The following is a 112040-nucleotide window of genomic DNA, read 5'->3' as shown; positions in this document are numbered from 1 at the left end:
GACGGAAAGGCGATGATGCAATGAGGCTCGAGGGTAAATCGGCGCTGATCACCGGGTCGGCGCGCGGCATCGGCAGGGCGTTCGCCGAAGCCTATGTCCGCGAGGGCGCCACGGTCGCCATCGGCGACATCAATCTCGAAGCTGCGGAAAAGACCGCTTCGGAGATCGGCGGCAATGCTTACGCCGTGAGACTGGACGTCACCGACCTCGCTTCGATCGAGGCAGCGGTGAAAGCGGTTGAGACAAGGGCTGGCGGACTGGACATTCTGATCAACAACGCCGCTTTGTTCGACCTGGCGCCGATCGTCGAGATATCGAAGGCAAGCTACGACAGGCTGTTTTCCGTCAACGTCGCCGGCACGCTGTTCATGCTGCAGGCAGCCGCCCGCTCGATGATCGCGGCTGGCCGGGGCGGCAAGATCATCAACATGGCGAGCCAGGCCGGACGCCGCGGCGAGGCCCTGGTTGCCGTCTATTGCGCCAGCAAGGCAGCCGTTATCTCACTCACCCAGTCGGCCGGGCTCGACCTGATCAAGCATCGCATCAACGTCAACGCCATCGCGCCCGGCGTCGTCGACGGCGAGCACTGGGACCATGTCGATGCCCTGTTCGCCAAATACGAAAACCGGCCAAAGGGCGAAAAGAAGCGACTGGTCGGCGAGGCCGTGCCTTACGGCCGCATGGGCACGGCGCAAGACCTCACCGGCATGGCGGTGTTCCTGGCCAGCGACGACGCCGAATACATCGTCGCCCAGACCTACAATGTCGATGGCGGCCAGTGGATGAGTTGAGGGGGCGAAGGCGCTCTTCTCCCCGTCTCCTCCACGGGGGGAAGAGCCGTCCCGCTAAAGGGTAAAGCAGATGACCGTGAAACTCTCTTCTTCCATCCTCGCCAAGCTTCCGCCTGAGGTCGCCGGCCCGAAGTATGATCGCGCGGCGCTCAAGGCCGGCATCGTCCATTTCGGTGTCGGCAACTTCCATCGCTCGCATCAGGCCGTTTACCTCGACGATCTGTTCAATGCGGGCGTCGGCCACGACTGGGCACTGGTCGGCGCCGGCGTCTTCAACGGCGAGAAGGTCGGCCGCGGCATGTTGCAGGAACAGGACTGGCTGACCACCGTGGTCGAGCAGGATTCTGGCCACATGAGCGCCCGTGTCACCGGAGCCATGATCGACTTCCTGATGCCGGGCGACGCCGCCGCGATCATCGAACGGCTTGCCGATCCGGCGATCAAGATCGTTTCGCTGACCATCACCGAGGGCGGCTACTTCATCGACCCGGCATCGGGCGTGTTCAACCCGACCCATCCCGACATCGTCGCCGACGCGCAGCCGGGAGCAACGCCGAAGACTGTCTTCGGCATCATTCTGGCCGGGCTGTTGCGCCGCCGCGACGACGGCATCGTACCGTTCACGATCATGTCCTGCGACAACATCCCCCACAACGGTCATGTCACCGCCGATGGCGTCATTGGTCTCGCGCGGCTGATCGATGAGAAACTGGCGACCTGGGTGAGCGAGAACGTCGCCTTTCCCAACAGCATGGTCGACCGCATCACGCCGGCCACAACCGATCGCGAGCGCGGCATTCTGTCGAGCGAGTTCGGCCTCGACGACAACTGGCCGGTGTTTTGCGAGCCGTTCAGGCAGTGGGTGCTGGAGGACCAATTCACCGACGGTCGCCCGGCGCTGGAAAAGGTCGGCGTGCAGTTCGTCAGCGATGTTGCGCCCTATGAGCTGATGAAGATCCGCATCCTTAATGGCGGCCATGCGACCATCGCCTATCCGGCCGGGCTGATGGACATTCATTTCGTCCACGAGGCGATGCAGGAGCCGCTGGTGCGAGGTTTTCTCGACAGGCTGGAGCACGACGAGATCATCCCGACGGTGCCGCCGGTCCCGGACACGGTGCTGGAGGACTATTACCAACTCATCGAGCACCGCTTCTCCAACCCGAAGATCGGCGACACCATCCGCAGGCTTTGCCTCGACGGCTCCAACCGGCAGCCGAAATTCATCATCCCGACCATCGCCGACCGGCTGAAGGCCGGCAAGGGCGTCGCCGGCCTGGCGCTGGAATCGGCGCTCTGGTGCCGCTATTGCTTCGGCACCACGGATTCAGGCGCGGTCATCGAGCCCAATGATCCAAGCTGGGACCGGCTGCAGACGACCGCCAGGGCGGCAAAGGCTGCGCCTGCCGCCTGGCTGGCCATGGAGGACATCTATGGCGAGGTCGGCCGCTCGACGCCGTTCGTCGAGGCCTTTGCCAGGGCGCTCAAGGCGCTCTGGGCCGATGGCGCACGTACGACGCTGACGCGCTACCTCGCCGGCAATCTCTAAGATCGGCTCAATGCATGTCCCCGCTGATGAGGGCCCTGCAATGACGCCTGACCTGGTCATTTTCGACTGCGACGGCGTGCTGGTCGACAGCGAGGGGCTGTCCGTTTCGGCGCTGCTTGGCATGATCACGCTTGCCGGCGGCAGTGTCAGCGAGGATGCCGCCTATGAGCATTTCCTCGGCAAGAGCATGAAAAGCGTTCGCGAAATCCTCGGTCGCGACTTCGGGCTTGATATCACCGACCAGCACCTGAGCGAGATGCGCGTCGGGCTGATGCGCAAGTTTCGCGACGAGCTGAAGCCGATCCCCGGCATCGGCCAGGTTCTGCCGAGGCTCGCCATGCCATGCTGCGTCGCTTCCTCCGGCACGCTGGATCGCATCCGCTACGCGCTCGACGTCACCGGGCTGCTCGGGCTGCTCGAGCCGCATCTGTTCAGCGCCGCCATGGTGGCGCGGGGCAAGCCGGCGCCGGACCTTTTTCTCCACGCAGCCGCCAACATGGGGGCAATGCCGCAAAACTGCCTCGTCGTCGAGGACAGCCCCGTCGGCGTCGCGGCGGCACGGGCGGCGGGCATGCGCGTCCTTGCCTTCACCGGCGGCTCGCATGCTGGCAACCCGGCACTGAAAGCGCGGCTTGCGTCGAGTGAGCCGGACTTTATATTCGCTGACATGCTGCAATTGCCCGATCTGATTGCAGGCCTGGGAGCGAGAGCAAGAATACCTTGACGAAAAGTTTCGTTTGCGCGGTCGATGTCGGCACCGGGAGCGCCCGTGCGGGCATTCTCGACACCAAAGGCACCTTGCTCGGCCGCGCCGAGCATCCGATCGTCATGAACCGGCCGAAGGCCGATCACGCCGAGCACGATTCGCAGGATATCTGGTCGGCGGTCTGCCTTGCGGTGCGCGCCGCCCGCGAAAAGGCCGGCGTGGCAGCGCAGGATATCCTCGGCATCTCCTTCGACGCCACCTGCTCGCTGGTGGTGCGGGGCAGGGATGGTGGCCAGCTCAGCGTCTCGGTGTCGGGCGAAAGGCGCTGGGACACAATCGTCTGGCTCGATCACCGCGCCATTGCCGAGGCCGATGAATGCACCGAAAGCGGTCACGCCGTGCTCGACTATATCGGCGGCGTCATGTCGCCGGAAATGGAGACGCCGAAGCTGATGTGGCTGAAGCGCAACCTGCCCAGAACATGGAATGAAGCCGGCTATCTATTCGACCTTGCCGACTTTCTCAGTTGGAAGGCAACCGGTTCGCCCGCCCGCTCGCAATGCACGCTGACCGCCAAATGGACCTATCTGGCGCATGAAGGGATCGGCTGGCGGCACGACTTCTTCCAGGCCGTCGGGCTCGGCGATCTTTTCGAGCATGGCAATCTGCCTGACAAGGCCAGCCCGGTCGGCGCCGATATCGGCCGGCTGAGTGCGCAAGCCGCGGCTGAGCTTGGCCTGACCGAACAATGCCGGGTCGGCGCCGGCGTCATTGACGCCTATGCCGGCGCGCTCGGCGTGCTCGGCGGTTTTGCCGGCGACGAAACCAACATCGGCCGGCATCTGGCGCTGATCGCCGGCACTTCGAGCTGCGTCATGGCGATGTCGCCCGACCCGCAGCCCTTTGCCGGGGTCTGGGGCCCGTATTATGGCGCGGCGCTTCCCCGGCTTTGGCTGTCGGAAGGCGGCCAATCGGCCACCGGCGCGCTGCTCGATCACGTCATCCGCTGGCACGGGGCCGGCGGCGAGCCGGACGCCGCCATGCACGCCAGGATTGCCCGGCGCGTTGTCGAGTTGCGCGCCATAGAGGGCGAAAATCTGGCTGGAAGGCTGCATGTGCTGCCGGATTTCCACGGCAACCGCTCGCCGCTCGCCGACCCGCATGCCGTCGGCGTCATCAGCGGTCTGACGCTGGATTCCTCCTTCGACAGCCTGTGCAAGCTCTATTGGCGCACCGCCGTCAGCATCGCGCTGGGCGTGCGCCATGTGCTGGAAGCGCTGAACGAGAACGGCTATCTGATCGACACGCTGCATGTCACCGGCGGTCACACCAAAAACCCGCTGCTGATGGAGCTTTATGCCGACGCCACCGGCTGCACGGTGGTCGAGCCGCTGGCCGATGAGGCGGTGCTGCTCGGCACCGGCATGATCGCCACCACCGCCGCCGGGCTTTTTCCCGATTTGAACGCCGCCTGCGTCGCCATGCAGCAAGGCGGCAAGACGCGAGAGCCCAATTCGGCGGCCGCCGGCCGGTTCGACCGCGACTACCGGGTGTTTTTGGAGATGCACCGGCAGCGGCAGGCGCTGGACGCGATCAGATAGCCGCGGGGCGAACAACCCTGCAATGCGTCTGCTATCTCTGGTTCCACCGCCGGATAATTGGCTCGCCAAGGTCGTGCTCATAACCGAGCACGCTTGTGCTGGCGGTATCCAGCACGAACAGGGCGCCATCTTGTGGCGACAGGCCGAGCCAGCGCGCCGCCAGCACCCGCAGGAAATGCGAGCTTGAAAACACCAGGACATTGCCGTTGACGTCGCGCAATTCATTGACGATCCGATCCGCCCTCGCGCCGACATCCTCTGCCGCCTCGCCGTCAGGGCAGCCATCGCGAAACAGATGCCAGCCGGGGCGCTCGACGAGGATCTGCTTCGTGGTCAGTCCCTCGTAAGCGCCGTAATCCCATTCCGCCAGGTCGGCCTTCTTCACGCCGGCCGAACCGAAACCGGCCAGCGTACAGGTCTTGAAGGCCCGCTGCGACGGGCTCGACCAGACTGCCTGGAACGAAAGCCCCTGCAACCGCTCAGCGACCCGCCCGCCGGCCGCCTCGCCGGCTGGCGTCAACGGTATGTCGGTCAGGCCGGTGTGCTTTCCCGACGCGCTCCATTCCGTCTCGCCATGCCGAACCAGATAGATTTCGGGAAACGCGCTCATCCGCATGCCCTTTCGATGGATTCGATATGATGCCGGCTCTTCAGATCGGCGAATGACACAACCATAGCGGCTTCTGCGCTCTCTCCAAACAGGCGGACCAAATAGGCGGCCCAAATGGGCGGAATGAGACCGTACTCCATGCTGGCTCAATGCTCCCCTGATCCAGCCCCCTTGCCACAGCTGCCCGTTTCGTGGACAAGCCGTGCTGTTAATGCGGAATCCGGGCCGATCACGGCCATTTTCCGCGCTGAGACGCGGCTTCCGGCCCTTTTTTGCCGACGCGCCGCAATCGGATAGGCGAAAAAATGTCTGCGATCGAAGCCGGCGCGCGCGCGCCGGAAAATCTTTGGCGTCAGGAAATCAGGGCGACGCTGGCGCTCGCCTGGCCGATGGTGCTCACCAATCTCGGCCAGACGGCGATGACCGCCACCGATGTCATGATGATGGGGCGGCTGGGTCCGGACACGCTGGCCAGCGGCGCGCTCGGCGCCAACCTCTACTTCATGCCGCTGATCTTCGGGCTGGGCCTGATGCTGGCGACCTCGCCGATGATCGCCACGGAACTCGGCCGCCGTCGCCATTCGGTGCGCGATCTGCGCCGCACCGTGCGGCAGGGGCTGTGGCTGGCGATCCTCATCTCAATCCCGATCTGGATATTTCTCTGGTACGGCGAGGCGGTGTTGCTGGCCATGGGCCAGGAACCGGCGCTGGCACATCAGGCCGGCATCTACCTGCGCTGGCTCGAATGGGCGGTGCTGCCCTTCTACGGCTATATCGTCCTGCGCTCGTTCATCTCGGCGCTGGAGCGGCCGGGTTGGGCGCTGGTCATCGTCTTCGTTGCCGTCGCCTGCAATGTCTTCTTCAACTGGGTGTTCATGTTTGGCAATCTCGGCGCCCCTTCGATGGGCATCGCCGGCTCCGGCCTCGCCACCACGTTGTCCAGCACGCTGATGTTCGCCGGCATGGCGGCGGTGGTGATGCTTGAGCCGAAGTTTCGCCGCTATCAGCTGTTCGGGCGCTTCTGGCGGGCCGACTGGCCGCGCTTCAAGGGCCTGCTGCGGCTCGGCCTGCCGATCGCCGGCCTGCTCGCCTTTGAGGTGACGATCTTCAACGCGGCGGCCCTTCTCATGGGCCTGATCGACGCTGCCTCGCTCGCGGCGCATGCCATCGCCATCCAGATCGCTTCGATCAGCTTCATGGTGCCGCTTGGCCTCAACCAGGCGGCGACGGTGCGCGTCGGGCTCGCCCATGGCGCCGGCAATCCGGAAGGTGTTTCCCGCGCCGGCTGGACCGCTTTTGTCATCGGCGTCTCGTTCATGGCGCTGATGGGGCTGGTGATGATCCTGTGGCCGCAGCTGCTGATCAGCGCCTTCATCGATCTCGGCGACCCGGCCAATGCCACTGTGATCGGGCTTGCCGTGTCGTTCCTGGCCTTTGCCGCGCTGTTCCAGATTTTCGATGGCGCCCAGGCCGTGGCCGCCGGCATGCTGCGCGGCCTGCACGACACCCAGGTGCCGATGATCTATGCAGCGATCGGCTATTGGGGCATCGGCCTGCCGCTCGGCGTGCTGCTCGCCTTCCATTCCGGGCTCGACGGCGTCGGCATCTGGATCGGCCTGTCGTTGGGGCTGGCGGTGGTGGCGGTGCTGCTCCTGGCCCGTTGGCTGCGGCGCGACAGGATCGCGCCGCCGCTCTCCTTTGGGCATTGATGAAGCGGCTTCGTCACGAAGCAGGGCGGGGTCCTGACATCTATGGATATTTCGTCTGATTTGCACGCGCGGCCTGTGGGCTTAAGTCGCTTTGCAACTCCTTTGGCAGTGGAAGGCTTGAGCACCGCAAGTGCACCGCGCGAGCGAACAATTTTCGTTGCTTCTGCTGGTGCTCCTTGATGGCTGCTGCGAGCCCTAATCCGTACGGGCCAAGAAAGACGCCGGTTCCCCAGCCCGGCTGCGTTTTTTCGCGAGCGTCGTAGTCCGACGCCTCCATGCGGGCTTGCTGGCATTCCGGCGACGCCCATTTCCGATCTTGCTTCGAAAGCGACGCTCCATAGTCGACCGGAGAAGTCGCGCATCCAGCCGCTGTCGCGGCCAACGCGACGAACATTGCAATTCTCATCCCCGAGCCCTTCCTCAAGTATTGTGAGAGTACACAGAACTCTTCTTCCAACAAGGAGATGGCTACGAAGAGGCAGCCGGAAACACGGTTATCGTCACCAATCGTTTTTCACAACGCGGAACCGGATAGTCCCCAATGACTGCTTTTGACCCAATTCCAGTCATTCGTAGCCCTCCTCCAAACCTGACGTTCGCGCTACGGCTGCCGGCGATCCTGAGCCGACTGTCGGACGGTATGGCCGCCCGGATCCGCCTGGTCAGAGCATATGCACGAGGTAGGGTTGTGCCATCTCTTCCTGCACATAGGTTATCCCTGTTCGGCCAGCGCCGCGTGCAACGTTTGCGCCGTGGTTTTGAAGATGGGTTGGCCTTCGACGCAACCTTGTGTTCGCGCGCCCTTCTCCGGAACCACAGTGCCTGCATATATGGCACGCTGCGCCTTAGGCCGACTTGCCGAGAGCTTTCAGGATAAACCGAATCTGCTCACGCAGGGCCGCTTCGGTGTCTTCGCCGTGTTGAACGCAGTGCTCGATCAGAATCGGGTGGAAGAACGGCGTGAACGCGGTGTTGACCGCACGGGCCGCTTCTGCCGGTCCTCGACCTTGAGTTCGCCCGCCTCGGTCCCCTCGCGAATGATCGCCTCAAAGATCGTCACCATTCGCTCGATATGCGCCTTGATGATCGCCCGGTTCTCCTGCATGGCGGCGACGATCATGTCGTGCATGCGCCTTTCCGGGAGTTGACACTCTCGACACTGCGCGAGAAAGGGGCGCATCTTCGAGGCGCCTGCGTCCACGACTGAGGCGGGCGCTCTTCCATATTTACGAAAGGAACACCCCTATGAGGATCGGAATCATCGGCGCTGGAAACATCGGCGCCACATTGCGAATGCTTCGGCGCGTCCTCTCCTTAAAGCCGTCACCGGGCTTGCAATGCGGTGGCGCATTATGACATTGGCTGCATGAGCACGTCCGCACAACCAGTGCGTCTGGCCCGCCCCGAAAAGAAGCGGCGTCGCATCCCCATTGCAGTCATCATGGCGATGAGTTTCGGCAGCCTCGTGTTCCTGTCGGTCGGCGGCGTGCTCGCATTGTCGGTCGGCGCCAACCTTCGCAACACTTTCGACCTGCTCGGCGCTCAGTCGACGCTCCTGATCGATGCGATGGAGGATTTGCTGCGCGCCGAGATGGGGCGCGCCGAGAGCACCGTGGACGGCGTCGCGCAGCTCTACAAGCAGGGCGAGTTCCAGATCGACGACGAGGCGATGTCGGCGGCACTTGCCAGTGCGCTGGCGGCAGCGCCGGGGGTGAACGCAATGTTGATCTGCACACCCGACCTGATTTGCAGGGGGGCGGCGGTGACCGGGGACAACGACGCCAAATATCCTGCCGGAACGATCCAGAAACTCCCCGCCGAGACCGAGAAATCGCCGCAAGTGCGCGCCGTTCTTGAAGAGCGCCAGCAAGTCGACGGACGCCGGTGGGGCGCCTTCGTGGCCAACGAATATGGCTTGTTCGCCAACGTCTCGGCGCCGCTGTCACGCGATGGCGCTACGAAGGCCTGGGTGATCGCCGCGGTGGAACTGCAGAACTTGTCCAAAATCACGCAGGAACTGTCGTCGCGCTTCGGCACGCATGCCTTCATTCTGGATGGCGACGGATCCATCCTGGCGGACCAGCGGCTGGCTTCTCCGGATGCGCTGAAGAACGGCATCCTGCCGCTGACGCCGCTCGCCAATTTCGGCGATCCGGTTCTCGCCGGATATGAGGCGCGCAAACCGGAAGCGGAGTTCAGCACGCAGCGTACCCGCGATATCGAGGTTGCCGAAATCCAGGTTGACGACAAGGACGGTTCGACGTCATGGGACGGAGAGAACACTTACGTCGCTATTACCCGTGGGATCACCGGCTATGGCGACCGGCCCTGGACGCTCGGCGCATATTTCAAGACCAGTCAGATCGGTGACGAAATCGAGCGCGTCATGGGATCGGCCATGCTTGGACTTGGCGCGATGGTGGTGGCGGTCATCGTCGCGATTCTTCTCGGCAAGCGCCTGTCGCGCCCGATCCAGGCGATTGCCGGCCAGGCCACGCGCGTCGCCGATTTCGATCTCGACGGCGTGACCCCCCTGCCGCGCAGCAGGGTGCTGGAGTTGGACAACCAGGCTTCGGCCTTCAATGCCATGCTGATCGGTCTGCGTGCATTCTCGACCTATATTCCGCGCTCGCTGGTGGCCAAGCTGGTGCGCACCGGAGAGATCGGCATCGCCGAACCGCGCGAAGCGGTCGTCACCGTCATGTTCACCGACATCGCCGGCTTCACCACGCTGTCGGAGCAGATGGACGCCGCCGCCGCGGCCAGGCTGCTGAACCACCACTTCGCGATCCTGTGCGGCGCGGTCGATGCACATGGCGGTACTGTCGACAAGTTCCTGGGCGACGGCATGCTGGCGTTCTTCGGCGCGCCGGATCGTCTGAAGGGCCATGCCGCCGCGGCCGTCCGCGCAGCCGCGGCCATCCGCGAGGAGCTGGACAAGGACAATCTGGAAGCGGCTGGCGAAGGCCGGCCTCCGCTTCATGTCCGCATCGGCATCCACACGGGCTCCGTCATCGTCGGCAATATCGGCGCATCCGACCGCGTCAACTATACGATCGTCGGCGACACCGTGAACGTCAGCCAGCGGCTGCAGGACCTCGGCAAGCAGCTCGAACCGGGCGCCACCGCCGCAATCGCCATTTCCGGCGAGACCGCGTCGCGGCTCGACGAAAGGTTCGAAAGGATCCCGGCGGGCAAGCACCGGCTGCGCGGCCGCGGCGAGGCGACGGAGGTCTTCCAGCTTGGCAAAGTCGCGACGTCAGCATCGCCCCTATGGACGTTCACCGCGCCCAAGCGGGCTGAGTAACATGCCACTTCCATGCCGCTGATCGGCGGCTTGAAGAATGACTGGAGCCGGGTCACCTAGCGCCGTAGCTGATTTTCAATTGGAACGGCAGGAACGGTGCAAAGTCGCTGGGTCCGGGCAACGTCCGCTTACGAGCCGCCAAATCGGCCCAGCAAGGACCGGTTTGGGGTCAAGACTGGCGGTTCTGGTGAACGTCGGCTTCCGGGAAGGAAATTCGGTCCAGGAAGGGCCGCTTCACAGAACCGGACGTTGGTGAGGTGAACGGCAGTTCTGACCCAAAGGAGACATTCGAGCGCTGACCGCAGAGACAGATCCCTAGTTTGTAGCCGTCGCGCGTTCTAGCCTGCGTGCATATTGCGTCAGCGGGAAGCACATGACAAAGAAGATCAAGGCGACCAGCCCATAGACGGTGAACGGCTCGAAGGTCGCATTGTTGATCGCGTTGGATGTCCTGACGAGTTCCTCGAAACCGATGATCGAGGTCAGCGCGGTCGACTTGATCAGCTGCACCAGGAAACCGACAGTCGGGGCGCGGGTAATCGAAAACGCCTGCGGCAGGATGATCAGCCTCAGTTCCTGCAGGTAGTGAAGGCCGAGACTGGCGCCGGCGTCCCACTGGCCGCGCGGCAGCGCATCGACGCCGCCGCGCCAGATCTCGGCGAGATAGGCACTGGCGAAGAAGGTGAGGCCAAGTGCTGCGGCGGTCCAAGGTTCGATGCGCAAGCCCAGCATCGGCAGGCCGAAGAACATCAGGAAGAGCTGCATGAGCAGAGGCGTTCCCTGGAAAAGCGCGATGTACCCCGACGCAAGGCGCCGTGCCCATTTATTCTTGGCGATCCTGAAGAACAGCACGACCATGCCGACCACACCGCCGCCGACGAAGGCCGCCAGCGACAGAAGCACCGTCCAGCGCGCGGCGAGCAGAAGGTTGCGGACGATATCCCAGAAGGTGAATTCGATCATGACACGCCGGCCCCCAGCGCGCGGCGCCCACCGTTGACCAGCAGCCGGCGCAGCCCCACGGAAAGAACGAGATAGACCATCGTCACCACGAAATAGGTCTCGAAAGCGCGGAAGGTCCGTGCCTGCAGCATGTCGGCCTCGTAGGTCAGTTCGCGCACCGCGATCTGCGACACGACGGCGGACTCCAGCATCATGATGATGATCTGGCTGGTCAGCGCCGGATAGATCACCTTGAGCGCTTGCGGCAGCACGATCTTGACGAAGACCTGACGCAGCCTGAGCCCAAGCGCAAGGGCTGCTTCCGTCTGCCCGCGCGGCACGGCGTCGAGCCCGGCGCCGACGATCTCGATCGTGTAGGCCGCCATGTTGAGCGTCATTGCCAGCATGGCGGCCAGCAGCGGATCGAGCCTCACGCCGATGCTGGGCAACCCGAAGAAGATGAAGAACAGCTGCACAAGGAACGGCGTGTTCCTGATAATTTCGACATAGACGCCGATTGCCCGCTTGAGCAGCAAGGGGCCGTTTCGCCGCCCTGCTGCGCCGAGGATGCTGAGGAACGTTCCCGCGAGCGTGGTCACGGCGATCAAAAGGATCGTCATGGCCGCCCCGCGCGCGATCGCACCGGTCGCATCGGCAAGCCAGCCGAAGTCGAGGCTGTAGCCCATGATAGGTCCTTACCCCGGAGATCAATCCTTGAGGTTGTCGGGATTGAGCGGTGTTTTGAGCCAGGCTTTCGAGCTTTCGTCCAGCTTGCCGTCGGCCAGCATCTTGGCGACCGCGTCGTTGACCGCCTGCTTCAGGCGGTCCTCGTTCTTGTTGAGGCCAATATGTGAGGGCGAGGTGAGAAGCTGGAACTTCTGTTCAGGCTTCAGGGCCTCCTGGCGGGCGAGCACCTGGGCGCCGACATCGTTGCCGACGACCATCAGCTGGGTCTGACCCGAGATGAAGGCCTGGATGACGGAGTTGTAGTTGTCGAAACGGCGGATGTCGGCCGAGGCGGGTGCTGCCTCGGTCAGTGACGTATCTTCCAGCGTGCCGCGGTTGACGGCGATCGACTTGTCGGCGAGGTCGTCCTTGCCTTCGACCTTGAGCGCGGCCGGGCCGATGACGGCGATATAGTAGGGTGCGTAGGCGGCGGCGAAATCGATCACCTGCTCGCGTTCCTTGGAGTAGCCGACGCTCATCAGGATATCGACGCGCTTGTCGGTAAGATACGGGATGCGATTCTGTCCGGTCACGCTGACCAAATTGAGCTTGACCTTAAGCTGGTCGGCGATGAACTGCGCCACGTCGATGTCATAGCCCTTGATGCTCATATCGGCACTGGCCGAGGAGAAGGGCGGAAAGTCGGAGAAAATGCCGACATTGATCGCGCCGGCCTTAGTGATGTCGTCGAGCGCGTCGGCATTGGCGGCCTGGGTGGCAAGACCAAGGCCGGCGAGCAGCAGCACGGCGGCGATGGATGATTTCATGTGAAATGTCATTTCGTTCCCCTGCTGGAAGCTTGTTTTGTTTGAATGCGGCCGCCGGCTCCAGCGCGGCGGTCGCCTTGGAACTTCATGTTGGACCATGATCTGTTCCGAAAACCGGTTCCACTTTTCGGGATCATGGTCTGGTGCGTCAGGCTCCCTTGCCTGAGATCGCCGGGCTGAACACCATCAGGCTGAGGATCTCGAACAGCACCTGCGCGCCGGCATGGGCCGTGTTGGTGGTTGCGTCGTATTGCGGCGCCACCTCGACGACGTCGCCGCCGACGATGTTGAGCCCTTTGAGGCCGCGCAGAAGTTCAAGCACTTCCCGCGTCGTCAGCCCGCCGACTTCCGGCGTGCCGGTGCCCGGCGCAAAGGCCGGGTCGATGCTGTCGATGTCGAAGGACACATAGGTCGGGCCATCGCCGACTATTCTGCGCGCCTTCGCGATGATGGCTGGCATGCCGAGGCCGGTCACCTCTTCGGCATGCACCACGGTCATGCCGGATTCGTAGGTGAACTCCCACAGATACTCGGCCGAGCCGCGGATGCCGATCTGGATGGTGCGCGATGGATCCAGCACGCCGTCGAGCACCGCGTTGCGGAACGGCCCGCCATGGTGGAACTTTGTCATGTCGAACAGGCCGCTGGTGTCGCAGTGGGCGTCGATATGGATCATGGCGACCGGCGTTTTTTTGCCGACAGCCTTCAGGATCGGATGGCTGATCGAATGGTCGCCGCCGACCGAAAGCGGAATGACGCCGGCGTCGACGATCTGGTTCGTCCGGCGCTCGATGTCGTCATGGCTGGTTTCCAGCCGGTAACGGCTCCGGAACGGCACGTCGCCAATGTCGGCCACCTTCAGCTCGTGCGTCGGCGCGCATTCCAGCACGTGGTTGTAGGGGCCGATGCGCTCGATGGCGCGCAGCGCCCTTGGCCCAAAGCGGGCGCCCGGCCGGTTGGTCACGCCAAGGTCCATCGGCACGCCGATCATCGCCACCTGCAGATCGCCGAAATCAGGATTGTCGGCGGCTATTTCCCGGTAAGGCGCGCTGAGGAAGGTCGGGATGCCGGAATAGGGCGCCAGCCGCGTGCCGCTCTTGGAAAAGATCTTGTCGGCGACGCGCCGGAATTTTGGGTCGAACATCTCGCCGCCATGGCTTTCGCCATATTTGCGGCGCAACGCTTCGAGCTTGCCGCGATCATAACCCATGTCGGTCCTCCATGGCTGGTTCGGAGCGGCCATCAATGACGGTCGCGCCGGCTGCCTGCGGATTTCACGTCTTGATGCTGTACGAGCCAAAGTGTCTCGCAGCTGTATTGAAAAATCAATTGATATTGTTAGGGTGTTTGCTGTGAGAAAATCTCACATTAATGTCGAGCACGGTCTTACCCAAAACCGGGTCCCACTTCTGGGGGTCGTGCTCGTTTGAGGCTCCGATGGCCAAGCGTCTGCCTCCCCTGAATCCGTTGCGGGCCTTCGAGGCGACGGCGCGCCACGCCTCGCTGACCAAGGCGGCGGCTGAACTGAACGTCACCCATGGCGCTATCAGCCATCAGATCAAGGCGCTCGAACAGTCGCTTGGCGTCAAGCTGTTCGAGCGCGCCGGTCAGCGGGTGAAGCTGACGCCGCACGGCGCCGAATTGCTGCCGGCGGTGTCGACCGCCTTCGACGGCATTGCCGCCGCCACGCAGCGCATGACGAGGCCGGCGAGCACCGGTGCCTTGTCCGTGTCTTGCGTGCCGGCGCTGCTGTTGCTGTGGATGATCCCGCGGCTCGGCAGCTTCACCTCGCAATATCCCGATATCAGGCTGACGCTGATCCCGTCCAACGACGCCAAGGACATCCGCGCGCCGCATATCGATATCTGCGTGCATTATGGTGACGGCAGCTGGACCGATTGCTGGATGCGCAAATGGTCGGGTCTCGAGCTGTTCCCGGTGGTCAGCCCGACGCTGATCAACAACCGTCCGATCCGCACCGTGCGCGATCTCGCCGATCACGTCTTCCTGCACGGCGACGACGGCCGCGAATGGCACACCTGGCTGGCGGCCGCCGATGCGCTGGATCTGGAGCGCGGCCGCCGCCATCATCTCGGCGACGCGCGCATGGCGAGCGAGGCGGCGGTCCACGGCCATGGCGTCGCGCTGGGCGATACGGTGACAGCAAGCGGACTGCTTGCCAGGGGACTGCTGGTCGCGCCGTTCAGCCTGTCGGTGCCGGCGGTCGACGATTTCTATGTCGTCTGCCGCAACGAGATGAGGTCGGCGCCGATCGTGCAGCTGTTCATCGACTGGCTGTTTGCCGAAAAGGAGCAGGCCGACGGCCGCGCCGATGCACCGGTGGCGGGCCGCATCGGCATCCGCAGAAAGCGTCCGGCGCTGAGAGTGATCGGCGCCAAGACCGCGTCCTGAGGCTGCAGCAGCCGAAGCAGCGCGCTTGCCGCAGCCTCTTCTTTTTGTCGGGCCAGCCCGCAAAGCGGGAGGCGCTTTCAAAAATTCAATGCTAAGAGGCATTTGGAGCAATTCCAGGAAAAGTGCGCAGCGGTTTTCCCGGTTCCCTAGGGAATTGCGCTAAATAAAAGCTATAGCGAGCAGCGAAGGCGGCATCGAGACATGACCAAGACCGATATAGCGCGGCGCGTCTACAACCACACCTGGAAGCTCGACCCGATTATACGCAGCCTGCTCGACACCGATTTCTACAAGCTGCTGATGCTGCAGATGATCTGGGGCATGTATCCCAAGATCGACACCACTTTCTCGCTGATCAACCGCACCACCTCGGTTCGCCTTGCCGAGGAGATCGACGAAGCAGAACTGCGCGATCAGCTCGACCATGCCCGCACCTTGCGCTTCTCCAAGAAAGAGATGATCTGGCTTGGCGGCAACACCTTCTATGGCCGCAAGCAGATTTTTGAGCCGGAGTTCCTCGCCTGGCTCGAGAATTTCCAGTTGCCGGAATACGAGCTTTCCAAGCGCGATGGCCAGTACGAGCTCACGTTCAGCGGTCCGTGGATGTACACGACGCTGTGGGAGATCCCGGCGCTGGCAATTATCAATGAACTTCGCTCTCGCGCCGCCATGCGGGCGTTCGGACCCTTTGCGCTCGACGTGCTTTATGCTCGCGCCAAGGCCAAGATGTGGGCCAAGACCGAGCGGCTGAAAGCGCTGCCCGATATCCGCATTTCGGACTTCGGCACCCGCCGCCGCCATTCCTTCCTGTGGCAACGCTGGTGCGTCGAAGCACTGAAGGAGGGCATAGGCGAGGCGTTCACCGGCACCTCCAACGTGCTGCTCGCCATGGACAACGACCTCGAGGCGCTCGGCACCAACGCGCATGAACTGCCGATGGTGTTCGCCGCGCTCGCCAATTCGGAAAAGGAGTTGAAGCAGTCGCCCTACAAGGTGCTGCAGGACTGGCAGCGCTACTATGGCGGCAATCTGCTGATCGTGCTGCCGGACACTTTTGGCACCGCCGCGTTCCTGCGTGACGCGCCGGACTGGATCGCCGACTGGACCGGCTTTCGCCCCGACAGCGCGCCGCCGATCGAAGGCGGCGAAAAGGTCCTTTCCTGGTGGCGTGAAAAGGGCAAGGACCCCAGACAGAAGCTGCTGATTTTCTCCGACGGGCTCGAGGTCGAGACCATCGAGGAAACCTACCGCCATTTCCACGGCAAGGTGCGCATGTCCTTCGGCTGGGGCACCAATCTGACCAATGATTTCGAGGGCTGCGCGCCGACCAAAACCAACCGGCTCGACCCCATCTCGCTGGTCTGCAAGGTCACCGAGGCCAACGGCCGCCCGGCGGTCAAGCTCTCCGACAATCCCGCCAAAGCCACCGGCGACGAAAAAGAGATCGAGCGCTATTTGCGCATGTTTGGCGAGAAAGACCGCGTGGAGCAGTTGGTCAAGGTGTGAGGGTGAGGGAACTCTTCGGTAATTCGAGTTCCTTCGCGCCCCCCTCTGTCCTGCCGGACATCTCCCCCACGAGGGGGGAGATTGGCCGTCATCGCCACTTTCGCCAGCCTCCGACGCCGCAAGACACGCTGCAGGAGATGCGCCGGCCGTGCGGCCAGCCGATCTCCCCCCAAGTGGGGGAGATGTCCGGCAGGACAGAGGGGGGCGCCGTAGAGCGCTGTCGTCTTTCGCTGGCGCTATTGCTTGCAGCCCTGTGTTTCGCATCGCCCACCCCCGCCTTCGCCCATGCCTCCGACCGCGGCCACGTCCTGCTCCTGCCCACCGGCTACTACGTCGCCGGCGGCGCGTTCGCGGTCGCCGCCAGTTTCCTTGTCCTGGCGCTGCTGCCGCCAGACTTTCCTGCCCGCTTCTGGCGGCGGCGTCTGCCGCTTATCGCATTCGGCGACGGCGCGAGGGCAGTCGTCAGCCTGGCATCCTTTGCCGGCTTTGCAATTCTGGTTGCGGCCGGCCTGTTCGGCAGCCGTGATCCGCTCTCCAACCCGCTGCCGCTCGCGATATGGACACTGCTCTGGGTTGGACTGGTCTTGCTGCAGGGCCTGTTCGGCAATCTCTGGTCATGGCTGAACCCCTGGTACGGGCCCTGGCGTGTGGTTTCCCGCCTGTTCGGCAATCGCAAGACATGGCGACCGCCTGCGTGGCTCGGCTGCTGGCCGGCTTTCGTGCTGTTCTTCGCCTTCGCCTGGTTCGAGTTGATCGACCCGGCGCCCGACGACCCGGCGCGACTCGCCTGGGCCGCCGGCCTTTATTGGCTGCTGAGTTTTTCCGCCATGCTGGTGTTCGGCTACCGCGACTGGAGCCGGCGTGGCGAGTTCCTGACCGTCTTCCTCGCCATGGTGGCGCGATTCGCCCTGCTTGAGCGCAAAGGCGGGCGGCTCAGTCTGTGCTGGCCGGGCGCCAAGCTCAGCAATGCCGCGCCGCTGTCGCTCAGCGGCATTGCTTTCCTGCTGCTGGCGCTGTCGTCGGTGTCCTTCGACGGCCTGTCGAAAACCTTTTTCTGGCTCGGCCTGTTCGGCATCAATCCGCTGGAAGTCCCGGGCCGCACGGCGGTGATCGGCATCGGCACCGTCGGGCTCGTGTTGACGTTCGTCCTGCTTGCGGCCGCGTTCATCCTTGCCATTGTCCTTGGCCAGCATCTTGCCGGCAGCCCGCATTCCCTCAGGCAGGCCGCGGGGCTGCTGGTCTGGTCGATCGTGCCGATCGCGCTCGCCTATCATGTTGCGCACTATCTGACGGCGCTGCTTGTCGACGGCCAATATGCGGCGGCTGCGCTTTCCGACCCGTTCGCGCTGGGCTGGAACCTGTTCGGCACCGCCGACGTGCCGATCGAAGCCGGCGTCGCTGCCGGCGCCGGCTCGGCATGGTGGCTGTGGAATATCCAGGCCGGCGTCATCATCATCGGCCACATGCTCGCCGTGCTCGTCGCGCATGGCCTCGCCTGGCGATTGCACCCGCGTCCCGCCGGCGCCGCGCTCAGCCAGTTTCCGCTCACCGTGCTGATGATCGCCTATACGGTCTTCGGCCTGTGGCTGCTTGCCACGCCTTCGGTCGGATGAGACAAAACCCCGCTTCGATGGCGTCGGTCAGTCCCCAGGGGAAAGCTCGCTTGCCACGTCAGGGCTTTGATGATTTAGTTTGTACACATGCAATTTCGGCGCTCTTACCAGGAGTGGCTCGCCACGCTACAGCCATTGGTCAAAACTCAAAACAAGGGGAACTGCCGTGACTGACAAGAATGGGTTTTTCGATCTCTCCAAAACCGGTCTCACCCGCCGCACCGCGCTCAAGGGGTTGGCCGCGGGCGCCGGTCTCGCCGTCGCGCCCGGGTTCGTGCGCTACAGCCAGGCGCAGAGCTCGGCGCCGATAAAGATCGGCTTCCAGTGCCACCGCACCGGCATCGGCGCTGCCTATGGCCGCTGGTACGACAGGACCACCGCCGCCGCGGTCAAGGCGATCAACGAAGCCGGCGGCATCAACGGCCGGCCGGTCGAGGTGATCATCGAGGATGACGGCACCGATCCCGGCCGCGGCGCCGAAGTGGTCGGCAAGTTCGCCACCCAGCACAAGACCGACATTGTCTACGGCACGCTGTTTTCGCATGTCGTCATCGGCTCGGCGCCAGCCGCCGGCGAGGCCAAGATGCCCTATTTTGTCGTCAGTGAAGGCCACCACGTCGCCTCGACCAAGCTCAACCGCTACGTCTTCCAGCCCGGCATCACCGACGTGAAGAGCCAGATCCAGGCGATGGCGCCGTGGATCGCGGCGAATGCCGGCAAGAAGGTGACGCAGATTTTTCCCGATTTTGCCTTCGGCTACGACCATCGCGACTACCTGCCGCCGGCGCTGAAGGCGCAGGGCGCCGAGGTCATCGCCCAGATTGCCATCCCGCCGACGGAATCGTCCTTCACCAAATATTTCCCGCAGATCCCGGCCGAAACCGAGGTGATCTACCATGTCATGGTCGGGCCGGCGGTGCTCACCTTCGTCAAGGAACTCGGCGAATTCTACGGCTCCAGCCGGCCGCAGCTGTTCGGCTTCATCGATTCGCTCGAAGCCACCGACATCAACAGCCCCGGCCTCGAATTCCTCGACGGCAGCCATTTCTGGGAAGGCTCACCGCGCTACGCGCAAACAGATGATTCCGCCGCGCAGAAGGCCTATCGCGCCGCCGTCGGCATCGACGACAACGGTGCCGCCGTCGGCGATCCCAAGGACGTCTCCACCGCCGCGCACATGTTCGGCTGCTGGGAAACGCTCTATGTCGTCAAGAAGGCGATGGAGGATGCCGGCTACAAGGGTCCGGAAGACCGTGCCAAGCTGGTCGAGGCGACCGAGGCCTTGACCGAGTTCGCCGAGGGCCCCGAGCATCCGCAAGGACCGAAGACCTTCAACGGCAAGATCCACCAGTGTTTTGGCATCCAGAACATCTCCAAGGTCGAAGGCGGCCGGCTGAACGTCGTCCACAAGACCAAGATCGAGGACGGCCTCTACGAGCCGGAAGGGGATTACACGACGCAGCCGCTGTGAGCTTGGTTCTGTAAGCCTAGCGTATAGCCGATGCACTTCGGACCCCATCTTCTCCTCGCCGCCCTCGAAGGCCTCGTCACCTCCGCCGTGCTGGCGCTGACGGCGCTTGGGCTGTCGCTGGTGTTCGGCGTCATGCGTGTCGTCAATGTCGCCCATGGCGAGCTCTTCATGCTCGGCGCCGTGCTTGCCTGGGCAATCTCCACGGCGATTTCAGGCCATCCGGCGCTCGGCTTCCTGGCAGCCCTGGTGCTGGCGCCGCTGATCGTCGGCCTGATCGCGCTGGTCTCCGAACGGCTGGTGCTGCGCCGGCTGAATTACAATCCGGAAGCCACCATCGTCGCCACCATCGGCATGCTCTACATCATCCAGCAACTGGCGCTGACCTTTTATGGTCCGGAGGCACGGCCGGTGGACCCGCCCTTCAGCTACCGCATCCTTTTGCCGTGGTTCGGCTACTCCGGCTACAAGCTGTCGATCATCGCCGCCTCCGCGCTTCTGCTGACGGCGACCTGGTTCGTGCTGACGCGTACGAAAATCGGCCTGGTCATGCGCGCCACGCAATATGACAGCGAAACGGCGCAGGCCTTTGGCATTCCGGTCGACCGCGTCTATGCCGGCGTCTTCGCGCTCGGCGCCATGCTGGCGGCGGTGGCCGCGGTGCTGATCGTGCCAATAAGCCAGGCGCATTACCTGATGGGACAGGACCCGCTGCTCTTGTCGTTCATCGTCGTCATCATCGGCGGTCTCGGCTCGCTGCGCGGCACCGTCGTCGCTGCCGTGCTCATCGGCCTGTCGGACGGCATCATCTCGGTGTTCTTCTCGCCGACGCTGGCCAAGATCATCGCCACGCTGCTGGTGGCCATGGTGCTGGTGTTCCGGCCGCAAGGCCTGTTCGGGACGGCATCGCGATGAAGGAGGCTTCACCGGCAAAGGCCTATGCTTTGCATCTGGGCATCATCGTCCTGCTGTTCGCGCTGAGCTTCGTCCTGCCGGAATATCACCACGGGCTGCTCGCCCGCATCATGGTGCTGGCGGTTTTCGCCATGGGCTACAACCTGCTGTTCGGCTATGTCGGGTTGCTCAGCCTCGGCCACGCCATGTTCTTTTCGGCCGGGCTCTATGGCGCCGGCCTTGCCGTCATCCATCTCGGCTGGAGCGTGCCGGTCGCCTTCGCCGCCGGCCTTGCCTGCGGCGCGCTTCTCGCGCTGGTGATCGGGGTGCTGGCGCTGCGCACTTCCGGTGTCGCCTTCATGATCGTCACCATGATGTTCGCGCAGGTGTTCTATCTCATAATCCTCTATCTCGCGGCCTGGACCGGCGGCGATCAAGGCCTGGTGGTGCCGCAGTCGGCGCGTGTGCTTGTTTTGGGCGACACCTCGCTCGGCCTCACCAATCCGACCGTGCGCTACATGAGCGCGCTGGTCCTGTTCTCGATCGTGCTGCTGGTGACGCTCGCCGTCGTCCGCTCCAGGTATGGCCGTGTGCTGGTCGCCATTCGCGAGAACGAGGAGCGGACCAAAATGCTTGGCTACGACACTTTTTCCAACAAGCTTGTCGCGGTCGTCGTCTCCGGCACCATCTGCGCGGCTTCGGGCGCTGCCTACGCGCTGCTGTTCGGCTATGTCGGCTCGACCTTCGCCTCGGTGCAATATTCCATCCTGCCGCTGCTCTGGGTGCTGCTCGGCGGTGCTGCGACCACGCTCGGTCCGCTGATCGGCACGCTGTTCATGTACTATGTCGTCGACATCACCAGCGGCTACACCTCGGCCTATCTGCTGATCGTCGGCATTGCCCTCATCCTGCTGGTGCTGTTCTTTCCCAAGGGCATTCTCGGCACCATCCGTCAGCGCTGGCTCGGATGGCTGCCATGATGCCGCTGCTGACGACCAAAGGCCTGTCCCGCAATTTCGGCGGCCTGCGCGCCGTCGATGGCGTCGATTTCGCCCTCATGCCGGGCGAGATCCGCGCCGTCATCGGCCCCAATGGCGCCGGCAAGACCACTTTTGTCAGCCTGATCAGCGGCCGCATCCAGCCGTCGACGGGCATGATCGTCTTCGACGGCGCCGACATCACCAACCTGCCGGCCTACGCCAGGGTCCGCCTCGGCATCGCCTACACCTTCCAGATCACCAGCGTCTTCGCCAATCTCACCGCCTACGACAACGTTGCATTACCGGTGCAGCGCACGCTGACCGATGGCCGCTCGAAAGGTGCCGTGCATGTTGGCGTCATGGCGGCGCTGGAGCGCACCGGACTTGCCGACCGCGCCCACATGCCGGCCGGGCAGTTGTCCTATGGCCATCAGCGCCTGCTCGAAGTGGCGATGGGGCTGGCGCTGAAACCGCGCCTGCTGATCCTCGACGAGCCGACGCAGGGGTTGGCCGACAGCGAGATCGACAATTTCATCGGGCTGGTGCGCGAGATCGCCAAAAGCGCCACCGTGCTTCTGATCGAACACAACATGCCGGTGGTCATGCAGCTTGCCGACCGCATCACCGTCTTCAACGCCGGCAAGATCCTGGCCGAAGGCACGCCCGAGCAGGTCCGCGCCAATACGCAAGTGCAGGACGCCTATTTGGGGACGACCGCATGACGCAACCGCGGGCTGAAGCACTGGCCATCTCCGGGCTCGATTGCTTCTACGGCGAGGTCCAGGTGCTCTACGGCCTCGACCTCGTGCTGAACAAGGGCGAGGTGCTTTGCCTGTTCGGCCGCAACGGCGCCGGCAAGACGACGACGCTGAAGGCGATCATGGGCCTCGTTCCCTCACGCGCCGGCTCGATCAGGCTCGACGGCAGGGAATTGAGCGGCCTGCCGGCGCACGACGTGCCGAAGGCCGGCGTCGCCTGGGTGCCGCAGGGCCGGCGGCTGTTCGCCGAGATGACGGTGGCCGAAAACATCGAGATCGGCCTGATGACCCGCGGCAAGGGCAAGGCAACGCGCGAAAACGTGCTCGACCTTTTCCCGCTGCTGCGCCAGCGGCTGAGACAACGTTCCGGCACGCTGTCGGGCGGCGAGCAGCAAATGCTGGCCATGGCACGGGCGCTGTGTCTCGAGCCGCAGGTGCTTTTGCTCGACGAGCCGACCGAAGGGCTGATGCCGTCGATGATCGCAAAAATCCGCGAGACGGTAGCGAAGCTGCGCGACCTTGGCGTCTCGACGATCCTGGTCGAGCAGCGCGTCGATGCTGTGCTGTCCGTCGCCGACCGGGTCTCGTTCATCGAAAACGGCCGCAACCGCGAGACCGTCGATGTCGAGGAGCTTCGCGCCGATCCGTCGGCGGTCCGCCGCTATATCGGCGTCGGCTGATCAGCGAAAGAACAGAAAACCCGCGATCAAAAATATCGGAATCAGCACCGCGCCCGACCACGCCATGTAGCCGAAGAAGCCCGGCATCTTCACGCCGCGATGCCTGGCAATGGCGTAAACCATGAAATTCGGCGCATTGCCGATATAGGTGTTGGCGCCCATGAACACCGCGCCGGCCGAGATCGCCGCCAGCGTCGAGGCGAAGGTGGTCATCAGATGCTGCGGATCGCCGCCGGCGAGCTCGAAGAACACCAGGTAGGTCGGCGCATTGTCGAGGAAGGACGACAGCGCTCCGGTCATCCAGAAATACGCCAGCTCGTTGGGCTCGCCCGTTGGCGAACTGACCAGCGAGACCAGCGGCGCCAGCGCGCCGTCGGCACCGGCCCTGAGAATGGCGATGGCCGGCACGATGCAGATGAAGATGCCGGCGAACAGTTTCGCCACCTCGGCGATCGGCTCCCAGTGGAAGTTGTTCGCCCGCCTGTGGCTCTTGCTTGAGACAGCGAGCGAAAGCAAGGCGAGCGCCAGGATGATCGCGTCGCGCACCAGGTTCTGCAATTCAAGGCTCACGCCCTGGACGGAGAAAGCCACGCCCGGGTTCCAGGTCGCGGAAAGCAGGATCGCGCCGATCACCCCGGCCAGCAGCGGGAGGTTGGCCAGGCCTCGGATGCGCACCTCCGTGTCCGGTGTCGGATCCTTGATCTTCGGCGCGCCGGCCTCGCGGTGATGCAGGATGATGTCCATGGCCAGGAAGACGGCCAGCACCAGGCCGCCGACGAACAATGTCTCCTGATAGAGATTGGCAGCGGTCCAGAAGAAATCGACGCCGCGCAGGAAGCCGACGAACAGCGGCGGGTCGCCGAGCGGCGTCAGCGAGCCGCCGATGTTGGACACCAGGAAAATGAAGAAGATGACGACATGGGCGTTGAACGGCCGGTTGTCGTTGGCGCGCAGGATCGGCCGGATCAGGATCATCGAGGCGCCGGTCGTGCCGATGACCGAGGCGAGCATCGCCCCGATCAGCAGCAGCCCGGCATTCACCAGCGGCGTGCCGTGGATGTTGCCGGCGACAAGGATGCCGCCCGAAATGGTGAACAGCGCAAACAGAAGAATGATGAACGACATGTATTCGGTGAGCAGCGCATGCAGCACCGCCTCTGTAGCCGAAGCCATGCCGAACGCCACCGCCAGCGGCACGACCGCAAGCGCCGCCCAGAACAAGGTGATCTTGCCGTAGTGATGCTCCCAGACCTGGTGGAAGAGCAATGGCCCGGTGGCGATCGACAGAAGCAGGCCGGCAAAGGGCAGCGCCCACCACAGCGACATTGTTTCGCCCGGCAGCGCGTGGGCCTCGGCTGCAAGCGCTATTCCCGGAAACAGGGTGGCGATTGCCACCACAGCGCCCGCCGTCAAAGCCGCCGCAAACCGCATGATGCCCCCTCTGGAATTGTGTCGAGTGCGATCGGTGATGTTCAAGCCAGCGTCACGCCGGCATCGCGCATTCGGTTCAGCATCGTCTCGAGTGAGCCATTGAGATTGATGCCGCGGCAGGCGTCGAGCCGCACCGTGGTGTGGAAACCGTGCTTGACCGCGTCGAGCGCCGAGAAGGCGACGCAGTAATCGGTCGCCAGGCCGGCCAGGGTCAGCGTGTCGATGCCGCGCTCCTTGAGATAGCCGGCAAGGCCGGTCGGCGTCGCATGGTCGTTCTCGAAGAAAGCCGAATAGCTGTCGATCTCCGGGCGGAAACCCTTGCGGATCACCAGTTCGGCCCTGGTCCAGGCCAGGCCCGAATGGAAATCCGAACCCAGGCTGCCCTGGATGCAGTGGTCGGGCCACAGCGTCTGCGGGCCGTAAGGCATCTCAATCGTTTCGAACGGCTGCTTGCCGGGATGACTGGAGGCAAAGCTCGCATGGCCGGCGGGATGCCAGTCCTGCGTCAGCACGACATGTTGGGTCCGCCGGATCAGGTCGTTGACCAGCGGCACGATCTCGTCGCCGCCGGCCACCGCCAGCGCGCCGCCCGGACAGAAATCGTTCTGCAGGTCGATGATGACAAGCGCTTCGTCGGCCATGGAGCCTCCCTCTTGTTTGTCCCGGAGGCATGACCCGAACCGGGAGGTCTCCGGTGTTCGATCCTACCGAAAATGCCGCTGGCGCGACCGGATGCAGAAACTTGACCAGATGGCCGTCTGCGTCAACTCCAACGGCATAACAAATGCGTTCGTCGTGCCGATGCGGGCACCGGAGCAAAACTCTGGCTTTGACAATTCCTGCCGGCTTGATATCATTTGCATACGAATGAATTTGACTGGCTCGGACGCCGGAAGGATTCCCTGTTTTTTGGAAGGCAAGCGTGATCCGTTACGCGAAACCCACCACGGTCGACGAGGCGCTCGCTTTGCTTGGCGAGGCTCGGTGGCGCATCCTTGCCGGCGGCACCGATTTCTACCCGGCACAAGGAGCCGCGCCTTTCCGCGACAATGTCCTCGATATCAACGGCCTGGCGACGCTGCGCGGTATTGCTGAGACCGACAGCCATTGGCTGATCGGTGCGCGCACGACCTGGACCGATCTTGTCCGTCATCCGCTGCCGACGGCCTTCGATGCGCTGAAGCAGGCGGCGCGGGAAGTCGGTTCCGTCCAGATCCAGAACGTCGCCTCCATCGCCGGCAATCTCTGCAATGCCTCCCCGGCCGCCGACGGCGTGCCGGCGCTGCTGGTTCTCGACGCCGAGGTCGAGTTGCGCTCGGTGGCGATGGTCCGCCATCTGCCGCTCGAAAAATTCATCCTGGGGAACCGCCGCACGGGACTGCAGCCGGGCGAAATGGTCACCGCCATCCGCGTGCCGAAAGAAGCGGCCACCGGCACGTCGGCTTTCGTAAAACTCGGCGCGCGCCGCTATCTCGTCATTTCCATAGCCATGGCGGCGGCTTGCTTGACCGTTGAGGATGGCATCGTCGCCAACGCCGCCGTCGCCGTCGGCTCCTGTTCGGCGGTTGCCACGCGCCTTGCAAGTGTCGAAGCAGCCTTGCGCGGCCTCCCGGTCAACGACGCTCTCGTCGCTGCGATCCAGTCCGCACCGATGGACGAGCTTTCGCCGATCGACGACGTGCGCGGCAGCGCCGAATACCGGCTGGACGCCGCGCGCGAGATCGTTGTCCGTGCCGTGCTTGGTGCCGCGGGTCACGCGTCGGATGACAAGGCGGTGGCCGCATGAGCAAAGCTCAGCCTGGCATGACCAAAGCTCAGCCTGACATGAGCGGAGTTCAGCCCGGCATGAGCATGGAGCGCGCCGACATCGCCTTCGAGGTCAACGGCGCCGCCGTTTCCGTCTGCGTGCCGCCGGTTCGCCGTCTGTCTTCGGTGCTGCGTGACGAATTGCGCCTGACCGGCACCAAGGTCGGCTGCGACGCCGGCGACTGCGGCGCCTGCACGGTGCTTGTCGACGGCGAGCCCGTCTGCGCCTGCCTGATGTCTGCAGCTTCTGCCGCTGGCACCGTGGTAACCACGGTCGAGGGTCTCGCCAACCGCAGATTGTCGGCGCTGCAGGCCTCGTTCCTCGACCATGGCGCGGCGCAATGCGGCATCTGCACACCCGGCCTGCTCATCGCGGCGACAGCGCTTCTGGAGAAGAACCCCAATCCAACCGAGGCCGAAACCCAGGATGCGCTGGGCGGCGTCCTCTGCCGCTGCACCGGCTATCGCAAGATCATCGCTGCGGTGATGGATGCTGGACGCTTCGCCAGCGAATTTTCGACGGACGGGGCTGCCCCGTATCCGCCTGCCGGCACCTTCTCCCCGTATGGTGACGGGGAGAAGGGACAAGTTTCTGCGCTGGCGACCCCTTCTCTCGATCTTGACCGCAGAATGCCAATCTCAGGCCACGCCGTCGGTTCCTCTCCAATTCGCCTCGACGGCCTGTCGAAAGTCACCGGCGGCGAAAAATTCGGCGGCGATTCCTTCCCGGCCGATGCGCTGGCGGTGCTGGTAGTCCGCTCGCCGCATTATCACGCCCGCTTCGCCTTCGGCGATCTCGACGCCTGGGTGAAAGCCCATCCCGGCATCGTCGGCGTCTTCACCGCCGCCGACATTCCGGGAAAGAACTGCTTCGGCGTCATTGCGCCTTTTGCCGACCAGCCGGCGCTGGCCGAAAATTTTTCGCGCTTTCGCGGCGAGGCGGTGGCGCTGGTTGCCGGCGAGCGCGAGGCCATCCTCGAACTCGACCTTGCGGATTTTCCTGTTCGTTGGACCGAGTTGCCGCACCTTCTGCAGCCTTGCGAGGCGCAGGCCGGCGGCGCACAACTGATCCACGAGAACCGGCCGGAAAACCTGCTCACATCAGGCTTTGTCGAGCGTGGTGACCCCGACGCCGCCCTTGCCGGCGCCGCCTTCACTGTTTCCGGCGCCATCGACACGTCCTATGTCGAGCACGCCTATATCGAGCCGGAAGCCGGCTATGCCTATATGGACGGCGACACGCTGGTCGTCGTCGCCTGCACGCAGGCGCCCTATATGGACCGCGACGACGTGGCAAAGGTGCTTGGCCTTGCCGTCGACAAGGTGCGGATTGTGCCGACCGCCACCGGCGGCGGTTTTGGCTCCAAGCTCGACGTTTCGTTGCAGCCGCTGATCGGCCTGGTCGCGATGAAGACCGGGCGGCCGGCGGCACTCGCCTATACCCGCAATGAATCGATGATCTCGACCACCAAGCGTCACCCCGCCGAAATGAAGGCGACGATCGGCGCCGATGCCGATGGCCGCGTCACCGGCATGGTCTTCACCGGCGATTTCAACACCGGCGCCTATGCGAGTTGGGGACCGACCGTCGCCAACCGCGTGCCGGTGCACGCCTCCGGTCCCTATGCGACGCCGAACTATCGGGCCGAAGGCCGCGCCATCCACACGAATGGCCCGATCTCCGGCGCCTTCCGCGGTTTCGGCGTGCCGCAGGCGACGATCGTGCAGGAAACGCTCTATGACGAATTGGCCGAAAAGCTTGGGTTGGATCGGCTCGATTTTCGCGTGAAAAACTGCCTTCGAAACGGCTCCGAAACGGTTACGGGCCAGAGGCTGGAATCAGGCGTGGGCATCGCCGAGTGCCTCGAAGCGCTGCGGCCGCATTGGACGCGTGCGCTTGTCGATGTCGATACATTCAACAGTGCCAATGACAGCAGGAAACGCGGCGTCGGCGTCGCCTCCTGCTGGTACGGCTGCGGCAACACCTCGTTGCCCAATCCGTCGACCATCAGGGTCGGCATCTCGGCTGAAGGCGATGTCGTCCTGCATCAGGGTGCGGTCGATATCGGGCAAGGCTCGAACACAGTCATTGCCCAGATCTGCGCCGACGCGCTCGGCCTGCCGCTGGAAAAATTCCGCCTGAAAAGCGCCGACACGGCGATGACGCCGGACGCCGGCAAGACGTCCGCCTCGCGCCAGACCTTCGTGACCGGCAAGGCCGCCGAAAAGGCCGGCCGCGCCCTGCGCGAGACGATGCTGCGCTTCGCCAATGTGTCGGAGAAGGCGCCGATCGCTCTGAATGGCACCAGCCTCGTCATCCGCGAGGGCGAAGCGACGCGGCATATCGATTTGTCCACGCTGAAGGCCGATGCCGACGGCTTGGTGTTTCGCGCCGAGGAAAGTTATGACCCGCCGACGCTGCCGCTCGACGCCAGGGGCCAGGGTAAGCCTTATGCCGTCTATGGCTACGGCGCGCAGATCGCCGAACTGGAGGTCGACCTCAAGCTCGGTACGGTCAAGCTGGTCAAGATCACCGCCGCGCATGATGTCGGCAAGGCGATCAATCCGCTGCTCGCCGAAGGCCAGATCGAGGGCGGCATCGCGCAAGGCATCGGCATGGCGTTGATGGAAGAATACATCCCCGGCCGTACCGAGAATCTGCACGACTATCTGATCCCGACGATCGGCGACGTGCCGCCGATCGAGACCATCCTGATCGAAGTTCCGGATCCGGAAGGACCCTTTGGCGCCAAGGGCTTGGGCGAGCATGTGCTGATCCCGACGGCGCCGGCGATCCTCAATGCCATCCGCCATGCCACCGGTGTTCTGGTCTGCAAAATTCCGGCGACGCCGAGCCGTATCCGCGCCGCGATCCGCGACAACGAGGCACGCCGATGAGCGAGCTTGCCGAACGCTTCGAGACGCATGATCCCGGCGAGAAGCAGGTGGCGGAAAAGATCCGCTGCGATGCCTGCCCGGTCATGTGCTACATAGCAGATGGCCGCACCGGCGCCTGTGATCGCTACGGCAATGTCGGCGGCAGGATCGTGCGGATGGATCCGCTGACCATCCTGGACCACGCGACCGAGGCCGGCGGCGCGGTCGTGCCGTTTGTCGCCGAGGGCGAAGAATGGGACGGCGAACTGGTCAACACCGGCCGCCGCTTCGTCACCGCGATCGGCGCCGGCACCACCTATCCCGACTATAAGCCGGCGCCGTTCATCGTCAGCCAGGAGGTCGAAGGCATCGATCTCGTCACCGTCGTCACCGAGGGCATCTTCTCCTACTGCGGCGTCAAGGTGAAGATCGACACCGACCGGCACATCGGCCCCGAAACGGCGACGGTGCGCGCCGGAGGCGAGGCGATCGGCCATGTCACGACAGGCGAATATGGCTCGCAGATGCTGTCGCTGGGCGGCGTGCATCATCTGACCGGCGGCTCCAAGGCCGAAGGCCGCGCCACCTGCGATGCGCTGCTCAATCTATGCAACCGCAAGCCGGTCGAGCTCACCATCGACGGCGGCGCTGTGGTCGTCGTGGAAGCCGGCAAGCCGCCGGTCATCGACGGCAAGCTCGAGCAGCGGATGCGCGTCGGCTGCGGCTCGGCCACCATCGGCATGTTCGCCACCCAATGGCGCGGCCTGGTCGACGAGGTGGTGGTGGTCGACGACCACATCACCGGCGTCGTCTCCGAGCATCAGGCAGGCAAGGTGCTCGGCTGGCAGGACACCGGGATAAAGATCGTCGGCCGCCGTTCGACGCCGGGCCGCTATTTCAAGGTGTCGGAGCCCGGGCTCGGCTGGGGCGGCACCAGTATTTCCGACCCGCTGTCGATCCTTGGTGAGTGGAATGCGAAGAAGGGCGCGCGTCCCGGCCTGTCGCTGCTGATGGTCTCGACCACCGGCGAGCAGTTCGCCTATTACGAGCTCGACGACGCGCTGAGGCCGGTGCAGAAACCGTTCCCCGAGCGGCTGCAGAAATCCGTCGGCCTGATCGAGGACAATTGCGAGCCGGCGCTATGCACCGTGCTGTTCGTCGGCGGCGCCGGCGGCTCGCTGCGCGCCGGCGTCACCGAGAACCCGGTCAATCTGACCCGCTCGGTGCAGGGCCTGACGACTTATGTGACGGTCGGCGGCGCGCCGGTCTATGTCTGGCCGGGCGGCGGCATCACGCTGATGGTCGACGTCACCCGCGTGCCGGAAGGTGCCTTCGGCTATGTGCCGACGCCGGCGCTGGTGGCGCCGATCGAGTTCACCCTGCGCCGCGACGACTATGTCAGGCTCGGCGGCTACGAAGCCGAAATCCGCAGCGTTGACGACATTTTGGCCAAAGGCGGCGAATATCTCAACCCGCGCCGGGGCACTGGCGCGCCGGCCAGCAATCCTTGGCCGCCGCTGGCGCAGCTGCGGCGAGCAGCGGCAGACGGGGCCAAGTAGTGATGAACGGCCCGCAGGTACATTGGCTTGAGGACGGCAGGCGGCTGCATCTCAATCATGGCCCGATCGACCTGATCGTCGAGGCATTCGGCGATGCGGACGAACGCCGCGCCGCCTATGGCCAGGCGGTGGCGCGGTTTCAAACAATCTTGCAGGAACTCGTCGACGAACTGCCGGAACTGCGCCGCCCGGCCTCGTCGCGGCCACGTGCTTTCGCCGGAACGACGGCGCGACGCATGGAAGCAGCGGTTGTTCCGCTGGCAAAACAATTCATCACGCCGATGGCTGCGGTCGCCGGTTCGGTAGCCGACGAAATGCTTGGCGCGCTGCTGGCCGGTCGCCGGCTCGATCGCGCCTATGTCAACAATGGCGGCGACAGCGTGATCCATCTCGGCAATGGCCGGTCCATGACTCTTGCCATCGCCGGGACAGGTCATGGACTGGCAGACAGGATCACGATCCGCGCCGAAGACGGGATCCGCGGCGTCGCGACCAGCGGCTGGCGCGGCCGTTCCTTTTCGCTCGGCATCGCCGACGCAGTCACCGTGCTGGCGCGGACCGGTGCTGAAGCCGACGCCGCCGCGACCCTGATCGCCAACGCCGTCGACCTGCCCGGTCGCCCCGCCATCGAGCGCGTGCCGGCGCGCGATCTGGCGCCTGACAGCGACCTTGGCGATCGACTGGTCACCCAAGCCGTCGGCGCGCTTTCATCAGGCGAAATAGCCGCCGCGCTCGACAGTGGGATCGCCGTCGCCGAAGATTTTCGGCGACATGGCCTGATTGCCGCTTCAGCCTTGTTCCTTGCCGGTCAGGCACGGATCGCCGGTTCCATGGCGCTCGTTGCGCCCAACGAGAAATCAAGGAAGGAAATTGCCCATGCCTGAGTTTGCGATCCGCAAGATTGCGGTGCTGACGGAGGAGATATTTCATGAGGGCGGGCCGGTGGCGAAGGTGCCGCGCCGCCGCGCCGCCGCCATGGCGGTGGTGAAGAACCCATTCGCCGGCCGTTACGTGGAAGGCCTCCAGAGCGCCATGGATGATCTGAAGCCGCTCGGGCTGCTGCTCTCCGACAAGCTGATTGCCGCATTGGGTGGCGGCGTGAAACAGATCGACGGCTACGGCAAGGGCGCCATCGTTGGTATCGCCGGCGAACTGGAGCATGGCGCGCTGTGGCATGTGCCTGGCGGCTATGCCATGCGCGAGCGGCTCGGCGACGCCAAGGCGATCGTGCCATCGGCAAAAAAGGTCGGCGCCTTCGGCTCGCGGCTCGACGTGCCGCTCGGCCATATCAACGCCGCCTATGTGCGCAGCCATTTCGATGCCATGGAGGTCGGCATCAGCGACGGGCCTCGTCCCGACGAGATCCTGTTCTGCCTCGCCATGACCTGCGGCCCGCGCGTGCACGACCGCATGGGCGGCCTCGCGGCGAAAGACATCAAGGCATGGGACGGACTGCGGTGAGCGCCGAAGACGTCAAGCTCAAGCTGGTCGAGGCCGAGGAGCCCGACGAAAACGACTATCGTTTGCAGGAGCAGGTCGGCTTCATCCTGCGCAAGGCGCACCAGCGTCACGTCTCGATCTTCGCTGCGCACATCGCCGACCTGACGCCGCCGCAATTCGCCGCCCTGGCCAAATTGCACGATGTCGGCGAGACCTCGCAGAACCAGCTTGGCAGCCTGATCGCCATGGACGCGGCGACGGTGAAAGGCGTCATCGACCGGCTCAAGGCGCGCGGCCTTGTCGAGCTTTCCAAGCATGAGGTCGACAAAAGGCGCCTGCTGGTCAATCTGACCGCTGAAGGCCGTAAGGCTGTCGAGCGGCTGATCCCGATCGCCCGCGACATCACGCAGGAAACGCTGGCGCCGCTTTCGGCCAAGGAGGCCGCGATTTTCATGAGGCTTTTGGCCAAGCTGGCGTGAGCGCGGCCCTGGTCAGCGCTGCCCCTCACCTGCCTGCCGGCATCCTCTCCCCGTAGAACGGGGAGAGGGGCGCCGTCATCGACGACTTCGTCTCAGAGCCCGTGCTCCTTCAGGATCTGGGCGGCATTTTCCTTGGTGATCTTCTGCGTCGGCAGCGTGATGGTCTTTTCGATCTTCTCGCCGTTCAGGAACTTGATCGCCTGCCGCAGCCCTTCGGCACCCGGTGTCACATAGGTGAACGTCGCCGTCAGCTCACCATTGGCGACAAGCTGCACGCCTTCATTGGGCAAGCCGTCGATGCCGATGAACTTGATGTCCTTCTCGCGGCCGACATCCTTGGCAGCAAGATAGGCGCCGTAGGCCATCGGGTCGTTATGACCATAGACAAGGTCGATCTTCTCGTTGTTGCGCAGCGCCGTGGCCATGATGTTGTAGGCCTGGTCCTGTTTCCAGTCGCCCGACTGCTGGTCGAGCAGGTATTTTATGCCCGGCTCCTTGTCGGTGAATTCATGGAAGCCTTCATGGCGGTCATGCGCCGGCTGGGTGCCCATACCGCCCCAGATCTCGACGACATTGCCTGATGCCTTGCCCTTGCCGCCGAGCAACTCGACCGCGTATTCACCGGCAGCCCGGCCGATCAGCTTGTTGTCGCCGCCGACGAACTGCGTGTAGTCCTTGGTCTCGACGTTGCGGTCGAGCACGAAGACCGGGATCTTGGCGTCGATCGCCTGCTGCACGACGCCGGTCAACCCCGCGGATTCCTTCGGTGACACCAGCAGCGCATCGACTTCCTGGCGGATCAGGTTCTCGACATCGGCGACCTGCTTTTCCGTCTTGTCCTCGCCGTCGGTGATGATCAGCTCGACTTCCGGATGCTTGGCGGCCTCCGCCAGAATGTCCTTGTTGAACTGGGCGCGCCACGGCTCGATGGTCGTCACCTGCGAGAAGCCGATCTTCCACTTCTTGTCCTGCGCGTAGGCGTTGCCGCTGGTCAGCAGCGCGGTCGTGGTCATGAGCGCCGCGGTGACAGCGGCAAGCTTCAGCAATTCACGTCGTTTCATTTCTTGTTTCCTCCAAGATTTAGAGACGGGGTCTCTTTCGACGGCCGCTTTGCTGCGGTCGTTTCCTTGTGCGCCGTTTTTCCAAAGGGCAGACGCAGATAGAAGAGAAGATCAACGGCATTGCGCTCCTGCACGAGCACGGTGCCAATGATGATCATCCCCTTCAGCACGAGCTGAAGGTTCGAATTGATGTTGTGCAATTGCAGGATGTTCGAGAGCAGCCCGAAGATCAGCACGCCGCAGAATGTACCGATGAGGCTGCCGCGTCCGCCCATCAGGCTGGTGCCGCCGATGACCACGGCGGCGATGGCATCGAGCTCCAGCCCGGCTCCGGCGTCCGGCTTGCCTTGCCTGTATTGCGCGACATAGAGCACTGCCGCCACGCCGGCCAGCAGCCCGGACACGGCGTAGGTGGCGATCTTGACGCGGCCGGCGGCAATGCCGGACAGCCGCGCGGCCTCTTCGTTGCCGCCGATGGCGTAGACATAGCGGCCGAACGGGGTGAAGCGCAGCACGGCGCCGTAGATCAGGATCGCTCCGAGGAAGAACAGGCCCGGCATCGGGATCACGCCGAACACCAGCGAGCGCAGCATTTCGAAATCGGCGGTGGCGTTCGACCCGGTGTAGACCGGCAGCACCGCATTGTTCTGGCCGGCGGTCAGCCGGGCGATGCCGAGCGCAGTCACCATCATCGCCAGCGTGACGATGAAAGGTTGCAGCCGCCCGGCGACGATGATGAAGCCGTTGAGCGCGCCGAACAGCAAGCCGACGCAAGGCGCCACCAGCAACACGCCGAGCACGCCGAATTTCGAGCCGACCTGCGGCAGCAGGAACCACAGCACGAGACTGCAGAGGATCACCCCGACAATGCCGGGCGTGACCAGCCCACGAACGCTGTCCAGCCTGATGGCGTGGGTGGCCTGCGGGCCGGCGCGCGATTTTTCGATGTTCAGGAAGATGAAGCGGGTGATCAGGATGCCGAGGCAAAGGGCGACTACGGCAACCGTCGGCATCCCCAGCACCACCGCCGGCGTGACGCCGGGAACCGTCAGCAGCATGGCGCAGACCACGGTGCAGATCGCCATCAGCGAGCCGACGGAAAGATCGATGCCGCCGGTGATGATAACCGCCGTCATCCCGGTGGCGATCAGCCCGGTGGTCGACACCTGGCGCAGCACATCGAGCAGATTGCCGTAGGACAGGAAGATGTTGTTGCCCTTGGAGCTGATCGGCGAGCCCAGCACGCCGATCAGGAAGATGGCGATCAGGCCCCAATAGAGCTTCGTCCGGGACAGGATGTTCAAAATGCTCATGCTGCGGGTCTCGCCATGGTCCGGCGCGGCGCCGCGAGCCGCATGATGGCCTCCTCGCTGGCTTGCGCGCGGGAAAGGATTCCCGTCTGGCGACCATCGGCCATGACCAGGATGCGGTCGGACAGATGCAGCAGCTCCGGTAATTCCGAACTGATGACGGCGATGGCGAGGCCGTCTCGCGCCAGCTTGAAGATGAGGTCGTAGATCTCCCGCTTGGCGCCGACATCGATGCCGCGTGTCGGCTCGTCCAGCAGCAGCACCCGCGGCCGCGTAGCCAGCCACTTGCCGATGACGACCTTCTGCTGGTTGCCGCCGGACAGTGTGCCGGCCGGCTGCTCGATGGTCCCGCAGCGAATGCCGAGCGCCTTGACCGCTTGCCGCGCCAGGCCTTGCTCGGCGGCCCGCGAGCGAAGGCCGAACCGCGCCAGCGCGCCGACCAGCGGCAGCGCGACATTGTCGGTGATCGAGGCCTGAAGATGCAGGCCCAGCGTCTTGCGGTCCTCGGTCACCAGGGCGATGCCGAGCCGGCGTGCGTCGCGCGGCGAAAGGATTTCCACCGGCTCGCCGTCGAGCCGGATTTCGCCGCCGACGCGGCCGCCGCTGGAGCCGAAGATGGTCTCCAGGATTTCGGTGCGTCCGGAGCCGAGCAGTCCGCCTATCCCCAGAATTTCGCCTTCGGCAAGATCGAAGCCGACGCCGTCGAGCGCGGTGCGCCAGCCGTGGCGGTCTGGTTTCGACAGCGATAGGCCGCTTACCGAGAGGACGACCTTGCCGCTGGGACCACGCTCTCCGTGGGAAGAGGCAAGCAGGTTGCGCCCGACCATCGCCGAAATGATGCTGTCTTCATCGAGCTTTGCCATCACCTCGGTCAGCACGCGGCGTCCATCGCGAAACACGGTGACCCGGCTGGCCAGATGCATGACCTCGTCGATGCGGTGCGAGATGTAGACGATCGCCACGCCGTTGTCGGCGAGCTGGCGGATGATCCGGAACAGCCTCTGGCATTCGGCCGGCGAAAGCGCCGAAGTCGGCTCGTCCATGATCAGGATGCGCGCCGACATCGACAGGGCCTTGGCGATCTCGACCAGCTGCTGCTCGCCGACACGCAGGCTGCCGACCCGCGCTTCCGGGTTGAGCTCGATGCCGAGCCTCTGCAGCAGGGCGCCGGCGGCATGGCTGCTTGCCTTGCGGTCGACGATAAGTCCGGCGATCAGCTTCTCGCGCCCCAGGAAGATATTATCCGCAACGCTGAGCTCGGGGACGAGATTGAGTTCCTGGTGGATGATGGCGATGCCGGCATGCTCGGCGTCGCGGACGCCGGCGAAACGGACCGGATGGGCATCGACGTTCACCGTTCCGTCGTAATCCGTATAGATGCCGGAGAGGATTTTCATCAGCGTCGACTTGCCGGCGCCGTTTTCCCCCATCAGCGCATGGATCTCGCCGCGCCGCAGCTCGAAGCCGACATCGGCAAGCGCGGCGATGCCGCCGAAGGTCTTGGAGATGTGCTCGGCGCTCAGAACGACAGCCGAGCGGTCGGCGGCGGCATCTCCGGACGTGATGGAATTGCCATGCTCCATGACAAGAACGGCCTCCCTTCCGTCGTCGTCGAACATCTCAAACGCTAATCTAAACGTTTCGAACATGTCAAGTCGCTATCTGGATGAGGCGGGATTGATGCATTTCAATTCTTGCGCAAATCTGCAGGATTCCGTAGGTATTGCAGGCAGAGGGCAATGAAACGTTTCGAAAATGATGGCGTCAGGGCGAAAAAAGCAGCGCAAATCCACGGCCCCGACCATGCTGCACGTGGCTGAAGCGGCGCGTGTTTCGGTCGCCACCGTCTCGGCGCTGATCAACGGCACCGCAACCGTCAGTCCCGAGCTCAGCCAGCGCATCGAACAGGCGATCCGCGACATCGGCTACAAGCGCAACGCGATTGCGCGCAGCCTGAAGATGGGCACGACCCGCACCATCGGGCTTACCGTTCCCCACATCACCAATCCGTTCTTCACCGATGTCGTTTCGGTCATCCAGCAGGCATTCGACCGCGCCGGCTATGCCGTCATGCTGTGCTGCACGGACGAGGACCTGAACACGCAGGACGACCAGATCAGGCTGCTGCTCGACCGGATGGTCGACGGACTGATCGTTGCGCGCGTCGGCGACGGCGCGATCCTGAAGAGAATAGTCGACGACGCCAACGTGCCGGTGGTGCTGCTCGACCGGGTTTGCGAAGGCGTCGATACCGACGCGGTCGTTCTCGACAACCAGCGCGCGGTGTTCGACGCCATCACCTATCTGATCGATCTCGGCCACCGGCGGATAGGCTACATCTCCGGGTCGTTCGACATATCGCCCATGCATGACCGCATGACGGGATATCGCGAGGCGCTCCAGGCAGCAGGCCTGCCGGTCGAGAACGAGCTTGTCCGCTTCGGCAATTTTCACGAAGTCGACGGCTACAACGCGACGATGCAGCTGCTTTCGCTGCACGACCGGCCGAGCGCGATCTTCTCGGCCAACAACCCGATGGTGATCGGCACCATGAAAGCGATCCGCGATATCGGGCTGTCCTGCCCCGAGGACATTTCGGTTGCCTGCTTCGACGATTTTCCGTGGTCGGACGTGTTCCAGCCGCAACTGACCACGGTCGCACAACCGGTCAAGGCGATTGGTGAGCAGGCGGCCAATCTGCTGCTCGACCGCCTCGCCGGAAACAGGGACGCGCCGCCGCGCAAGCTGACGCTCAAGGGACGCCTGATGATCCGCAATTCATGCCGGCCACTGGGCGCGCCCCTGGGGGCGATCGCACAAAGCGTCAGCGCGTAACGCGCCTTCGCAGTCTCGCAAAAATTCAGGCCGCGTCCGACAGCGATTTGTGGACGTCGGCCAGGATCTCGAAGGATCGCACCCGCGCTGCGTGGTCGAAAATCTGCGCGGTGACCATCAGCTCGTCGGCGCCGGTGCGCTGCACGAACGCCTTGATGCCTTGCCCGACCGTTTCCGGGGCGCCGACGACGGCGCAGGACAGCGCCTGGCCAAGCATGGTTTTGGCCATCGGGTCGAGGTCGCGCTCATATCCGTCGACCGGCGGCGGCAAGCGGCCGGGCCGGCCGGTGCGAAGATTGACGAAGGCCTGCTGCAGCGAGGTGAACAACAGCCGCGCCTCGGCGTCGGAGGGCGCCGCGAACACGTTGAGGCCGAGCATGACGTAGGGCTTGTCGAGTTGCTTCGACGGCTGGAAGCGCGAGCGGTAGATCTCCAGTGCGTGGTCGAGTTCGGCCGGTGCGAAATGCGAGGCGAAGGCGTAAGGCAGGCCGAGCATGGCGGCGAGCTGCGCGCCATAGAGGCTTGAGCCCAGAATCCAGATCGGCACCTGCTCGCCCTCGCCGGGCACGGCGCGGATACGCTGACCGTCTTCTGCCGGCTGGAAATAGCCCATCAGCTCGACGACATCCTGCGGGAAACTGTCGGCGCCTGCCTCAAGGTTGCGGCGCAGCGCGCGCGCCGTGCCCATGTCGGTGCCCGGCGCCCGGCCGAGGCCGAGGTCGATACGGCCTGGATGCAGCGCGTTAAGTGTGCCGAACTGCTCGGCGATGACCAGCGGCGAATGGTTCGGCAGCATGATGCCGCCGGCGCCGACGCGTATCGTCCTGGTGCCGCCGGCGACGTGGGCAATGACGACGGAGGTGGCGGCGCTGGCGATGCCCGGCATGTTGTGATGCTCGGCCAGCCAATAGCGCCTGTATCCCAGCCGCTCGGCATGGCGGGCGAGATCGAGCGAATTGGCGAGCGATTGCGAAGCGTTGCTGCCTTCGACGATCGGCGACAGGTCGAGAACGGAAAGAGCGGTCATCGGCGGGGATCCTGTGGACGGGAAGGATGTAGGAATCGACCGCGACGGCCGCAAATTCAAAAAATTGAACTGACACCGCGCGTCAAAGCAGGCGCAAAGGACGCTCCGGCATTTTGAATCCGAGGGACCGCGTCCGGAGCTTATCCCGCTTCTCGGATCATACGCCCGCAGCCCTGTTGGTTTCTGAAATCTCTTCGTCCTCAACCGCCGTATGTTGCGCCGCTAGGAAATTGCCGACATGGCTGAGCCCGTCGAAGTGGTCGCAGAACACCTTGATGACGACCAGCAGCGGCACCGCTATCAGTGCGCCGACGAAACCCCACAACCAGGACCAGAAGGCGATGGCGATGAGGATCGCCACGGCGTTGATCTCTAGGCGCCGGCCAACCACCGTCGGCGTCACGAATTGGCCCTCGACGGTATCGCACAACAGCACGAAGGCCGGCGCCAGCAGCGCGTAGGAGATGCTGTCGAAGCTGATCAGCGCGATGATCGTGACAAGCGTGATTGTAATCAGCCCCCCGATATAGGGCAGGAAATTGAGCAGAGCCGCCGCCGCGCCCCAGACCTGCGGGTTGGGCATGCCGAGTGCCCAGAGGCCGAGTCCGATGACCACACCCAGGCATGTATTGATGACGGCGACGGTAAGCAAGTAGTGCGAGATTTCACGTTCGACGTCATAGACGACGCGCAGTGCCCGCTTCTTTTCGCTGAGACTGGGGAAGGATTCGACGATCTTCTCATAGAACATCGTGCCGGAGGCGAGCAGGAACAGCGACAGGACGAAGACGATGATGAGGCTGGTGCCGGCCGACAGCAAATTGCTGGCGGCTTGTGGGAGAAGGCCGGATTGCGCCATGGCTACCCTCTGGACGCCCGGCCCTTGGGAGGTCTGCGTCAGTCCCTCTATCTGCCGCGAAATCTCCATGATCCTTTCGAAAGGACGCTGCAGTTGCGCGAGACGTTCGGTCAGCTGCTGGCCAATCACCGAGGTGTTGTTGATGAGGTCGATGACCGGGCCGCTGAGCAGATAGCCGGCCACGGCGATGACGCAGAACGACAGCAGCACCAGCAGTGTCGCCGATATCACATCGGGCATGCCGTGCTTGCGCAGGAAGCGGACGATCGGCGTCAGCGTCAGTGCCAGCAGGAAAGCCAGGATGACCGGCATGAAGAAGGCACGGGCGAAGGAGAGCGCGTAGATCGCCATGAGGATGAAGATGCCAAGGAGCAGCGAACGCATCAGATGCATGTCCGCACGCGCCTCGACGCGCGGATCCGGGCTCTCTGCAGCGCCCGAAGCGGCGGGTTCGGCTTTCATTCTGGCCCTCGGCGGCACACTGCGATTTGTGTACGCTGTTGGCGGAAACGCCTTTGCGGCTTCAAGGTTCCGTTAGAGCGACGTGCGTCCATTTTGACGCACAAAGTATGCTCTAACGCTTTGAATCTACGCATCGGCCCGAAAATCGACACCGATTTGCGGGCGGATGCGTTAGCCGGCGCTTACGATGGCCTTAACCCTACGGTCTGCCTGCGAATCAGGCGGCCGGCGCCGCCACGGCAGGGATAGCCTTCGCCGTTTCCTTGCGCACGATCGGCGCCACCTTGGTGCCGTAGAGTTCGATCGCCTTCATGATTTTGGCGTGCGCCATGGTGCCGATGGCCATTTGCAGCAGGAAGCGGTCGTTGCCGAATATCCTGTGCTGGGCTACGATCTTTTCGGCCACCTGTTCTGGATTGCCGACGAACAGCGCGCCGTTCGGGCTGCGTGACTGGTCGAAATGTGCTCTCGACGTCGGACCCCAGCCGCGCTCGCGGCCGATGCGGTTCATCACCTCGGCCTGCGGCCCATAAAAGTCAATCGCCGCCTGGTCGGTGGTCTCGGCAATGAAGCCGTGCACGTTGAGGCTGGTGGCCAGATCAGCCGGATCGTTGCCGGCTCGTTTGGCCGCTTCCTTGTAAATATCGAACAGCGGCGCGAACCTCGCCGGCTCGCCGCCGATGATGGCCAGCGCCAGCGGCAGGCCGAGCGCGCCGGCCCGCGCGGCGGATTGCGGCGTGCCGCCAATCGCGATCCAGATCGGCAATCTGTCCTGGAACGGGCGGGGATAGACGCCGCGATCATTGATCGGAGCGCGTAGCCTGCCCGACCAGCTCACCTTGACATGATCGCGGACGGTAAGCAGCAGATCGAGCTTTTCGGCAAAGAGCTCGTCATAGTCTTCGAGATCGTAGCCGAACAGCGGAAAGGATTCGATGAACGAGCCGCGCCCAGCCATGATCTCGGCCCGGCCGCTGGATAGAAGGTCTAGCGTTGCAAACTGCTGGAAGACACGAACCGGATCGTCGGAGGAAAGCACGGTGACCGCGCTGGTCAGCTTTATGCGCCTGGTGCGTTCGGCCGCCGCGGCCAGGGCCACGACTGGCGCTGAAGCCGCATAATCGGGACGGTGATGCTCGCCCAACCCAAACACGTCGAGGCCGACCTGGTCGGCCAGCTCGATCTCCTCGATCAGGTTGCGCAGACGCTCATGCGCACCGATGGCGCCCAGGCCTGGTTCCGGGCTGACGTCGGCGAAGGTGTAGAGACCGAGTTCCATCATCTGTCATCCTGGCGTTCTGGCGTTTTGTTTTTCGCGCTACAGGTAGCGACCAGTCCGCCGCGCCACCAGAGGGTCGGATGGTGAACAGTGCATGTCCGTTTCAGCCGAATTCAGCCGAAAAGGCGTCTCCCGACTGCAACAGCTCAGAATTTCATGGCTGGCATACCGTTTTGGCGCTTGAACTCTGGGTTTTGACGCGTATGTAAGCCTCGCAAATTGACTCCAGGGAAGTGGACTTGGCTATCTATAGGGAAAAAGACGTTTTCGAGCGGCGCAATGCCGCAAACGAGGCAAAGAAGGCGCTTCTCGAGCGCTTCAAGGCAAAGCCGGCAGCGGACGATCCAGCGGTGCTGGCACGACAGGCCGAACGCAAGGCGATCCTCGAAGCCCGTGCGATACGCGAGGCCGAAAAGGCCAAGCTGAAGCAGGAGAAGCTGGCGCGCGAAGCGGCCGAAAAGGCCGAGCGCGAAGCTGCTGCCGAAGCGGCGCGGATTGCTGCGGAAGAAGCGGCGCAGGCGGAAGCGAAGATCCGGGAAGCCGAAGAGAACGAGCGCATCGCTCGTTTGCTTGCCGACGAGGCCGAGCGCAAGGCCAAGCGCGACGCGCGCTATGCGGCGCGCAAGCAGCGCACCGGCAGGACGCCTCCGGGCTTTTCCGCTCGCTAGCAGCGCGATTTCACGAATCAAATTCAGGGCCGCCTTGCAGCGGCCCTGAATGCGTTTGTGATGCGGCCTTGCTGCAAAACTAATGCATGCCGCCCAAAAGTGCGCAGCGGTTTTGGGACGACGACATGCATAAAACAAGAATCTAAAGCGCGTCGAATGAGTCCCTTCAGACGCGACGCGCTTTAGGTCGCGAGTTTCAATCCCATGATGCCGAAGACGATGAGAGCGATGCAGGCCAGCCTGATCGCGGTCGCAGGCTCACCGAGCAGCCAGATGCCAAGCAGCGCCGTGCCGACGGTGCCGATGCCGGTCCATACCGCGTAAGCCGTGCCGACCGGCAGCGTCTTCAGCGCCAGTCCGAGCAAGGCAAGACTGACGATCATCGAGGCAACCGTCAGGACGGTCGGAAGCGGCTTCGAAAAGCCGTCAGTGTATTTGAGGCCGACTGCCCAGCCGATCTCGAACAGGCCAGCGAAGAAGAGAAGAATCCACGACATCGGAACGCTCCATTGGATTGCGGGTCGTCCCGGTTTTTCGGAAACGCAAAGTCGTCTCCGCCGCATTGATTTAGAAATTTCGGGTGCCCAATCAACAGCAACGCCGACGGCACTTCAGGACCAATCGCTGAATGTCGATGGTCCTGAAATGCCGTCGGTCATGACCTTGCGCCGAAACGCCGACGCTTACTTGTCCTTGAGCTTGGTCGCCTTGACGGGCGGCGCTTTCAGGGTCGGGGCAGCGGCAGGTTTCTTCGCGTCCTTCTTCGGCTTGCGGGCTTCTTTGCCCGCCTTCATCGCACCTTTAGCCATGATTCGTTTCCTCCAATGGTGGCAAGCGAAATGAACCAAGAGAAACGCCCGACCGCAAGAGGCATAATCTGGCGCCGGCGCCAGCCGTCGGCTGTCAACCGTTTCTAATTCGCTCGTAAACCGCGCCGGTCCGTGCGATGATCTTTCTTGCACTGCAGCAACAGCCCGTGCCTTCGCCGGGTGGTGATCCGGCAGGCCGGTCAGGACGACAATGCGAATCCATATCGGCTGCGAAATGAGCTTCGACTTTCCGCAGGAAACGCCGCTGATCGCGATGCTCAACGTTCACTATTCCCGCGCGTCCGATCTGGAGCGACCGGATTTCCTGACTTCGAATCCACCGGTGCCGATCGAGAGCTACCGCGACAGTTTCGGCAATTGGTGCAATCGTCTTGTCGCCCCGCCCGGGCGCTTTACCTTCGGCACAGACGCGGTGATCCGCGATCCCGGTACCTTCGAGATGGGTGATCTGATGGCGTGGCAGCACGAGGTGCGCGACCTGCCGTCCGAGACGCTGCTGTTCCTGCTGCCGAGCCGCTATTGCGAGAGCGACGTGCTGGCGAACGAGGCGTGGCGGCTGTTCGGCCACTCACCGCTCGGTATTCCACGCGTGCAGGCGGTCTGCGACTTCGTCCACAACCACATCATCTTCAACTACGGCAACGCGCGGCCGACGCGCACGGCAGCAGAGGCCTATCGTGAGCAAAGCGGCGTCTGCCGCGACTTTGCCCATCTCGCCGTCGCCTTCTGCCGCGCCTTGAACATCCCGACGCGCTATTGCACCGGCTACATCAGCGACATCGGCTTGCCGAAACCTTGGTCGGACATGGACTTCGCCGCCTGGATGGAGGTCTATCTCGGCGGTCGCTGGCATGCCTTCGATCCGCGCAACAATGCGCCGCGCATCGGCCGCATCCTGATCGCCTCCGGCCGCGACGCAGCCGATGTGCCGCTGACCCATATTTTCGGGCCGGGCATACTGGCCGGTTTCAAGGTCTGGACTGACGAGATCATCGAACAGGCGTCGGCGCCGCAGTCTTGAACCACCGGATGATTCGCGTTGTAATTGCTTGTGGAGCCTCGGCCGGTGCGCCGTTAAGCTCCAATACGTCGACGCGCGGCTGAAGGGAGGAGCGAAGATGAAAATCGACGGCAGGTGCCATTGCGGCGCCATCACCTACGAAGCGGAAGTCGATCCGGACAAGACCAGTATTTGTCACTGCATCGATTGCCAGCAGCTGACCGGAACAGCGTTTCGGGTGACCGTGCCGGCGCCGGAGGAGCATTACCGGATCACCAAGGGCACGCCGACGATCTACATCAAGACCGCAGCGAGCGGCGCCAGGCGCGCCCAGGCCTTTTGCGGCGAGTGCGGTTCGCACCTCTATGCCACCTCGGTTGGCGACGGGCCGAAAGTCTACGGCATCAGGGTCGGCACGGCGCGGCAGCGCGAACAACTGATCCCGAGAAAACAGATCTGGCACCGCTCGGCGCTGCCTTGGCTGCCGGAGTTCGAAGGCACGATGATCGTCGAGGAGCAGTAGCCTCTCAGTCGTCGCCTTCGACCACCCTTAGCCTCAGCTGGCCGGTCTTGGAGTCGGCGACGCGCGCACCCGCTTCGGCCCTCGCGCCGGTCCCGTGTGTCGTCTCGGCCGATCCGGCGTCGCCTTCCGCCGGTTGCGCGCCGAACTCCAGCGCCTCGATCTTCTGGCCGCGCTTGGTCACCTTCGACGTCGAGACGAGAATATCGTCGATATCCTTGGCCGACTGGCCGAAATGGCTCTGCAACTTGCGCACCCGCTCGTCGAGGCGCGAGACATCCTCCATCAGCCGGATGACTTCGCCCTGGATCAGATGCGCCTGCTCGCGCATGCGGGCGTCCTTGAGAATCGCCTGGATGACCTGGATCGACAGCATCAGCAGCGACGGCGAGACGATGACGATGCGTGCGCGGTGCGCCTTGTGGACAATCCCCTCGAAATTCTCGTGGATCTCGGCGAATACCGATTCCGACGGCACGAACATGAAGGCGGTGTCCTGCGTCTCGCCCTGGATCAGGTATTTTTCTGATATATCGCGGACATGCACTTCGATGTCGCGCCGAAACGCTTGTGCCGCGGCCTTCTGCAAATCGACACCTTCGGCGGCACGGATGGCGTTCCAGGCTTCCAGCGGAAACTTTGCGTCGACGGCAAGCGCCGGCGCGCCGTTCGGCATCTTCACCAGGCAGTCGGGCCGGCTGCCGTTCGACAAGGTCGCCTGGAATTCGTAGGCGCCGTGCGGCAACCCGTCGGCGACGATCGCCTCCATGCGCGACTGGCCGAAGGCACCGCGCGTCTGCTTGTTGGAGAGGATCGCCTGAAGCTGAACGACCTGGCCGGCGAGCGACTGGATATTGCCCTGCGCCGTGTCGATGACCGCCAGCCGTTCCTGCAGCTTGGCAAGGCTCTCATGCGTCGATTTCGTCTGCTCGGTCATGGTCTGGCCGAGACGTCCGGTCATCGCGTCGAGGCGTTGGCCGATCGACTGCGTGAGTTCGGCCTGCCGCGCCCCGAACACTTCGGCGATGGCGCCCATGCGGCCCTGCATCTCGGCCTGGCTTTGCAGGATGCCGGACATCCGCGCCTCGGCGTCACGGGCGTGGTCGGCGGCTTCCGCAGCCGCCACCGCACGCGCCTTGGCCGACCGCCAGAGCGCGACGACCAGCGCCACGAATAGGCCCAGGAACAGGATCGCGCCGAATGCCAGTGCGTGGCCGAGCGTGATCGTGGTGGCGCCGAGCCGGGCGATTGGTTCGGACAGGATGGTGGTCAGGTCGTTCATATGGCACAGCATAGATGATTCGGCCTGACCGCACAGATCAAAACGTGAACGGCGTTGCAACTGCCCCGGTTGACGCTTTTCGTGCGAGGTCTTAGGTGAGACGCCATGTCGATCAAGCCGCTCATCATCCTTCCCGATCCCGTCCTGCGCCAGGTTTCGAAACCGGTCGAGCGCGTCGACGGCGCTTTGCGCAAACTCGCCGATGACATGCTGGACACCATGTATGATGCGCCGGGCATCGGTCTGGCGGCGATCCAGGTCGGGGAACCGCTGCGCATGCTGGTGATCGACCTCGCCAAGGAAGACGAGCCGCCGGCGCCGCATGTCTTCATCAATCCCGAGGTCCTTGAGAGCGCCGATCAGCGCTCGGTCTACGAGGAGGGGTGCCTGTCGATCCCGGATTACTATGCCGAGGTCGAACGCCCTGCCGCCGTGCGGGTGAAATATCTCGATCGCGACGGCAAGCTGCATGAGATCCAGGCCGAAGGGCTGATGGCGACTTGCCTGCAGCATGAGATCGACCACCTCAACGGCGTTCTGTTCATCGATCACATCTCGAAGCTGAAGCGCGACATGGTGGTGAAGAAGTTCAAGAAACTCGCCAAGGACAAGACGCCGGGCAGCAAGGCGCCGGGTAAGTTGGTGGGATAGGTATTTTCAAACGCTGAAATTCATGTTGAGCAAAGGGCCCTCACTCTGATATCATGATATCAAACTCGGAGGCGCTGATGGGCGATATGCTGATCAGAAATATTCCTGAACCCTTGAAGCGCGAGATCGAACAGGCGGCGCACAAGGGCGGCCAGAGCCTATCGCGCAAAGCGATCGATCTGTTGCGCAAAGGCATGGTCGCGGAAAGAGAAGCCAAGCCGGAACTCGGTCTGTCAGCGTGGGACGCGATTCGCTCGGCATTCGCCGCTGAAAATGCGATTGACGACGAGTTCGCAAAGATAGTGGACGAAATCGAGGCGGAACGGAAACGCGACTTCGGTCGCCCGGTCGAGGATTTCGAGTGATTGTCCTCGATACCAACATTGTTTCAGAAGCCAGCAAGCCCTCGCCCGATTCGAACGTTTCCGCATGGTTTCGCAAACAGGATTTTCTTGAGCTCTATATGTGTGGCCCCGTAATCATGGAGCAGTCTTTCGGCGCGGAAAGATTTTTGAACAGGATGGGGTCGGACCGTTATGTTCGGGTGCTCGACCACCTGATTTCGCGGCAGTTTGCAGGCCGCATCGTGGATTTTGCCGGCTCGGTCCCCCGATTGGCTGGGAAGCTTCGCGCCGCACGGGAGCAACATGGCCGCCCGATCAGCCTCGCTGACGCGATGATCGCCGCAACCTGCTTGGCGCATAACGCTACGCTTGCGACCCGCAACGTTCGTGACTTCGACGGGCTTGACCTGAAGCTCATAAATCCGTTTGAAGCGGGTGCCTGAGCTCTTAGCGGCCAGACGAAGACCGAACCCGGAACAAAATGCCCTTGCGCGTCATCTTCATGGGTACGCCCGAATTCTCCGTGCCGACGCTGCGGGCGATCGCAGATGCCGGGCATGAGATAGAAGCCGTCTACACCCAGCCGCCGCGCGCCGCCGGTCGCCGCGGGCTGGAACTGACGCCGTCGCCGGTGCAGCGCGAGGCCGAGCGACTGGGCATCGAGGTGCGGACGCCGGTGTCGCTGAAGAACGAGGCTGAGCAGCAGGCGTTCCGCGCTTTGCGGGCCGATGTCGCCGTCGTCGTCGCCTATGGATTGCTGTTGCCCAAACCCATTCTCGACGCGCCGCGGCTCGGCTGCCTCAATGGTCACGCGTCGCTGTTGCCACGCTGGCGCGGCGCCGCCCCTCTCCAGCGCGCCATCATGGCCGGCGATACCGAGACAGGCATGATGGTGATGCGGATGGAAGAGGGCCTGGACACCGGCCCGGTGGCGATGGTCGAAAAATGCGCCATCGGCCCCGATATGACGGCCGGCGAACTGCACGATCGGTTGATGCACATTGGTGGCGCGCTGATGGCGGAAGCGCTGGCCCGGCTGGAACGGGATGCTCTGACATTTACCGCACAGGCGACGGAGGGGGTGACCTACGCCAAAAAGATCGATAAAGCGGAGACGCGCGTGGACTGGACGCGGCCTGCGGGCGAAGTCCACGATCATATTCGCGGCCTGTCGCCCTTTCCCGGCGCATGGTGCGAGACCGAAATTGGCGGTCGCTTGGAGCGGCTGAAACTGCTTCGCTCGACGCTTTCGCAAGGCGCCGGCGAGCCGGGAGGAATTCTCGACGACCGGCTGACGGTCGCCTGCGGGTCAGGCGCGATCAGGCTGGTCGAAGTTCAACGTGCGGGCGGAAGGCCCATTGCCGCGCAGGAATTTCTGCGCGGGGCCAAGCTCGAAAAAGGAATGAAATTCTCATGAGCATGATGTCTATACGCGCGGCAACGCCGCGGGACCGTGAGGCGATCCGCCTCGTCGAGGAACACGCATTCGGCCAGCAGGCGGAGGCCGGATTGGTCGACGCGCTGGTCAGCGGCGGCGATGCCGTCGTCGAACTGGTGGCGGAAGAAGATGGACAGGTGGTCGGCCATATCCTGTTTTCGCGGCTTTACGTGCAGAACGGCGGCAAGAGCTTTCCGGCGGTGGCGCTGGCGCCTCTGGCGGTCGAGCCGTCATTCCATGGCACCGGCATCGGCGGAGCGCTGGTGCGCGAGGCGCATATCCGCCTGAAGGATGCGGGCGAGGTGCTGGCGGTGGTGCTTGGCGATCCCGCCTATTATGGCCGCTTCGGCTACAGTCACGCGCGCGCCGAAAAATTCGAAAGCGAGTTCCAGGGCGAAGCGCTGCAGGCGCTGGCCTGGGGCGAAGCGCCTGAGACCGGCAAGCTGGTCTACGCTTCGGCTTTTAGCTCCGCGCTCGCCGCCTAACCTCATTCCTGCTTAGGAATGCCGCGTTTTCGCCTCGACATCGAATATGACGGCAGCCTCTATGCCGGCTGGCAGCGCCAGGCAGACCAGCCTTCGGTGCAGCAGGCGATCGAACAGGCGATCGAGAAATTCTGCGGCGAACGGGTCTCGCTGCGCGGCGCCGGCCGCACCGATGCCGGCGTCCACGCGACCGGTCAGGTGGCGCATGTCGATCTCGTCAAGGCGTGGCCTGGTGACAAGGTGCGCGATGCCGTCAACGCCCATCTGCAAGCGGCCAAGGCGCGCATCGCCATTCTCGACGCGGCTGTGGTGCCGGATAGCTTCGATGCGCGTTTCTCGGCGATTGGCCGCCACTATCTCTACCGTATCGTCAACCGGCGCGCGCCGGCGGCGCTCGACAAGGGCAAGATCTGGTGGGTGCCGAAGCGGCTCGACGCCGAGGCCATGCAGGAGGCGGCAAAGGTGCTGCTGGGGCGGCATGATTTCACCACGTTTCGCTCGACCCAGTGCCAGGCGGACAGCCCGGTCCGGACGCTCGACCGGCTGGACGTCAGTCGGCTGGGTGATGTGATCGAAGTGCGAGCCTCGGCGCGCTCGTTCCTGCACAATCAGGTGCGCTCGATGGTCGGCTCGCTGAAGCGCGTCGGCGAAGGCGGCTGGACAATTGCCGACCTGAAGGCGGCGCTCGATGCGCGCGACCGTGCAGCCTGTGGCCAGGTTGCGCCGCCCGATGGGCTTTTTCTTATCGGTGTGGACTACCCGCAGGCGGCACACGACTGAGTAAAAATCAGTCCTCGTCGTCTTCAACCAATTGGGGAGTTGGCGCTGCCCCTCATCGCCCTGCCGGCATCCTCTCCCCGTATAGCGACGGGGAGAAGAGGCTGGCCGCAGCCGCAGCATCCTTCTTGCAACGTCTGTGGTTGGCAAAATCGTTGATGAGAGCTGCCCTCTCCCCGTCGCTATAGGATGCCGGCAGGCAGGGGGGGCAGCGCCACCGTCAGCAAGCGAAACCGCACCAGGAATTCGGATAAATTCACTTAAAAGCTTCAAGTCCCGGTTCCGCTCGGCGCAGCGATGCCGAGCAGCGCCTGCAGCACGAACAGAACGACCAGCGACGCCACGAACATTCCGGCGAAGACAGCGCTGCCGACAGCCGCGCCCCTGCCGACGGCGACGTTTGTCATCCGCCAGGTCAGGATCATCGACAGCGCGAACAAAAGCAGCGACGCCAGTACGGCGAACTCGTTGGTGGACGGCAGGAAAAGCCTGATCAACGCCGCTGGCAGCATCATCCAGGCGATGATCGCCGACGCCCAGTTGCTGGCGACGACATAGTGGACGAAGCGCCCGCCGATGCCGGCGCGCGGCGCGACGAGGGCAAAGCCGACAAGCGGCAACACCCAGACGCCGATGTCGACCGTCGCCAGACGGATCAGCATGCTGAAGCGTCCGGCGAATGCATTCGGATCGCCGATCTCGTTGGCAAGGCCGACCCAACCGACGATCAGCGCCGGTGCTGCGACGACGATGGCGAAGAAGGAATTCCAGAAACCATCGGCCGAAAGGTCGAACTGGCGCAGCCCATCGGCCTTGCCGAGCATCAGTCGCCAGGCGCCGTTTAGCGAAGCATAGGTTTCATCCGACGAAAGCATGATTACGATGCGCCTTGCTCGAACCAGTCTTCGATGAAGCGCTGATAGATCTGCGTCAGCGTCTCGAGGTCGGCAAGTGCGACGCGTTCATCGACCATGTGCATGGTCTTGCCGACCAGCCCGAACTCGACCACCGGACAATAATCCTTGATGAAGCGTGCGTCGGAGGTGCCGCCGGAGGTGGAAAGCGCCGGCTTCCTGCCGACCACCGCCTTGACCGAACCGCTTAGCGCTTCGATCAGCCGGTCGTCGCGGGTGAGGAAGACGTGGCTCGGCCGGTCGCGCCAGACGAGCTCGTAATCAACCGGCGTCGTCTTGCCTGCCCGGTATTTCTTTCGCTTCGCCGCCTTGTCGAGACGGTTGTGGATTTCCGCCTGGATGGTCTCGGCGGTCCATGTGTCGTTGAAGCGGATGTTGAAGGTGGCGGTCGCCTTCGCCGGAATGACATTGGTGGCCGGATTGCCGACGTCGATCGAGGTCACCTCAAGGTTGGTCGGCTGGAAATCCTTTGTGCCCTTGTCGAAGACGGGGTGCAGCAAGGCATCGACCAGCGTTATCAGACCGCGCACCGGGTTGTCGGCAAGCTGCGGATAGGCGGCGTGGCCCTGCCGGCCGTTGACGATGATGCTGCCGGACAGCGAACCGCGCCGGCCGATCTTGATCATGTCGCCCAGCGCGTCTGGATTGGTCGGCTCGCCGACGATGGACGCATCCCATTTCTCGCCCTTGGCGGCCGCCCATTCGAGCAGCTTTGTCGTGCCGTTGATGGCCGGTCCTTCTTCATCGCCGGTGATCAGCAGCGAGACCGAGCCTTTCAGGCCGCCTTTCGACTCGAGATGGCGCGCCACGGCGGCGATGAAACAGGCGATGCCCCCCTTCATGTCGACGGCACCGCGACCGAACATCTCGCCCTTGGCGATCTCGGCAGCGAAAGGCGGATGCGTCCATGAGGTCTCGTCGCCGACCGGCACCACGTCGGTATGCCCGGCGAACATCAGGTGCGGACCGTTGCCGGAGCGCCGCGCATAGAGATTTTCGATATCGGGCGTGCCTCCTTCCGAAAACACCGGGCGCTCGACGGAAAAGCCGAGTGGTTTCAGCATTGTTTCCAGCGTGCTCAGTGCCCCGCCCTCGATGGGTGTCACGGAGGGGCAGCGGATGAGGGCGGCGAGATTTCCAGCGGGATCGGTCGGCAACGTCATGGGCAAAAGCGTTAGTCGAAAGCGCAAGGCCTGTCACGACCAGACATAAGGGCCAGCCATCCCGCCGCCATTATGGTTTTCATGGCGTATTGTCGCAGGCCCACTGCCTGTCGCCCAAAGGCATGGCCTCGGGCTTGTCCCGTGCGGGCGCAGCGGTTTTCGGCAAATGCGCATAAAACAAACAAAGGCTTGAACTGCGTCGCAGGAGTCGCTTCAGATGCGACGCACTTAGGCGGGATACGGGATATTGGATGGACTGAGCGACAAAAGGCCCAATAGCCGCTGTGGTCGTCAGTTCGCCGCCCGCACATGCGCCCGGTAACGGCCCTTGCCGGTGCGTTTGGCTTCATAGAGCGCGTGATCGGAGCAGGTGAGAAGAAGTTCCGGCTCGCCGCCGTCCGCAGGCGCGAAGGCACTTCCAATGCTCAACCCGATGGGTATTGCGGTGCCCACGCCAAGGTCGAAAGGTACCGAAATCTTCTCAATGGCGCGCTTTGCCAGGAGGGTGGCTTCGAGCTCGGATGTGTCGGGCAGCAGGATCACGAATTCGTCACCGCCGATGCGAAAGACCACGTCCCCCTGTCGGAAAGCGCGCTTCAATCGTTCGGCCACCTTGCGCAGCAGCATGTCGCCGACCGCGTGGCCGAAGCGGTCATTGACGTGTTTGAAGCCGTCGAGGTCCATGCTGAGAACGGCAAACGGCCTGCCGCCGTTTGCTGCCGGCGCCGCAAGCTCGCTGCACATGCCGCGCAGTTTCTCCTGAAGGAAGATGCGGTTTGGCAGGCCGGTCAGCGCGTCCTTGATCGCCAGATCGCGATTGTCCAGTTCGGGCGCGGATCATGCGGGCGTTGATCGCATGATTTTGAAGCAGCACGATGATGACGCCGGCGACATAGAAAGGCACTTGAAATCCGACGATCGACATTCCCGGCGCCGGAGATAACAGCGCGCCAACCAGGAAAGGCAGGCTTACGGCCAGCATGACGAATATGCCGTAGCGCGGGGTCGCTGCGTTGCGCGACGACACCACGCCGACGACGCCTGCGGACGTTCAAGGCAGCCAGCACGGCGAGCGCCATATCCCCGCTGACGACGCAGCCAAAGCAGCCGAGGCCGAAAATCACCGACCATGACCCACCGGCGGCCATGAGGCCTGCCAGCGGCCCCGTTCCCCCGCGCTTGTGGGCTCGCTCACATTCCCGCATCAGCAGGAAGCGGACGGCAAACAGGATGAGGTCGGCCGTCATCCAGGCGTAGGGCCACCGGTCGCCGGTGACGACCGCGGCGCCGACCGCCACCACCAGGACGCTGATGGTGCCGAACAGGACAGCGAATTTGCGGTCGAAAGTGGTGTCGAGGAGCCGCGCGCGGACAGCGTCCGGTTCCGCTCTGATCGGTGAAGAAAACCAGGCGAACAGCCGCACGCCGGCGCTTCGCTTTCCGCGCGTTTTCGGGTTGGCCAGGGGTTCGTCGTCTGCCAGTCGAGTGCTCCGTGCCGGTCAACACAGTCTTCACGGGGCATGCTGGACCAAGGTGATTAAGATTGGCTTAGGTACTTGGACGAGCCGACCGCAATGGACCGTCGATCAGCGTGATCTTTTGCCAGATCTTTCGCGACAGATTGGAGCCCAGGGACTCGATGTCGTTGACGCCATCGACGACCACATCGTCGTTGACCGATTGCGCGAACAGCGCGGCGATCTTGCCGGTGATCGACAGCATTTCGGAGCAATAGTCGAGGTAGCGAGCGAGATCGGCACGGTCGGTTATGCGTGCCGGTGAATGCGATGTCGGCTTGAAATCGAATGAAAGCGCTGCCGGATCCTTGGTCAGCTGATGCATGTCGATGACATGGATCAGCGATCGCAAGCCATGAAGCTTGCGAAACACCTGCTTGCGCTTGATGCGCTCCTCGGTCCGGATCAAGGCCAGGAAGCCGAGAATCGCGAGGATGATCATGTTGATCAAGGATTCAATGCCTTGCACCGACTGGATGGCGTCGTGGGTTCCCGAGATGCGGCCGAGCGGCAGGATGGTGCCGACGAACAGGAACATCAGCGCGCCGGCGGCAATGGCGGTGATGACGACGCCGCGCAGCCACCAGATCGGCGCTTCCAGCGCCTTCGCCGCCTTGGCCAGATCACGCGACAGCGACACAAGTTCGATGGCGACACCACGCAAGCCGGCATCGGGAAACCGCTCGGCGACGCGTTTTTCCAGTCGCTCGGCGGTTTCGATGATCAGTTTCGCATCAAGCGTGCGGTAGCGCATGGCTAGATATCCGCCCGGCGCTCAGGATTCGGCCGGCGCATTGGTGCGTTTGCCGTAGCGGTTGGGTCCGGGATCACTTTTGAAAAAGGCCAGAATGACAAGGAGAATGGCGCCGACGATGAGAGAGATCAATGCGTAGTAAGTAGGCTTGCCGAAATCATGGAACCGCTTCGCCGTTAGCGCAAAGGTCGACCATGTCGAGACAACCACGGCGATCCACCAGGCGAGCGCCCAGTATTGACTTGCAGCAGTGCCCAGCGGCGTTCGCGAGAACTGGTAAAGCAGGAAAAGCTGAGTGAGGAGCGGCAAAAGACCCGCCAAAACATAGGCACTGGGGTTCACTCGCCCGGAAAGGCTGAAGAAAAGCCATAGAAATCGAGGTCTGTCGAGCAAGCGGGTCCGTCCGTTTTCTTGAAAAGATCAATCGCGAAGCAGTTCATTGATCGAGGTTTTGGAACGGGTCCTGGCATCGACCCGCTTGACGATGACCGCGCAGTAGAGGCTGGGACCCCAGTTTTCGCCTGGCACGTTCTTGCCCGGCATCGTGCCCGCCACCACCACTGAATTGGCCGGCACTTCGCCGTAGAAAACCTCGCCGGTGGCACGGTCGACAATCTTGGTCGACTGGCCGATGAAGACGCCCATGCCGAGAACCGAGCCCTCGCGCACGATGCAGCCTTCGACCACTTCGGAGCGTGCGCCGATGAAGCAATTGTCCTCGATGATGGTGGGGCCGGCCTGCATCGGCTCCAGCACGCCGCCGATGCCGACGCCGCCCGACAGATGCACATTCTTGCCGATCTGGGCGCAGGAGCCGACCGAGGCCCATGTGTCGACCATGGTGCCGCTGTCGACGTAGGCGCCGACATTGACGAAGGACGGCATCAGCACGGCACCTGGCGCGACGTAGGCGGAGCGCCGCACGATCGACGACGGCACGGCGCGGAAACCTGCCTTCTCGAAATCGATGGCGCTCCAGCCGTCGAATTTCGACGGCACCTTGTCCCACCACACGGCTTGGCCCGGACCACCCTTGATGATCTCCATCGGGTTGAGCCGGAACGACAGCAGCACCGCTTTCTTCAGCCACTGGTTGACATGCCATTTGCCGTCAGCCTGACGCTCGGCAACGCGGGCGACACCCCGGTCGAGCAGGTCGAGCGCCGCCTGGATGGCATCGCGGGTCGCGCCGCGGGTTGCCGTCGAAATCGTCTCGCGTTCCTCGAAGGCGGTTTCGATGGTCCTTTCGAGGCTCGCCAGATCGGGCTTTGACATGAATTCGCTCCATTACCAGGCTGTTAAGGGGCCGCACCTTAACCTGTTTTGAAAGTCGCCGGACCCTATGTGAAGGCTTGGTGAGGGTCAATCGCGGCCGCGTCACCGGGACGGCGCCAAGTGAATAATTGGGCAAGTGAATAATTGGACGGGTAGGTAACATGACTCCTATGGAAAAGGCGGGGTGGACGCCGCTGCCGCATTCGGACGAGGATCTGGAGCGGTCGAAAAGCGTGCCGGACACGCCGCAGACGCGTGCCGAGACCTACCGGTTGGCCTGGAACGATCCCGACTTCATGACACGGCGCGAATTGCGCGCGGTCAGGCTGCAGCTCGAACTGTTGAAGCCGGAGATGATCCTGGCCGAGCGCGGCATCAGCTCGACCGTCATCCTGTTCGGCGGGGCGCGCATCCCCGAGCCGGGCGGTGAAGCCTGGGCGGCCAAGAACGAGACGCAGAAGAAAAACCTCGAGAAGAACAGCAAATATTACGAGGAAGCGCGAAAATTCGCCCGCCTCTGCTCGCAGCAGTCGGCCACGTCCTATTATCGCGAATTCGTCGTGGTGACAGGCGGCGGACCCGGCGTCATGGAAGCCGGCAACCGCGGCGCCGACGATGTCGGCGCCCCGTCGATCGGCCTCAACATCGTATTGCCGCACGAGCAGGCGCCGAATGCCTATGTGACGCCGGAGCTCTGTTTCAACTTCCACTATTTCGCGGTCCGCAAGATGCATTTCGTCATGCGCGCCAAGGCTGTCGCGGTGTTTCCCGGCGGCTTCGGCACGATGGACGAATTCTTCGAGACGCTCACCCTGATCCAGACCGGCCGCATGGAGCGCGTGCCGGTGATCCTGTTCGGCAAGGCGTTCTGGAAACGGGCGATCGATCTCGATTTCCTCGCCGAGCAAGGCACGATCACCCCCGGTGACCAGGACATCATCGATTTCGTCGACACCGCCGACGAAGCCTGGGGGATCATCAGCCGCTTCTATCAGCTTTAGGCCGCGGGCTGCGGTATCGATCCGGCTTTACGAAGCAACGGCTCAAGCGGTGACATCGACGATCGCGGTGAGGAATTCGGCAAGATCGTCGGTGACGAAATCCACATCGTCCTCGTTGGCCGGGTCACGTTCCCAGATTTCCGAGAAGGTCGGCTCGAAGTTCCGCGGCACGACCAGCACCGTGGTCATGCCCAGCGATTTCGGCACGGACAGGTTGCGGGCCAGATCCTCGAACATCACCGCATTGTGGCCGGTGACCGCGTGGAGTTCCGCGAATTTTTCGTAGGTGCGGCGCGCCGGCTTGGGATTCAGCCCGGCAGCGACGATATCGAAGATGTCGTCGAAATGATCGAGGATGCCGAGTTGGCGCGCAGTGCGTTCGGCATGCCTGCGGTCGCCATTGGTGAAGATGAACTTGCGGCCGGGAAGCTGGCGGATGGCGGTGCCGAGAACGGGATCGGGAACCAGCCAGGAATAGTCGATGTCATGGACCTTCTCGAGAAAGTCGTCGGGATCGATGCCGTGGCGCGCCATCAGACCGTTCAGCGTCGTGCCATATTCCCGGTAGAGTTCCTTCTGCAGCTTGCGGGCATCGTCGCGTGGTAGCGTCAGCAGTTCTCCGACATAGGCGGTCATCTTTACGTCGATCTGCGAGAACAGGTTCGAATGGTGCGGATAGAGCGTGTTGTCGAGGTCGAACACCCAGTCGGTGACATGGGCAAAGCGGGCGGGATCCGGGAGCGTGGTCATGCAACCCCTTATTGCACGAAACAATGCTTTTGGCAGAGGCTTTATCTACAACTTATGCGCGTCACGGGTGGCGAAAATCGCGCGATGGTTCAAATTTTAGGCGTCGCCGAAAGGTGCCATTCAGGGCTTGCTGGCACACAGACGGTCCAGGGGGAGCCAGCGATGAGCCGCATATTTCTGAAGTCTGCCGCCGTCGCTTTCGCCTCCCTCGCAGTCTCGCTTTTGTTGACGCTGATCGTCGTTCCGGCAATGGGCTTTCCGATCAACCGCACGATCTGGCTGACATCCACGGTCTGCCCGCTGGTGCTCGCCTGGATCGCCAGCGCCTACACGTTCTGGCAGGGCGAGAGGTTGAAAGGCGCCCATCGCGACCTCGCCCGCGCTCATGCCCAGCTCGCCGCAGCGCATCGGCGCCTGTCGGAGAAGGCAAGTCGCGACGACATGACCGGCATGCTCAACCGCGAGAGCTTCTTTGCCGCGCTCGAGGCCACCCGGCGTAAATCCGATCGCGGTGCGTTGCTGATCATCGATGCCGATCACTTCAAGCTCATCAACGACAGCTACGGCCATCTGACCGGCGACGATGCGCTGCTCCTGATTGCAAGCGCGATCGAGCGCGGCGTGCGCAGCGGCGACGTGATCGGCCGCATCGGCGGCGAGGAATTCGGTGCGTTTCTGCTCGGCGCCACCGAACAGGAAGCCAAACGCGTCGCTGAACGCATTCGCCGTGAAGTCGAGCTGATCCGCTTCCGTCCCGTCGATGAGCGGGTCATACCCCTCACCGTCAGCATCGGCGGTGTCACCTGCGGCGAGGATGCCGGCGTATCGGATCTGATGCGTGTCGCCGACCGCCGCCTTTACCAGGCCAAGGATCGCGGCCGCAATCTGACCATCCTGGACAGCGACGTGTCCGAAGCGGCCTGAGCGGCCTCCGAGGCCTGGCCAGCGTCTAAAGTTTCGCCGGGTCGAGCGCCGGCTTGCCCTTGTGGCGTCCGATGATCGCTGCCATGTCGGCGACGTTGTGGAAGGCATCGCGCAAAACGTCGAAGGACGGCAGCACGAAATAGGCGCGCTGGAACTTGTCGATCTCATAGCTGGTGCGCATCACCGTTTCCAGATCGAAGGGAACATGATGCGCGTCCTTGCTTTCAACCGCGAATTGAATTTCGGCAAAGGACGACATCAGTCCGGCGCCAAAAGCCTTCAACGGTTGGCCGGCCTCCTGGATCAGCCCGTATTCGACGGTGTACCAGTAGAGGCGGCTGATCATCTCGTCGCCGCCGAGCGCGATCAGATGCTCGGCCTTCTCGCCATACATCTGCATGAAATCGGCAAAGACCGGCTGGGTCAGCACCGGCACGTGGCCGAAGAAGTCGTGGAACATATCCGGCTCGACGATGTAGTCGAGCTCTTGCTTCGTCCGCAGCCAGTTGGTCACCGGGAAGCGCCGGGCGGCCAGGTGGACGAAGAAGGCGGGTGCGGGAATGAGGCCCGGCACGGCGATGATTTCCCAACCGGTAAGCTTGCGCAGCTTCTCGCTGACCACACCGAAATCCGGAATCCTGTCGAGCAGGCCCAGCGTGGCGACGCCGTCGAGATAGGACCGGTGTGCCAGCTTTTTGGTCAGCTTCGTCTGGCGGTCGCACAAAGTACGCCACACCGCCTGCTCGTCAGCGGTGTAATTGTAGCTCTGCTCAACGGTGAAATCGGCACGGCAGACCGAATAGTCGCCGCGAAGGCCTTGCGCCGCGCATTCGCGGGCGTAATCGGCAACGCTCATCGTCATGGCTGTTCTCCCTGGAAATCACGACTAACATCTTAAAAGTTTAGCCGGATCCGGTGAGGCAAATCCGCTTTGATGATGGCTCGAACAGGCGATTTGAGGTAAAAGCCACCACAGCAAAGCTGCAGGAGAGTGAAAGTGCCTCAGTTTGACGATTTTGAGATCAAGATGCTCGATATCTTGCAGCGCGATGGGCGCAAGCCTGTGTCCGAACTGGCCCAGGAGATCGGCCTTTCGACGACGCCATGCGCGCGCCGCTTCGAGGCTCTTCAGAGCGCCGGCATCATCAAGCGCTTTGCCGCTGTGCTCAGCCGCCGCGCCATCGGCCTGATGGTCGAAGTGTTCATTCAGGTGCGCCTGGTAACCCACAGCGACGGTTCGCCCGAAACCTTCATCGCCGCCGTGCAGCGCATGGACGAGGTGTCGTCGTGCTGGACGATGACCGGCGACTACGATTTCCTGCTGCATGTGATGGTGCCGTCGGTCGACGAGCTCAACGCCTTTGTCATGCACCGGCTGATGCGGCTCGACGGCGTGCGCGATGTCCACACGCAGCTCGTGCTGCAGAACATCAAGGGGCCGGGCCACGTGCCGCTTGGGCACCTCAGGCGGTAAGTTCGCCCTGGCGCCTGCTCAACCCTGGGTTTCTCGCCGACAAGTTGCAGCCTGGTTTTACCGCACGATCAGTGTGCCGGCGCCGTGCTCGGTAAACAGTTCGAGCAGCACCGAATGCGGCGTCTTGCCATTGAGGATGACGACGCCTTCGACGCCGCGCTCGATCGCCTCGATGCAGGTCTCGACCTTGGGGATCATGCCGCCCGATACCGTGCCGTCCTTGATCAAGGCCTTGGCCTCGGCGACAGTCAACTCGTCGATGAGCTTCTTGTTCCTGTCGAGCACGCCGGGCACGTCGGTGAGGAACAGAAGGCGTGTCGCCTGGCAGGCGCCGGCGATGGCGCCGGCGAAGGTGTCGGCATTGATGTTGTAGGTGTGGCCGTCACGGCCCGGCGCCACCGGCGCCAGCACCGGGATCATTTCGGACCGCGCCAGAAGGTCGAGCAGGGTGCGGTCGACCTCGACCGGTTCGCCGACGAAGCCGAGATCGAGCACACGCTCGATGTTGGAGTCCGGGTCGACCAAGGTCTTGCGCGCCTTTTCGGCGAAAACCATATTGCCGTCCTTGCCGCACAGGCCGATGGCCCATTCGCCCTCGGCATTGATCAGCGCGACGATCTCCTTGTTGATCGAGCCGGCCAGCACCATCTCGACGATCTCGACCGTCTTCTGGTCGGTGACGCGCAATCCTCCCTCGAACTTCGATTCGATGCCCATCTTGCTCAGCATGGCGCCGATCTGCGGCCCGCCGCCATGCACGACGATCGGATTGACGCCGGATTGTTTGAGCAGCGCGATGTCGCGGGCAAAGGCCTTGCCGAGCGCGATGTCGCCCATGGCGTGGCCGCCATACTTCACCACCACCGTCTTGTTCTCGTAGCGCTGCATATAGGGCAGCGCCCTCGAAAGCAGCGCGGCCTGCATTTCGGCGGTGGCGGCGAGATCCGTCATTCGGCTTGGTTCCCAGCTTGGCATGAACGGCGGCGTCTTAGCGGGAATTGCAGCGGGCCGCAAACGGCTTTGCTGTCACGTCAGGTGAAATCGGCCCGACTTTATGTGGGAATTCGCAGCGGCGCCCGCCGCTCCCGCCATCCCGAAACCTTTTCCATCTGCGCGGCAAGCGACAAAAGTGTCTCCTCGTCGCCGGGTCGGCCGGCGGCCTGGATGCCGAGCGGCAGGCCGGCATCGGTGACATAAACAGGCAGCGCGATCGACGGCTGGCCGCTGACGTTCTGGATCGCCGGCCAGTGGGTGAACCACAGGCTCTTGTCCATCAACTGCCCGAACAGCGGCTTGAATTTCAGCAGGCGGGCAAGCCGCAGCCTGTCGAGCATGTCTTCCAGGAACGCATCTGCGCCTTTCGGGTCCATCGCGCCGCAGGCGAGCGGCGGATGCGCAATAATTGGCATCAGCACGGCATCGTATTGCGCGGTGTCGATGATCAGGCGGCGCGAGGTGGCGTGCAGCCGCTGCAGGCTGGCATAGATATCGCCGGCCGAAAGGGTTTCGCCGAAGCGGCTCAACACACGCGTGGCGCGCTCGATATCACCCGAAATGGAGCGGCCGACGCGCAAGACCTCGCCGCGCATCGTGCCGGCCACCGCCGCGGCGACGGTTCTGGCGAAATCAGCGATGAAGTCGCGATCGATATAGGGCAGGTCGATCTCCTCTATCGTATGGCCGCCTTCGCGCGCCAACGCTGTCGCAGTGTCCAGCGCCGCCAGCGTCTCGGCCGATATCGGCAGGCCGAGCGGCGAATTCCGGTAGACGGCCAGTTTCAGCTTGCCGGGGTCACGCACGGCTGCGGCGGCGAAAGTTCCTTTTGGCGGCGGGGCCGCATAGGGCGACAGCGGATCGGGTCCATGGGTCAGGTCGAGCAGCAAGGCCGAATCCCGGACCGAGCGGGAAACGGCGTGGCCGACGACCATGCCGTGCCAGCTTTCGGTGACGAGCGGCGACAGCGGCACACGGCCGCGCGAGGTTTTCAGCCCGACCAGCCCGGTGCAGGCGGCGGGAACGCGGATCGAGCCGCCGCCATCCGAAGCATGTGCCACCGGCACGACGCCGGCCGCGACCAGCGCCGCCGCACCTCCAGACGAGCCGCCGCTGGTATGGGCTGTATTCCACGGATTGCGGGTGATGCCGAAAGCGGTGGATTCGGTCATCAGCCTCAGCCCATGTTCGGGCGAGGTGCTGGTGGCGATCGGGACAAGGCCGGCGGCCAGATGGCGTTCGGTCATCACCGAGTCGAAATCGGCAACGAAAGCCGGAATGCGGCTGCCGCCGTACGTCGGCACGCCTTTCATGGCGATGCCGAGATCCTTCAGCGCAAAGGGCACGCCGGGCAGCGGCAGGTTGCGGTCGATGGTTTTCGCCCGCGTCCGCGCCGCCTCGTAAAGCGGCTCGGCGATGGCATTGATGTCCGGGCGAGTGGCCTCGGCCCGCGCAATCGCCGCATCGACGAGTTCCTGCGGCGCGATTTCTCCCTTGCGCACCAAGCCGGCCAGGCCGGTGGCGTCATGTTCCCACAGGGCCCGTTCGACCGACATCCTTGCTCCCCCAACTAGCGGCAAGCTAGAGCATCGGATGCAAAAGTGGAAACCCGGTTTTGGGAAAATCCGATGCTCAAAATGCTCGGCTCTTTTCGTGTCAATGGAAGCCCACGGCGCTCCTCGGTGCACAGGAACGCTTCCGCCATTGCAATACATTGCAGTGGAATAAATTGGGGCAATTGCTTAATTTGGCAGCCGATGACGCCGCAGGACATCAGCGACCTGATCGTCCGGACTTCGATGAAGGACCGGGCTGCGTTCGATCTGCTCTACCGGCAGACCAGCGCGAAACTTTTCGGCGTCTGCCTTCGTGTATTGAAGGACCGGGGAGAGGCGGAAGAGGCGCTGCAGGAGGTCTTCGTCAAGATATGGACGAAGGCGGATCGTTTCGCCGTCTCGGAGCTAAGCCCGATTTCCTGGCTGGTGGCTATTGCGCGCAATCACGCGATCGATCGGATAAGGGCGCGGCGAGAGCCTGCCGCCTATATCGACGCTGCGCTCGACGTCGCCGATCCGGCGCCGGGACCGGAGGCTGCGGCTGTTGCGGGCGGTGAATCCGGGCGCATCTATCGCTGTCTCGACGAATTGGAAAAGGAGCGGGCGGCGGCCGTCCGTGGCGCTTATCTGGACGGCGAAAGCTATGCCGAACTGGCGGCGCGCCATGACGTGCCGCTGAACACGATGCGGACCTGGCTGCGGCGCAGCCTGTTGAAGCTCAGAGAGTGTCTGGAAAGATGACGCTGGCGCAGGATGACGGACCGGAATCCGGGGGCGACGACCTGTTCGCCGCCGAATACGTTCTTGGCGTCCTGGCCGCGGACGAACGCGAGATTGCGTCACGCCGCATCGACGCGGACGCCGCTTTCGCGCGCCTTGTCGATGCCTGGGAGGCGCGTCTTTCGCCGATGGCCGACGCCTATCCGGAGACAGAGCCGCCGATCAGGGTCAAGGAGGCATTGGATCGCCGGCTGTTCGTCGCAGAGCCTCGCGCCGGCCTCTGGTCGAGCCTTGCCTTCTGGCGCGGTCTTGCCGCCGCTGCCGTCGCGGCGTTGGCGATCTATATCGCCGTGCCGCACCTCAATCCGCCGGCCGAGCAGCCGCGGCTCATCGCCTCGCTGGCTGCCGATGGCAGCGACGTCAGCTACCTCGCCGTCTATGATGCCGCCCGTCGCGAGGTTGGCCTGTCGCATGTCTCCGGCGAGCGCGCCGCCGGCAAGGATTTCGAGTTGTGGATGATCGAGGGCAAGAGCGCGCCGGTCTCGATCGGCGTCATCCCGGCCGGTCTGACCGCGCGTATGACCATCTCCCCGGCCGTGCAGGAAAAACTTGCGCAAGGCGCCGTGCTTGCGGTCAGCCTCGAGCCGGCCGGCGGTTCGCCGACCGGCCAGCCGACCGGCCCTGTGGTCGCTGCGGGCGATCTGAAGAGCATCTGATCACCCCTGTCGGCCGATTTTTCGAGAAGATTTTAAATCTATCGCCTGTGGTGACTTTAATGTGGAAGCATGCAGGCTGTAAGAGTCCTGCCCTGAAAATCATGCTCGCCGTTATGAAAAATAAAATTTTCTCCTGGACGGCGAAACTCGGGCATTTATCCACCGTATCTCCTTGCGCCCCAAAGAGGGCAAGAAATAAACTGAGGAGATAGAGATAATGCGTAAATTCGCCACCCTTTTGCTTGCCGGAACGGTCGCCGTCTCCGCGCTCGCCACCGCCGCCTATGCCCAGAATCCGATGGTCGGCGGCGCCGCCATGTATGCCACCAGGAACATCGTCGAGAACGCCGTCAATTCGAAGGATCACACCACGCTGGTCGCGGCCGTCAAGGCTGGTGGTCTCGTCGACACGCTGCAGAGTGCCGGTCCCTTCACCGTGTTCGCGCCGACCAACGAGGCCTTTGCCGCCCTTCCGGCCGGCACCGTCGATACATTGCTCAAGCCCGAAAACAAGGACAAGCTGGTCAAGATCCTGACCTGCCACGTCATCGGTGCCAAGGCGATGGCCGCCGACGTCGCCAAGATGGCCATGGACGATGGTGGTGCGCACAAGGTCAAGACGGTTGGCGGCTGCGAACTGACGCTCAAGGCCGAAAACGGCAAGGTCACCGCGACCGACGAGAACGGCAATGTCGCCAATGTGACCATCGCCGATGTCGATCAGTCGAACGGCGTCATCCACGTCATCGACAAGGTTCTCCTGCCGAAGATGTAACGAAGTGGTCGTCGCCAGCGAAGATATGGCTGAGGCTCCATGCGAGTGCGCGGATTTCTACCTGCGTGACCCGCGCAATCGACAGGCGTACACTCCGCACCGTCCGCCGTCCGCTGTAGGCGTGGGGCAGGTGCGGAGTGCCCGTTGTCGGGAGCTGGCCGTCACCGGCTTTTGTTTCCATGTGACGGTCGAATTTGGCAAGCGGACAGAAGGAGGAATGGTGATGATCCGGCGCGACTTTCTTTGGAGTGGTGCTGCTGTGGCATTGTTGGCAGGCACGGCAGCGGCGCTGCGCATGGGCCGGCCGCAGGACGCACACGCGACCGAAACCTTCGAAGTCACCAAGACCGAGGCCGAGTGGCGCGCCATCCTGTCCGACGCGGCTTTCAACGTGCTGCGCAAGGAAGGCACCGAATATCCCGGCACCAGCCCGCTGCTCAACGAACATCGCAAGGGCATCTTCGCCTGCGCCGGCTGCGACCTACCGCTCTATTCCTCCGAAACCAAGTTCGATTCCGGTACCGGCTGGCCGAGCTTCTGGCAGGAGATTCCCAACGCTGTCGGCATGACCGTGGACAGGTCGCTGGGCATGACCCGAACCGAGGTCCACTGCCGCCGTTGCGGCGGTCATCTCGGCCATGTCTTCGACGACGGCCCGCCGCCGACCGGCCTGCGTCATTGCATCAACGGCGTCGCCTTGACTTTCAAGCCGGCCACCGCCTGACCTAAAGCGCCGCGTCCCTTTTTACACGCAAAGTTGCGCGATCAGTGTCCGCCATCTCCGCCCGCCTGCTCGGCCGGTTTGCGGATGAACATGGTGAAGATCGCCAGCGTTGCGAACAGCGCCGTCAACAGATAGAACACGTCCATGAAGGACAGCAGCGAAGCCTGCTGCTGGACCATGCCGGACAGTTTGGAGATCGCCGCCTTGGAGGCGTCGAGGCTGGCATTCTGCTGGAAGTCGAGCGTCATGTTCTGCAGCCTGGTCTGCGCCTCGGCGCTGCCCCATTGCACATGCTCGGCCAGCCTTGCGTAGTGGAAGGCGCTGCGATCGATCAGCAGGGTGTTGATGACGGCAAGGCCGACGGCGCCCCCGAGATTGCGGGTGAGGTTGAACAGACCGGATGCATTCTTAAGCCGGTCAGGCGGCAGCGTTCCCAGCGCGATGTTGTTGATCGGCACCATGCACAGCATCATCGAGGCGCCGCGCAGGATCTGCGGCAGCAAAAGCTCCCAGAAATCCCAGTCGGCGGTCAGATAGGTCATCCGCCAGGTACCGGCAGCGAAGCCGAAGAAGCCGATCATCATCATCAGCCGCGGATCCATCTTGCGCGACAGGATGCCGGAAATCGGCGCGGTGACGAACATCGCCAAACCGCTGACGAACAGCGCCTCGCCGATCATCAGGGAATCGTAGCCGCGGATGCGCCCCAGATACACCGGATAAAGATAGGTCAGGCCGTAGAGGCCGATGCCGATGACGAAGGAGAACAGCGAGCCGAAGGCGAAGTTGACGTTGGCGAAGGCTTTCAGGTCGACGATCGGCTCCTCGGCGGTGAAGGCGCGCCAGAAGAACAGCACCGCGCCGGCCGTCATCAGGATGGCGCAGATGAACACGGCCTGGTCCTGAAGCCAGTCGTTGTTGGGACCCTCCTCGAGCACATATTCCAGCGAGCCGAGGAACGCCGCCATGCCGGCGAGGCCCCACCAGTCGAACTTGCGGAACAGGCTGAGATTGGGCTTGTCGAAGTCGATCAGCGACCATGCCGCGGCGGTCACCATGATGCCGGGCACCACATTGATCAGGAACAGCCAGTGCCAGGACATGGCATGGCTGATATAGCCGCCGACAGTCGGGCCGATGGTCGGCGCCAGCGTCGCCACCAGGCCGATCATCGGCGACACCATGGCGCGGCGCGACGGCGGAAAGATGGTGAAGGCGGCAGCGAACACGCTTGGGATCATGCCGCCGCCGATAAAACCCTGGACGGCGCGGTAGACGATCATCTGGTCGATGTTGGTGGCGGTCGCCGCCAGCGCGCTCGCGGCGGTGAAGCCGGCCGCAGAGACGGTGAACAGCACACGCGTCGACAGCATCCGGCTGAGGAAACCGGACAGCGGGATCATGATGACTTCGGCGATCAGATAGGCGGTCTGCACCCACGGAATTTCGTCGGAGCTGGCGCTCAAGCCGGCCTGGATCTCGGCCAGCGAGGCCGAAACGATCTGGATGTCGAGGATCGCCATGAACATGCCGAACACCATCGCCAGGAAGGCGATCATACGGCGCGTGGAAATGGTGTCAGGCGTAGCCGGCCTCGCCGGCGGCGATCCTGCTGTCAAGGTCGCGGTTGCCATGGCATTGCTCCCAAGCGGCCGCTCAGTTCGACGCGGCCGGCGCTGTGCGGCTGTCGACGGCGACGACGACGCTGAGGCCGGCGCGCAACTTGCCTGTCTTCAGCACATCCGCCGGCACGTCGATGCGAACCGGGACGCGCTGCACGACCTTGGTGAAATTGCCGGTGGCGTTTTCCGGCGGCAGCAGCGAGAACACCGCGCCGGATGCCGGTGCCAGCGACGAGACGGTGCCTTCGAAATCCTGGCCGTCGATCGCGTCCACCGAAATCCTGACCTTTTCACCAGGCACCAGCCGGGCAAGCTGGGTCTCCTTGAAATTGGCGACGATATAAAGCTTGTCCATCGGCACGATGACGGCGAGCTTCTGTCCGGGGCTGATCAGGTCGCCCTGCTCGACCGAGCGGTTGCCGACAACACCGTCATAGGGCGCGCGCAGCACGGTGAAGGACAGGTCCCGCGCCGCCTTGTCCCGGGCAAGCTGCAGCGACGCCAGCGTGCTTGCCGTCTCCGCGCGCTGCGCCTGGAGCACACCGATATTGGCCGCAGCCGCCGCGATCTGGGCGTCGGCGCCGACAAGGGCGGCATTGGCCTGCTCGACTGCGGTCTGGGCATCATCCAGTTGAGCCTGGGTGCCGACATGCGTCTTGAGCAATTGGGCGGCGCGCGCTTGAACACGCGCCGCATTGGCGGCGGCGGCCTGGTCGGCGGTCTTCTGCGCCTGCGCCTGCTCCAGCGAGGCGCGTGCCGCCTCGGTCTGGGCGTCGATACGGTCGAGCGTCTTGCTCAAGGTGGCGATTTGCGCCTCGGCCTGGGCGACCGCTATTTTGTAGTCGCCATTGTCGACGACCAGCAGCGGGTCGCCGGCCTTGACCTGCTGGTTCTCGGTCACCTTGACCTGATCGACATAGCCGGAAATTTTCGGCGATATGAACGCCATGTCGGCCTGGACATAGGCGTCGTCGGTTGAGATCATGAAACGCCCGTCGGTCCAGTAATCGTAAACATACCAGGCACCTGCGCCCAGCAAGCCAAGCGCGATGATCGGCAACAGAAAGGAGCGTGCCGAACGCTTCTTTTTGGCCGGTGCCTCGGCCGGAGGACTCGTTGCGGGCTCAGTCGGTGGGTTCGGCGCTTCGATTGCTGGGGCAACTTTGGCGTTGGGGAATGGACGGACTTCGGCGGTGGGGGTCGCGTTCGAGGACATGGGGGATCTCTCTTGGCATTCTCTCTGGAACTGGGCATCTCTCTGGAAAATCAGTCAGACTGAACCGTTCGGTTCGATGCGAACGTTGACTTAGCGCGGACAGGGGCCCATATCAAGGGCGATCGAACCGGTCGGTTCGAATATTTTTCGAGGTGTGACGTTATGACCGAAGCCGACAAGGACCAGTGCGATCTGCTGGATGGCCTGCGTCGCGGCCGCCCGGCGGCGGGACAGGACCCTGTCAAGCGCAGCCAGATCATCGAGGGTGCGCGTCGTGTCTTCATCGAAAAGGGCTTCGAAGCGGCGTCGATGAACGACATCACCCGCGAGGCCGGCGTTTCCAAGGGCACGATCTATGTCTACTTCGCCAACAAGGAAGAGCTTTTCGAAGCGCTGATCGAGGAAGAACGCGGCACGATCTTCAAGAACATGTACGATCTGCTCGACCGCGCCGACGACCTTCGCGAGACGCTGGTGAAGTTTGGCAAGGTGCTGTCCCTCAAGATCACCTCGGCCAAGGTCGTCCAGGCGCAGCGCACGGTAATTGGCGCGTCCGACAGGATGCCCGAACTCGGCGCGCGTTTTTATGAACGCGGCCCGAAACGCGGCCACGACAAGGTCGTTGCTTTTCTCAATGCCGCCATCGAGCGCGGCCTGCTCAAGATCGACGACGTTGATCTTGCCGCCTATCAGTTCACCGAACTGTGCCTGGCTGGCCTTTTCCGTCAGTGCATATTCGCCTACCGCACCAAAGCCCCGAGCCAGGATGAAATCGACCACATCGTCAGGTCGGGCGTCGGCATGTTCCTGAAGGCTTACGGCACCGAAAGGCTTGCCACGGAAGAAAGCACCCAGACGATTGCGCTGGAGGCGAAGTCCTAAAGCGCGTCGCGTTTGACCCGCCTCACGCGACGCGCTTTAGGCTGTTATTTCATACATGTTGTTCTCGCAAAACCGCTGCACACCCACGGGTCAAGCCCGAGGGCATGCTTTTTGCGCGACATGCATTAGCCGCCATTGGCCGCCAGCACGATCGCCGCGCGCAATTCCTCAAGCCCCTCGTTCTTTTCCGAGGACGTGGCGAGAACGAACGGAAACGCGGCCGGCCGCTTCTTGATCTTCTGCAGCGTCTCTTCGATCAATCGCGGCACGCCGGCCGCCTTGATCTTGTCGGTCTTGGTCAGCACGATCTGGTAGGACACCGCCGCTTTGTCGAGCAGCGACAGCACTTCGTCGTCCTTGGCCTTGATGCCGTGGCGGGCGTCGATCAGCATGTAGACGCGCTTCAGCGTGACGCGGCCCTTGAGATAGTCGAAGACGAGTTTCGTCCAGTCGTCGACCTTTTCCTTGGGCGCGGTGGCGTAGCCGTAGCCCGGCATGTCGACCAGCGCCATCGGCGGCAGGTCAGCGCCTTCGCCGGAAAACCCGCCCGGAACGAAATAGTTGAGTTCCTGCGTCCGCCCCGGCGTATTGGACGTGCGCGCCAGTCCCTTCTGATTGACAAGCGCGTTGATCAGCGACGATTTGCCGACATTCGAGCGGCCGGCAAAGGCGATCTCCGGCGGTCCTTCCGGCGGCAGGAACTTCATTGCCGGCACGCCGCGGATGAAGATCCACGGCCGCGTGAACAGCTCGATGCCGATCACGGACTTGTTCAACGCGTTCAAACCGCTGCCTCCAGAACAGAAATATCGGCGCCACGAATGGCATTGAGGTTGCGGCTGATCTTTTCCACCGGCCAATCCCACCACGCCGCCGCCACAAGCCGCCGGATGGTCCTGTCGTCGAAACGCATCTTCACCACCTTGGCCGCATTGCCGGCGACGATCGCATAGGGCGCCACGTCATGCGTCACCACCGACTTTGCCGCAACGATGGCACCATGGCCGATCGCCACGCCGGGCAGGATCGCCGCTTCCATGCCGATCCATACATCATTGCCGATCACCGTGTCGCCGCGCAATTCCTTCGACAAGGTCGCCGGATCGAAACCCTCTTCCCAGCCATGACCGAAGATGTTGAACGGATAAGTCAAAAAGCCGGACATGGCATGATTGGCGCCGTTCATGATGAAGCGCGCGCCCTCGGCGATGGCGCAAAACTTGCCGATGATCAGCCGGTCGCCGATGAATGGATAATGATGCAGCACGCATCGCTCGGCGAATTGGTCCGGCCCGTCCGGATCGTCATAATAGGTGAAATCGCCGATCTCGATGTTCGGCGCCGTGACCAGCCCCTTCAGGAAGCCGACGCGGGCATGCATCGGGATCGGGTGCTTGATGTTAGGGTTGGGTCCGATCATGGGTCTGGCTCCATCGACGAAACAACAGGTCAAAAAAGCGCGATCCGCCCGGCAGCTTCGACCGCGTGCGCAGCGGATCATCCTTGCCTGTTCATCGGTGCAGCGCTCCTGATACGACAGCGGAGCTTATAGGTCGCGGCGGCATCTACCGCCGCGCCGGGGCTTTCCTGGATTCGGCAGGAACGGAGCGCCGGCTATTCCGCCGGCGACGGTTTCTTCCGGAACAGCGCGACCAGATTGTCCCACAGTTCGATCTTGGCGCCCTGCCGCTTCATGATCACGCCTTGCTGGATGATCGAAAGCAGATTGTTCCAGGCCCAGTAGATGACGAGGCCGGCCGGAAAACCCGCCATCATGAATGTGAAGACCACCGGGATCCAGGTGAAGATCATGGCCTGCGTCGGGTCCGGCGGCGTCGGGTTCATGCGCATCTGCAGGAACATGGTCAGGCCCATGATCAGCGGCCAAACGCCGATCATCAACATATCCGGCAGAGCGATCGGAATGAGGCCGAACAGGTTGAAGATCGAGGTCGGATCGGGCGCCGCCAGATCCTGGATCCAGCCGAAGAACGGTGCGTGCCGCATCTCGATGGTGATGTAGAGCACCTTGTAGAGCGCGAAGAAGACCGGGATCTGCAGCGCCACCGGCCAGCAGCCGGCGAGCGGATTGATCTTCTCGGTCTTGTAGAGCTCCATCATCGCCTGTTGCTGCTTCATCTTGTCGTCCGCGTATTTCTCGCGGATCTCGAGCATCTTGGGCTGCACCTTCTTCATGTTCGCCATCGACGCGTAGGACTTGTTGGCGAGCGGATAGAAGGCGGCCTTGACGACGACGGTGGTGGCCAGGATGGCCAGGCCGAAATTGCCGAAGAATTTGTACATCGTGTCGATCAGATAGAACATCGGCTTGGTGATCCAGATGAACCATCCCCAGTCGATCAAGCGGTCGAACAGCCTGATGTTGCGGTCTTCGGCATAGGCGTTGACCTTGGCGACTTCCTTGGCGCCGGCGAAGATTTCGCTCTCGACCGTCGCCGACTGGCCGGCATCAACGGTGATCGGGTCGGTGAGGAAGTCGGCCTGGTAGCGCGGGCGGCCGTCCTCGAAATAGGCGTAACGCGGCTGGAACGGCTGCTTCTCGGTCGGCACCAGCGTCACCGCCCAGTATTTGTCGGTGATGCCCAGCCAGCCATCGGTCGACTTGCTCGGCGTGAACTGCTTGTCCTCCTCGATTGACGAATATGTGTGTTCCTGCAAGCCTTCCGTGCCGGTGACGCCGATCAGCCCCTCATGCAGCACATAGATGCTGGCAACGGCAGGCTTGTCGAAGCGGGTGACACGGCCGTAATTCGACAGGGTAACGGCGGCCGACCCCGAATTCTGTACCGTGTCCGAGACGGTGAACATGTAGTCGCCGTCGACGGAGAAGGTGCGCTTGAAGGTCAGGCCCTTGTCGTTGGTGAAGGTCAGCGTGACCGGGGTCGCCGGCGTCAGCGTCGCATTGCCGTCGACGGTCCACACGGTTTCCGGGCCCGGCACCGTGCCGGTCTTGTCGCTGCCGATAAAGCCGATCTCGGCATAGTAGCCGGTAGGCAGCGCTGCCGGGTTGAGCAGTTCGATCTCGGGCGAGTTCTTGTCGACCGTCAGCCTGTAGTGTTTGAGCTTGAGGTCGTCGAGACGGGCGCCGGCGAGATTGATCGAGCCCTCCAGGCTCGGCGTGTCGATCCTGACGCGCTTCGTCGACGCCAGCGCCTGCTCGCGGCTGGCCGGCGTCGTGCCGTCGGTTCCCGGTGCATTGGGTGCATTAGGAATGGCGCCTTGCTGCGGCACCGGCGTTTCGCTGCCGCCCGGACTGGCGGCTTCGGCCGCCTTCTTCTGCTCCGCTAGCCGCTGCTCTTCGATACGGGCCGCCTCGCGTTGCGCCTCGCTGTGCGGCAGCACGTAAAAATACTGCCAAAGCGACAGGATCAGCACCGACAGCGCGATGGTGATGAAGAAGTTCCGGTTGTTTTCCATCGAAAGCCTTGGCCTATCGTGTTCCGCGCAGTCGGCGTGAGAGTTCGGCCTTCAACTGACCGAACGGAATGGCAAGCACATCTTCGCGCCCGACGATGACATAGTCATTGCCTGGCTTCATGTCACCCGCGGCATGCGTGCGCACGGCTTCTCTCAGCCGCCGCCGGATGCGGTTGCGGACGACTGCGTTGCCGACCTTCTTGGTGACCGTGTAGCCGACGCGAGGCGCCTCTGCGTCGCTGCGGTCGAGAACCTCGACGAGAAAAAGCCGCCCGCGGCGCTTTTCGCCACGCCGGACGGCCAGGAATTCCGCGCGCTTCAGAAGCCGCTTGGGATGTGCTCCCACTGGCTTGCCGGTTGCGGGCAACGATCTCGTCTTCCGTTCAGGCGCTGAGCCGCTTGCGGCCGCGGTTGCGGCGGGCTGCGACGACGCCACGACCACCCTTGGTGGCCATGCGGGCACGAAAACCGTGTCGGCGTTTGCGGACGAGTTTGGACGGTTGGTAGGTACGCTTCATTTGTTTTAATACCGCGGGGTGCGGCCCTTCTTGATTCTGTCACTCTGTAACAGGAGCTTTGCCCGGCCGGCTTTGGCGCGATCGAAACCGCGCCGGGACGAATGGCCCGAGCGTGAGCGGGCTTATAGAAAGAAGGGTTTTGGAAGTCAATCGGCCTCGACATCCGGCCTCGACATTCCGGCGCCGACATTCCAGCGCTTCTGGCCAACGGCTGGCGTGAGGGCCGAAGTCTGGGCGATCTTATCGCGTATTGGGACGAACGATGAAATTGGCAAAAAAGCCGCAATGGCCTAATCTTGGCCGATCAAGTGATCGTGAAGAAAAAGCAGCATGAGTGAAATCCCCTCCGCGGACGAAAGCACCGATCGGGCGACCGCAGCCGCCCGCAGGGTGCCGTTGTCGCGTGGATTGTCGACAAAGCTCCTGCTGCTCACCATCGTCTTCGTGCTCCTGGCCGAGGTCCTCATCTTTCTGCCCTGGATCGCCAGCTACCGGCTGAGCTGGCTGAAAGAGAGGCTGAGCACCGCCGCGGCCGTCTCGATCGTGCTGGTGCAGGGAGAGCCCGCCTCGCTGTCGCGCGCCGCCCAGAACGATGTGCTGATGGCGATCGGCGCCAAGGCGATCGCCGTGCGCGACGGCGGTGTCTCGCGGCTTCTGGTGGTGGCTGAGATGCCGCCGCACGTCGACGAACATATCGACATTGCCAATGTCGGCCTGATCGAGGGCATGACCGGCGCCTTGGACACGCTGTTGTTCGGCGGCGAGCGGATGCTGCGCGTTTTCGGGCCGGTCGGCGACAGCGACAAGGAATTCGAGCTGATCATGCCCGACTACAGCCTGCGCAATGCCATGCTCATCTATTCGCGCAACGTCGCCTTCGTCTCGCTGCTGATCTCGCTGTTCACCGCCATGCTGGTCTATGCCGCAATAGACCTGATCATGATCGGCCCGATCCGGACGATGACGCGCTCGATGCTGGCCTTCTCCGAGGCTCCCGACGACCCCGGGCGGATCATCCGCCCTGCTGCCCGCGCCGACGAAATCGGCGTTGCCGAGCGCGAGCTCTCGCAGATGCAGGAGCGGCTGCAAAAGATGCTCTCCGAGCAGAAGCATCTCGCCGACCTTGGCCTCGCCGTGTCGAAGATCAACCATGACATGCGCAATATCCTGGCGTCGGCGCAGCTGATGTCGGACCGTCTGCGCCAGGTCAAGGACCCGACCGTGCAGGCCTTCGCGCCAAAACTGCTTCGGGCGCTCGATCGTGCCGTATCCTATTCGGAAGGTGTGCTTGCCTATGGCCGCACCCAGGAGCCGCCGCCCTCGCGCCGCAGGCTCAGGCTGCGCCAGCTGGTCGAGGACGTCCACGGCCTGCTTGACACCGAAGGCGGCATAGAATTCGTCAATGCCGTCGATCTGGCTTTCGAGGTCGATGCCGATTCCGATCAGCTTTTTCGCGTGCTCACCAATCTTTGCCGCAACGCCGTGCAGGCGATGGCGGCGGACGCGGAAAGCGCGGTGGTGCGCCGGCTGGAGGTGTCGGCCGAGCGCGTCGGCAGCGTCAGCCGCATCACCGTCACCGACACCGGCCCCGGCCTGCCGCCGAAGGCGCGCGAGAACCTGTTCGCGGCGTTCCGCGGCTCGGCCCGCAGCGGTGGCACCGGCCTTGGCCTGGCCATCGCCTATGAACTGATCCGCGCCCATGGCGGCACCGTGGAGCTTGTCGAAAGCAGAGGCGGCCGCACCACATTCGCAGTCACCATTCCCGACCAGCCGGTCCGGCTCGACCAGGCCCGCAACGGCCTGCGCCGTCCCGCCTGATCCTCGCCGGCCCGATCCTCGCCCGGTCTGATCCTCTCCCGCTCTGATCGCTCCCCTCTGATCCACTCGAAGCCACGAACAACAAAACTTTTGACGGATCGGCTTGCTTTTCGGAAATGCAGTCGCTAGGGAACACCTCACATCGCGGCCGGTCGTTTAAGGATCGGATCGCGGGCCATACAAAGCATGGCCTGTTGCGCGCCCGTAGCTCAGCTGGATAGAGCACCAGACTACGAATCTGGGGGTCAGGAGTTCGAATCTCTTCGGGCGCGCCAATCGGGATGTACATTCCAAAATCATATCGCGTGACGTCCGGTTCTGGACGCGTTCAAGACGTTCGTGCTGTCGCGGTGTAAGGTCGCCAACTATAACGGTGATAAAGCTATTCTGCCGGAGCCGGCGAAACTTGTTTGCGACTTTTGCGAAGTTCCGCCGCCGCCTGCCGGATCACCACCCATGCACCTTGGAGGGCAAGTAAACCCATCACTGCCGCGACCATCACGTCCGGCCAGCCAGTGCCGGTGCCGAAAACGCCGAGTGCGGCGAGCAGCACCGCGAAGTTGCCGATCACGTCATTTCGGGAGCACAGCCAGACCGAGCGCATGTTGCTGTCGCCGCTCCGGTAAGCCCACAATATCCCGAATGCGGCCGCGTTGGCAACGAGCGCCGCAAAGCCCACGGCGCCCATGGTCACAGCATCCGGGAGCGTTCCATGGACGGTATGCCACGCTGTGGCGCCGATCACCCACAGCCCAAATACACCCATGGTGGTCCCCTTCGCCAAGGCCGCTCCTGCCCGGTAGCGCAGCGCCAGGCCGACCACAAACAGGCTGATCCCGTAGTTCGCGGCGTCGGCGAGGAAGTCGAGAGCGTCAGCCTGAAGTGAGACCGATCCCGCTGCCAGACCGGCCCCAATCTCCACGACGAACATGCCGAGATTGATGGCTAGCACGATCCACAGCACACGCCGGTAAGCCGCGTCGCGCTGCCGATCCGGCTCTTGATGATGGTTCTGGCCGCAGCAATGGGCGCTCATGTTTTCCTCGTCCGAGAAGGGTTCTTGTGCTAATTTGCACCCTATAGTGACTATAGGGTCAAGGAAATGAGCGACAGCGCGGAATGGAGCATTGGCGATCTGGCGAAAGCGACGGGGACCAAGGTCGTAACAGTCCGCTATTACGAGACAATCGGCCTCTTGCCGGCTCCGCCGCGCACTACCGGGAACTATCGGGCCTATGACTGCGGACATAGGGACCGGCTGCGCTTCATCCGCCGATGCCGGGATTTAGGCTTTACGCTCGATCAAGTGCGGGATTTGCTCCGCCTGTCCGCCCGCGAAGATCAGGATTGCACAGAGGTGGACTTGATCGCGGCCGGACATCTGGCGGCTGTCGAGCGGAAGATTGCCGACCTGTCCCGCCTGGCTGATGAACTTCGGCGCATCAGCAGTTGCTGTCAGGGAGGCGGTCGTGTCGCCGACTGCCGGATCATTGAAGCCCTCTCTCCCTAGAACCGATGCGCGGATGGCCAGTATGGAAGGGAAGGGCTGATTGGGAGCGTGGCAGAGCCGCACCGCGCCCTATGCGCATCGCCTCGCGAATCCCTATCGGGTTCTAAGCTCCCCCTGTTGATTTGGTCCCACCGATTTATACAGGGGAAACAATCACATAAGAGTGCCCCGTTTCACTCGTCCGGCGCGCCAATTGGAATGTACATCGCAAGCTGGTTAATGGCACAGACCAAATTGCGATGAAGGGCGAAGCAGCGCTGAACTTGTTTGTTGGCCTGCCAGGCTATCCTCGCCAGCGGAGCGCTTCGATCAGGAGAGCGAACGCGGGGGCAGGCAAGACCCCAGGCCGTTCGATGCGGCGTCGCCCTCCGCCAGTGCGGCGACGGACGGCTCCGGACGAAGCAGATGATGGCTGGTCAGGAACGGCATAGGCCACAATCGTCACGCATTTGTGATCTGCATTGATAAGCCTATTCGGGACAAGGGGTCTAATCTTGGACCGTGCGTCGCCTTAAGTGTAGCCCGTGCATGGCCCGCCGCTCAGGATAATGCTGATGGAACGCAAGCTCGCGGCAATCATGGCCGCCGATATCGTCGGCTACAGCCTGCTGATGGCTGAAAACGAGGCTTCCACTTACGCGAAGCTGCGCGCTGTTTTTGATGAGCTCATTGACCCGACCACTGCCCGGCATGGCGGGCGCATCGTCAAGACGGCGGGAGACGGCTTTCTCGCCATGTTTCCCAGCGTCAACGAAGCGGTTGATGCGGCGCTGGCCATCCAGGACGGCTTCGACAAGGGCCCGTTCGAGCTGCGCATCGGCATCAATCTTGGCGATGTCATCGAAGATGACGGCGACGTATACGGCGACGGCGTCAATGTGGCCGCCCGTCTTGAGGCCATGTGCGATCCGGGGCAGATATTCGTCAGCGGCGCCGTGGTGATGGCGGCCGACCGCAACAGCGCGGACAGGTTCGTCCGCATCGGCCGCAGGCGGGCCAAGAACATTCCCGAACTTCTCAACGTCTACCGGGTAAGGCGGGCGGGCTCTCCGTGGTCGCCATGGCGGCACGTGCCGCAGGTGCTGCGCAGCACCGCCGCCCGCTGGTCTTATGGCGTAGCCGCCATAGCCCTCATCCTCATCGGCACTCAAATCCAGCCGCTCCCCCTGGCAGCCATGGTCAGCCGCATCCCGGGGGTCTTGTCGATGGACCAGAGCCGCGCCGATCCCCGGCCGTCAGTGGCGGTCATGCCTTTTGCCGCGATGAGCGGCAGCGGCGAGCAATCGTATTTCGCGGACGGACTGGCCGAGGATGTGACGATAGCCCTTGCCCGCAATTCAGAGCTGCAGGTCATCGCGCGCGATTCCACCTACGCCGTGCACGGGCAGGGTACGGACGTGCGCAAGCTCGGGGCGAAGCTCGGCGTTGATTATGTGGTTGAAGGCAGCGCCCGCCGTGAAGGCGACCAGCTTCGCGTGTCGGCGCAGCTGATCGATGTAAAGACAGGCGCGCATCTGTGGTCGCGCAGTTTTGACCGGCAGGTCGCCGACGTGTTCACCGTCCAGAGCGAGCTGACCACTGAGATCGTCGCGCAGATCGCGCCCTATATCGGCAGGAGCGAGGCGGCGGCGGCAGCGGAACGCCCGACCGACAATCTGCAAGCCTATGACCTCGTGCTGCAGGCCCGCAACCGCTACCGGCACGGCGGCGATGACCCGCAGGACATTCTGGAGGCGCGCGGTCTCTACCAGCGCGCCCTTGAAATGGACCCGTCCTATGCGGCCGCCCGCGCAGGCCTCGCGCTGACCTTTATCGCCAGCGTGGCGCAGAGCGGTGACGGCCGGGAAAACGCGCCGGAACTCCATCTTGGGCTTAGCGAAGCTCGGCAGGCGGTCCGTCTCGATCCCAATCTTGGCCTTGGCTATCAGGTCATCAGCTTCGGGCTTGCCCTGCAGGGCGACTATTCAGGCGGCTTGCAGGCGGCACGGCGTGCTGTGGAGCTCAACCCTAACGATCCCGACAGCATGATGGCGCTTGCAAAGGCGCAGGTTCGCTTCGGGGAATATGATGATGCCGTCGCCAACGCAGAGCGGGCCCGCCGCCTTCATCCTATGGCGCCCGAGTACTATGCCTATGTGCACGGGCAGGCGCTCTACGCGGCTGACCGCCGCGACGAGGCTTCCGCCGTCATAGAAGAATGCCTGATCCGGGCGCCGCGCGATGCAAACTGCCTTCTGATTCAGGCCGCTTTGCAGAGCGCGGGCGGCGAGGTCGAGGCAGCCCAGCAGACGATGGCAAAGCTGGTCGAGGCGCATCCGGCATTCTCGCTGGAAGCAGAGCGCGCTTACCGCCGGTTCGGTGACAGGCCGCTGATGGAAGAATTCCTGCAGGACCTTGCAAAGGCCAAGGCTCCTGAATCCGCCTGAAAGTTTTTACAGAGCGACTTCAATCATATAGCGGTGCCCGGTTTCATCCTCTGCGGCGCGCCAATTTTTGCCATTTCCACGACGCCAACACCGAAAATTGCCGCCCATTGCCGCTGGAACTACGTCCGCCGCTTACGGTGGTAGGAGTCGGTCGGAGCCGGTACGTTGGCGGGTGGAGGAAGTTCCGCGCAGCCTATGACCGACGCAGCACGTCCTGCCATTCGACATGACGGTCGATCTGCGCTTTTGCGAACGGACAAAGCGGAATGATGGCGACCCCTTCGCGCCGGGCATCCTCGACCGCCTGGCGTACCAGCCGCTCGCCGACCTTGCGGCCACGCAACGCCGCTGGAACTTCGGTATGGTCGATGATGATCAACCCTTCGCCGGCCCGGCTATAGGTCATCTCGGCTTCGACGCCGTCGACGAGCATCCGGTAGCGTCCCTTCGATGCGGTATCCTCCCGCTCGACCTTTTCGACGGTCAAGGGAGAGGCAGGGCCCGGCTGCTCGGCGTCATGCGGCCGCGCCTGACCCAGCCGCCCCGGCATGCAGTCCAGCAGGTCGCGGTCCCATCTTCCGAGATCGGCCGCAGCGTCGTAGGTCGAGACGAGAAACTCCATAAGCGCCGCGTCGGGATTTGCAGCCGACTGGACGGCATCGTACGGCAGGATGAATTCCGATAGGCCCTCATGCCAGAACGCGCCCTCGGGCCGGACCGACGCGCCCCTGAAGCCACTCGGCGCCGGATAGGCGTAGGCATAGAACGCGGGGTAATCGATGCCGCCACCGCCGGGCCAGAAACCTGCTGAGGAGACCTCGCGGTCGTAGGCTTCCTGTGCCACATCGTTGGGCAATGAAGGAATGCCGCCGGGATGGAGAGGCGCGCGCCGCCCTGAAAAGCGGGTGACGGCCAGGTCAAAACTGCCCCAGAACAGGTGAACCGGACTGGACTTGCCAAGAAAGGAGGTCCGGAACCGATTGAATACCCTGTCGACCGCCACCGATGCGTGATGGAAGCGCTGAACGGCTTCCCGGTCATACGGCCGGTCGCGATGATCTTCGGTGAACGGCACGGGGTTGGGCACCTCGTTCGGATTGCCGTTAAAGGTCGGCGTGCCTCCAAGTTCGGAAATCAACTGCACGAAATTGGCGTGGAACGCCGCGACTGTGGATGGCCCGAGCGCAAACGATGCCTTGCGACCATTGCCGCATGTGCCGACAACCATATGGTCCCGAAGGTCGAAGAGGATCTCAATGCCTGGGCCGTCGGGGATCGGCGAGGAGGTCAGGCCGAGCGGCGTGACATAGAAGGTCGCGTTCCAGGAATGGTTGAGCCACGGGGTATGAGCAAGGCGACATTTCCCGGCGATCTGCAAATAGAGATGCAGGGCCGAACACGTCTCGCGCCAGCCGAGGTAGTCCAGGTGGGGCCACTTGTTGCTCATTCTGCTTTCTCCATTCAGAACATACCCGGCACGCGACGCGTCATCTCGTCTGAACCGCCCGGGTCCGCGCCCAGGCGACCTCCTTCTTAACGCGGTCAGTCCGGTAGGGGAATGTGCTCATCTCGGTCATCGATCGGGAGATCGAAACGTCCCTTGCCCCAGTCCTCGGCGCGCCATTCGGCCTTCGCTTCTTCGATGCGGTCCTTCGAGGAGGCGACGAAGTTCCACCAGATATAGCGCGGTCCGCCAAGCGTTGCGCCGCCGAGGATCATCAGACGTGCGCCTCTGTCACCGGCCGCGACAGTGATCCTGTCGCCGGGACGGAAGACCATCATCCGACCTGCCTCGAAATCCTGGCCGGCGATCGAGATCGAGCCTTCGACGATGTAGATGCCCCGGTCCTCGTGATCGTGCGGCATCGGCAACCGGCTTCCCGCGTCGAGCTTCACGTCGGCATAGAACGTCTCCGAGTACATTGTCGCGGGGGCCTTCTCACCATAGGCGTCCCCCAGGATGAGCCGGACCGAGACGCCGCTATCCTCGATCACCGGCAGCGCCTCCTGGCCATGATGCTCGAACATGGGCGCCATGTCCTCATGGCGGTCGGGCAGCGCGACCCAGGTCTGTATTCCGAACAGGCTGTTGGGACCGCTTCGGGCGGCTGCGGAGGTCCGCTCCGAATGGGTCACCCCGCGCCCGGCGACCATCCAGTTCAATTCGCCGGGACGGATGATCTGGTCTGCCCCGGTGCTGTCCCGGTGATGGAAGTCGCCGCGAAAGAGGTACGTGACGGTGCCAAGACCGATATGCGGATGCGGCCGGACGTCGACGCCCTGCCCGGTCAGCAGTTCGGCCGGACCGGCCTGATCGAAGAAAATGAACGGTCCGACCATCTGCCGCTTCGGCGCCGGCAGGGCGCGCCGAACCTGGAAGCCGCCCAGGTCTCGAGCGCGCGGGACGATGAGCGTTTCGATCGCGTCGAGGCCAACCTCATCGGGACAGCCCGGTTCGATTGCCGGGTTCCAACTCATGCGCCTCATCCTCTCTTGGGTTCCGGGAGGCCTCGCCCTTGCCGATGCGAATGCCCGATTGCGATTAATCCGGGCCGCGCGAGCGGGAAGGGCGCTTTCGGCCCGACGAATGTCTAAACTGGCGAGCGACCGTCTGCCCAACTAGTCCTGTGATACGTCAAGCTGTGTCGCAGTAAGTGGAACGTGCGGGCAATGTCGTCGAGCTCAGCGGCTCGCAGCAGAGCGACAGTCGAACGCAATTCTTTAATAAGGCTTCGCCCCGTTCGTGTTTTAACGGTCGAGACCCCAAACGTCCGGATTTCGTGCGAAGTACTCGATCAGCATCTCGGTGAGCACCCGGACTTTCCGTGTGGGGTGCTTACCCGGCGGTCGGACGACATACGCGCCTGCTGAAGGTGGGGGATAGCGTGTCATAATCGGAACGAGCGCTCCGGAGGTCACATGGTCATACGTGATGCAATCAGGGAGCCAAGCGATGCCGAGCCCTGCCACTGCGGCGGCGGCAAGCGCCGTAGCGTTATCGGCCTTGAATCTGCCTTGCGGCTGAACCGTGACGATCTTGTCGCCATCCATGAACTGCCAGGCTTCCGTCCCTTGCATGAGGGCCTGATGGGTGACGAGCTCATCTGGCGTCTGAGGTGAACCGCGCGTTTTGATATAATCCGGACTTGCGACGAGCTTTCCATAGATCGGTCCGATGCGCTTCGCGATCAGGTTGGAGTCCTGAAGGTACCCGACCCGGATCGCGCAGTCGAAACCCTCTGCGATCAGATCGACGAAGCGATCGCTGTAGGAGGTATGGATGTGGAGCTGGGGGTGCTGATGCGCCATTTCCGCAAGCACGGGGGCGAAGTGGGTCGGGCCGAAAGTAAGTGGCATGGCAACTCGCAGGCGGCCGCGCAGCTCACCGGTTGGGAGGATCGTTTCCCTGGCCGTATCGATCTCGGCGCTGGCTCGGGCCGCATGGTCCCTGAACGTGATCCCCGCTTCCGTAAGCGCGGCGCCGCGGGTCGTTCGTGCAAGAAGCTGGACGCCAAGCTCCGCTTCAACCCGAAAGAGCCGCCGACTGACGATTGACTTGGAGACGCCGAGCCGGCGCGCGGCGGCCGATACGCCCCCTGCATCGGCCACTGCAACGAATGTCTGTAGATCTTCGATGTCCAATTCGGCGTTCCTCGTTTCGCGACACAGCTTGCCTGACTATGGCACTACCGCATCACCAAAAGGAACAGCAAATTGCGGCAAGGCAACGTCGCCCGCCGGCGCATGTCTCCCGTGAACCCATTGCCGTCCACAACGGCAGAGAAAGGAAGTCTTGATGACCCCCCGTAACGGCCTTGATTCGCTTCTTCGTCCCGAAGACTCGGTACTCGTTCTGATCGACCACCAGCCTTACCAGCTCACGAACCTGAACAGCCACGACCCGCATATGGCGGTCAACAATGCTACGGGTCTGGCGAAGGCCGCCAAGGCATTTAGCGTACCGACCATCCTCACGAGCGTGCTCGCTGACCGAGGCGGGCTCATCTTTCCGCAGATCACCGACGTCTTCCCCGGCCAGGAGGTGATCGACCGGATGCTTATCAACACCTGGGAAGACCAGAAGGTCGTCGACGCGGTCAAGAAGACCGGCCGCAAGCAGTTGATCATCGCCGGTCTGTTCACGGAGATCTGCGTCGCGATGCCGGCGATCCAGGCTGCCGGCGAAGGATGGGACGTCACGGTCATCACGGACGCCTGCGGCGGCGTGTCGGTTGAAGCCCATGAGGTGGCGATCCAGCGCATGATCGCGGCCGGCTGCAACATGATGACGTGGATGGCGCTCGCGTGCGAATGGCAGCGCGACTACACGAGGGCCGAGACCCTGCCTGCATTGATCGAGCTCCTCAAGGATCACATGGCCGGCAGCGGCATGGCGTACCTGTGGGAGCAGCAGCTGCTCAACACGCCGGTGCCGAGCGAAGGCTGATGCGGGCCGGGATGGCGAGCATTTCGGTGAGCGTCGGGCCGCGGCCCGGGTTGCGCCGATGCCGATAAGCGCTCGAATTCTAAAATGTCGAATACCGACGCGTCGTAAGTCAGGCGAGACAGCGCTTCAGCAACCATCGGCTCTCGCCGCGTCGGAAAGGCATCAGTTCGCAAACTGTCATCGAGGCAGCCTGTTGAACTCACAGCGAGATTTGATCCGGATCGCTACCATTGCGCCAGAATTTGGTAATCAGAACGTCAAAAAAATCTGGCAGCGGGAGCCTGTTTCGCTCACACCCGAAATTCGGCGGTCCCGATCAGCCGATGAGTCGCCTTGAGTCAGTGCTGCGATAAGCAGAGAACAATCCAATTCCTCAGGGAATAAAAACCTTAGGTCACTCTGAGTCGCCATACGAAGCGATTTCAATCTTGCTGACTTCGCGGCGCGTTCGGCACGCTCAGCCTCAGCCATCACCTTCGCGGAGCGACTAATTTGCCTATTTTCCAGCCAACACATCTGTTCGATCCCGCAAAAAATTTCTTCTCGGACGCTTGCCGTAATTTCCGGGCGGATTTGCGCGACCACCAAGGCCAGTTCGGATCCGATTCCGCCTTCCTCTTGCCAGGCCCTTTTTCGCGCCGGTACGCCTTAATGCCCTGACTCAATTGCGCTTGTCGCCCTTCATTGTGATGAAGTCGCCTCGATCGTTGACGCTAAGAGTTTTTGGAGCGCCACATCGCCCTTTGAGAGTTGCGATCTCGGTTTCGTGGTCGCCGCAACGAAGGATTATATTCCTCGCCTCGCTCTCACTGGCAAGGGCTAATACCAAGTTGCAACCCTGCAGAGTCACGATGCCATGCCTATCCCGCTTCGCAGTGCGTCACCGAAATACGTGCCGTCATAGGAAGGGGCCAGGTGCGCCGAGAAGCCTTCGTGCGCCTTCGTGGAAGTCGTTTGATGGGGGGGCTTTCAATCGGAACCGGTGCAGCACTGGCTCTTCCGCCGCTTCCAATCTGAAATTGCCGTTTTCCAGCAGGCCGGCGATCCACTCGAGGAACTTGCCAAGGGATTCCGCAAGCACGGCCTTCACGTCTTCGTCGCGCCCAAAGAGGATGACCTGGCCGACGCGACCGCTGGGCCACGGATCGAAATCGAGACCGATATGATTGCCTGAGCCATCATGGGTCAGCGGTATCCAGCGCGGATTGATATAGGCCGGGTCAATCGCGTGTTCAGGCCACGCCCCTCCGGGAATTTCATAGCGATTGCCGCCGAAATCGGCGAGCACAGCGACCCAGGCTTTCCATTGCGCCCCTGCCTGATGCAGCGGCAGCAGCGGATGCCCATAGATATGGCCCCGACGGTCGTCGTTTTCGCCGTCGTGCCATCGGTATAGGTCGCGATAGGCGCGCGGCATCTTGAGGCCGATCAGGCGCTCGAACGCATCCAGTTGCGCGTCCGTGGCCGGCGGATTGAACACATATTTGTCTGGCGGCAGATGGGCAGCATACCAGGCATCAAGGCGCGCAAGCACCGGCGCGATATCTTCCTCCAGCAACGGCTTCGCCTGTCCCGGCGGCCGTTTGGGACGGCTGGTTTCGGCCATGGGGGATTTTGTCCTGATTTGCCGCATTGCGCACATGGTAGGAAACAGCCCCGCAAGGATCAGGGCTCCGAAGATAGACGCACCGATCAGCACATTGCGCCTGCTCCGATCCATCACGGACATTCCGGCGCGATTGATCGGCGCCGCCACACAAGCCCTGAAGGCATCGCAGGTCTCGGCCCGAATTCGTTTGCCGCCATTCAGACGAAGTCCGAGTCTGGCGGGTAACGGTTGTCCATGATTACCTTCATAGCAGACACTTATACCAGAGATCACCAATAGCGACTCATAGCGAGGGCAGTTCGAGCCTTGGAAGACGATCCGTCAATCGAAATCGGATCGGTGCGCGAGGACTACCAGGCGGGCATCAGTGATCCCAACTGGAGAGAATGATCGCCGACCTATATCGGCGGATGACCGGAATGAGGGCAGCCCTTTGCAGAGGCGAAGCTTGCGCGCTAGTATCTGCAAAACGGGAGGGGGACTAATGCCACGAATTGAGCGAGTAGAAACCCGCAAGCGCGGATTTCTGGCTATGACCGCAAGACACTCCGGCGACGTTCTCTCGACTGTGTGCGCAATAGCAATGTTGTGGGAGCACCACTTTGTTCATTGACTACTACGAACTCCTGGAAATCAGCCCGAACGCCAACTCGGAAACGATAGAACGGGTATTTCGTTATTTTGCTATGCGCTACCATCCCGACAATCAGGATACCGGCGATGCATCACGCTTCAGTGAAATCGCGGAGGCCCATAATACTCTCAAAGATCCGGTCAAACGCGTGCAGTACGACATTCAGTATAAAGACCATTTGAAACTTCGCCTCGAGTTGATTGAGGAAGTCAGCAACACTAAAGGAATCGAACGGGACGGCGTCATTCAGGCCAAACTGCTCTCGCTACTTTATGTCAAACGCCGACAAGACGTCACCAATCCTGGCATTGGCGATGAAGAACTCGAACGCATGTCGGGCTGTCCGCGTGAACATCTGGAATTTCATCTCTGGTATCTAAAAGCAAAAGGCTGGATAGGAAGGGTCGAAAACGGGATGTTCGCGATTACCGTAGAAGGCGTCGATCGCGCCAATACCGAACATCGTCGTGACACCTCCACCAGACTACTGAATCATACAGGCTGACGAGTGGAAGCTCGCGTGCCAGTGCCTCTTGGATTAGCTCTTAGGAGCCCCATCCGCGCGCGTTCCGGCTGGCCGCTCGATTTTCCTCGCACTCTTATCGACCATTGATCGACCTCGCCAAGTCGAGGGCCTGCGCCTCCTCGTCTACCCGCTCCCGAAAGGCGGTTTCCAGTCGCGATTGCGCGCCCGCTGCTGGCCTTCGTAGTCAGGAATGCATGTGAAGAACACCTGCCGGCGGTCACGGCCGGCAGCCTTGCAATTTGAGCAGACAAAGAGCCCGACCAGGTCGTCTTGCATCGAGCCGTGGTCACGGCCGAGCCTGTCAATCAGCGCCTGGATGTCGAGCTTCGTCGATTTGCAGCACATGGGTGCGCACAATTGACACAGATGGTTTCGCGGGCGGCCAAGGTGTCGGCGAGGGTCTTTTGGGGCATGGCGATCTCGGTTGAAGGGCATCGCCGCAACGGAGAGGATTATATTCCTGAGACCTATGTGAAACGCAAGCGGGTCTAGTTACCTAAAGCCAACCATTTCGGCCGGCTATGTACATCCACGCACCAGAAATGAAGGTTGCGGCGCCCAAGATAGCGCCGAGATAGAGCCGGCCTTCGCGGGACGGACCGGCGCCTAAATAGAAGGCCGTTGCGAGGAGCAGCAAGCCAACGCACATGATGCCCATCCCAATTTTCCGCATATAGCCCCAGTTCCCTTATTCTTCTCGAAAATCCTGCAGCGAAGCATGCCGCAAATCCTCCTCGCCGCGTAGGTGCTTCACGCGACCGATCAGCCCCGGGCTTGACCCATTGTGTCGCCGGCCGTTTCATGCCCTTTGGCGGTGGCCCGGCATGTTCCTGGACGCGCTTCCACAGCCGCTCCCGCATCTCGCGGTTGACACTGACGGAAGCACTGCCGACATATTTGCGGGTCCCCCGGCTCGGCCATCAGAGCAAACGCTGGCTTGCCCCTCTCGCGATAGAGGTTCGACGAATTGCATTGGAGCAGGAGAGGCGTGCCCGAGAAGTAGCTGAGAGAATGGTTGTGAACGCACCGCCGCCGCCTGCGCCTTGGTCGCATAGAGCGATCAAGACGTGCGCGCTGATCCTGACGGCGGCAATGATTCTCTTCGGTCTGATTGCGCTCAAGGCGTACAAGTAAGCAGAGCCCCGCCAGCGCGCGTTTCTGTCGGCCGCTGTCCTACAACGCCGAACCCTTCCGCGCGTCCTGGCGCCCGCCTGTGGCGGCGCGGCAGGGTTGGCCCGCGCCTATCAAGTACATCAAAGGACCCACGACGGCAGCGAGTGAGGCGCCGCCTATGAGCAATGACCGGCGCCGCCGTTTTACGCGATTGACCGGCTCCTTCCCGGCTGCGGCATCATAGGCGCTGTAGAGGCGCCGGCCGACTTCCCCATAGGGTCGCTGTTTGGGTAAGCCTTCTTCGGCTGGTCTTGGGCGAAGGAAACTCATTCGGCTCACTCTCGCATCATCGTGCATTAGCACGCGCTTGTATTTCGCCCGAAGCAGGATCATCATGCAAGCCGTCAGGTGGGTTTGAAGGGGGAAGCGCCATGGAATTCGCAAGTTGCTATGACCAGAGCGGGACCGTTCTCGCGTCGTCGATCTTCCTTACAGTCACGGCGGTTTTCATAGTTTTGGCCGGGTTTGCCGCTCTGCGGCTGATTGCGATGTCAGGCAGGATGCCTGTCGAACAGCTACAGGCCGCGTAAAGCCCCGCGCAAAGGCACGGGCAGTACGGTGAGGTGGTTCTGCCCCGAGGAAGAGGCGCGCGCGGCGGGCTGGCGGAAGGCAAGGCGATGAAGCGCGTTTGCTTGGCAACCACTGTCATCCTGGCTCTCGGCAGCTCGAGCAGTTGGTCGGCCGACGACCTATCGGCCGAAGAAGTCACGATCCCGCGTTGTGAATGGTCCGTCCGGTTATTCGGCAAGGAACCTCTGTCGTCGTACCGGCGCATCCGCGCAAAAGAGGACATCCCGCTGCTACTGGTGACGATCGACTTTGAAACGCGAGACAAGGCCGGATTCGTAACGACTCATATGGCCTCTTGCGAGTTTGATGAGGAGCTTCGCGTCAGTTTCATGAATGTTGACGGCCAGCGGCACCAAATCATCTACGACTAGACGAATTGGCGGCGGTGGCGATTTGGCGCGATGGTCGCAACGTCGACAGGCGTTCTTTATCACGAAGAGAAGAGCCCAACGGGCGCATCCACCTGTCACTAGGCGCATAGCTGGATATATATTTGTCAGTTCTAGTCTAGACGATCGACCGAACTGGTTAATTTCACCAAGAAAATCATTATTATCAGTCTCTTATATTAGGAAAATATAGGACACAGACAGGCTTTCACAGCCTCAAAGGTTAACAATGGGTTAAGCGATTTGTTGACTTCCTATCCCGGCTTGGCACAGGATCATGTCGGGACCGAGGATGAGCTTATAGCACCTCTGTCCGGGTTAGTTGCGTAACAGGGGGAAGTCACATGAAAAATCTTATGAAGCAGTTCCGCGACGACGATTCCGGCGCCGCGATGGTAGAATACTCAATCCTCGTCGGCATTGTCGCCGCCGCTGCAATTCTCGCGATCCTGGCTATCGGCGGCTGGGTCACAGGGCGCTTTACAGGCCTCTGCACAGCGCTGGAAGCGTCACCACTCGGCACCTGCAACGCCGGCACTGGTGTTGGTACCTGACGCGTTTTAGTAGCAGGTCTGCTTCTTGGAGAGGCGAGCTACTTGCTATCCTATAGAAGAAGGGCCGGCGTTCGTAGCGCCGGCCCTCTTCTACACGAATGACACCGCCAAAAGGGCTTCGAAGCCCGCTGACCGCTGCCCGTGCGCATGGCCTGCTCACTGGACTCCAATCGGCAACGGACGCATTGCCTCGGGGAGTGGGAGGAGTGGACAAATCTCGCCAAGACAATCGTTCGGGCCAGTGGCGAAAGCGCGCTAGACACCGCCGACGCTGGCGACCTTCACGCAACTAGGTGGGCGTCGATTGCTGTGGCAAGCGCAATCCTGATTGGCCTGATCGCCCTCAAACGCGGACTGCAAACGTTCATTGCCACCACCATTCGCGATCGCGGGGCTAGAAAATGCGGAAAGTAGTCGTCTTTCTGGGTGTGCTGCTAATTATAGCGGCGGGGGCGATTGGCGCGATGTTCGCTACGTCGACAGGGGTTCTCTATCATCAGGCGAAGAGCCCAGCGGGTGGATCCACCTGCCACTATTTCTCGGGAAAAGGCACATTCACGACGCCTAGCTATGCGGTGACTGGCTGCCCGCAGTTTATCAGCATTGTGTTCTAGGCGGCTCTGGTCCCTCGTTCGAATGATGCTATTGCATTAGCTCCCGCGCATGTTTACTCGACCGACGTCGACAGGTCGGGTTAACAGGGGAAGTCCATGGACACACTCATGACGACGGCCCGGCAGTTTTGCCAAGACGATTCAGGCGCTGCCATGGTCGAATATTCCATCCTTGTCGGCATCATCGCCGCAGCAGCGATACTTGCTATCCTGGCCATAGGCGGCTGGGTGAGCGGTCGCTTTACCGGCCTATGCGCCGCGCTGGAAGCCTCGCCTCTCGGCGCCTGCGACGTGACGACGGGCGTCGGAACCTGACGCGTTTGGGTAGCAAGTTCTGCTTCTTTCCCTTTGGAGGGGCGAGCTACCTGTTACCGCATAAGAAGGGCCAGCGTACACGTCGCGCCGGCCCTTTTCACGAACGATACAGCAACCAGAGCCTCAAAACCGGCAGACGAGGTTTCCTGCACGTTATAGATGGCAGTGGCACTCAGGCCAGTTGCATGGCCGCGGGCGTGCGCATGGCAGCCAACGTGCCTGTCGACTGGCCTTCAGCGCCCAGCGAGACTCCAGAGAATGACATAGCTCCTGTCGATGGTTCGACCCCGCATGCAGCGCCCGCCCGTAACTGCGATCCAAGCACTTCGCCGGTTCAGTGCAAGTTATTCGCTTCTGAGCATCGAAAGGATTTTCGTGCGTTCCATTTCAGGCTGGTACTCCGGCATGCACCATCATGTTGGTATAAATCTGAAACACTATCGTGCAGATCGCTGCGAGCGAGATCGGCACGCCAAACGGCACAACGCCTTTGCGGTCCAGGTGCTGAACATACAGGCGAAAGACGCCTTGCGGCAGCATGAGCGGATATTTGACGACCATCGCCGTGGCGAGCGCGAAAACCAGCAGCAGCACTGAAAATACGACGAGGCCGCTGCCGCCGATCAGCAACGGCACCACCGCCATCAGCTTGACGTCGCCGGCCCCGATCTTGCGCAGGGCCCAGAACGGGAAGAGCGCAACAAACAGCAAAACACCGGCAAGCCCGCTCAGGCCCATGTCCCACCACGACCCGGATTGCACCGACAGGAGCTGCAGCGAGCCCAAACCCAGGCAAAGCAGCAGCAGCACATTCTGGTTGGATATCTTCTGGGTGGTGAAGTCGAGCCAGGCGATCCTTGCCAGCAAAGGAATGGCTAGCCCCTTCAGCAGCAGCGATGCGGCGAGCAACATGCTGTCGCCTTACCGCTCGAGATTCTTCACGCTGGACGACAGGAGCTTCAGATTGTTGGCCACGGTCGGATCGTTGGGCGCCAGTTCATAAGCCTTGAGGAAATTGCTGCGCGCGTCCTGAAGCTTGCCGCGCAGCAGATAGGAATAGCCGACATTGTTGTAATATTCGGGCGTCCCGCCGACCAGTCGGAAGGCTTGGCGATAGGCGTGGTCGGAGAGGTCGAAGCGGCGGATCCGATCGCTAGAGGCGGCCAGGCCCATCCAGGCACCACCATCATTGGGCGCCAGTTGCGTCGCCTTGTAGAACAGGGCGCCGGCATTGCCGTAGTTTTCCGCGCGGAACTGGTTCTTGGCTTCGGCGACGGCTTGGTCGGAGGCATAGTACTCGACGTCGCTGACCGTCTTCAGCCCGTCGAAGGCATCGCCAAAGGCTGTCACGTCACCTTTTGAGGGCTCGTTGGTGCGGACGACGCCGTTGGTACCAGCCGTCTGACAGCCGGAAAGCACGATAAACAGCAAACCGGCTACGGCTGCGAGGCGCATTGGCCCTGTCATTTCGTCCCCCAAAAGAGTTCTCTCCGACTCTGTATTTCGACCAAAGCACAGACGTGCCTAGAAGAAAACACCCCTCATTCGAATGATCACCGGTAACATGATGACCATCAACACGACCGGGAAGATGCAGAGCCCCAATGGGATCATCATCTTGACCGGCAAAGCATTGGCACGCTCTTCGGCACTTAGGATTCTCTGGCTGCGCATTTCGTCGCTGTAGACGCGCAAGGCGTCGGTGAGACTAGTGCCAAGTTCTTCCGACTGCCTGAAAAGCACAGCCAGCGCCCGAGCCTCGTCAAGACCAATGCGGTCGGCAAGTTCGCGCAAGGCCTCGCGCAATGGTTTGCCGGCGCGCAACTGCAAAGTCATGATCGAAAGCTGGATGCCGAGCCATCTGTGGGTGCCGGCGAGTTCACCGCTGACACGCTCGACGGCCGCCTCGAGGCTCATGCCTGCGTCGGCGCAGGTTATCATCATGTCCATGAAATCGGGAAAGCCACGACGATAGATCCGCTTTTGTCCCTTCTCGAAGCGATCGAGCAGGACGCTTGGAATCACCATGCAGGCGAGCCCAAACAAAGCAGAACCGGCAAAGGCTATGAAAGCGGGCAATTGAGGCGGCAGGACTCGTGACAGTAGCGCATAGGCCGCCAGAAAGCCGACACAGACCGCGCCAAGCCGCGACAAGGTGTAAATGAGTGGAGCGCTTGACTGGTAAAAGCCGGCGCGAAAGAGCTTCGCGTCCAAGGCGCTGGGCTCGTCCCGCTCCTTTTCGATCGAGCGAAAATATGCGTCCACTGGCCGCTGCGCTGCGATCTTGGCAAGCTGCTCCTGTCCAACGAGCGAACGGCGATCGGCAATACCTTCGGCCATCAGGCTTTTTGCGACCAGCTTCCGCGTCTGCAGCGCCGGCAAGAAGACGAGCGCGCCGAACAGAAAAAGTGCCACCGCCGCCACGAAGACGGCAATGGAAACCAAGACACTCAGGTTCTGGACGTTCGAAAACAAGTTATGCTTCGCCCCTGTTCAGAAATCGAAATTGACCATTCGATACATAATGAAATCACCTAGCAGCGCCCACGACCCGAAAATCAGGAACACAGGCATGATGACCGGATTGTTCCAGACGGTTCCGTAGTAGGCTGGGGCAAGTATCTGAAGGACCAGGAACATCGCGACCGGGAACAAGGAGATGATCCATGCTGACACTCGGCCCTCGGACGAAAGCGCCCTGATTTTCATTCGCAGTTTCTGCCTCTCGCGCAACACCGACGACAAATTGTGTAGAATCTCGGTGAGATTGCCGCCGGTCTTGGATTGAATGGACAGCGACACCGAAAGCAGATGAAGACCCTCGAAGCCTACGCGTTGTGAAAGCTTGCGCACGGCTTGTTCAATACTGAGTCCAAAGGTGATTTCATCGGAAACGATGCCGAATTCGGTGCCGAGCGGATCAGGCATTTCGCGGGCGACGAGACCAATCGCCACCGAAGCCGGATGTCCAGCGCGCAGCGAACGAACGATCATGTCCAGCGCATCCGGGAGCTGTTTGGCGAATTTCTGAATTCGCTTGCTGCGTGCGCGGCGAAGAACCAGAAGCGGCAGCACAAATCCGACCACCGCAAAAACAATAGACGACACCAATGTCGAGAAGCCCAGAAAGATCGAGAGCAGCAACGCCAGTGCCAGTCCTGCTAGAAGGAACTTCACGGCGAAAGACAGCGGATTCCCGGTAATGCCGGACTGGGTATAGAGCCTGTTCAGCCAGATCAGACCAAACAGAAAGTCGCCCGAGTCCGTCAGCCCACGTTCGCGCAGCAATCCTTGCAAGGTCAGTTCGGCCGGAACGTCATCAACCAGACGCTTCATCCGGCGGTTAATCGTGCTGACTCGCGAGCGGCGCTTGACAAAGGAAAAATACAGGGCCTCACCAGCGAGAATCGTCGAGGCGGCCGCGAGCACATAAATGAAGTAGAGCAAAGTCTGACTGGTGGGCATCAGAGCGCAACCTGCGGATTGAAGGCGTCCTTGGCAAAATGATGGCCAAGCGTCGCCGCCTCCGGGGCAAAGCGTGGACGGATGCCGGTAGCGCGGAAATCGCCGATTATTTTGCCCTCCGGCGTCACCTCCCGGCGGACAAAATGGTAAATCTCCTGAAGCTGGACGACATTGCCCTCCATGCCGGTCAGTTCGGAGATTGAAACGACGCGCCTGCCACCGTCCGAAAGACGCTGCGTCTGCACGATGATGTCGATGGCCGACGCGATCTGCGCTCGAATGGACTCATGGGTCATCGGCATGCCGGCCATGCCGACCATCTGTTCCAGCCGCGATATTGCATCGCGCGGCGTGTTGGCATGGATGGTGGTCATCGAACCTTCATGGCCGGTGTTCATCGCCTGCAGCATGTCGAAAGCTTCCTCACCGCGCACTTCGCCGACGATGATGCGGTCGGGCCGCATGCGCAGCGCATTCTTCAGCAACTCGCGCTGACGAACCTCGCCTTTTCCCTCGACATTGGGCGGACGCGTCTCCAGCCGGCCGACATGAGGCTGCTGCAGTTGCAGTTCCGCCGCGTCCTCGATGGTGATCAGGCGCTCCCTGGCCGGGATATAGCTCGACAGCGCATTGAGCAGGGTCGTCTTGCCGCTGCCGGTGCCGCCTGAAACCAGGATCGACTTGCGTGCCTGCACGGCAATGCGCAGAAGATCGATCATCGGCTGGCGGATTGAATTGAACACCATCAGACGTTCGAGAGAATAGGGATTCTTGGAGAATTTGCGGATCGACACCAATGGGCCGTCCACCGAGATCGGCCGCACCGCGATGTTGACACGCGAGCCGTCTTCCAGTCGCGCATCCACCATCGGCGCCGATTCATCGACGCGCCGGCCGATGGCAGAAACGATCTTGTTGATGACGCGCAGCAGATGCGCCTCGTCGCGGAAGCGGATCGCCGTCTCCTCGATCATGCCGCGCCGCTCGATGAAGACGCGCTTGTGGGTATTGATCAATATGTCGGTGATCGAGTCGTCCTTGAGCAGCGGCTCGATCGGCCCGAGGCCCAGCATCTCGTCGGCTGTCTCACTGGTCAGCCTGTCGAGCTCACGTGCGTTCAGCGGTACAGCGCGAGCACGAACGAACTCGCGCACGATCGGCCGGATTTCATTCAGGATCTCATCCTTCGATGCCGTTTCAAGCGCGGCAAGATTGAACCGGTCGATCAGATGACGGTGAAGCTCGACCTTGAGCGTCAGGAAACCGTCACCTTCCGATTCGATGTCGGCTGCAAGGGAAAGCGCCGCGACTGGCGACGTCACGATCGGCTCAACCCTAGGCTCGACCCGCGGTTCGCTTGGCCCCTTGGTGAATCGACCCAACATGATGCTTCTTCCCCCGTTTAATCCCCACGCTGAAACTAAGCGTTAACCACGCGTGGCACAAGCGCCAGCCGCTCACCATGCAATTTAATACTTCAGACATAGTTAAGATCAAGGATCAGAAAACGCGATGTTTATTTGGTCTAGCGGCGCTGTCCTAATGGAAGACGAGGACTCGCTTCAATGCCAAGTGCCTTTGTTGCCACAAAGGCGTCATAGAACCAACCTAAGGCCTTAGATATAAAGGAATATGCACCATCGGTAATGCTGCCCACTTCCGGCACACCCACGGCCAAATTATGAACGAATGGTTAAGGCGGGTTGAAAAACGAGCCGAATCAATGTTTTGGTCCGCATGAGATCGGCAATATTCTTGCTAAATCATGTATAGGAAAGTTAAGAAACCCTTAATCCCGTTTGACTCTGATTTTCGTCGGGACTTAGATCGAGATGACGGGGGATGCTTGGGTATGGATTTCATCCTTGGCTCGTCTCGTCGGGTTCAAACCTCCAAAGGGAGAAATTGGCATGAAGAAGCTCATGACGATGACCCGGCAGTTCCGCGACGACGAAAACGGCGCTGCCATGGTCGAATATTCCATCCTTGTCGGCATTATCGCCGCAGCAGCGATACTTGCTATCTTGGCGATCGGCGGCTGGGTGACTGGCCGCTTTACCGGCCTATGCGCCGCGCTGGAAGCATCGCCACTCGGCACTTGCAACGTAGGAACGGGCGTCGGAACCTGATCGCCTGATCACATCAGGCCCGGGTCCCTCCGATCCGGGCCTGAATCCAATCGCGGCGGGCGAATTCCTGCACTTGGGGCTTGGGGCTATGCGTGCGAATACACTTATCATGATCGTTCTTGCGGGCGTGTTCGGCGTCCTGGCGGTGGTACTCGCCAATGTCTGGCTGGCCAGCCAGCGTAGTGCCATGGCAGAATCAAACGGAATCCAGCGCGATACGGTCGTGGTGGCGGCGGTGGCGCTGAAATTCGGCGACACACTGTCGGCCGACAAGCTGCGTGAAATCGCCTGGCCTGCGGGTGCCATTCCGGCCGGAGCTTTCAAGACAACGAAAGAGGCGCTCGCTGGCGAAGGCACCAGGCAGGCGCTGCAGGCGATCAGCGCCAACGAGCCTGTTCTCGCCACTAAGATCACCGGTCCCGGCCAGCGTGCCACGCTCTCCGCGGTGCTCGGCGAAGGCATGAAGGCCGTCTCTATCAGGGTCAACGACGTGCTCGGCGTCGCCGGATTTGTCTTTCCCGGCGATCGTGTCGACGTGCTGCTGACGCGCACCGCGCGCGGCGATGGTGGCGCGGACAGGAGTTTTGTTGACGTGCTGTTGCAGAGCATGAAGGTGCTCGCCGTCGATCAGGTTGCCGACGAAAGCACCGACAGTCCGACGGTGGTGAAGTCGGTCACGCTCGAGGCCAGCACCAGGGACGCCCAGAAGCTTACACTGGCCGCCGGCGCCGGCCAGCTGTCCCTGGCGCTTCGCCAGGCAGCCGCCAGCGAGGGCGAGACGACCGAACGCATCACGCTTTCCGACCTGACCGGCGACACGCCGGCCGACGTCGCCGCCAGGCAGGCCGAACTCGCCAAGCAGGCACTAGCCGAGGCTGAGGCCGCGGCCGAGCGCAAGCGCGCAGACGACAAGATCAATGGGCTGACCCAGGCCGTGGAACGGGTGGGAAGCAGGCTCGACCTGTTGAGCAGCGCAAAACCGGCTCCGGCAGTGGCCTCAGCGCCCCAGGTGCAAGAGGTGGTTAAGGAAGTCATCAAATATGTGCAGCCGGAACCGCCGGCGCGTGCGACAATCGGCGTCTTCAGGGGTGTAAAACTCGAATCTTACGACGTGCCGCGACAAAAATAACGCTAGGGTATTGCCGAACGAATCGGCAAGGGGGGTAGTCTAGATGCGAATGTTCCGGGGACCACTGGCGGCTGCCGCGCTGGCCTGTTCGGTCATGCTGCTGTCGATCGATCTTGCTGCTCATGCAGCCGATCGCAGGATCGATGTATCGAACCCCAGCGTCCACCGTGTTTTCCTGCCCATGTCGCAGTCGGTGACGATCCAGGTGAACGCCACGCTGGGCGACATCGTCGTCGGCGACGAGAAGATCGCCGACGCCCAGCCAATGACCGACCGCACGCTCTATGTCATCGGCAAGAGCGCCGGCACCACCACCGTCAACCTCTTTTCAGAAGACAAGCGTTCGCTCGGCGTGATCCAGATCGAGGTCGGCGTCGACGTGAGCGACATGGCGCAGGCGATCCGGCAGGTCGCTCCCACGGCGCGCATCGATATCGGTTCGATCAACGGCAAGGTCAGGCTTGGCGGCCATGTCAAGGACGGTGCCACGCTGGCGGCGATCATGGAGGTTGCCCAGCAATATGGCCCCGATGCGATCATAAACGCCGTGACCGTCGACGATAGCCAGCAAGTAAACCTCGAAGTGCGCGTGCTTGAGGCCAAGCGCAACGCCGGCCGCGATCTTGGCGTCTCGATCAGGAGCACCAACGGCAGCGGCACGACCCGCACCGCAACGGGCATAGCCGCCGTCGACGAGGACGGTGTGGTGCTGGGGCCGGGCAATCTGCTTACCGGCCTTCTTTCGAACAGCAATCCATTCGCGGCGCTGATCACCCGTGTCATCGACAGCAACATCAAGGTCGACTTGATCATCGAGGCGCTCGAAAATAAGGGCGTGGTGCGCACCCTTGCCGAACCCAACCTCACCACTCTTTCCGGTGAGCTGGCCAGCTTCAATGCCGGCGGCGAAGTGCCTATCCGCACCCTGAACGAGGATGGCGAGATCAGCATCGAGTACAAGCAGTTCGGCGTCAATCTGCTGTTCACGCCGGTCGTGCTCAACAACGACAAGATCAACATCAGGCTGGCGCCGGAAGTCAGCGACCTCACCGGTTTCACCGTCGCCGGCGACCCGATCTTCACCAACCGCAAGCTGTCGACCGTCGTGGAATTGCGCGACGGCCAGAGTTTCGCGGTCGGCGGGCTTCTGTCCAGCAAGAACGCCAAGATCCAGAGGCAGGTGCCGTGGCTCGGCCAGGTGCCGATCGTCGGGACGCTGTTCCGGAATTCGAGCAACCAGAAGGAAGAGACCGAACTGGTCGTGATCGTCACGCCGCGTATCGTGCGGCCGGTAAAGCCGGGCGAGCAGCTGGCGACGCCGTTCGACAAGACGCGGCCCGCCAACGACCCGGAGCTCTTCATCCTCGGTCAGCTCGAAGTGACCAAGGACATGGTTCGCAAATATGAACTCGGCCAAGGCGTGGTCGGCCCCTATGGCCACATGCTCGACCTGAAATCAAAGGACAAGATGCTCTATGTCAAGAAATAGAACCTTGCTCCTGCTCTTGTGCGCCGGCGCGCTGACGGGCTGCGCCGCCGACTACCTGAACAATTACGAAACGGTGACGCTGGCTGCCGGCGACACGCAGAAATACAATTCGCTGCTGCAGACCGTCGATCCGCTCAATCCGGCGTCGAAGAACACGGCGATCGAAGGCGACGGCGCGCGCGCTGCCGCTATTGCCCAGAGTTACAAATTTCCACCACCGCCACCGCCGCCGCCGGCCATCACGGTCAATGTCGGCAACACCGGGGTTGAATAGAAGGGTGCGGGTTCAGCGTCAGGCAAAGCGACTGGCGTCAGGGGAGCTAAGAGTAAGGCCATGCTGCGGATTGTTCGCGCGTTCTGGCACGATCAGAGGGGAATAGCGCTGATTCTCGTCAGCGTCATGCTGCCGGCGATCATCGGCTTTTCCTTGCTGGTGATCGATATGAGCCGCGTCAACAACCTCCACAACGATCTTCAGAAGGGGGCGGACGCGTTTGCGCTCGCGGCGGCAGCGGAACTGGATGGAAGCAGCGGTTCCTGGGCGCGGGCCGAACGCGCCATGGCGACGCTCGTAGACAATGAAAGCAACTTCTCGACGGCAGGCAGGTTCATTCTGACCTCCGATCAGCCGGGAGGCACGCAGCGCTGCAACAGTGCTGGCAACATTTCCTGGTGCTTCCTCAAAGCGATCCCTGCCAACGACGGGACCAAGATTACAACCGCCAATCAGGCCACCTATCTTGCAGATCCCAACATGGCTGTCGGACAGGCGGAAACACGGTTCATCCAGGTGACAGTCGCGCCCCAAGGGTTTGCCGCGATCTTTCCCGCCTCATTTGTGACATCCGGCGCCAGCGACAGCTTCAATGTCGGGGCAGTCGCCGTGGCGGGCTTCACCTCCGGCGTCTGCGATTTTACGCCTGTCTTTATGTGCAATCCCTATGAGATGGTGAACGGGACAAACAATGCCGGGGGTTATACGCTCGAGCAGGCCGTTGCCAATCCGGCCGTCCGTCGCCGGCTGATAGAACTGAGGAAGGTCGGAAATGGGGCTGCGGCCGGCCCGGGCAATTTCGGCTTCCTCGAGCCTCCGCCAAATGTGGGAAATGGTGCCCAGGCGCTGGCCCAGACCATCGCAACTTCGACGCCGATCGGCTGTTACAATTCCGCGAACGTAACGACGAAGACCGGTCAGAATGCCGGCCCGGTGCAAGATGCCTTCAACGTTCGTTTCGGGATTGGAGCTAACGGCAACCACTTCGACAGCCCCGAGTACGGTCCGGCCGCCAATGTCCGAAAGGGGGCGATACAGACCACCGGCAGCACTAACCAATGCCCTTCCATGAACCGACTTTCATTCACCGAAGCTGGAACGATGGGCCTTCCGCGCGACGCGACCACCCCGTATCAGGGCGGCAGGATGGGCGACGGAAATTGGGATTTCTCCGGCTATTGGAGCACCAATTTCGGGTCCGCTGCCTATCCATCGTCATGGGACACGACCAAGCCAACGCGCTATGAGGTCTACCGCTACGAGATATCGGCCGGGTTGGTGGGGACCGCATCGACCGGTGGAGAGATCGGAACGCCGTCGGCAGCTTGCCAACCGCCTGTCACCACAGTTGATCGTCGGTTGCTTTACGGCGCGATCCTGAACTGCACTGCACTCGAAGCTGCGGGCAACGGCCTGTCCGGCCACAGCACCAATCTGCCGGTCGAAGCCTTCGGAAGTTTCTTCCTCACTGAACCTGTGCCGTCAGCATCAGAGGACGCGTCGGTGATGGTCGAACTGGTCGATGTAACCGGGGGTGCCGGCCAAGGTACGCTCGACAATTTCCTTCGTGACGAAGCCCAGCTCTACCGGTGATGGCGATGATCGAAGCGCTGTACCATCATCTCCACAGATTTCGACGCGAGCAGCGCGGCACGGCTCTCGTAGAAATGGCGCTGATCGCGCCGCTGATGCTGATCCTGTCAGCGGGCGTGTTCGAGTTCGGCAATATGATCCACAAAAAGCTGCTGATGGAGGCCGGCCTGTCGGACGCGGCACGCTTTGCCGCGCGCTGCAACAGCCAGTTGTACACCAAGGCCGGGCTGACGATCAATTGCGCCGATACTGCCACAAACATCGCGGTGTTCGGCAATGCCGCGGGGACAGGGAATGCGCGCATCGTCGGCTGGCAGAAGGCGAATGTGACGGTGACCATTGCCGCCTCAGGCTCATGCCATAACGCGGTGGTCGCAGGTGTCACCCTATATCGCGCTACAACTGCACAGGTCTGCATCGTCAGGGCGGCGGGGACGTTGGCCTATGGTGGCATCGGAATGCTGTCTCTGGTCCGCAATGGCCCCATGACGCTAAATGCCTCTCACGAGGAGCGGTTGATCCGGTTCTGATGATGACCAGGGGTTTCGCAAAATCGGAAGGCGGCGCGACGACGGTGGAGATGGCCATCGTATCTACTGTGCTGTTTACCCTTGTTCTCGGCTTCGTCGATTTCGGTTACGCCCTCTATCAGTGGAACGCCGCCAACAAGGCCGTGCAGCTCGGCGCACGTCTGGCCTCGATTTCCGATCCGGTTGCCACCGCGCTAGCTACAGCCGCACCGACGACAGCACCGGGCGCCCCGGTGGTTGCTGCCGCTTATGGACCCTTCGTCTGCACATATAGCGCCGGCACGGGCGCTTGCAGCAATGGCGGCACATTCAATGCCACCAATTTCAGCCGCATCTTCCGCGGCGATACGGCAGTCACTAATGACGACACCTGTGTCCCGCTGGCGACAGACCAGCGGCCGGGTATGTGCCATTTCTTTTCAGGCCTTCGGCGCGACAATGTCGTCATCACCTATTCCGCCACCGGCTTAGGCTACCAGACCCGGCTGGGCGGACCGGTGCCGACAATCACCGTCAGCCTTCAGAACCGGACCTTCCAGTTTTTCTTCCTCGGCGGCCTGCTCGGATGGGGAAACCTCACCATGCCCTCGATGCTCAGCACGGTCACGGGCGAAGACCTGAGGAGTACATCGCCATGAACGCCATCAACACCAAGGTTCTGCCGACCAAACGAAAGCAGGTGGCCCTATTCTCCTCGGATCCGCAGTTTAAGCGCGAGGTGGCGACGCGGCTCGACGCGCTGGCCATCTACGATGTCAGGATTTCCGAGACGGCTGACTTCCTCAACGGCCCGCCCGCTGAGACGCGGCCGGGCATCGTCATCCTCGACCTGGCCAATGGCGAGCTGCTCGGCGAGCCCGGCATCGTCACCGCGCGCGCCTTGTGGGCGACCGTGCCGCTGATCGCGGTCTCCGACGAATTGACCTCCGAAAAGACGCGTATCCTGGTTCGCATGAACGCCTCGGACTGGCTGCACAAGCCGCTCGACGCCAAGGAGCTGCTCAACGCGGTCACCTTCCACGACACCGGCAACCAGGGCACCAAGAGCCGCATCATTACCTTCATCAGCGCCAGCGGCGGCGCCGGCGCCACGACGCTCGCTCTGTCGGCGGCGGAGTTCCTGGCCTCGAAATCCAGCGAAAGGGCGGCTTCGACCTGCTTGGTGGACCTCGATTTCCAGAGCGCCAATTGCGGCGCCTATCTCAACCTGTTCAACCAGTTCGACCTGGCCGGCATCATCGGCCAGCCGGAAAGGCTCGATGTCGAACTGATGGACGTCATCAGACTCTCTCGCCCGTCCGGCCTGACGCTCTATTCATTCGAGAGGCCGCAGCTGCCGTTTGAGCCGCAGGGCGCCGATTTCGTGTTCCGGCTGCTGGACCTCGTCGCCTACCGGTTCGACGACATCGTCATCGACCTGCCGAATATCGAAACCCCCTGGCAGAATTCCGTGCTTTCGACGAGCGACGAGATCTTCATCGTCTTCGAGCTCAACGTCGCCTCGCTGCGGCAAGGCAAGCGGCTCTACACCAAAATCCGCGAACTGCGCGGCAATTCGGTCAGCATCACGCTGGTCGCCAACAAGCATAAGCGCAAATGGTTCGGCAACCACTTTTCGCGCAGCGAACTCGAGAAGATATTCAAGGCGCCGCACATCAAGTCGGTCGGCCTGGACAATGCGCTGCTGACCGACGCGCTGAACCGGGCCATCCTGCCTTCCGAAGTGGATGGGCGGGCGCGCTTCAACAAGGACCTGAAGCGGATGTTCAAAGAGCGGCTCGATGACGCAGCCCGGTAAATACCGCATCGTCCCGAGGCTCGCCGGCGCCTGCATCATCGGCCTTGCCTTGGGCATGCCGGCCTCGGAATTCGCCCAAGCCCGATCCGCGCTGTCGGACAGGCCGCCGCTGCCGGCAATGGGCCCCAGCCTGCGCAAGGCGGTTGCTCTGCAAACCGCGGAACGGCCCGGCACGATCATCATCCGCAAGGACGAGAAGGCGCTTTATCTGGTCACCCGGCAGGGCCAGGCGCTGCGCTACCAGATCAGCGTCGGACGCGACGGCTTTGGCTGGACCGGCATCGTCAAGGTCGGGGCGAAAACGGAATGGCCGGAATGGCGCCCGCCCAGGGAAATGCGCGCCCGCCAGCCGGAGCTGCCGGAAATGGTGCCCGCCGGTCCCTACAATCCGCTCGGCGCCAGGGCGCTCTATCTGCTGCGGGACGGGCGCGACACGCTCTACCGCATCCACGGCACCAACGATCCCAAGGGCATCGGCTTCGACGGAACATCGGGATGTTTCCGTCTTACCAACACTGATGTGATCGATCTCTTCAAGCGCGTCTCGGTCGGCGCAAAGGTGGTGGTCCAATGACGATGATCAGCGACCCGGATATTCCGGCAATCGACATTGGGCCGGCAACCCACACTGAGGAGCAAGCTGCAGTGGGGAAACCGAGCAATGCAAGGATGATCGGCGTTGTCGCCGTCGGCGCCTTGCTGATCACGGCGGTGAACATAACGGCCGCGGTCTATTTCTACCGCGGCATCAACGATCTGCGCCTTGTCGAGCGGCGGCTGGAACAGCTCGGATCGTTCGAGCAACGGATCGCAGCCCGGCTCGATACGGTCAACAACGGCTTTCAAAGCCGGTTCGAAAAACTGGACAGTCAACTGCAGGGCAGCTTCAACGAAGTCAAAGGCAGTATTGCCCGGCTTGAACAGGAGCTGCCCCTGGACAGTGACGAAGACATGTCGAGCATTGACGAGCCTTCCGTGATCACGACCAGCACCATGGCGGAAGCAGCCACCGATCTCGAAGAAGCGACCGAACCCAATATCGTCGATGTGCCGCGCCCGCTCAAAAGGAAGATCGCGGCAGCGCCACCTCCCCCAAACTCGTCCTACCAGCGCATAGTGCGGCCTGACGGCAAGGTCCACTACAAGAAAATCAACTAGTTCCTCTGCACAAAGGATTTGGTTCTTAGCCTGAAAGGCTGTCGATGATGCCGCCGCCCTGCCTTCTCCCTTTGTGGGAGAAGGCGGCCGAGCGCAGGCCGGTCGGATGAGGGGTGCTCCAGCTTGGCATCGACCGCGCTCCGTCCAACACCCCTCAACCGTCTCGGCGCTGCGCGCCGATCCACCTTCTCCCACAAGGGGAGAAGGTAAGAGGGCTTCGGCTGATGTCACGGAATGGATCCCAGGGTCTGCGCCGCGTCGCTTCGCTGCTTGCTCGCCCTGGGAAGACGAAGTTGGCACGGCTGTGCCCGGCGTCCTAGAGATTCCGCTGCAGAGCAATAAGCCGTACGGCGAGCGCTTCGGAACGCTGTCGCGCTTCGCCGAGAAAGGCAAAATGACAGTGGGCGCAGGCTGCAGTGCCCAGAAGCAGCACCAGGCTGTTCTGCCATGTGAAATCTAGGATCAGCAAGAATGGACTGCCGCTGGGCGCAGTGAATGCCGCAATCGTGCTCGCTGTTTCAGAATGACTGCTGGAAGCCATCATCAACCCGGCGAAAAGCAGAGCGGCGTGGTTGGCAAGGAAGAAGAACGCGGCCGATTTTCGCGTCCGGCAAGCCATCCAGCAGAGGATCGATGCGACGGTCAGGATGGCGGCATCAAGGACCATTGAACCGCTGAGGTAGAGGTCGACCTGCTGCCAGAACATCGTCGCCAAAGGACGCAACTCAAGCCAGATCCGCCACAGGGCAGGGCTGGCCGGATAGGTTCCCAGCAGGAACGTCGCTGCTCGCTCCCCTGCCAGAATGAGAAGAATGAGAGCCGGGAAGGCAAAAAGCAATAGCGGCTTGCGCGTCATGTTCCCTCGCCAATCGACAAGCAGAATAGACTGCAAAGATTGCGCGAGGCTTAACAGCATCGATCACAGGCGCAGGCGCTTGCCGCAACCGCAGCGAGCGGCCGTTTTTATGTGCCATTTTTGCTACATTCCCGAAACTTATGGCCCGAATTCGGTTCTTGGCCGGCCCTAGACCAATAAACACTCACGTATTCGAAGAATCTGTCGGATAATTTGTCAAAGCTTCGGTGAGAAGGCTTGGCCATATAAAAAGTACCGGGCAGAAGCGTGGGTGGGGTAGATCGAATACGATAGTCAAAGTGGCCATTGGCAAGCGCCTTGGCCTCCTGATCACATTTGCGATTTCGACGATCGAACGGGATGGCAAGGCTTATCCGATCATCCCGGGCGTGATCTGCTCCGTCGACATCGAGACCGGACGCAAGACGATCCTGAGTTCCCTTTTGAAGCCGATCAACAAGGCGCGTCAGGAGGCCATGAGTGAGCGCTAGCGCCACCTCTCCCTCCAGCAATACCGATCAGCGACTCCTGCCGCTCGCCAAGGAGGATTTTGGCCTGGAGTTTCGAGTTGTGGCGCGTGGCGGAACACGCCGCGGGATCCGTCTGGAGCGGGCTTTTTGGATATCGCTGAAGCAGATGGCTGAGAGCCGGAAGTGCACGATCGGCATGCTCATAGATGAGATAGCCGGAGTTCAGCCACAGAGTGGCAATCTGACATCGGCGATCCGGGTAGCCTGCATACGTGGACAGGCGAAGGAAAACGTGACGTTGAGTAAGCTCGCGTCAATAGCGACAATCAACGCCATACTGGTTGCCTGCCCCTCGCCTGCATTTGCCTTGACGTCATCGAAGAAGATCCTGACCTTCAATGCTCCGTTCCAGCAACTGGTGAAGCGCCAACTGCCCTCCGGATCAAACGATGATGCGCGGCACGACCTCAAGCTGGCTTTGGACCTTAACGTCGCCGACATTTTTGCGCGCCTCGACATCAACGGTGAAACGCCGGTCACCAGCGGATTTGTCCTCGGCACGGGCGAACGTCGGTACCGTGGTCAATTGAACGTCGTGCGGGCGCCGGTAATCGAGCCGGAGCTGCTGATGGCATTCGTCTTCGGCTAGACTGGTTCCGGCACTACTGAACGGTGAGTCCCTGCAGACGCGTCGTGTAATTTTTACGGGATCATAGCCGGCTCCGAGCCCTCGCCAGGAGTCAGCGTTCTTTTCAGTCATCGGCTGCATCCTGTTCCGGCGGCATAAGTTTCGATGAGGTGGGTTCGATGTGCGATGCCTTTGGAGATCGAGTCGACCATGTCTTCCGGGAAACCGCGTGGGAGGGCATCGATCACGGCCCGCGTCGATTGCAGCGCATTGGCTGCCAGATCGTCGAAAATGGACTTCATCAGAGGTGCACCGACGTTGGATGCATCCGCAGTCTGAATAAAATGCCGCGGGACGACATCGTAGATCGCGTAGTGGTTATTTTCGCCTGCGGACATAGCAAGCTTGAATTTTTTGCGCGGAACCTGGTTTGCATCGAGGCTGTGCTGGGCGCTCAACACATCATAGAGGGGCGTCATGCGGTAGCGGCCGCCCGGCGTCAGGAAGATACTGAAATTCTTCGCGTGGCCGTCGGTCGCCCCCAGCAGCCAGAAGATAATATTGGCGCGCATGAAGGTGGCGATGTCATCTTCTGGTGTATCGCTACCTTTCAGGAGTTCAAGAATGCCGCGCAGGCCCGGCCCGCCGTCAGACTGGTATTTTCTGGTTGGCGGAACCGACAGTGCCTGGCAGCAATCCTCCTGCGGTAGCCGGATCAGCCGATCGTCTTTTGTCCAGAGGCGGTCGAAGCGTTCGACGATCAACGTGCGCCGCTCCCCGAAATCAGCGATCTCTACGGCGGCGACCGGGACGCCCATGCCTTCAAGCAGCTTGAGGCACAGATATTCGTTCTCGACGCTGTTCGACAGGTCGATATCGTTCGGCAGGCGGCCGATCTGGGGCTTGAGGATATGGGTGGTTGCCGTTGTGCCGACGGGCTTGAACCATTGGCCGTCCTTACGCAGCAGGGCCGTTTTCTCCTGGGCCCCGGCAATCGAGATGCGGAAGTCTTCGTCTTCGCCCATGCCGAGCGGAGCAGCGGCAAGGTTGTTGACGATGTCGGCGATCTCGGCGCAAGTGACCGGTTTGCCTTTGACTTCACCGGCCGTGCCGGGGTCGGCGCCGTCCGGAAGGAACTGGAGTGCGCCGACGCAGTCATGGCCGAGCGCGGTCAGCATACTGTAGGCATCGGTGCCTTCAGCGCCCACACGCTCTGCCACGCGCGTTCGGATTGCGTCACTGTCAGGAAGCAGATTGTCGAACACATTGATCACAGGCGCGCCGATGTAGCGGTCTTCGCGCAACGGCAGGGACAGGGAGACTGCAAAGGCGTTGTCCCAGATGAGCCATTCCGGGGCGTATCGAAAATCAATCGCGCCAGTGGATTCGCGCCGCAGCACGCCGACGAAGCGACCGTTCAGGAAGACATTGAGCGGGGCATGAACGCGGCGGCGGGCCATTTAGAACAGGTCCTCTATGTCCGCGGCGGTGCCTTTGGTGCGTGGGCGAACCACAAGTTCGAGATCGAGGGCGGCAAGCGCCGCCATCAGCGTGCGGAGCTGGACAGCGGGTTCGCCCGACTCTAGCCGGGAGACCGTGGCTTGGCGCAAATGGATATGATCGCCCATCGCGCCTTGCGTCTGACCGGCCTGTTTGCGGGCACGGCGCAGGATGGCGCCCAGCTGTTTTTCGGTACGAGCAATTTGCTCGGTCATGAACCACCTCCGGCTGAAATATACGGGTATGCGTATTAGCTGTCAATATACGCACTCGCGTATTTAAAATTAATATACGGATCCGCGTATAAAAACAAAAAATACGCGATCACGTATAGAGGAGGGACGACGCGACACCCGAAACCGCTGAGATTCGCATCGCCTGAAATGGATAAATCTGCCGCCTTGCGGAAGCTGCCACAGCATACATTCCTCGCCGGCTCGTCATCGCACTGCCTGGCCTCAACCAGAGAAGCGGAGCGCATCGACGAGCAGAGCGAAAGCGGGCGACGCTTGGCGACGGCTTGGATAGTAGAGGTGATATCCTGGCCAGGGCGGTGACCACTCATCCAGCACCCGCATCAGGCGGCCGCTTTCCAGATGACGCTCCGCGACATCCTCCGGCACATAGGCGAGGCCGAAACCAGCCAGCGCGGCCTCGACAATCTCGAGGGTGCCATTGAGGACAATCTGGCCGTCCACCCGCACCTTCAGTTCGCGACCATCGCGCTCGAAATCCCAGGCCCAAAGCCCGCCATTGATGGAAAAACGCTGGTTGATGCAAACGTGGTCGGTCAATTCCTGCGGCGTCGTTGGCGGCGGCCGCTTGGCGAAATACGACTTCGTCCCGACGACGGCGAAGCGGATGTCCGGTCCGACGCGCACCGCGATCATGTCTTTTGCAACACGCTCTCCCATTCGCACGCCGGCGTCGAACCGTTCGGCAGCAATATCCGTCAGCGCGTTGTCACGGAAGACCTCGACGGTGACGTCGGGATAGTCGGGCAGGAGCTTCGCCAGCTTCGGCCAGATGACGGAGTTGAACGCGTGATCGCTTGCCGTGAGCCGAATGGTGCCAGCGGGCTTCTCCCGCAATTCGCTCAATGCTTCGACTTCGGCCTCGATCTCCTCAAAGCGCGGGCCGATATTGCGCAGCAGCCGCTCGCCAGCCTCTGTTGGTGAAACGCTGCGGGTCGTTCTCGTCAGCAGCCGAATGCCCAGGCGCTCTTCCAGATCGCGGATCGTGTGGCTGAGCGTGGACTGCGAAACTCCGAGCTGCGCAGCGGCGCGCGTGAAGCTGCCCTCCCGCGCAACCGCCAGAAAGGCCAGAAGCATATCGGTTCGTCCGCGCTGCATTTATGGTTCCACCCCATAAGTTTGTGCGGGTTATACGGACTAATCGAGCGAACTGCACACACTCAATCGATCGCGATTGCCGAGAGCACCGCAAATTTCCCGGCGGCAGTTCATTCGCGTCGCTGCCATTCATGGTCCCGACCGATAGGTCCTATCGGGGAGCGGGCGCTAATCAAGGCGCCTCAAGCGCCCTAAGCTTTTAGCGTCGCACACGCACCCAGCGTGTCTTCGGGCCGGGGGCCAATCTTGGGCCGCGAATTGGCGGATCATCACGAAAGCGACAATCGACATGTCTGATAGCCAAGGAACCTCGACAGCCAGTTCGGAAATTACGCGGCGGGAGCTCATGCAAGCGGCTGCTGTGACTGGCGGTGCTCTTTTGGGAGAACAACTCGTGCCCGGAGCCATATCGCCGGCGCAGGCACAGGCTGCCGGCGCCGCGACGGCGCCGCTCGATGTATCGCTGCGCATCAACGGGACGGAGCACCGGCTTTCGCTCGATCCGCGGACGACGCTGCTGGATGCGCTGCGTGAGCACCTGCATCTGACGGGCTCGAAGAAGGGCTGCGGCCTCGGCCAGTGCGGCGCCTGCACGGTGTTGATGGATGGCATGCGCGTGAAGGCGTGCCTCTCGCTCGCGGCGCTCGCGCAAGGGCGCGACATCAAAACCATCGAAGGATTGGCGCAGGGCGATGAACTCCACCCGCTGCAGACAGCCTTCATCGAGCGCGATGCCTTCCAGTGCGGCTATTGCACGTCGGGGCAGATCATGGCCGGCGTCGCCTGCATCAGCGAAGGCCATGCCGGGTCGCCGCAGGAGATCCGCGAATGGATGAGCGGCAATCTGTGCCGCTGCGGCGCCTACGACCATATCGTCGCGGCCATCCAGGACGCGGCTGCCGTGTCCAGTTCGACGCAGGGGGGCTGAGCCATGCATCCCTTTGTGCTCGAACGTCCGCGCGACCTTTCCGCTGTCCTCGCCCTTGGCGCGCAGGCCGGCCGCAATGATGCGCCGGTCGAATACATCGCCGGCGGCACCGACATGGTGCAGCTTCTGCAGGAGTATGTCCGCCGACCGGATCGGCTTGTGAGCCTCGCGGGAGTTCTCGACGACGGCATCGAGATCGGTCCGCAAGGCCTGAGGCTTGGCGCCGCCGCCACGATGGCGGAGGTGGCCGCCCATCAAGCTGTGGTCGAGCAGTTCCCTCTCATATCCCAGGCGCTGCTGAATTCGGCGAGCCCGCAGGTCCGCAACCAGGCGACCATGGGCGGCAATCTGCTTCAGCGCACACGCTGTCCCTACTTTCGCGATGTCGGCTACGAGGCATGCAACAAGCGCGCGCCTGGCTCCGGTTGCGCTGCCTTGGACGGCGAGAACCGCTGGCACGCAGTGCTCGGCACGAGCGACGACTGTATCGCAGTTCATCCTTCCGACCTCGCGGTTGCCCTGGTGGCGCTCGATGCGTCGGTCGAGCTGCGAGGAGCTGGCGGTGACCGTTCCGTGCCGCTCTCCGATCTCCATCGCCTTCCCCGCGATACGCCGCACCTCGAAACCGTCCTGGAACCAGGCGAAGTGATCACCGCGATCACGGTCCCGGCCAATGCGGCAGGATTGCGGTCTCACTATCTCAAGGTACGCGATCGCGCCTCCTTCGAATTCGCCGTGGTCTCGGCCGCCGTCGCAATCGAGACGGACGGCGCTCGCATCCGGCAGGCCCGCGTAGCGCTCGGCGGCGTTGGAACGAAACCCTGGCGCCTGTCGAACGTCGAGACTGCTCTCGCGGGCGCCGACTTCGAGCCAGCGGTGCTCCGCCAGGCGGCGGCGCTCGCTGCAGAAGGCACACGGGGTCGCGGCCACAACGACTTCAAGATCGAACTCATGCAGCGCGCCATCGTGCGTGCGGTCGAAATCGCGGGAGCACGCGCATGACTGCCGCCTTGATCGGAAAATCCGTCAGCCGCGTCGATGGCCGCCTGAAAGTTACCGGCGCTGCGACCTATGCCGCCGAGTTCGAAGTGCCGAACCTCGCCCATGCCGCCGTCGTCAGGAGCATTGTCGCGAACGGCCGCATTGCCATCGACACGGCGGAGGCGGAACGGGCGCCCGGCGTAATCGCAGTTGTGACACACCGCAACGCGCCCAGGCTCGCCTACCAGCCGCATAAAGGCCTCCCCGACGCAGCCGTTGGCGAGCGCCTGCATGTGCTGCAGGACGACCGGGTGAATCACCAGGGCCAGCCGATCGCGCTGGTGGTCGCCGAGACATTTGAACAGGCGGTTCACGCGGCGGAGGTCGTGCGGGTTACCTACCGGAATGAAGCGGCGGCCACCGACATGGAAAGCGTCGATCCAGTCCTGCCTACCGGGAAACCGGCGGAGTGGGAGATACGGCGAGGCGAACCCGACAGCGCATTCGAAGAAGCGGAATTCCGGGTCGACCAGACCTATGTGATCCCGCGCGAGAACCACAATCCGATCGAAATGTTCGCCACCGTTGCCGCATGGGAGGGCGACAGCCTGACCCTGTGGGACAAGACACAATGGGTGCACAACGTTGCCGAGGAGATCGCCGCCGTGTTCGGCATCGCTGCCGAGAACGTCCGTGTCGTCTCGCCCTTCGTCGGCGGCGCGTTCGGCTCGGGGCTGCGCTGCTGGCCGCATGTCACACTGGCGGCACTGGGTGCCCGTGTAGCCGGACGGCCAGTCAAGCTGTTGCTGTCGCGGCGCGAAATGTATTATGGCGTCGGCTACCGTCCGCACACTGTGCAGCGGGCCGCGCTTGGCGCCTCCCGTGACGGCCAGCTCCAGGCCATCCGGCACGAGGGCCTTCAGGAGACGTCGACCTACGAGGAGTTCACCGAGGCGCTGCTCAGCGCGACCCGGTTCCTGCACTCCTGCCCGAACGTCCACACGCGCCATCGCATCGCGCCCATGAATGTCCACACGCCGACCTACATGCGCGCGCCAGGCGAGGCGAGCGGCATCTATGCCCTTGAATCGGCCATGGACGAGTTGGCGGTCGCGCTGAACATGGATCCCGTCGAACTGCGGCTGCGCAACGAGCCGGACCGGGACGAATTCAAGGATCTCCCGTTCTCGAGCCGATCGACCAGGGAATGCTACCGGGCCGCCGCCGAGCGTTTCGGGTGGGCACAAAGGAACGCCGCGCCGCGCTCCATGCGCGACGGGCGCTCGCTGATCGGCTGGGGCATGGCCAGCGCCACCTATCCGATGAACTATGCACCCGCCTCAGCCCTGGCTCGACTCTTGCCGGACGGCACTGCCGAAGTGATGAGCGCAGCGAGCGACATGGGGCCCGGCACATGGACATCGATGACGCAGGTCGCGGCGGACACGCTGGGCCTGCCGATCGAGCGGGTCAAATTCACGCTTGGCGACACCCGCCTGCCGCGCGCGCCTATCCACGGCGGTTCCATGACCATGGCGAGCGTCGGCAGTTCGGTGCAGGCCGCTTGCCGCAAGGCGCGCGACGAGGCGCTGGCACGCGCCGACGCCAACGATATTGAAGAGGCCATGAAGCGTCTCGGCCAAGTCATCGAGGCAACGGCCGACGTCGCTCCCGGAGATGAGACGAAGCGGTTTTCCATGCACGCCTTTGGCGCCGTGTTCGTGGAGGTGGCCGTCGATCCCGATCTCGGCGAGACGCGCGTGCGGCGAATGGTCGGCGCCTATGGCGCCGGCCGCGTCGTCAACCCGAAGATCGCGCGCAGCCAGTGCATCGGCGGCATGATCGGCGGCATCGGCATGGCGCTCATGGAGCACTCGATTGTCGACCCCCGCAACGGGCGCGTCGCCAATGCCAATCTCGCCGAATACGCCGTGCCGGTGCACGCCGACGCGCCGCCTGTCATGGACGTGATCTTCGTCGACGAGCACGACCCGCACGTGAACCCGCTCGGCGTGAAGGGCCTCGGCGAGATCGCGCTGGTCGGCGTCGCGCCAGCGATCGCCAATGCCATTTTCCACGCTACCGGAAAGCGCGTCCGCGAACTGCCCATCACGCCGGACAAGCTGCTCTGACCGTCGAATACGAAGGGGCTTGAGACATGATCATCACCCGCAGAGACGTCCTTGCCGCGCCAAGTGCTTTCGCTGCTTTGGCTGCAGCAGGCCAGGTTGGCGCAGCTTCTGTTCAAGGAAGGAATGAGACAATGAAGATCTCTCGAGTTGGGTCACAGCCGTCCGGCCCCGGGCCGGCCGATTATTTTACCGGAGCCGTGCGCATCGATCCGCTCTTCCAGGCGTCCGAGCCGGCGCGCGTCGGTGGCGCCAGCGTCACATTCGAGCCTGGCGCCCGCACCGCGTGGCACACGCACCCACTCGGCCAGACGCTGATCGTCACGGCCGGTCTCGGCCGGGTCCAGCGGGAAGGCGGGCCAGTCGAAGAAATCCGGCCAGGTGACGTCGTCTGGATTCCGCCTGGCGTGAAGCATTGGCACGGCGCGTCTGCGACCACGGCGATGACGCATCTCGCCATCCAGGAATCGCTTGATGGCAAGCCGGTCGAATGGCTGGAGAAAGTCAGCGACGAACAATACCGCAGCTGAAAATTAGCGGCACCCGGCGTCAGCACCTCTCTCCCTTCTCCCCTTGTGGGAGAAGGTGGCCGAGCGAAGCTCGGTCGGATGAGCGACTATCTGGGGTGTCAAGTTGCATTTGCGAACTCTTTGCGCGCATCGCGTGCTTTTGCAT

General features: G+C 62.6%; 112 protein-coding genes, 1 tRNA gene and 1 pseudogene (1 of these 114 running past the window's edge). 64 read left to right on the top strand and 50 right to left on the bottom strand.

Annotated features, from left to right (window positions below):
• The 5 genes from AC0L16_RS18715 to AC0L16_RS18695 all read left to right on the top strand — a co-directional run.
• Positions 1-24, top strand: the 3' end of a protein-coding gene (locus AC0L16_RS18715) for an ABC transporter ATP-binding protein (protein WP_473622443.1). It extends 981 nt beyond the left edge of the window; the window shows 24 of its 1005 coding nt (coding positions 982-1005); its start codon lies beyond the left edge, outside the window; its stop codon occupies positions 22-24.
• A complete protein-coding gene (locus tag AC0L16_RS18710; RefSeq protein WP_473622442.1) occupies positions 21-791 on the top strand; it encodes an L-iditol 2-dehydrogenase in 771 nt (256 codons plus the stop codon). The genes AC0L16_RS18715 and AC0L16_RS18710 overlap by 4 nt, the downstream gene beginning before the upstream one ends.
• Positions 792-861: 70 nt before the next feature.
• Complete coding sequence (locus AC0L16_RS18705) at positions 862-2340, top strand: mannitol dehydrogenase family protein (protein ID WP_473622441.1); 1479 nt, start codon at positions 862-864, stop codon at positions 2338-2340.
• A gap of 40 nt (positions 2341-2380) precedes the next feature.
• A complete protein-coding gene (locus tag AC0L16_RS18700) occupies positions 2381-3064 on the top strand; it encodes an HAD-IA family hydrolase (RefSeq protein ID WP_473622439.1) in 684 nt (227 codons plus the stop codon).
• Complete coding sequence (locus tag AC0L16_RS18695) at positions 3061-4647, top strand: FGGY-family carbohydrate kinase (RefSeq protein WP_473622438.1); 1587 nt, start codon at positions 3061-3063, stop codon at positions 4645-4647. Before AC0L16_RS18700 ends, AC0L16_RS18695 begins: the two co-directional genes overlap by 4 nt.
• A 31-nt stretch (positions 4648-4678) precedes the next feature.
• Here the strand turns inward: AC0L16_RS18695 and AC0L16_RS18690 are convergent, their stop codons facing one another.
• Positions 4679-5257 (bottom strand): histidine phosphatase family protein, encoded by a 579-nt coding sequence (locus AC0L16_RS18690; RefSeq protein ID WP_473622437.1) that lies wholly within the window; start codon positions 5255-5257, stop codon positions 4679-4681.
• A 305-nt stretch (positions 5258-5562) separates the two neighbouring features.
• On the opposite strand from AC0L16_RS18690, the gene AC0L16_RS18685 reads away from it, so the two are divergent.
• Positions 5563-6966: an MATE family efflux transporter gene (locus AC0L16_RS18685; protein WP_473622435.1), complete on the top strand. Its 1404-nt coding sequence runs from the start codon at positions 5563-5565 to the stop codon at positions 6964-6966.
• A gap of 40 nt (positions 6967-7006) precedes the next feature.
• Here the strand turns inward: AC0L16_RS18685 and AC0L16_RS18680 are convergent, their stop codons facing one another.
• On the bottom strand, positions 7007-7372 hold the full coding sequence (locus AC0L16_RS18680; protein ID WP_473622434.1) for a hypothetical protein: 366 nt from the start codon (positions 7370-7372) through the stop codon (positions 7007-7009).
• Between the two features lie 531 nt (positions 7373-7903).
• Entirely contained in the window at positions 7904-8095 is a 192-nt protein-coding gene (locus tag AC0L16_RS18675; protein ID WP_309508819.1) for a hypothetical protein, read from the bottom strand.
• A 237-nt stretch (positions 8096-8332) separates the two neighbouring features.
• On the opposite strand from AC0L16_RS18675, the gene AC0L16_RS18670 reads away from it, so the two are divergent.
• A complete protein-coding gene (locus tag AC0L16_RS18670) occupies positions 8333-10273 on the top strand; it encodes an adenylate/guanylate cyclase domain-containing protein (RefSeq protein ID WP_473622432.1) in 1941 nt (646 codons plus the stop codon).
• 315 nt (positions 10274-10588) lie between these two features.
• Here AC0L16_RS18670 and AC0L16_RS18665 read toward each other — a convergent pair whose 3' ends face one another.
• From AC0L16_RS18665 to speB, 4 genes are all read right to left on the bottom strand, one after another.
• Positions 10589-11236: an amino acid ABC transporter permease gene (locus AC0L16_RS18665; protein ID WP_473622431.1), complete on the bottom strand. Its 648-nt coding sequence runs from the start codon at positions 11234-11236 to the stop codon at positions 10589-10591.
• Positions 11233-11901, bottom strand: a complete 669-nt coding sequence (locus AC0L16_RS18660; RefSeq protein ID WP_123146135.1) for an amino acid ABC transporter permease — start codon at positions 11899-11901, stop codon at positions 11233-11235. Before AC0L16_RS18660 ends, AC0L16_RS18665 begins: the two co-directional genes overlap by 4 nt.
• A 21-nt stretch (positions 11902-11922) precedes the next feature.
• Entirely contained in the window at positions 11923-12720 is a 798-nt protein-coding gene (locus AC0L16_RS18655; protein WP_128244681.1) for a transporter substrate-binding domain-containing protein, read from the bottom strand.
• Positions 12721-12856: 136 nt separating this feature from the next.
• Positions 12857-13918: an agmatinase gene (gene speB, locus AC0L16_RS18650; protein ID WP_473622430.1), complete on the bottom strand. Its 1062-nt coding sequence runs from the start codon at positions 13916-13918 to the stop codon at positions 12857-12859.
• Positions 13919-14145: 227 nt separating this feature from the next.
• Between speB and gcvA the strand changes: the two genes are divergently transcribed.
• From gcvA to AC0L16_RS18610, 8 genes are all read left to right on the top strand, one after another.
• Positions 14146-15120 carry a transcriptional regulator GcvA gene (gcvA, locus tag AC0L16_RS18645; protein ID WP_095491196.1) on the top strand — a complete coding sequence of 325 codons (975 nt, stop codon included), beginning with the start codon at positions 14146-14148 and terminating at the stop codon, positions 15118-15120.
• Positions 15121-15321: 201 nt separating this feature from the next.
• On the top strand, positions 15322-16626 hold the full coding sequence (gene pncB / locus AC0L16_RS18640) for a nicotinate phosphoribosyltransferase (RefSeq protein WP_473622428.1): 1305 nt from the start codon (positions 15322-15324) through the stop codon (positions 16624-16626).
• A 182-nt stretch (positions 16627-16808) separates the two neighbouring features.
• Positions 16809-18239 carry a hypothetical protein gene (locus AC0L16_RS18635; RefSeq protein ID WP_473622427.1) on the top strand — a complete coding sequence of 477 codons (1431 nt, stop codon included), beginning with the start codon at positions 16809-16811 and terminating at the stop codon, positions 18237-18239.
• Between the two features lie 166 nt (positions 18240-18405).
• Positions 18406-19710: an ABC transporter substrate-binding protein gene (locus AC0L16_RS18630; protein WP_473622426.1), complete on the top strand. Its 1305-nt coding sequence runs from the start codon at positions 18406-18408 to the stop codon at positions 19708-19710.
• Positions 19711-19740: 30 nt separating this feature from the next.
• On the top strand, positions 19741-20622 hold the full coding sequence (locus tag AC0L16_RS18625) for a branched-chain amino acid ABC transporter permease (protein WP_473622424.1): 882 nt from the start codon (positions 19741-19743) through the stop codon (positions 20620-20622).
• Positions 20619-21581, top strand: a complete 963-nt coding sequence (locus AC0L16_RS18620; RefSeq protein ID WP_473622423.1) for a branched-chain amino acid ABC transporter permease — start codon at positions 20619-20621, stop codon at positions 21579-21581. The genes AC0L16_RS18625 and AC0L16_RS18620 overlap by 4 nt, the downstream gene beginning before the upstream one ends.
• Positions 21578-22303, top strand: coding sequence for an ABC transporter ATP-binding protein (locus AC0L16_RS18615; RefSeq protein ID WP_473622422.1), 726 nt, complete (start codon positions 21578-21580; stop codon positions 22301-22303). The genes AC0L16_RS18620 and AC0L16_RS18615 overlap by 4 nt, the downstream gene beginning before the upstream one ends.
• Entirely contained in the window at positions 22300-23019 is a 720-nt protein-coding gene (locus AC0L16_RS18610) for an ABC transporter ATP-binding protein (RefSeq protein WP_473622421.1), read from the top strand. Before AC0L16_RS18615 ends, AC0L16_RS18610 begins: the two co-directional genes overlap by 4 nt.
• Here the strand turns inward: AC0L16_RS18610 and AC0L16_RS18605 are convergent, their stop codons facing one another.
• Positions 23020-24450: a sodium:proton antiporter gene (locus tag AC0L16_RS18605; RefSeq protein ID WP_473622420.1), complete on the bottom strand. Its 1431-nt coding sequence runs from the start codon at positions 24448-24450 to the stop codon at positions 23020-23022. It lies immediately after the preceding gene.
• Positions 24451-24491: 41 nt separating this feature from the next.
• Positions 24492-25091, bottom strand: coding sequence for a bifunctional nicotinamidase/pyrazinamidase (gene pncA / locus AC0L16_RS18600; protein ID WP_473622419.1), 600 nt, complete (start codon positions 25089-25091; stop codon positions 24492-24494).
• Between the two features lie 281 nt (positions 25092-25372).
• Between pncA and AC0L16_RS18595 the strand changes: the two genes are divergently transcribed.
• From AC0L16_RS18595 to AC0L16_RS18570, 6 genes are read left to right on the top strand one after another with little or no spacing between them, the layout of a single operon-like run.
• Complete coding sequence (locus AC0L16_RS18595; RefSeq protein WP_473622418.1) at positions 25373-26236, top strand: FAD binding domain-containing protein; 864 nt, start codon at positions 25373-25375, stop codon at positions 26234-26236.
• 38 nt (positions 26237-26274) lie between these two features.
• Positions 26275-29154, top strand: a complete 2880-nt coding sequence (locus tag AC0L16_RS18590; protein WP_473622460.1) for a molybdopterin-dependent oxidoreductase — start codon at positions 26275-26277, stop codon at positions 29152-29154.
• On the top strand, positions 29151-30692 hold the full coding sequence (locus AC0L16_RS18585) for a 6-hydroxynicotinate reductase (RefSeq protein ID WP_473622417.1): 1542 nt from the start codon (positions 29151-29153) through the stop codon (positions 30690-30692). The genes AC0L16_RS18590 and AC0L16_RS18585 overlap by 4 nt, the downstream gene beginning before the upstream one ends.
• Before the next feature lie 2 nt (positions 30693-30694).
• Positions 30695-31576 (top strand): UPF0280 family protein, encoded by an 882-nt coding sequence (locus AC0L16_RS18580; RefSeq protein WP_473622415.1) that lies wholly within the window; start codon positions 30695-30697, stop codon positions 31574-31576.
• On the top strand, positions 31569-32153 hold the full coding sequence (locus AC0L16_RS18575) for an amino acid synthesis family protein (protein ID WP_473622414.1): 585 nt from the start codon (positions 31569-31571) through the stop codon (positions 32151-32153). The genes AC0L16_RS18580 and AC0L16_RS18575 overlap by 8 nt, the downstream gene beginning before the upstream one ends.
• On the top strand, positions 32150-32611 hold the full coding sequence (locus AC0L16_RS18570) for a MarR family winged helix-turn-helix transcriptional regulator (protein ID WP_287213474.1): 462 nt from the start codon (positions 32150-32152) through the stop codon (positions 32609-32611). The genes AC0L16_RS18575 and AC0L16_RS18570 overlap by 4 nt, the downstream gene beginning before the upstream one ends.
• Before the next feature lie 92 nt (positions 32612-32703).
• Here AC0L16_RS18570 and AC0L16_RS18565 read toward each other — a convergent pair whose 3' ends face one another.
• The 3 genes from AC0L16_RS18565 to AC0L16_RS18555 are packed head-to-tail and all read right to left on the bottom strand — an operon-like array spanning position 32704 to position 36565.
• The gene (locus AC0L16_RS18565) at positions 32704-33672 is read right to left on the bottom strand and encodes a substrate-binding domain-containing protein (protein WP_473622413.1); all 969 of its coding nucleotides are present in this window, start codon (positions 33670-33672) and stop codon (positions 32704-32706) included.
• Positions 33669-34985 carry an ABC transporter permease gene (locus AC0L16_RS18560; protein WP_473622411.1) on the bottom strand — a complete coding sequence of 439 codons (1317 nt, stop codon included), beginning with the start codon at positions 34983-34985 and terminating at the stop codon, positions 33669-33671. Before AC0L16_RS18560 ends, AC0L16_RS18565 begins: the two co-directional genes overlap by 4 nt.
• Positions 34982-36565 (bottom strand): sugar ABC transporter ATP-binding protein, encoded by a 1584-nt coding sequence (locus tag AC0L16_RS18555; protein ID WP_473622458.1) that lies wholly within the window; start codon positions 36563-36565, stop codon positions 34982-34984. The genes AC0L16_RS18560 and AC0L16_RS18555 overlap by 4 nt, the downstream gene beginning before the upstream one ends.
• A 220-nt stretch (positions 36566-36785) precedes the next feature.
• Between AC0L16_RS18555 and AC0L16_RS18550 the strand changes: the two genes are divergently transcribed.
• Positions 36786-37817 (top strand): LacI family DNA-binding transcriptional regulator, encoded by a 1032-nt coding sequence (locus AC0L16_RS18550; RefSeq protein WP_128175732.1) that lies wholly within the window; start codon positions 36786-36788, stop codon positions 37815-37817.
• 25 nt (positions 37818-37842) lie between these two features.
• On the opposite strand, the gene AC0L16_RS18545 is transcribed toward AC0L16_RS18550, so the two are convergent.
• The 3 genes from AC0L16_RS18545 to AC0L16_RS18535 form a co-directional block, all read right to left on the bottom strand.
• The gene (locus AC0L16_RS18545; RefSeq protein ID WP_473622410.1) at positions 37843-38844 is read right to left on the bottom strand and encodes an LLM class flavin-dependent oxidoreductase; all 1002 of its coding nucleotides are present in this window, start codon (positions 38842-38844) and stop codon (positions 37843-37845) included.
• Positions 38845-39001: 157 nt separating this feature from the next.
• Complete coding sequence (locus tag AC0L16_RS18540; RefSeq protein WP_473622409.1) at positions 39002-40165, bottom strand: AI-2E family transporter; 1164 nt, start codon at positions 40163-40165, stop codon at positions 39002-39004.
• Positions 40166-40382: 217 nt separating this feature from the next.
• Complete coding sequence (locus tag AC0L16_RS18535; RefSeq protein WP_473622457.1) at positions 40383-41444, bottom strand: LLM class flavin-dependent oxidoreductase; 1062 nt, start codon at positions 41442-41444, stop codon at positions 40383-40385.
• Positions 41445-41683: 239 nt separating this feature from the next.
• On the opposite strand from AC0L16_RS18535, the gene AC0L16_RS18530 reads away from it, so the two are divergent.
• Complete coding sequence (locus tag AC0L16_RS18530; protein ID WP_095491177.1) at positions 41684-42112, top strand: DUF6481 family protein; 429 nt, start codon at positions 41684-41686, stop codon at positions 42110-42112.
• Positions 42113-42294: 182 nt separating this feature from the next.
• Here AC0L16_RS18530 and sugE read toward each other — a convergent pair whose 3' ends face one another.
• Positions 42295-42609, bottom strand: a complete 315-nt coding sequence (gene sugE / locus AC0L16_RS18525; protein WP_473622407.1) for a quaternary ammonium compound efflux SMR transporter SugE — start codon at positions 42607-42609, stop codon at positions 42295-42297.
• Between the two features lie 186 nt (positions 42610-42795).
• A complete protein-coding gene (locus tag AC0L16_RS18520; protein ID WP_023801558.1) occupies positions 42796-42921 on the bottom strand; it encodes a hypothetical protein in 126 nt (41 codons plus the stop codon).
• Positions 42922-43132: 211 nt separating this feature from the next.
• Here AC0L16_RS18520 and AC0L16_RS18515 point away from each other — a divergent pair, with 211 nt between their 5' ends.
• On the top strand, positions 43133-43963 hold the full coding sequence (locus AC0L16_RS18515) for a transglutaminase-like domain-containing protein (RefSeq protein WP_473622406.1): 831 nt from the start codon (positions 43133-43135) through the stop codon (positions 43961-43963).
• Positions 43964-44060: 97 nt separating this feature from the next.
• On the top strand, positions 44061-44465 hold the full coding sequence (locus AC0L16_RS18510; RefSeq protein ID WP_473622405.1) for a GFA family protein: 405 nt from the start codon (positions 44061-44063) through the stop codon (positions 44463-44465).
• A 4-nt stretch (positions 44466-44469) separates the two neighbouring features.
• Here the strand turns inward: AC0L16_RS18510 and AC0L16_RS18505 are convergent, their stop codons facing one another.
• Complete coding sequence (locus AC0L16_RS18505; protein ID WP_473622404.1) at positions 44470-45744, bottom strand: DNA recombination protein RmuC; 1275 nt, start codon at positions 45742-45744, stop codon at positions 44470-44472.
• 105 nt (positions 45745-45849) lie between these two features.
• Between AC0L16_RS18505 and def the strand changes: the two genes are divergently transcribed.
• The 6 genes from def (at position 45850) to truA (ending at position 49442) form a co-directional block, all read left to right on the top strand.
• Positions 45850-46395, top strand: a complete 546-nt coding sequence (gene def, locus AC0L16_RS18500) for a peptide deformylase (protein WP_473622402.1) — start codon at positions 45850-45852, stop codon at positions 46393-46395.
• Positions 46396-46472: 77 nt separating this feature from the next.
• A complete protein-coding gene (locus AC0L16_RS18495; protein WP_473622401.1) occupies positions 46473-46760 on the top strand; it encodes a plasmid stabilization protein in 288 nt (95 codons plus the stop codon).
• On the top strand, positions 46757-47182 hold the full coding sequence (locus tag AC0L16_RS18490; RefSeq protein ID WP_473622400.1) for a PIN domain-containing protein: 426 nt from the start codon (positions 46757-46759) through the stop codon (positions 47180-47182). The genes AC0L16_RS18495 and AC0L16_RS18490 overlap by 4 nt, the downstream gene beginning before the upstream one ends.
• A gap of 38 nt (positions 47183-47220) precedes the next feature.
• Complete coding sequence (gene fmt / locus AC0L16_RS18485) at positions 47221-48156, top strand: methionyl-tRNA formyltransferase (protein WP_473622398.1); 936 nt, start codon at positions 47221-47223, stop codon at positions 48154-48156.
• Complete coding sequence (locus AC0L16_RS18480; protein WP_473622397.1) at positions 48153-48662, top strand: GNAT family N-acetyltransferase; 510 nt, start codon at positions 48153-48155, stop codon at positions 48660-48662. Before fmt ends, AC0L16_RS18480 begins: the two co-directional genes overlap by 4 nt.
• Before the next feature lie 18 nt (positions 48663-48680).
• Positions 48681-49442, top strand: a complete 762-nt coding sequence (gene truA / locus AC0L16_RS18475) for a tRNA pseudouridine(38-40) synthase TruA (RefSeq protein ID WP_473622396.1) — start codon at positions 48681-48683, stop codon at positions 49440-49442.
• A 266-nt stretch (positions 49443-49708) separates the two neighbouring features.
• On the opposite strand, the gene AC0L16_RS18470 is transcribed toward truA, so the two are convergent.
• From AC0L16_RS18470 to dapD, 7 genes are all read right to left on the bottom strand, one after another.
• Positions 49709-50314 (bottom strand): transporter, encoded by a 606-nt coding sequence (locus AC0L16_RS18470; RefSeq protein ID WP_473622394.1) that lies wholly within the window; start codon positions 50312-50314, stop codon positions 49709-49711.
• A gap of 2 nt (positions 50315-50316) precedes the next feature.
• Complete coding sequence (gene dapE / locus AC0L16_RS18465) at positions 50317-51516, bottom strand: succinyl-diaminopimelate desuccinylase (protein WP_473622393.1); 1200 nt, start codon at positions 51514-51516, stop codon at positions 50317-50319.
• Positions 51517-51807: 291 nt separating this feature from the next.
• Positions 51808-52269 carry a GGDEF domain-containing protein gene (locus AC0L16_RS18460; RefSeq protein ID WP_473622456.1) on the bottom strand — a complete coding sequence of 154 codons (462 nt, stop codon included), beginning with the start codon at positions 52267-52269 and terminating at the stop codon, positions 51808-51810.
• A gap of 35 nt (positions 52270-52304) precedes the next feature.
• Positions 52305-52940 (bottom strand): hypothetical protein, encoded by a 636-nt coding sequence (locus AC0L16_RS18455; protein WP_473622392.1) that lies wholly within the window; start codon positions 52938-52940, stop codon positions 52305-52307.
• 124 nt (positions 52941-53064) lie between these two features.
• Positions 53065-53787: a hypothetical protein gene (locus AC0L16_RS18450; RefSeq protein WP_473622390.1), complete on the bottom strand. Its 723-nt coding sequence runs from the start codon at positions 53785-53787 to the stop codon at positions 53065-53067.
• Between the two features lie 21 nt (positions 53788-53808).
• The gene (locus tag AC0L16_RS18445; protein ID WP_027152133.1) at positions 53809-54180 is read right to left on the bottom strand and encodes a DUF805 domain-containing protein; all 372 of its coding nucleotides are present in this window, start codon (positions 54178-54180) and stop codon (positions 53809-53811) included.
• A 27-nt stretch (positions 54181-54207) separates the two neighbouring features.
• On the bottom strand, positions 54208-55062 hold the full coding sequence (dapD, locus tag AC0L16_RS18440) for a 2,3,4,5-tetrahydropyridine-2,6-dicarboxylate N-succinyltransferase (protein WP_473622389.1): 855 nt from the start codon (positions 55060-55062) through the stop codon (positions 54208-54210).
• Between the two features lie 161 nt (positions 55063-55223).
• Here dapD and AC0L16_RS18435 point away from each other — a divergent pair, with 161 nt between their 5' ends.
• Positions 55224-56063, top strand: a complete 840-nt coding sequence (locus AC0L16_RS18435) for an LOG family protein (RefSeq protein WP_473622388.1) — start codon at positions 55224-55226, stop codon at positions 56061-56063.
• 42 nt (positions 56064-56105) lie between these two features.
• On the opposite strand, the gene AC0L16_RS18430 is transcribed toward AC0L16_RS18435, so the two are convergent.
• Positions 56106-56813 carry a pyrimidine 5'-nucleotidase gene (locus AC0L16_RS18430; RefSeq protein ID WP_095494106.1) on the bottom strand — a complete coding sequence of 236 codons (708 nt, stop codon included), beginning with the start codon at positions 56811-56813 and terminating at the stop codon, positions 56106-56108.
• Positions 56814-56975: 162 nt separating this feature from the next.
• On the opposite strand from AC0L16_RS18430, the gene AC0L16_RS18425 reads away from it, so the two are divergent.
• Entirely contained in the window at positions 56976-57737 is a 762-nt protein-coding gene (locus tag AC0L16_RS18425; protein WP_473622387.1) for a GGDEF domain-containing protein, read from the top strand.
• A 25-nt stretch (positions 57738-57762) separates the two neighbouring features.
• Here the strand turns inward: AC0L16_RS18425 and phhA are convergent, their stop codons facing one another.
• Complete coding sequence (gene phhA, locus AC0L16_RS18420; RefSeq protein ID WP_473622386.1) at positions 57763-58599, bottom strand: phenylalanine 4-monooxygenase; 837 nt, start codon at positions 58597-58599, stop codon at positions 57763-57765.
• 135 nt (positions 58600-58734) lie between these two features.
• On the opposite strand from phhA, the gene AC0L16_RS18415 reads away from it, so the two are divergent.
• Entirely contained in the window at positions 58735-59211 is a 477-nt protein-coding gene (locus AC0L16_RS18415) for an Lrp/AsnC family transcriptional regulator (protein WP_023801577.1), read from the top strand.
• A 57-nt stretch (positions 59212-59268) separates the two neighbouring features.
• Here AC0L16_RS18415 and argB read toward each other — a convergent pair whose 3' ends face one another.
• Together argB and AC0L16_RS18405 are read right to left on the bottom strand one after the other, a co-directional pair.
• Positions 59269-60162 (bottom strand): acetylglutamate kinase, encoded by an 894-nt coding sequence (gene argB, locus AC0L16_RS18410; RefSeq protein WP_473622384.1) that lies wholly within the window; start codon positions 60160-60162, stop codon positions 59269-59271.
• A gap of 101 nt (positions 60163-60263) precedes the next feature.
• Entirely contained in the window at positions 60264-61760 is a 1497-nt protein-coding gene (locus AC0L16_RS18405; protein WP_473622383.1) for an amidase, read from the bottom strand.
• Positions 61761-61961: 201 nt separating this feature from the next.
• On the opposite strand from AC0L16_RS18405, the gene AC0L16_RS18400 reads away from it, so the two are divergent.
• The 4 genes from AC0L16_RS18400 to msrB all read left to right on the top strand — a co-directional run bounded on the left by AC0L16_RS18400 (position 61962) and on the right by msrB (position 64695).
• Positions 61962-62501, top strand: coding sequence for a sigma-70 family RNA polymerase sigma factor (locus tag AC0L16_RS18400; RefSeq protein ID WP_473622382.1), 540 nt, complete (start codon positions 61962-61964; stop codon positions 62499-62501).
• The gene (locus tag AC0L16_RS18395; RefSeq protein ID WP_473622454.1) at positions 62498-63196 is read left to right on the top strand and encodes an anti-sigma factor; all 699 of its coding nucleotides are present in this window, start codon (positions 62498-62500) and stop codon (positions 63194-63196) included. Before AC0L16_RS18400 ends, AC0L16_RS18395 begins: the two co-directional genes overlap by 4 nt.
• Positions 63197-63413: 217 nt before the next feature.
• Positions 63414-63971: a fasciclin domain-containing protein gene (locus AC0L16_RS18390; protein WP_473622381.1), complete on the top strand. Its 558-nt coding sequence runs from the start codon at positions 63414-63416 to the stop codon at positions 63969-63971.
• A 223-nt stretch (positions 63972-64194) separates the two neighbouring features.
• Complete coding sequence (gene msrB / locus AC0L16_RS18385; RefSeq protein WP_095494149.1) at positions 64195-64695, top strand: peptide-methionine (R)-S-oxide reductase MsrB; 501 nt, start codon at positions 64195-64197, stop codon at positions 64693-64695.
• A gap of 41 nt (positions 64696-64736) precedes the next feature.
• Here msrB and AC0L16_RS18380 read toward each other — a convergent pair whose 3' ends face one another.
• Entirely contained in the window at positions 64737-66329 is a 1593-nt protein-coding gene (locus tag AC0L16_RS18380; RefSeq protein WP_473622380.1) for a DHA2 family efflux MFS transporter permease subunit, read from the bottom strand.
• Positions 66330-66351: 22 nt separating this feature from the next.
• Complete coding sequence (locus tag AC0L16_RS18375; RefSeq protein WP_473622379.1) at positions 66352-67533, bottom strand: HlyD family secretion protein; 1182 nt, start codon at positions 67531-67533, stop codon at positions 66352-66354.
• A gap of 162 nt (positions 67534-67695) precedes the next feature.
• On the opposite strand from AC0L16_RS18375, the gene AC0L16_RS18370 reads away from it, so the two are divergent.
• Positions 67696-68415 carry a TetR/AcrR family transcriptional regulator gene (locus AC0L16_RS18370; RefSeq protein ID WP_473622378.1) on the top strand — a complete coding sequence of 240 codons (720 nt, stop codon included), beginning with the start codon at positions 67696-67698 and terminating at the stop codon, positions 68413-68415.
• 125 nt (positions 68416-68540) lie between these two features.
• On the opposite strand, the gene yihA is transcribed toward AC0L16_RS18370, so the two are convergent.
• From yihA to rpmH, 5 genes are all read right to left on the bottom strand, one after another.
• The gene (gene yihA / locus AC0L16_RS18365) at positions 68541-69200 is read right to left on the bottom strand and encodes a ribosome biogenesis GTP-binding protein YihA/YsxC (RefSeq protein ID WP_473622377.1); all 660 of its coding nucleotides are present in this window, start codon (positions 69198-69200) and stop codon (positions 68541-68543) included.
• Positions 69197-69835 (bottom strand): CatB-related O-acetyltransferase, encoded by a 639-nt coding sequence (locus AC0L16_RS18360; protein WP_473622376.1) that lies wholly within the window; start codon positions 69833-69835, stop codon positions 69197-69199. Before AC0L16_RS18360 ends, yihA begins: the two co-directional genes overlap by 4 nt.
• 194 nt (positions 69836-70029) lie before the next feature.
• Positions 70030-71853, bottom strand: a complete 1824-nt coding sequence (gene yidC / locus AC0L16_RS18355) for a membrane protein insertase YidC (RefSeq protein ID WP_473622374.1) — start codon at positions 71851-71853, stop codon at positions 70030-70032.
• Positions 71854-71866: 13 nt separating this feature from the next.
• Positions 71867-72220, bottom strand: a complete 354-nt coding sequence (rnpA, locus tag AC0L16_RS18350) for a ribonuclease P protein component (protein ID WP_023801590.1) — start codon at positions 72218-72220, stop codon at positions 71867-71869.
• A gap of 16 nt (positions 72221-72236) precedes the next feature.
• Entirely contained in the window at positions 72237-72371 is a 135-nt protein-coding gene (gene rpmH / locus AC0L16_RS18345; protein WP_008833937.1) for a 50S ribosomal protein L34, read from the bottom strand.
• A gap of 330 nt (positions 72372-72701) precedes the next feature.
• Between rpmH and AC0L16_RS18340 the strand changes: the two genes are divergently transcribed.
• Together AC0L16_RS18340 and AC0L16_RS18335 are read left to right on the top strand one after the other, a co-directional pair.
• The gene (locus AC0L16_RS18340; RefSeq protein WP_473622373.1) at positions 72702-74189 is read left to right on the top strand and encodes an ATP-binding protein; all 1488 of its coding nucleotides are present in this window, start codon (positions 72702-72704) and stop codon (positions 74187-74189) included.
• Between the two features lie 198 nt (positions 74190-74387).
• Positions 74388-74464 (top strand) — tRNA-Arg (locus AC0L16_RS18335).
• A 107-nt stretch (positions 74465-74571) separates the two neighbouring features.
• Here AC0L16_RS18335 and AC0L16_RS18330 read toward each other — a convergent pair.
• Positions 74572-75225, bottom strand: a complete 654-nt coding sequence (locus tag AC0L16_RS18330; protein WP_473622372.1) for a cation efflux transmembrane domain-containing protein — start codon at positions 75223-75225, stop codon at positions 74572-74574.
• 66 nt (positions 75226-75291) lie between these two features.
• On the opposite strand from AC0L16_RS18330, the gene AC0L16_RS18325 reads away from it, so the two are divergent.
• Both AC0L16_RS18325 and AC0L16_RS18320 read left to right on the top strand, forming a co-directional pair.
• Positions 75292-75699 carry a MerR family transcriptional regulator gene (locus AC0L16_RS18325; RefSeq protein ID WP_473622371.1) on the top strand — a complete coding sequence of 136 codons (408 nt, stop codon included), beginning with the start codon at positions 75292-75294 and terminating at the stop codon, positions 75697-75699.
• A gap of 554 nt (positions 75700-76253) precedes the next feature.
• On the top strand, positions 76254-78125 hold the full coding sequence (locus AC0L16_RS18320; RefSeq protein WP_473622370.1) for an adenylate/guanylate cyclase domain-containing protein: 1872 nt from the start codon (positions 76254-76256) through the stop codon (positions 78123-78125).
• Between the two features lie 193 nt (positions 78126-78318).
• Here AC0L16_RS18320 and AC0L16_RS18315 read toward each other — a convergent pair whose 3' ends face one another.
• The 3 genes from AC0L16_RS18315 to AC0L16_RS18305 form a co-directional block, all read right to left on the bottom strand.
• Positions 78319-79572, bottom strand: coding sequence for a DUF5996 family protein (locus AC0L16_RS18315; RefSeq protein ID WP_473622368.1), 1254 nt, complete (start codon positions 79570-79572; stop codon positions 78319-78321).
• A 95-nt stretch (positions 79573-79667) separates the two neighbouring features.
• Positions 79668-80603 carry a pirin family protein gene (locus AC0L16_RS18310; protein WP_473622367.1) on the bottom strand — a complete coding sequence of 312 codons (936 nt, stop codon included), beginning with the start codon at positions 80601-80603 and terminating at the stop codon, positions 79668-79670.
• Positions 80604-80873: 270 nt separating this feature from the next.
• Complete coding sequence (locus tag AC0L16_RS18305; RefSeq protein ID WP_473622366.1) at positions 80874-81767, bottom strand: LysR family transcriptional regulator; 894 nt, start codon at positions 81765-81767, stop codon at positions 80874-80876.
• Between the two features lie 154 nt (positions 81768-81921).
• Here AC0L16_RS18305 and AC0L16_RS18300 point away from each other — a divergent pair, with 154 nt between their 5' ends.
• The gene (locus tag AC0L16_RS18300; RefSeq protein WP_236378018.1) at positions 81922-82572 is read left to right on the top strand and encodes a hydrolase; all 651 of its coding nucleotides are present in this window, start codon (positions 81922-81924) and stop codon (positions 82570-82572) included.
• 898 nt (positions 82573-83470) lie between these two features.
• On the opposite strand, the gene AC0L16_RS18295 is transcribed toward AC0L16_RS18300, so the two are convergent.
• Positions 83471-84454 carry an SMI1/KNR4 family protein gene (locus tag AC0L16_RS18295; protein WP_473622365.1) on the bottom strand — a complete coding sequence of 328 codons (984 nt, stop codon included), beginning with the start codon at positions 84452-84454 and terminating at the stop codon, positions 83471-83473.
• Between the two features lie 329 nt (positions 84455-84783).
• Between AC0L16_RS18295 and AC0L16_RS18290 the strand changes: the two genes are divergently transcribed.
• The 4 genes from AC0L16_RS18290 to AC0L16_RS18275 all read left to right on the top strand — a co-directional run bounded on the left by AC0L16_RS18290 (position 84784) and on the right by AC0L16_RS18275 (position 88956).
• Entirely contained in the window at positions 84784-85320 is a 537-nt protein-coding gene (locus AC0L16_RS18290; RefSeq protein ID WP_473622363.1) for a DnaJ domain-containing protein, read from the top strand.
• Between the two features lie 1826 nt (positions 85321-87146).
• On the top strand, positions 87147-87455 hold the full coding sequence (locus AC0L16_RS18285; RefSeq protein WP_473622362.1) for a hypothetical protein: 309 nt from the start codon (positions 87147-87149) through the stop codon (positions 87453-87455).
• 362 nt (positions 87456-87817) lie between these two features.
• The gene (locus tag AC0L16_RS18280; protein ID WP_473622360.1) at positions 87818-88027 is read left to right on the top strand and encodes a Flp family type IVb pilin; all 210 of its coding nucleotides are present in this window, start codon (positions 87818-87820) and stop codon (positions 88025-88027) included.
• A gap of 710 nt (positions 88028-88737) precedes the next feature.
• Positions 88738-88956, top strand: a complete 219-nt coding sequence (locus tag AC0L16_RS18275) for a Flp family type IVb pilin (protein ID WP_095494310.1) — start codon at positions 88738-88740, stop codon at positions 88954-88956.
• Positions 88957-89343: 387 nt separating this feature from the next.
• Here AC0L16_RS18275 and AC0L16_RS18270 read toward each other — a convergent pair whose 3' ends face one another.
• From AC0L16_RS18270 to AC0L16_RS18250, 5 genes are read right to left on the bottom strand one after another with little or no spacing between them, the layout of a single operon-like run.
• On the bottom strand, positions 89344-89868 hold the full coding sequence (locus AC0L16_RS18270; protein ID WP_473622359.1) for a prepilin peptidase: 525 nt from the start codon (positions 89866-89868) through the stop codon (positions 89344-89346).
• A 9-nt stretch (positions 89869-89877) separates the two neighbouring features.
• Positions 89878-90423 carry a tetratricopeptide repeat protein gene (locus AC0L16_RS18265; protein ID WP_473622358.1) on the bottom strand — a complete coding sequence of 182 codons (546 nt, stop codon included), beginning with the start codon at positions 90421-90423 and terminating at the stop codon, positions 89878-89880.
• 57 nt (positions 90424-90480) lie between these two features.
• Entirely contained in the window at positions 90481-91431 is a 951-nt protein-coding gene (locus AC0L16_RS18260) for a type II secretion system F family protein (RefSeq protein ID WP_095494313.1), read from the bottom strand.
• A gap of 18 nt (positions 91432-91449) precedes the next feature.
• The gene (locus tag AC0L16_RS18255) at positions 91450-92421 is read right to left on the bottom strand and encodes a type II secretion system F family protein (RefSeq protein WP_473622356.1); all 972 of its coding nucleotides are present in this window, start codon (positions 92419-92421) and stop codon (positions 91450-91452) included.
• Complete coding sequence (locus tag AC0L16_RS18250) at positions 92421-93806, bottom strand: CpaF family protein (RefSeq protein WP_473622355.1); 1386 nt, start codon at positions 93804-93806, stop codon at positions 92421-92423. Before AC0L16_RS18250 ends, AC0L16_RS18255 begins: the two co-directional genes overlap by 1 nt.
• Positions 93807-94331: 525 nt before the next feature.
• Between AC0L16_RS18250 and AC0L16_RS18245 the strand changes: the two genes are divergently transcribed.
• The 10 genes from AC0L16_RS18245 (at position 94332) to AC0L16_RS18200 (ending at position 102521) form a co-directional block, all read left to right on the top strand.
• Positions 94332-94550 (top strand): Flp family type IVb pilin, encoded by a 219-nt coding sequence (locus AC0L16_RS18245; RefSeq protein WP_029348654.1) that lies wholly within the window; start codon positions 94332-94334, stop codon positions 94548-94550.
• Between the two features lie 88 nt (positions 94551-94638).
• Positions 94639-95679, top strand: coding sequence for a Flp pilus assembly protein CpaB (gene cpaB / locus AC0L16_RS18240; RefSeq protein ID WP_473622353.1), 1041 nt, complete (start codon positions 94639-94641; stop codon positions 95677-95679).
• 43 nt (positions 95680-95722) lie between these two features.
• Positions 95723-97168 (top strand): type II and III secretion system protein family protein, encoded by a 1446-nt coding sequence (locus tag AC0L16_RS18235; RefSeq protein WP_473622352.1) that lies wholly within the window; start codon positions 95723-95725, stop codon positions 97166-97168.
• Complete coding sequence (locus tag AC0L16_RS18230) at positions 97155-97442, top strand: hypothetical protein (RefSeq protein ID WP_473622351.1); 288 nt, start codon at positions 97155-97157, stop codon at positions 97440-97442. Before AC0L16_RS18235 ends, AC0L16_RS18230 begins: the two co-directional genes overlap by 14 nt.
• Positions 97443-97502: 60 nt before the next feature.
• Positions 97503-99035, top strand: coding sequence for a TadE/TadG family type IV pilus assembly protein (locus tag AC0L16_RS18225; protein ID WP_473622349.1), 1533 nt, complete (start codon positions 97503-97505; stop codon positions 99033-99035).
• A complete protein-coding gene (locus AC0L16_RS18220; protein ID WP_473622348.1) occupies positions 99035-99565 on the top strand; it encodes a TadE/TadG family type IV pilus assembly protein in 531 nt (176 codons plus the stop codon). The genes AC0L16_RS18225 and AC0L16_RS18220 overlap by 1 nt, the downstream gene beginning before the upstream one ends.
• Before the next feature lie 2 nt (positions 99566-99567).
• A complete protein-coding gene (locus AC0L16_RS18215) occupies positions 99568-100203 on the top strand; it encodes a TadE/TadG family type IV pilus assembly protein (RefSeq protein ID WP_473622347.1) in 636 nt (211 codons plus the stop codon).
• Complete coding sequence (locus tag AC0L16_RS18210; RefSeq protein WP_473622346.1) at positions 100200-101363, top strand: CpaE/TadZ family protein; 1164 nt, start codon at positions 100200-100202, stop codon at positions 101361-101363. The genes AC0L16_RS18215 and AC0L16_RS18210 overlap by 4 nt, the downstream gene beginning before the upstream one ends.
• Complete coding sequence (locus tag AC0L16_RS18205; protein WP_473622345.1) at positions 101347-101937, top strand: L,D-transpeptidase; 591 nt, start codon at positions 101347-101349, stop codon at positions 101935-101937. Before AC0L16_RS18210 ends, AC0L16_RS18205 begins: the two co-directional genes overlap by 17 nt.
• A 95-nt stretch (positions 101938-102032) precedes the next feature.
• Positions 102033-102521 (top strand): hypothetical protein, encoded by a 489-nt coding sequence (locus tag AC0L16_RS18200; RefSeq protein ID WP_473622343.1) that lies wholly within the window; start codon positions 102033-102035, stop codon positions 102519-102521.
• A gap of 316 nt (positions 102522-102837) precedes the next feature.
• On the opposite strand, the gene AC0L16_RS18195 is transcribed toward AC0L16_RS18200, so the two are convergent.
• Complete coding sequence (locus AC0L16_RS18195) at positions 102838-103377, bottom strand: hypothetical protein (RefSeq protein WP_473622341.1); 540 nt, start codon at positions 103375-103377, stop codon at positions 102838-102840.
• A gap of 344 nt (positions 103378-103721) precedes the next feature.
• On the opposite strand from AC0L16_RS18195, the pseudogene AC0L16_RS18190 reads away from it, so the two are divergent.
• Positions 103722-103868, top strand: a pseudogene (locus tag AC0L16_RS18190) (HlyD family type I secretion periplasmic adaptor subunit); the annotation flags it as partial.
• Positions 103858-104496 carry a ribbon-helix-helix domain-containing protein gene (locus AC0L16_RS18185; protein WP_473622340.1) on the top strand — a complete coding sequence of 213 codons (639 nt, stop codon included), beginning with the start codon at positions 103858-103860 and terminating at the stop codon, positions 104494-104496. The pseudogene AC0L16_RS18190 and the gene AC0L16_RS18185, both read left to right, overlap by 11 nt.
• 107 nt (positions 104497-104603) lie before the next feature.
• Here AC0L16_RS18185 and AC0L16_RS18180 read toward each other — a convergent pair whose 3' ends face one another.
• The 3 genes from AC0L16_RS18180 to AC0L16_RS18170 form a co-directional block, all read right to left on the bottom strand.
• Positions 104604-105935, bottom strand: coding sequence for a type II toxin-antitoxin system HipA family toxin (locus tag AC0L16_RS18180; protein ID WP_473622339.1), 1332 nt, complete (start codon positions 105933-105935; stop codon positions 104604-104606).
• Entirely contained in the window at positions 105936-106190 is a 255-nt protein-coding gene (locus tag AC0L16_RS18175; RefSeq protein ID WP_473622338.1) for a helix-turn-helix domain-containing protein, read from the bottom strand.
• Positions 106191-106433: 243 nt separating this feature from the next.
• The gene (locus AC0L16_RS18170) at positions 106434-107327 is read right to left on the bottom strand and encodes a LysR family transcriptional regulator (RefSeq protein ID WP_473622336.1); all 894 of its coding nucleotides are present in this window, start codon (positions 107325-107327) and stop codon (positions 106434-106436) included.
• A gap of 289 nt (positions 107328-107616) precedes the next feature.
• Between AC0L16_RS18170 and AC0L16_RS18165 the strand changes: the two genes are divergently transcribed.
• From AC0L16_RS18165 to AC0L16_RS18150, 4 genes are all read left to right on the top strand, one after another.
• On the top strand, positions 107617-108255 hold the full coding sequence (locus AC0L16_RS18165) for a (2Fe-2S)-binding protein (protein ID WP_473622335.1): 639 nt from the start codon (positions 107617-107619) through the stop codon (positions 108253-108255).
• A 3-nt stretch (positions 108256-108258) separates the two neighbouring features.
• Positions 108259-109257 (top strand): FAD binding domain-containing protein, encoded by a 999-nt coding sequence (locus AC0L16_RS18160; RefSeq protein WP_473622334.1) that lies wholly within the window; start codon positions 108259-108261, stop codon positions 109255-109257.
• Entirely contained in the window at positions 109254-111368 is a 2115-nt protein-coding gene (locus AC0L16_RS18155; protein ID WP_473622333.1) for a xanthine dehydrogenase family protein molybdopterin-binding subunit, read from the top strand. The genes AC0L16_RS18160 and AC0L16_RS18155 overlap by 4 nt, the downstream gene beginning before the upstream one ends.
• Positions 111369-111499: 131 nt before the next feature.
• Positions 111500-111895 carry a (R)-mandelonitrile lyase gene (locus AC0L16_RS18150; protein WP_473622332.1) on the top strand — a complete coding sequence of 132 codons (396 nt, stop codon included), beginning with the start codon at positions 111500-111502 and terminating at the stop codon, positions 111893-111895.
• Positions 111896-112040: the final 145 nt, after the last annotated feature.

The sequence above is a fragment of the Mesorhizobium sp. WSM4848 genome, from assembly GCF_055811375.1.
Note: the sequence above shows the minus strand (reverse complement) of the source record. Positions and strands in the feature narration are given on the sequence as shown.

Bases quoted from the DNA above. Each gene is read 5' to 3' on its own strand.
- AC0L16_RS18710 (WP_473622442.1), top strand. From the start codon at position 21: ATGAGGCTCGAGGGTAAATCGGCGCTGATCACCGGGTCGGCGCGCGGC.
- AC0L16_RS18705 (WP_473622441.1), top strand. From the start codon at position 862: ATGACCGTGAAACTCTCTTCTTCCATCCTCGCCAAGCTTCCGCCTGAG.
- AC0L16_RS18700 (WP_473622439.1), top strand. From the start codon at position 2,381: ATGACGCCTGACCTGGTCATTTTCGACTGCGACGGCGTGCTGGTCGAC.
- AC0L16_RS18690 (WP_473622437.1), bottom strand. From the start codon at position 5,257: ATGAGCGCGTTTCCCGAAATCTATCTGGTTCGGCATGGCGAGACGGAA.
- AC0L16_RS18685 (WP_473622435.1), top strand. From the start codon at position 5,563: ATGTCTGCGATCGAAGCCGGCGCGCGCGCGCCGGAAAATCTTTGGCGT.
- AC0L16_RS18680 (WP_473622434.1), bottom strand. From the start codon at position 7,372: ATGAGAATTGCAATGTTCGTCGCGTTGGCCGCGACAGCGGCTGGATGC.
- AC0L16_RS18675 (WP_309508819.1), bottom strand. From the start codon at position 8,095: ATGCACGACATGATCGTCGCCGCCATGCAGGAGAACCGGGCGATCATC.
- AC0L16_RS18670 (WP_473622432.1), top strand. From the start codon at position 8,333: ATGAGCACGTCCGCACAACCAGTGCGTCTGGCCCGCCCCGAAAAGAAG.
- AC0L16_RS18665 (WP_473622431.1), bottom strand. From the start codon at position 11,236: ATGATCGAATTCACCTTCTGGGATATCGTCCGCAACCTTCTGCTCGCC.
- AC0L16_RS18660 (WP_123146135.1), bottom strand. From the start codon at position 11,901: ATGGGCTACAGCCTCGACTTCGGCTGGCTTGCCGATGCGACCGGTGCG.
- AC0L16_RS18655 (WP_128244681.1), bottom strand. From the start codon at position 12,720: ATGACATTTCACATGAAATCATCCATCGCCGCCGTGCTGCTGCTCGCC.
- speB (WP_473622430.1), bottom strand. From the start codon at position 13,918: ATGGGTTATGATCGCGGCAAGCTCGAAGCGTTGCGCCGCAAATATGGC.
- gcvA (WP_095491196.1), top strand. From the start codon at position 14,146: ATGGCCAAGCGTCTGCCTCCCCTGAATCCGTTGCGGGCCTTCGAGGCG.
- pncB (WP_473622428.1), top strand. From the start codon at position 15,322: ATGACCAAGACCGATATAGCGCGGCGCGTCTACAACCACACCTGGAAG.
- AC0L16_RS18635 (WP_473622427.1), top strand. From the start codon at position 16,809: ATGTCCGGCAGGACAGAGGGGGGCGCCGTAGAGCGCTGTCGTCTTTCG.
- AC0L16_RS18625 (WP_473622424.1), top strand. From the start codon at position 19,741: ATGCACTTCGGACCCCATCTTCTCCTCGCCGCCCTCGAAGGCCTCGTC.
- AC0L16_RS18620 (WP_473622423.1), top strand. From the start codon at position 20,619: ATGAAGGAGGCTTCACCGGCAAAGGCCTATGCTTTGCATCTGGGCATC.
- AC0L16_RS18615 (WP_473622422.1), top strand. From the start codon at position 21,578: ATGATGCCGCTGCTGACGACCAAAGGCCTGTCCCGCAATTTCGGCGGC.
- AC0L16_RS18610 (WP_473622421.1), top strand. From the start codon at position 22,300: ATGACGCAACCGCGGGCTGAAGCACTGGCCATCTCCGGGCTCGATTGC.
- AC0L16_RS18605 (WP_473622420.1), bottom strand. From the start codon at position 24,450: ATGCGGTTTGCGGCGGCTTTGACGGCGGGCGCTGTGGTGGCAATCGCC.
- pncA (WP_473622419.1), bottom strand. From the start codon at position 25,091: ATGGCCGACGAAGCGCTTGTCATCATCGACCTGCAGAACGATTTCTGT.
- AC0L16_RS18590 (WP_473622460.1), top strand. From the start codon at position 26,275: ATGAGCGGAGTTCAGCCCGGCATGAGCATGGAGCGCGCCGACATCGCC.
- AC0L16_RS18585 (WP_473622417.1), top strand. From the start codon at position 29,151: ATGAGCGAGCTTGCCGAACGCTTCGAGACGCATGATCCCGGCGAGAAG.
- AC0L16_RS18580 (WP_473622415.1), top strand. From the start codon at position 30,695: ATGAACGGCCCGCAGGTACATTGGCTTGAGGACGGCAGGCGGCTGCAT.
- AC0L16_RS18575 (WP_473622414.1), top strand. From the start codon at position 31,569: ATGCCTGAGTTTGCGATCCGCAAGATTGCGGTGCTGACGGAGGAGATA.
- AC0L16_RS18565 (WP_473622413.1), bottom strand. From the start codon at position 33,672: ATGAAACGACGTGAATTGCTGAAGCTTGCCGCTGTCACCGCGGCGCTC.
- AC0L16_RS18560 (WP_473622411.1), bottom strand. From the start codon at position 34,985: ATGAGCATTTTGAACATCCTGTCCCGGACGAAGCTCTATTGGGGCCTG.
- AC0L16_RS18555 (WP_473622458.1), bottom strand. From the start codon at position 36,565: ATGGAGCATGGCAATTCCATCACGTCCGGAGATGCCGCCGCCGACCGC.
- AC0L16_RS18550 (WP_128175732.1), top strand. From the start codon at position 36,786: ATGCTGCACGTGGCTGAAGCGGCGCGTGTTTCGGTCGCCACCGTCTCG.
- AC0L16_RS18545 (WP_473622410.1), bottom strand. From the start codon at position 38,844: ATGACCGCTCTTTCCGTTCTCGACCTGTCGCCGATCGTCGAAGGCAGC.
- AC0L16_RS18540 (WP_473622409.1), bottom strand. From the start codon at position 40,165: ATGAAAGCCGAACCCGCCGCTTCGGGCGCTGCAGAGAGCCCGGATCCG.
- AC0L16_RS18535 (WP_473622457.1), bottom strand. From the start codon at position 41,444: ATGGAACTCGGTCTCTACACCTTCGCCGACGTCAGCCCGGAACCAGGC.
- sugE (WP_473622407.1), bottom strand. From the start codon at position 42,609: ATGTCGTGGATTCTTCTCTTCTTCGCTGGCCTGTTCGAGATCGGCTGG.
- AC0L16_RS18520 (WP_023801558.1), bottom strand. From the start codon at position 42,921: ATGGCTAAAGGTGCGATGAAGGCGGGCAAAGAAGCCCGCAAGCCGAAG.
- AC0L16_RS18515 (WP_473622406.1), top strand. From the start codon at position 43,133: ATGCGAATCCATATCGGCTGCGAAATGAGCTTCGACTTTCCGCAGGAA.
- AC0L16_RS18510 (WP_473622405.1), top strand. From the start codon at position 44,061: ATGAAAATCGACGGCAGGTGCCATTGCGGCGCCATCACCTACGAAGCG.
- AC0L16_RS18505 (WP_473622404.1), bottom strand. From the start codon at position 45,744: ATGAACGACCTGACCACCATCCTGTCCGAACCAATCGCCCGGCTCGGC.
- def (WP_473622402.1), top strand. From the start codon at position 45,850: ATGTCGATCAAGCCGCTCATCATCCTTCCCGATCCCGTCCTGCGCCAG.
- AC0L16_RS18495 (WP_473622401.1), top strand. From the start codon at position 46,473: ATGGGCGATATGCTGATCAGAAATATTCCTGAACCCTTGAAGCGCGAG.
- fmt (WP_473622398.1), top strand. From the start codon at position 47,221: ATGCCCTTGCGCGTCATCTTCATGGGTACGCCCGAATTCTCCGTGCCG.
- AC0L16_RS18480 (WP_473622397.1), top strand. From the start codon at position 48,153: ATGAGCATGATGTCTATACGCGCGGCAACGCCGCGGGACCGTGAGGCG.
- truA (WP_473622396.1), top strand. From the start codon at position 48,681: ATGCCGCGTTTTCGCCTCGACATCGAATATGACGGCAGCCTCTATGCC.
- AC0L16_RS18470 (WP_473622394.1), bottom strand. From the start codon at position 50,314: ATGCTTTCGTCGGATGAAACCTATGCTTCGCTAAACGGCGCCTGGCGA.
- dapE (WP_473622393.1), bottom strand. From the start codon at position 51,516: ATGACGTTGCCGACCGATCCCGCTGGAAATCTCGCCGCCCTCATCCGC.
- AC0L16_RS18450 (WP_473622390.1), bottom strand. From the start codon at position 53,787: ATGCGCTACCGCACGCTTGATGCGAAACTGATCATCGAAACCGCCGAG.
- dapD (WP_473622389.1), bottom strand. From the start codon at position 55,062: ATGTCAAAGCCCGATCTGGCGAGCCTCGAAAGGACCATCGAAACCGCC.
- AC0L16_RS18435 (WP_473622388.1), top strand. From the start codon at position 55,224: ATGACTCCTATGGAAAAGGCGGGGTGGACGCCGCTGCCGCATTCGGAC.
- AC0L16_RS18430 (WP_095494106.1), bottom strand. From the start codon at position 56,813: ATGACCACGCTCCCGGATCCCGCCCGCTTTGCCCATGTCACCGACTGG.
- AC0L16_RS18425 (WP_473622387.1), top strand. From the start codon at position 56,976: ATGAGCCGCATATTTCTGAAGTCTGCCGCCGTCGCTTTCGCCTCCCTC.
- phhA (WP_473622386.1), bottom strand. From the start codon at position 58,599: ATGACGATGAGCGTTGCCGATTACGCCCGCGAATGCGCGGCGCAAGGC.
- argB (WP_473622384.1), bottom strand. From the start codon at position 60,162: ATGACGGATCTCGCCGCCACCGCCGAAATGCAGGCCGCGCTGCTTTCG.
- AC0L16_RS18405 (WP_473622383.1), bottom strand. From the start codon at position 61,760: ATGTCGGTCGAACGGGCCCTGTGGGAACATGACGCCACCGGCCTGGCC.
- AC0L16_RS18400 (WP_473622382.1), top strand. From the start codon at position 61,962: ATGACGCCGCAGGACATCAGCGACCTGATCGTCCGGACTTCGATGAAG.
- AC0L16_RS18395 (WP_473622454.1), top strand. From the start codon at position 62,498: ATGACGCTGGCGCAGGATGACGGACCGGAATCCGGGGGCGACGACCTG.
- AC0L16_RS18390 (WP_473622381.1), top strand. From the start codon at position 63,414: ATGCGTAAATTCGCCACCCTTTTGCTTGCCGGAACGGTCGCCGTCTCC.
- msrB (WP_095494149.1), top strand. From the start codon at position 64,195: ATGATCCGGCGCGACTTTCTTTGGAGTGGTGCTGCTGTGGCATTGTTG.
- AC0L16_RS18380 (WP_473622380.1), bottom strand. From the start codon at position 66,329: ATGGCAACCGCGACCTTGACAGCAGGATCGCCGCCGGCGAGGCCGGCT.
- AC0L16_RS18375 (WP_473622379.1), bottom strand. From the start codon at position 67,533: ATGTCCTCGAACGCGACCCCCACCGCCGAAGTCCGTCCATTCCCCAAC.
- AC0L16_RS18370 (WP_473622378.1), top strand. From the start codon at position 67,696: ATGACCGAAGCCGACAAGGACCAGTGCGATCTGCTGGATGGCCTGCGT.
- AC0L16_RS18360 (WP_473622376.1), bottom strand. From the start codon at position 69,835: ATGATCGGACCCAACCCTAACATCAAGCACCCGATCCCGATGCATGCC.
- yidC (WP_473622374.1), bottom strand. From the start codon at position 71,853: ATGGAAAACAACCGGAACTTCTTCATCACCATCGCGCTGTCGGTGCTG.
- rpmH (WP_008833937.1), bottom strand. From the start codon at position 72,371: ATGAAGCGTACCTACCAACCGTCCAAACTCGTCCGCAAACGCCGACAC.
- AC0L16_RS18340 (WP_473622373.1), top strand. From the start codon at position 72,702: ATGAGTGAAATCCCCTCCGCGGACGAAAGCACCGATCGGGCGACCGCA.
- AC0L16_RS18330 (WP_473622372.1), bottom strand. From the start codon at position 75,225: ATGAGCGCCCATTGCTGCGGCCAGAACCATCATCAAGAGCCGGATCGG.
- AC0L16_RS18325 (WP_473622371.1), top strand. From the start codon at position 75,292: ATGAGCGACAGCGCGGAATGGAGCATTGGCGATCTGGCGAAAGCGACG.
- AC0L16_RS18320 (WP_473622370.1), top strand. From the start codon at position 76,254: ATGGAACGCAAGCTCGCGGCAATCATGGCCGCCGATATCGTCGGCTAC.
- AC0L16_RS18315 (WP_473622368.1), bottom strand. From the start codon at position 79,572: ATGAGCAACAAGTGGCCCCACCTGGACTACCTCGGCTGGCGCGAGACG.
- AC0L16_RS18310 (WP_473622367.1), bottom strand. From the start codon at position 80,603: ATGAGTTGGAACCCGGCAATCGAACCGGGCTGTCCCGATGAGGTTGGC.
- AC0L16_RS18300 (WP_236378018.1), top strand. From the start codon at position 81,922: ATGACCCCCCGTAACGGCCTTGATTCGCTTCTTCGTCCCGAAGACTCG.
- AC0L16_RS18280 (WP_473622360.1), top strand. From the start codon at position 87,818: ATGAAAAATCTTATGAAGCAGTTCCGCGACGACGATTCCGGCGCCGCG.
- AC0L16_RS18275 (WP_095494310.1), top strand. From the start codon at position 88,738: ATGGACACACTCATGACGACGGCCCGGCAGTTTTGCCAAGACGATTCA.
- AC0L16_RS18270 (WP_473622359.1), bottom strand. From the start codon at position 89,868: ATGTTGCTCGCCGCATCGCTGCTGCTGAAGGGGCTAGCCATTCCTTTG.
- AC0L16_RS18265 (WP_473622358.1), bottom strand. From the start codon at position 90,423: ATGACAGGGCCAATGCGCCTCGCAGCCGTAGCCGGTTTGCTGTTTATC.
- AC0L16_RS18255 (WP_473622356.1), bottom strand. From the start codon at position 92,421: ATGCCCACCAGTCAGACTTTGCTCTACTTCATTTATGTGCTCGCGGCC.
- AC0L16_RS18250 (WP_473622355.1), bottom strand. From the start codon at position 93,806: ATGTTGGGTCGATTCACCAAGGGGCCAAGCGAACCGCGGGTCGAGCCT.
- AC0L16_RS18245 (WP_029348654.1), top strand. From the start codon at position 94,332: ATGAAGAAGCTCATGACGATGACCCGGCAGTTCCGCGACGACGAAAAC.
- cpaB (WP_473622353.1), top strand. From the start codon at position 94,639: ATGCGTGCGAATACACTTATCATGATCGTTCTTGCGGGCGTGTTCGGC.
- AC0L16_RS18235 (WP_473622352.1), top strand. From the start codon at position 95,723: ATGCGAATGTTCCGGGGACCACTGGCGGCTGCCGCGCTGGCCTGTTCG.
- AC0L16_RS18230 (WP_473622351.1), top strand. From the start codon at position 97,155: ATGTCAAGAAATAGAACCTTGCTCCTGCTCTTGTGCGCCGGCGCGCTG.
- AC0L16_RS18225 (WP_473622349.1), top strand. From the start codon at position 97,503: ATGCTGCGGATTGTTCGCGCGTTCTGGCACGATCAGAGGGGAATAGCG.
- AC0L16_RS18220 (WP_473622348.1), top strand. From the start codon at position 99,035: ATGGCGATGATCGAAGCGCTGTACCATCATCTCCACAGATTTCGACGC.
- AC0L16_RS18215 (WP_473622347.1), top strand. From the start codon at position 99,568: ATGACCAGGGGTTTCGCAAAATCGGAAGGCGGCGCGACGACGGTGGAG.
- AC0L16_RS18210 (WP_473622346.1), top strand. From the start codon at position 100,200: ATGAACGCCATCAACACCAAGGTTCTGCCGACCAAACGAAAGCAGGTG.
- AC0L16_RS18205 (WP_473622345.1), top strand. From the start codon at position 101,347: ATGACGCAGCCCGGTAAATACCGCATCGTCCCGAGGCTCGCCGGCGCC.
- AC0L16_RS18200 (WP_473622343.1), top strand. From the start codon at position 102,033: ATGATCGGCGTTGTCGCCGTCGGCGCCTTGCTGATCACGGCGGTGAAC.
- AC0L16_RS18195 (WP_473622341.1), bottom strand. From the start codon at position 103,377: ATGACGCGCAAGCCGCTATTGCTTTTTGCCTTCCCGGCTCTCATTCTT.
- AC0L16_RS18180 (WP_473622339.1), bottom strand. From the start codon at position 105,935: ATGGCCCGCCGCCGCGTTCATGCCCCGCTCAATGTCTTCCTGAACGGT.
- AC0L16_RS18175 (WP_473622338.1), bottom strand. From the start codon at position 106,190: ATGACCGAGCAAATTGCTCGTACCGAAAAACAGCTGGGCGCCATCCTG.
- AC0L16_RS18170 (WP_473622336.1), bottom strand. From the start codon at position 107,327: ATGCAGCGCGGACGAACCGATATGCTTCTGGCCTTTCTGGCGGTTGCG.
- AC0L16_RS18165 (WP_473622335.1), top strand. From the start codon at position 107,617: ATGTCTGATAGCCAAGGAACCTCGACAGCCAGTTCGGAAATTACGCGG.
- AC0L16_RS18160 (WP_473622334.1), top strand. From the start codon at position 108,259: ATGCATCCCTTTGTGCTCGAACGTCCGCGCGACCTTTCCGCTGTCCTC.
- AC0L16_RS18155 (WP_473622333.1), top strand. From the start codon at position 109,254: ATGACTGCCGCCTTGATCGGAAAATCCGTCAGCCGCGTCGATGGCCGC.
- AC0L16_RS18150 (WP_473622332.1), top strand. From the start codon at position 111,500: ATGAAGATCTCTCGAGTTGGGTCACAGCCGTCCGGCCCCGGGCCGGCC.